The sequence below is a fragment of the Paenibacillus sp. GCM10027628 genome (assembly GCF_042676385.1).
GTDB lineage: Bacteria > Bacillota > Bacilli > Paenibacillales > NBRC-103111 > Paenibacillus_E.
In genome coordinates this window covers 1-115,343 of the sequence record NZ_JBHTHA010000023.1, presented here as the reverse complement: position 1 = coordinate 115,343, position 115,343 = coordinate 1, and the positions used below count along the sequence as shown (strand labels likewise).

General features: G+C 46.4%; 94 protein-coding genes and 1 tRNA gene. 23 read left to right on the top strand and 72 right to left on the bottom strand.

The features are described 5' to 3' along the window. Nucleotides 1-10: 10 nt before the first annotated feature. Nucleotides 11-2,662 (bottom strand): adenosylcobalamin-dependent ribonucleoside-diphosphate reductase, encoded by a 2,652-nt coding sequence (locus ACFQZT_RS17640; protein ID WP_379302224.1) that lies wholly within the window; start codon nucleotides 2,660-2,662, stop codon nucleotides 11-13. A 409-nt stretch (nucleotides 2,663-3,071) separates the two neighbouring features. Between ACFQZT_RS17640 and dat the strand changes: the two genes are divergently transcribed. Continuing rightward, entirely contained in the window at nucleotides 3,072-3,902 is an 831-nt protein-coding gene (gene dat / locus ACFQZT_RS17635) for a D-amino-acid transaminase (RefSeq protein WP_379302146.1), read from the top strand. A 533-nt stretch (nucleotides 3,903-4,435) separates the two neighbouring features. Here the strand turns inward: dat and ACFQZT_RS17630 are convergent. Continuing rightward, the gene (locus tag ACFQZT_RS17630; RefSeq protein WP_379302144.1) at nucleotides 4,436-5,275 is read right to left on the bottom strand and encodes a lipoate--protein ligase family protein; all 840 of its coding nucleotides are present in this window, start codon (nucleotides 5,273-5,275) and stop codon (nucleotides 4,436-4,438) included. Between the two features lie 309 nt (nucleotides 5,276-5,584). On the opposite strand from ACFQZT_RS17630, the gene ACFQZT_RS17625 reads away from it, so the two are divergent. The 3 genes from ACFQZT_RS17625 to ACFQZT_RS17615 all read left to right on the top strand — a co-directional run bounded on the left by ACFQZT_RS17625 (nucleotide 5,585) and on the right by ACFQZT_RS17615 (nucleotide 9,478). Continuing rightward, entirely contained in the window at nucleotides 5,585-7,375 is a 1,791-nt protein-coding gene (locus ACFQZT_RS17625) for a DEAD/DEAH box helicase (RefSeq protein WP_379302142.1), read from the top strand. Continuing rightward, complete coding sequence (locus tag ACFQZT_RS17620; RefSeq protein ID WP_379302140.1) at nucleotides 7,372-8,403, top strand: YqhG family protein; 1,032 nt, start codon at nucleotides 7,372-7,374, stop codon at nucleotides 8,401-8,403. The genes ACFQZT_RS17625 and ACFQZT_RS17620 overlap by 4 nt, the downstream gene beginning before the upstream one ends. A gap of 118 nt (nucleotides 8,404-8,521) precedes the next feature. Further along, nucleotides 8,522-9,478 (top strand): hypothetical protein, encoded by a 957-nt coding sequence (locus tag ACFQZT_RS17615; RefSeq protein WP_379302138.1) that lies wholly within the window; start codon nucleotides 8,522-8,524, stop codon nucleotides 9,476-9,478. A 45-nt stretch (nucleotides 9,479-9,523) separates the two neighbouring features. Here ACFQZT_RS17615 and ACFQZT_RS17610 read toward each other — a convergent pair whose 3' ends face one another. The 3 genes from ACFQZT_RS17610 to ACFQZT_RS17600 form a co-directional block, all read right to left on the bottom strand. Further along, nucleotides 9,524-10,174, bottom strand: a complete 651-nt coding sequence (locus ACFQZT_RS17610) for an SGNH/GDSL hydrolase family protein (RefSeq protein ID WP_379302136.1) — start codon at nucleotides 10,172-10,174, stop codon at nucleotides 9,524-9,526. A gap of 119 nt (nucleotides 10,175-10,293) precedes the next feature. Continuing rightward, on the bottom strand, nucleotides 10,294-10,485 hold the full coding sequence (locus ACFQZT_RS17605) for a YqzE family protein (RefSeq protein WP_379302134.1): 192 nt from the start codon (nucleotides 10,483-10,485) through the stop codon (nucleotides 10,294-10,296). Nucleotides 10,486-10,563: 78 nt separating this feature from the next. Continuing rightward, nucleotides 10,564-10,845 carry a hypothetical protein gene (locus ACFQZT_RS17600; protein WP_379302132.1) on the bottom strand — a complete coding sequence of 94 codons (282 nt, stop codon included), beginning with the start codon at nucleotides 10,843-10,845 and terminating at the stop codon, nucleotides 10,564-10,566. 192 nt (nucleotides 10,846-11,037) lie between these two features. Between ACFQZT_RS17600 and ACFQZT_RS17595 the strand changes: the two genes are divergently transcribed. Continuing rightward, entirely contained in the window at nucleotides 11,038-11,385 is a 348-nt protein-coding gene (locus ACFQZT_RS17595) for a hypothetical protein (protein ID WP_379302130.1), read from the top strand. On the opposite strand, the gene ACFQZT_RS17590 is transcribed toward ACFQZT_RS17595, so the two are convergent. The 4 genes from ACFQZT_RS17590 to ACFQZT_RS17575 form a co-directional block, all read right to left on the bottom strand. Next, entirely contained in the window at nucleotides 11,382-12,035 is a 654-nt protein-coding gene (locus tag ACFQZT_RS17590; protein WP_379302128.1) for a Bax inhibitor-1/YccA family protein, read from the bottom strand. The genes ACFQZT_RS17595 and ACFQZT_RS17590 overlap by 4 nt on opposite strands. Nucleotides 12,036-12,212: 177 nt before the next feature. Continuing rightward, entirely contained in the window at nucleotides 12,213-12,902 is a 690-nt protein-coding gene (locus ACFQZT_RS17585) for a YidC/Oxa1 family membrane protein insertase (RefSeq protein WP_379302126.1), read from the bottom strand. 41 nt (nucleotides 12,903-12,943) lie between these two features. Beyond that, the gene (locus ACFQZT_RS17580; protein WP_379302125.1) at nucleotides 12,944-13,204 is read right to left on the bottom strand and encodes a hypothetical protein; all 261 of its coding nucleotides are present in this window, start codon (nucleotides 13,202-13,204) and stop codon (nucleotides 12,944-12,946) included. 714 nt (nucleotides 13,205-13,918) lie between these two features. Then, nucleotides 13,919-14,003 (bottom strand) — tRNA-Leu (locus ACFQZT_RS17575). Between the two features lie 145 nt (nucleotides 14,004-14,148). On the opposite strand from ACFQZT_RS17575, the gene ACFQZT_RS17570 reads away from it, so the two are divergent. After that, on the top strand, nucleotides 14,149-14,331 hold the full coding sequence (locus ACFQZT_RS17570) for a hypothetical protein (protein WP_379302123.1): 183 nt from the start codon (nucleotides 14,149-14,151) through the stop codon (nucleotides 14,329-14,331). Between the two features lie 31 nt (nucleotides 14,332-14,362). Here the strand turns inward: ACFQZT_RS17570 and ACFQZT_RS17565 are convergent, their stop codons facing one another. Both ACFQZT_RS17565 and ACFQZT_RS17560 read right to left on the bottom strand, forming a co-directional pair. Continuing rightward, nucleotides 14,363-15,097: an adenosylcobinamide amidohydrolase gene (locus tag ACFQZT_RS17565; RefSeq protein WP_379302121.1), complete on the bottom strand. Its 735-nt coding sequence runs from the start codon at nucleotides 15,095-15,097 to the stop codon at nucleotides 14,363-14,365. A gap of 37 nt (nucleotides 15,098-15,134) precedes the next feature. Next, entirely contained in the window at nucleotides 15,135-15,392 is a 258-nt protein-coding gene (locus ACFQZT_RS17560; protein ID WP_379302119.1) for a hypothetical protein, read from the bottom strand. A 157-nt stretch (nucleotides 15,393-15,549) separates the two neighbouring features. On the opposite strand from ACFQZT_RS17560, the gene ACFQZT_RS17555 reads away from it, so the two are divergent. Continuing rightward, nucleotides 15,550-15,867: a hypothetical protein gene (locus tag ACFQZT_RS17555; protein WP_379302117.1), complete on the top strand. Its 318-nt coding sequence runs from the start codon at nucleotides 15,550-15,552 to the stop codon at nucleotides 15,865-15,867. A 168-nt stretch (nucleotides 15,868-16,035) separates the two neighbouring features. Here ACFQZT_RS17555 and ACFQZT_RS17550 read toward each other — a convergent pair whose 3' ends face one another. Beyond that, on the bottom strand, nucleotides 16,036-16,362 hold the full coding sequence (locus tag ACFQZT_RS17550; protein WP_379302116.1) for a hypothetical protein: 327 nt from the start codon (nucleotides 16,360-16,362) through the stop codon (nucleotides 16,036-16,038). 80 nt (nucleotides 16,363-16,442) lie between these two features. Continuing rightward, nucleotides 16,443-17,012, bottom strand: a complete 570-nt coding sequence (locus tag ACFQZT_RS17545; protein ID WP_379302114.1) for a xanthine phosphoribosyltransferase — start codon at nucleotides 17,010-17,012, stop codon at nucleotides 16,443-16,445. Between the two features lie 312 nt (nucleotides 17,013-17,324). On the opposite strand from ACFQZT_RS17545, the gene ACFQZT_RS17540 reads away from it, so the two are divergent. Continuing rightward, on the top strand, nucleotides 17,325-18,035 hold the full coding sequence (locus ACFQZT_RS17540) for a DUF4309 domain-containing protein (protein ID WP_379302112.1): 711 nt from the start codon (nucleotides 17,325-17,327) through the stop codon (nucleotides 18,033-18,035). An 81-nt stretch (nucleotides 18,036-18,116) separates the two neighbouring features. On the opposite strand, the gene ACFQZT_RS17535 is transcribed toward ACFQZT_RS17540, so the two are convergent. Next, nucleotides 18,117-18,725, bottom strand: a complete 609-nt coding sequence (locus tag ACFQZT_RS17535) for a DedA family protein (RefSeq protein WP_379302110.1) — start codon at nucleotides 18,723-18,725, stop codon at nucleotides 18,117-18,119. A 139-nt stretch (nucleotides 18,726-18,864) separates the two neighbouring features. Between ACFQZT_RS17535 and ACFQZT_RS17530 the strand changes: the two genes are divergently transcribed. Next, complete coding sequence (locus tag ACFQZT_RS17530) at nucleotides 18,865-19,905, top strand: YkvI family membrane protein (protein ID WP_379302108.1); 1,041 nt, start codon at nucleotides 18,865-18,867, stop codon at nucleotides 19,903-19,905. Here the strand turns inward: ACFQZT_RS17530 and ACFQZT_RS17525 are convergent. The 5 genes from ACFQZT_RS17525 to ACFQZT_RS17505 all read right to left on the bottom strand — a co-directional run bounded on the left by ACFQZT_RS17525 (nucleotide 19,837) and on the right by ACFQZT_RS17505 (nucleotide 26,914). Continuing rightward, nucleotides 19,837-20,280, bottom strand: coding sequence for a hypothetical protein (locus ACFQZT_RS17525; RefSeq protein ID WP_379302106.1), 444 nt, complete (start codon nucleotides 20,278-20,280; stop codon nucleotides 19,837-19,839). The genes ACFQZT_RS17530 and ACFQZT_RS17525 overlap by 69 nt on opposite strands. 32 nt (nucleotides 20,281-20,312) lie before the next feature. Further along, nucleotides 20,313-20,600 carry a hypothetical protein gene (locus ACFQZT_RS17520; protein WP_379302104.1) on the bottom strand — a complete coding sequence of 96 codons (288 nt, stop codon included), beginning with the start codon at nucleotides 20,598-20,600 and terminating at the stop codon, nucleotides 20,313-20,315. 620 nt (nucleotides 20,601-21,220) lie between these two features. After that, nucleotides 21,221-24,487 carry an AAA family ATPase gene (locus tag ACFQZT_RS17515; RefSeq protein ID WP_379302102.1) on the bottom strand — a complete coding sequence of 1,089 codons (3,267 nt, stop codon included), beginning with the start codon at nucleotides 24,485-24,487 and terminating at the stop codon, nucleotides 21,221-21,223. Beyond that, the gene (locus ACFQZT_RS17510) at nucleotides 24,484-25,764 is read right to left on the bottom strand and encodes a metallophosphoesterase family protein (RefSeq protein ID WP_379302100.1); all 1,281 of its coding nucleotides are present in this window, start codon (nucleotides 25,762-25,764) and stop codon (nucleotides 24,484-24,486) included. Before ACFQZT_RS17510 ends, ACFQZT_RS17515 begins: the two co-directional genes overlap by 4 nt. A 28-nt stretch (nucleotides 25,765-25,792) precedes the next feature. Continuing rightward, the gene (locus ACFQZT_RS17505; RefSeq protein WP_379302098.1) at nucleotides 25,793-26,914 is read right to left on the bottom strand and encodes a glycosyltransferase family 4 protein; all 1,122 of its coding nucleotides are present in this window, start codon (nucleotides 26,912-26,914) and stop codon (nucleotides 25,793-25,795) included. 180 nt (nucleotides 26,915-27,094) lie between these two features. Here ACFQZT_RS17505 and ACFQZT_RS17500 point away from each other — a divergent pair, with 180 nt between their 5' ends. Further along, the gene (locus tag ACFQZT_RS17500; protein WP_379302096.1) at nucleotides 27,095-28,231 is read left to right on the top strand and encodes a GGDEF domain-containing protein; all 1,137 of its coding nucleotides are present in this window, start codon (nucleotides 27,095-27,097) and stop codon (nucleotides 28,229-28,231) included. A gap of 1 nt (nucleotide 28,232) precedes the next feature. Further along, on the top strand, nucleotides 28,233-29,003 hold the full coding sequence (locus ACFQZT_RS17495; RefSeq protein WP_379302223.1) for a hypothetical protein: 771 nt from the start codon (nucleotides 28,233-28,235) through the stop codon (nucleotides 29,001-29,003). Between the two features lie 137 nt (nucleotides 29,004-29,140). On the opposite strand, the gene ACFQZT_RS17490 is transcribed toward ACFQZT_RS17495, so the two are convergent. The 5 genes from ACFQZT_RS17490 to ACFQZT_RS17470 all read right to left on the bottom strand — a co-directional run bounded on the left by ACFQZT_RS17490 (nucleotide 29,141) and on the right by ACFQZT_RS17470 (nucleotide 38,877). Beyond that, nucleotides 29,141-29,437 carry a DUF6509 family protein gene (locus ACFQZT_RS17490; RefSeq protein WP_379302094.1) on the bottom strand — a complete coding sequence of 99 codons (297 nt, stop codon included), beginning with the start codon at nucleotides 29,435-29,437 and terminating at the stop codon, nucleotides 29,141-29,143. Between the two features lie 282 nt (nucleotides 29,438-29,719). Further along, entirely contained in the window at nucleotides 29,720-32,599 is a 2,880-nt protein-coding gene (locus tag ACFQZT_RS17485; protein WP_379302092.1) for an RCC1 domain-containing protein, read from the bottom strand. Between the two features lie 14 nt (nucleotides 32,600-32,613). After that, nucleotides 32,614-35,766, bottom strand: coding sequence for an efflux RND transporter permease subunit (locus ACFQZT_RS17480; protein WP_379302090.1), 3,153 nt, complete (start codon nucleotides 35,764-35,766; stop codon nucleotides 32,614-32,616). Further along, nucleotides 35,763-37,715: an efflux RND transporter periplasmic adaptor subunit gene (locus ACFQZT_RS17475; protein WP_379302088.1), complete on the bottom strand. Its 1,953-nt coding sequence runs from the start codon at nucleotides 37,713-37,715 to the stop codon at nucleotides 35,763-35,765. The genes ACFQZT_RS17480 and ACFQZT_RS17475 overlap by 4 nt, the downstream gene beginning before the upstream one ends. A gap of 253 nt (nucleotides 37,716-37,968) precedes the next feature. Further along, nucleotides 37,969-38,877 carry an S-layer homology domain-containing protein gene (locus tag ACFQZT_RS17470; protein WP_379302086.1) on the bottom strand — a complete coding sequence of 303 codons (909 nt, stop codon included), beginning with the start codon at nucleotides 38,875-38,877 and terminating at the stop codon, nucleotides 37,969-37,971. A 170-nt stretch (nucleotides 38,878-39,047) separates the two neighbouring features. On the opposite strand from ACFQZT_RS17470, the gene ACFQZT_RS17465 reads away from it, so the two are divergent. Further along, nucleotides 39,048-39,947 carry an alpha/beta fold hydrolase gene (locus tag ACFQZT_RS17465; RefSeq protein WP_379302084.1) on the top strand — a complete coding sequence of 300 codons (900 nt, stop codon included), beginning with the start codon at nucleotides 39,048-39,050 and terminating at the stop codon, nucleotides 39,945-39,947. 814 nt (nucleotides 39,948-40,761) lie between these two features. Here ACFQZT_RS17465 and ACFQZT_RS17460 read toward each other — a convergent pair. The 7 genes from ACFQZT_RS17460 to ACFQZT_RS17430 all read right to left on the bottom strand — a co-directional run bounded on the left by ACFQZT_RS17460 (nucleotide 40,762) and on the right by ACFQZT_RS17430 (nucleotide 49,504). After that, entirely contained in the window at nucleotides 40,762-42,324 is a 1,563-nt protein-coding gene (locus ACFQZT_RS17460; RefSeq protein WP_379302082.1) for a glycoside hydrolase family 76 protein, read from the bottom strand. A gap of 117 nt (nucleotides 42,325-42,441) precedes the next feature. Next, nucleotides 42,442-43,611 (bottom strand): glycoside hydrolase family 76 protein, encoded by a 1,170-nt coding sequence (locus ACFQZT_RS17455; RefSeq protein WP_379302222.1) that lies wholly within the window; start codon nucleotides 43,609-43,611, stop codon nucleotides 42,442-42,444. Nucleotides 43,612-43,647: 36 nt separating this feature from the next. Further along, entirely contained in the window at nucleotides 43,648-44,484 is an 837-nt protein-coding gene (locus ACFQZT_RS17450; protein ID WP_379302221.1) for a carbohydrate ABC transporter permease, read from the bottom strand. 45 nt (nucleotides 44,485-44,529) lie between these two features. Continuing rightward, nucleotides 44,530-45,414 carry a carbohydrate ABC transporter permease gene (locus tag ACFQZT_RS17445; RefSeq protein ID WP_379302080.1) on the bottom strand — a complete coding sequence of 295 codons (885 nt, stop codon included), beginning with the start codon at nucleotides 45,412-45,414 and terminating at the stop codon, nucleotides 44,530-44,532. A gap of 51 nt (nucleotides 45,415-45,465) precedes the next feature. After that, nucleotides 45,466-46,782 (bottom strand): ABC transporter substrate-binding protein, encoded by a 1,317-nt coding sequence (locus ACFQZT_RS17440; protein WP_379302078.1) that lies wholly within the window; start codon nucleotides 46,780-46,782, stop codon nucleotides 45,466-45,468. Nucleotides 46,783-46,846: 64 nt separating this feature from the next. Further along, nucleotides 46,847-48,181 carry a glycoside hydrolase family 125 protein gene (locus ACFQZT_RS17435; RefSeq protein WP_379302076.1) on the bottom strand — a complete coding sequence of 445 codons (1,335 nt, stop codon included), beginning with the start codon at nucleotides 48,179-48,181 and terminating at the stop codon, nucleotides 46,847-46,849. 171 nt (nucleotides 48,182-48,352) lie between these two features. Continuing rightward, nucleotides 48,353-49,504: a GntR family transcriptional regulator gene (locus ACFQZT_RS17430; RefSeq protein WP_379302074.1), complete on the bottom strand. Its 1,152-nt coding sequence runs from the start codon at nucleotides 49,502-49,504 to the stop codon at nucleotides 48,353-48,355. 327 nt (nucleotides 49,505-49,831) lie between these two features. On the opposite strand from ACFQZT_RS17430, the gene ACFQZT_RS17425 reads away from it, so the two are divergent. Continuing rightward, nucleotides 49,832-50,575 carry an SDR family oxidoreductase gene (locus tag ACFQZT_RS17425; protein ID WP_379302220.1) on the top strand — a complete coding sequence of 248 codons (744 nt, stop codon included), beginning with the start codon at nucleotides 49,832-49,834 and terminating at the stop codon, nucleotides 50,573-50,575. A gap of 47 nt (nucleotides 50,576-50,622) precedes the next feature. On the opposite strand, the gene ACFQZT_RS17420 is transcribed toward ACFQZT_RS17425, so the two are convergent. Continuing rightward, nucleotides 50,623-51,033, bottom strand: a complete 411-nt coding sequence (locus tag ACFQZT_RS17420) for a DinB family protein (RefSeq protein WP_483874883.1) — start codon at nucleotides 51,031-51,033, stop codon at nucleotides 50,623-50,625. 137 nt (nucleotides 51,034-51,170) lie between these two features. After that, entirely contained in the window at nucleotides 51,171-51,539 is a 369-nt protein-coding gene (locus ACFQZT_RS17415) for a GNAT family N-acetyltransferase (RefSeq protein ID WP_379302219.1), read from the bottom strand. A gap of 347 nt (nucleotides 51,540-51,886) precedes the next feature. On the opposite strand from ACFQZT_RS17415, the gene ACFQZT_RS17410 reads away from it, so the two are divergent. Beyond that, on the top strand, nucleotides 51,887-52,084 hold the full coding sequence (locus ACFQZT_RS17410; protein WP_379302072.1) for a hypothetical protein: 198 nt from the start codon (nucleotides 51,887-51,889) through the stop codon (nucleotides 52,082-52,084). Nucleotides 52,085-52,411: 327 nt separating this feature from the next. Here the strand turns inward: ACFQZT_RS17410 and ACFQZT_RS17405 are convergent, their stop codons facing one another. The 4 genes from ACFQZT_RS17405 to ACFQZT_RS17390 all read right to left on the bottom strand — a co-directional run bounded on the left by ACFQZT_RS17405 (nucleotide 52,412) and on the right by ACFQZT_RS17390 (nucleotide 55,288). Continuing rightward, nucleotides 52,412-52,795, bottom strand: coding sequence for a hypothetical protein (locus ACFQZT_RS17405; RefSeq protein ID WP_090823744.1), 384 nt, complete (start codon nucleotides 52,793-52,795; stop codon nucleotides 52,412-52,414). A gap of 433 nt (nucleotides 52,796-53,228) precedes the next feature. Continuing rightward, a complete protein-coding gene (locus ACFQZT_RS17400) occupies nucleotides 53,229-53,864 on the bottom strand; it encodes an FMN-dependent NADH-azoreductase (RefSeq protein ID WP_379302069.1) in 636 nt (211 codons plus the stop codon). 184 nt (nucleotides 53,865-54,048) lie between these two features. Next, nucleotides 54,049-54,261, bottom strand: coding sequence for a helix-turn-helix domain-containing protein (locus ACFQZT_RS17395; protein ID WP_379302067.1), 213 nt, complete (start codon nucleotides 54,259-54,261; stop codon nucleotides 54,049-54,051). Nucleotides 54,262-54,433: 172 nt separating this feature from the next. Then, nucleotides 54,434-55,288, bottom strand: coding sequence for a helix-turn-helix transcriptional regulator (locus ACFQZT_RS17390; RefSeq protein ID WP_379302065.1), 855 nt, complete (start codon nucleotides 55,286-55,288; stop codon nucleotides 54,434-54,436). A 146-nt stretch (nucleotides 55,289-55,434) separates the two neighbouring features. Here ACFQZT_RS17390 and fabF point away from each other — a divergent pair, with 146 nt between their 5' ends. Together fabF and ACFQZT_RS17380 are read left to right on the top strand one after the other, a co-directional pair. After that, on the top strand, nucleotides 55,435-56,667 hold the full coding sequence (gene fabF, locus ACFQZT_RS17385; RefSeq protein WP_379302063.1) for a beta-ketoacyl-ACP synthase II: 1,233 nt from the start codon (nucleotides 55,435-55,437) through the stop codon (nucleotides 56,665-56,667). 124 nt (nucleotides 56,668-56,791) lie between these two features. Next, entirely contained in the window at nucleotides 56,792-57,199 is a 408-nt protein-coding gene (locus tag ACFQZT_RS17380; protein WP_379302061.1) for a helix-turn-helix domain-containing protein, read from the top strand. 493 nt (nucleotides 57,200-57,692) lie between these two features. Here the strand turns inward: ACFQZT_RS17380 and ACFQZT_RS17375 are convergent, their stop codons facing one another. The 9 genes from ACFQZT_RS17375 to queD form a co-directional block, all read right to left on the bottom strand. Further along, on the bottom strand, nucleotides 57,693-60,224 hold the full coding sequence (locus ACFQZT_RS17375; RefSeq protein WP_379302059.1) for a hypothetical protein: 2,532 nt from the start codon (nucleotides 60,222-60,224) through the stop codon (nucleotides 57,693-57,695). A 206-nt stretch (nucleotides 60,225-60,430) separates the two neighbouring features. Continuing rightward, nucleotides 60,431-62,143: a hypothetical protein gene (locus tag ACFQZT_RS17370; RefSeq protein ID WP_379302057.1), complete on the bottom strand. Its 1,713-nt coding sequence runs from the start codon at nucleotides 62,141-62,143 to the stop codon at nucleotides 60,431-60,433. A gap of 36 nt (nucleotides 62,144-62,179) precedes the next feature. Further along, nucleotides 62,180-63,469, bottom strand: coding sequence for an efflux RND transporter periplasmic adaptor subunit (locus tag ACFQZT_RS17365; RefSeq protein ID WP_379302055.1), 1,290 nt, complete (start codon nucleotides 63,467-63,469; stop codon nucleotides 62,180-62,182). A gap of 108 nt (nucleotides 63,470-63,577) precedes the next feature. Further along, nucleotides 63,578-66,688, bottom strand: coding sequence for an efflux RND transporter permease subunit (locus tag ACFQZT_RS17360; protein ID WP_379302053.1), 3,111 nt, complete (start codon nucleotides 66,686-66,688; stop codon nucleotides 63,578-63,580). 131 nt (nucleotides 66,689-66,819) lie between these two features. Further along, nucleotides 66,820-68,226, bottom strand: a complete 1,407-nt coding sequence (locus tag ACFQZT_RS17355) for an ATP-binding protein (protein ID WP_379302051.1) — start codon at nucleotides 68,224-68,226, stop codon at nucleotides 66,820-66,822. Continuing rightward, nucleotides 68,223-68,900: a response regulator transcription factor gene (locus tag ACFQZT_RS17350; RefSeq protein ID WP_379302049.1), complete on the bottom strand. Its 678-nt coding sequence runs from the start codon at nucleotides 68,898-68,900 to the stop codon at nucleotides 68,223-68,225. Before ACFQZT_RS17350 ends, ACFQZT_RS17355 begins: the two co-directional genes overlap by 4 nt. Before the next feature lie 35 nt (nucleotides 68,901-68,935). Beyond that, nucleotides 68,936-69,646 (bottom strand): 7-cyano-7-deazaguanine synthase QueC, encoded by a 711-nt coding sequence (gene queC, locus ACFQZT_RS17345; protein WP_379302047.1) that lies wholly within the window; start codon nucleotides 69,644-69,646, stop codon nucleotides 68,936-68,938. A gap of 55 nt (nucleotides 69,647-69,701) precedes the next feature. Beyond that, nucleotides 69,702-70,382 carry a 7-carboxy-7-deazaguanine synthase QueE gene (locus ACFQZT_RS17340; RefSeq protein WP_379302045.1) on the bottom strand — a complete coding sequence of 227 codons (681 nt, stop codon included), beginning with the start codon at nucleotides 70,380-70,382 and terminating at the stop codon, nucleotides 69,702-69,704. Further along, nucleotides 70,382-70,855: a 6-carboxytetrahydropterin synthase QueD gene (gene queD, locus ACFQZT_RS17335; protein WP_379302043.1), complete on the bottom strand. Its 474-nt coding sequence runs from the start codon at nucleotides 70,853-70,855 to the stop codon at nucleotides 70,382-70,384. Before queD ends, ACFQZT_RS17340 begins: the two co-directional genes overlap by 1 nt. 187 nt (nucleotides 70,856-71,042) lie before the next feature. On the opposite strand from queD, the gene ACFQZT_RS17330 reads away from it, so the two are divergent. Continuing rightward, nucleotides 71,043-72,428 (top strand): RsmF rRNA methyltransferase first C-terminal domain-containing protein, encoded by a 1,386-nt coding sequence (locus tag ACFQZT_RS17330; RefSeq protein WP_379302218.1) that lies wholly within the window; start codon nucleotides 71,043-71,045, stop codon nucleotides 72,426-72,428. On the opposite strand, the gene ACFQZT_RS17325 is transcribed toward ACFQZT_RS17330, so the two are convergent. Beyond that, a complete protein-coding gene (locus tag ACFQZT_RS17325; RefSeq protein WP_379302217.1) occupies nucleotides 72,398-72,667 on the bottom strand; it encodes a hypothetical protein in 270 nt (89 codons plus the stop codon). The genes ACFQZT_RS17330 and ACFQZT_RS17325 overlap by 31 nt on opposite strands. A gap of 279 nt (nucleotides 72,668-72,946) precedes the next feature. Between ACFQZT_RS17325 and ACFQZT_RS17320 the strand changes: the two genes are divergently transcribed. Further along, nucleotides 72,947-73,579, top strand: coding sequence for a nitroreductase family protein (locus ACFQZT_RS17320; RefSeq protein WP_379302041.1), 633 nt, complete (start codon nucleotides 72,947-72,949; stop codon nucleotides 73,577-73,579). A 60-nt stretch (nucleotides 73,580-73,639) separates the two neighbouring features. Here ACFQZT_RS17320 and ACFQZT_RS17315 read toward each other — a convergent pair whose 3' ends face one another. Then, on the bottom strand, nucleotides 73,640-74,710 hold the full coding sequence (locus tag ACFQZT_RS17315) for a hypothetical protein (RefSeq protein WP_379302039.1): 1,071 nt from the start codon (nucleotides 74,708-74,710) through the stop codon (nucleotides 73,640-73,642). A gap of 149 nt (nucleotides 74,711-74,859) precedes the next feature. Between ACFQZT_RS17315 and ACFQZT_RS17310 the strand changes: the two genes are divergently transcribed. Then, complete coding sequence (locus tag ACFQZT_RS17310) at nucleotides 74,860-74,949, top strand: YjcZ family sporulation protein (protein WP_379302037.1); 90 nt, start codon at nucleotides 74,860-74,862, stop codon at nucleotides 74,947-74,949. 89 nt (nucleotides 74,950-75,038) lie between these two features. Here the strand turns inward: ACFQZT_RS17310 and ACFQZT_RS17305 are convergent, their stop codons facing one another. The 7 genes from ACFQZT_RS17305 to ACFQZT_RS17275 form a co-directional block, all read right to left on the bottom strand. After that, entirely contained in the window at nucleotides 75,039-76,472 is a 1,434-nt protein-coding gene (locus tag ACFQZT_RS17305; RefSeq protein WP_379302035.1) for a glycosyltransferase, read from the bottom strand. Continuing rightward, the gene (locus tag ACFQZT_RS17300) at nucleotides 76,469-78,202 is read right to left on the bottom strand and encodes a hypothetical protein (RefSeq protein ID WP_379302033.1); all 1,734 of its coding nucleotides are present in this window, start codon (nucleotides 78,200-78,202) and stop codon (nucleotides 76,469-76,471) included. The genes ACFQZT_RS17305 and ACFQZT_RS17300 overlap by 4 nt, the downstream gene beginning before the upstream one ends. A 114-nt stretch (nucleotides 78,203-78,316) precedes the next feature. Next, on the bottom strand, nucleotides 78,317-79,117 hold the full coding sequence (locus ACFQZT_RS17295; RefSeq protein WP_379302031.1) for a Cof-type HAD-IIB family hydrolase: 801 nt from the start codon (nucleotides 79,115-79,117) through the stop codon (nucleotides 78,317-78,319). A 111-nt stretch (nucleotides 79,118-79,228) separates the two neighbouring features. Beyond that, complete coding sequence (locus ACFQZT_RS17290) at nucleotides 79,229-86,545, bottom strand: PKD domain-containing protein (RefSeq protein WP_379302029.1); 7,317 nt, start codon at nucleotides 86,543-86,545, stop codon at nucleotides 79,229-79,231. 34 nt (nucleotides 86,546-86,579) lie between these two features. Further along, on the bottom strand, nucleotides 86,580-87,761 hold the full coding sequence (locus ACFQZT_RS17285) for an S-layer homology domain-containing protein (RefSeq protein WP_379302027.1): 1,182 nt from the start codon (nucleotides 87,759-87,761) through the stop codon (nucleotides 86,580-86,582). A gap of 333 nt (nucleotides 87,762-88,094) precedes the next feature. Next, nucleotides 88,095-88,850, bottom strand: a complete 756-nt coding sequence (locus ACFQZT_RS17280; RefSeq protein WP_379302025.1) for a pseudouridine synthase — start codon at nucleotides 88,848-88,850, stop codon at nucleotides 88,095-88,097. A 5-nt stretch (nucleotides 88,851-88,855) separates the two neighbouring features. Then, complete coding sequence (locus ACFQZT_RS17275) at nucleotides 88,856-90,382, bottom strand: RsmF rRNA methyltransferase first C-terminal domain-containing protein (RefSeq protein WP_379302023.1); 1,527 nt, start codon at nucleotides 90,380-90,382, stop codon at nucleotides 88,856-88,858. A 158-nt stretch (nucleotides 90,383-90,540) separates the two neighbouring features. Here ACFQZT_RS17275 and ACFQZT_RS17270 point away from each other — a divergent pair, with 158 nt between their 5' ends. Further along, entirely contained in the window at nucleotides 90,541-91,044 is a 504-nt protein-coding gene (locus ACFQZT_RS17270; RefSeq protein ID WP_379302021.1) for a thioredoxin family protein, read from the top strand. 295 nt (nucleotides 91,045-91,339) lie between these two features. Here ACFQZT_RS17270 and ACFQZT_RS17265 read toward each other — a convergent pair whose 3' ends face one another. Beyond that, nucleotides 91,340-91,987 (bottom strand): response regulator transcription factor, encoded by a 648-nt coding sequence (locus ACFQZT_RS17265; RefSeq protein ID WP_379302019.1) that lies wholly within the window; start codon nucleotides 91,985-91,987, stop codon nucleotides 91,340-91,342. Between the two features lie 14 nt (nucleotides 91,988-92,001). Beyond that, on the bottom strand, nucleotides 92,002-94,098 hold the full coding sequence (locus ACFQZT_RS17260) for a sensor histidine kinase (RefSeq protein WP_379302017.1): 2,097 nt from the start codon (nucleotides 94,096-94,098) through the stop codon (nucleotides 92,002-92,004). A gap of 215 nt (nucleotides 94,099-94,313) precedes the next feature. On the opposite strand from ACFQZT_RS17260, the gene ACFQZT_RS17255 reads away from it, so the two are divergent. Further along, nucleotides 94,314-95,021 (top strand): hypothetical protein, encoded by a 708-nt coding sequence (locus ACFQZT_RS17255; protein ID WP_379302015.1) that lies wholly within the window; start codon nucleotides 94,314-94,316, stop codon nucleotides 95,019-95,021. Between the two features lie 98 nt (nucleotides 95,022-95,119). Here the strand turns inward: ACFQZT_RS17255 and ACFQZT_RS17250 are convergent, their stop codons facing one another. The 8 genes from ACFQZT_RS17250 to ACFQZT_RS17215 form a co-directional block, all read right to left on the bottom strand. After that, nucleotides 95,120-95,548 carry a DUF309 domain-containing protein gene (locus ACFQZT_RS17250; protein WP_379302013.1) on the bottom strand — a complete coding sequence of 143 codons (429 nt, stop codon included), beginning with the start codon at nucleotides 95,546-95,548 and terminating at the stop codon, nucleotides 95,120-95,122. 4 nt (nucleotides 95,549-95,552) lie between these two features. After that, nucleotides 95,553-96,356 carry a GTP diphosphokinase gene (gene yjbM, locus ACFQZT_RS17245; protein ID WP_379302011.1) on the bottom strand — a complete coding sequence of 268 codons (804 nt, stop codon included), beginning with the start codon at nucleotides 96,354-96,356 and terminating at the stop codon, nucleotides 95,553-95,555. 26 nt (nucleotides 96,357-96,382) lie between these two features. Continuing rightward, on the bottom strand, nucleotides 96,383-97,480 hold the full coding sequence (locus ACFQZT_RS17240; RefSeq protein ID WP_379302009.1) for a quinone-dependent dihydroorotate dehydrogenase: 1,098 nt from the start codon (nucleotides 97,478-97,480) through the stop codon (nucleotides 96,383-96,385). A 153-nt stretch (nucleotides 97,481-97,633) separates the two neighbouring features. Beyond that, nucleotides 97,634-98,467 (bottom strand): PRD domain-containing protein, encoded by an 834-nt coding sequence (locus tag ACFQZT_RS17235; protein WP_379302007.1) that lies wholly within the window; start codon nucleotides 98,465-98,467, stop codon nucleotides 97,634-97,636. 30 nt (nucleotides 98,468-98,497) lie between these two features. Beyond that, on the bottom strand, nucleotides 98,498-99,946 hold the full coding sequence (locus tag ACFQZT_RS17230) for a PTS transporter subunit EIIC (protein WP_379302005.1): 1,449 nt from the start codon (nucleotides 99,944-99,946) through the stop codon (nucleotides 98,498-98,500). Nucleotides 99,947-100,087: 141 nt separating this feature from the next. Next, nucleotides 100,088-100,927, bottom strand: a complete 840-nt coding sequence (locus ACFQZT_RS17225; RefSeq protein WP_379302003.1) for a carbohydrate ABC transporter permease — start codon at nucleotides 100,925-100,927, stop codon at nucleotides 100,088-100,090. 42 nt (nucleotides 100,928-100,969) lie between these two features. Then, a complete protein-coding gene (locus tag ACFQZT_RS17220) occupies nucleotides 100,970-101,875 on the bottom strand; it encodes a carbohydrate ABC transporter permease (protein ID WP_379302001.1) in 906 nt (301 codons plus the stop codon). Between the two features lie 102 nt (nucleotides 101,876-101,977). Continuing rightward, nucleotides 101,978-103,333: an ABC transporter substrate-binding protein gene (locus ACFQZT_RS17215; RefSeq protein WP_379301999.1), complete on the bottom strand. Its 1,356-nt coding sequence runs from the start codon at nucleotides 103,331-103,333 to the stop codon at nucleotides 101,978-101,980. 367 nt (nucleotides 103,334-103,700) lie between these two features. Between ACFQZT_RS17215 and ACFQZT_RS17210 the strand changes: the two genes are divergently transcribed. After that, entirely contained in the window at nucleotides 103,701-103,835 is a 135-nt protein-coding gene (locus tag ACFQZT_RS17210) for a hypothetical protein (protein ID WP_379301997.1), read from the top strand. 96 nt (nucleotides 103,836-103,931) lie between these two features. Here the strand turns inward: ACFQZT_RS17210 and ACFQZT_RS17205 are convergent, their stop codons facing one another. The 7 genes from ACFQZT_RS17205 to ACFQZT_RS17175 form a co-directional block, all read right to left on the bottom strand. Next, nucleotides 103,932-105,359, bottom strand: a complete 1,428-nt coding sequence (locus ACFQZT_RS17205; protein ID WP_460872066.1) for a L,D-transpeptidase — start codon at nucleotides 105,357-105,359, stop codon at nucleotides 103,932-103,934. A 237-nt stretch (nucleotides 105,360-105,596) separates the two neighbouring features. Next, nucleotides 105,597-107,201 carry an NHL domain-containing protein gene (locus ACFQZT_RS17200; protein ID WP_379301993.1) on the bottom strand — a complete coding sequence of 535 codons (1,605 nt, stop codon included), beginning with the start codon at nucleotides 107,199-107,201 and terminating at the stop codon, nucleotides 105,597-105,599. Between the two features lie 11 nt (nucleotides 107,202-107,212). Beyond that, nucleotides 107,213-109,273 carry an Ig-like domain-containing protein gene (locus ACFQZT_RS17195; RefSeq protein ID WP_379301991.1) on the bottom strand — a complete coding sequence of 687 codons (2,061 nt, stop codon included), beginning with the start codon at nucleotides 109,271-109,273 and terminating at the stop codon, nucleotides 107,213-107,215. Between the two features lie 16 nt (nucleotides 109,274-109,289). Continuing rightward, nucleotides 109,290-111,137 carry a CHASE2 domain-containing protein gene (locus ACFQZT_RS17190; protein WP_379301989.1) on the bottom strand — a complete coding sequence of 616 codons (1,848 nt, stop codon included), beginning with the start codon at nucleotides 111,135-111,137 and terminating at the stop codon, nucleotides 109,290-109,292. 170 nt (nucleotides 111,138-111,307) lie between these two features. Continuing rightward, a complete protein-coding gene (locus tag ACFQZT_RS17185) occupies nucleotides 111,308-111,541 on the bottom strand; it encodes a ferredoxin (RefSeq protein ID WP_379301987.1) in 234 nt (77 codons plus the stop codon). Nucleotides 111,542-111,606: 65 nt separating this feature from the next. Continuing rightward, nucleotides 111,607-112,104 (bottom strand): molybdopterin-guanine dinucleotide biosynthesis protein B, encoded by a 498-nt coding sequence (gene mobB / locus ACFQZT_RS17180; RefSeq protein ID WP_379301985.1) that lies wholly within the window; start codon nucleotides 112,102-112,104, stop codon nucleotides 111,607-111,609. Between the two features lie 12 nt (nucleotides 112,105-112,116). Then, nucleotides 112,117-113,409, bottom strand: coding sequence for a DNA polymerase IV (locus ACFQZT_RS17175; RefSeq protein ID WP_379301983.1), 1,293 nt, complete (start codon nucleotides 113,407-113,409; stop codon nucleotides 112,117-112,119). A 220-nt stretch (nucleotides 113,410-113,629) separates the two neighbouring features. On the opposite strand from ACFQZT_RS17175, the gene cimA reads away from it, so the two are divergent. Next, on the top strand, nucleotides 113,630-115,249 hold the full coding sequence (cimA, locus tag ACFQZT_RS17170) for a citramalate synthase (protein WP_379301981.1): 1,620 nt from the start codon (nucleotides 113,630-113,632) through the stop codon (nucleotides 115,247-115,249). The last annotated feature ends 94 nt before the right edge of the window (nucleotides 115,250-115,343 follow it).

Here is a 115,343-nt window from a genome sequence, read left to right as displayed (position 1 = left end):
TGGCTCACTCTTACGAACACCTGCTATAACCGCAGTTGGCACAATTTTTGCAGCCCTCGCTGTTGATCAGCGAGGCGGATCCGCATGACGGGCACAGGTCCTTTGACGTAGGCGCAGACGCGCTCGTACTATGACTGTGGCCGCCGCCGGCATGGCTGCTAGGCGCAGCCGATGGTGCTGGTGCATCCAGCACCTCGCTCGTCGCGGTCACGTAGTTCCGCGCGTCATCTTGCTCGTTCATCACTTCGTCGTGCTGCTCGAGCGCTTTGGCCACTGCGTCTGCGATCGACTCAACGCGATTGTTGCCGAAGCCAATGGCGCCGGAACCGCCAATGCCTTTGAGATGCTTCACGAGCAGTTTCACTTTATCTCCGTGATCACCATAACGCAGGAACAAGGAGCAGACGCGGCCTAGCGCTTCGGACATCGCGAAGACATCGGAACCTGCTTTACCCACATTCAAGAAGATCTCGCTTGGAGAGCCATTCATGTCGTTAATGGTAATGTACGCCATTCCAAAAGGCGTATTCACTTTATACGTAGCGCCGCGGAGAATTTGCGGACGGCGTTTGTACTGCTTGTCGAGTACCTGCTCCGTTTTTGCATCCACATTAACAGCCAGCTTGCCCGATAATGCAGAGATACTGTCCTCTTCCTCGTTCGCAACCTGAGCCGAAGTAGCGGCGACCGTTGCCGGTGCACTCTCTTCTTTCTTCGCTTCTTTCTTATCATCGCCTGCGCTTGTGCTCAATACCTGCACATCACGACTGCCGTCACGATAAATGGTTACGCCTTTACAACCAAGGTCAAATGCCAACTCATATAGTCGTTTTGTTTCTTCAACGGTAAAATCGGAAGGACAGTTAGCTGTCTTGGAAATCGAGCTGTCCACCCACGTTTGGATCGCAGCTTGCGCACGGATATGATCTTCCGCAGTCAAAGACATGGCCGTTACGAAGTAATCCGGCAGGTCTTGATCCGGGTGCTGATCTTTCCACTCTTGTGCGATCGGTACGTATTGCTTATCGAAACCGAGCCGGCTTTGACGATAATATTCGAATGCAAAATAAGGCTCAATACCGGTGGAAGTTCCTACCATTGTACCCGTGCTCCCCGTTGGCGCTTGGGTAATGACTGTTACATTACGCATACCGTTCTTCTGAATCGCTGCGCCAACCTCCGGATATACTTTCGTCATATTTTTCATAAAACCGCTTTGCAAAAATTTATCTGCAATAAATTCTTTGAACGAGCCCTTCTCGGCTGCAATTTCAGCGGACGCCAGATAAGCTTCTTTGGCCATAAAACCGTAGATTTTATCCAGGAACTCCAGCGATTCCGGGCTTCCGTAACGAATTTTCAGCTTGATCATTAACTCCGCCAACCCCATGGAACCAAGTCCTACTCGGCGCTCAGCTTGCTGATTGAGACGGTTTTCTTCAAAATGGTACGGTGTCTTATCAATAACGTTATCGAGAAAACGTGTGGAATAACGAACGACTTTGGCCAAATCCGCCCAATCTACATCGTGCTTCTCCGCATCATAGAACTTAGAAAGGTTAATGGCCGACAAGTTACATACGCCCCAAGCAGGGAGCCCTTGTTCGCCGCATGGATTGGTACAAATAATTGGATTAAAGTACCAGCTGTTAGACATTTGATTGTAGTATTCCATGAAAACAACACCAGGCTCTGCGGATTTCCATGCAGATTCAATAATCGTATGCCAAACATCGCGCGCGCGGACGGTTCGGTATGGCTTAACGGTTTTGCCAAGCTTTTTCCAGGCGTCAAGGTTTCCATCCCATTTGTCGTTATAGTCTGGATCTGTCGTATCCGGGAATACAAGCTCCCAATCCAGATCTTCTTTAACGGCCTTCATGAAGCCGTTGCTGACGCATACAGACAGGTTCGCATTCGTAATTTGCCCCATAGTAGATTTCACCGTAATGAAATCCAAGAGATCCGGATGCCAGTCATTGATCATCAGCATAAGCGCGCCTCGACGGCTGCCGCCTTGTTCAATCAAACCTGTCGTATAGCTGAACAACCCGCCCCATGATACGGCACCGCTTGAAGATCCGTTAACACCCTTCACAACGGAACGGCGAGGACGAAGCGAAGACAAGTTAATGCCAACGCCACCGCCACGAGACATAATCTCTGTCATTTCGCTTAGTGTGCTCATAATGCCGCCACGACTATCATGCGGAGAAGGAATGACGTAACAGTTAAACAAGGTTAACTCGTCGCTCGCATCAGCTCCTGCAGCGATACGTCCGCCTGGAACGAGCTTCCAATCATCGAGAATATACCGAAACTTTTCGGTCCATTCTTTTCTTTTCTCTGGTGTGGCTTCAACGGAAGCCATAGCTCCGGCGAGGCGGTCCCACATTTCTTCAGGTGTTTTCTCTATGTTCAACGTAAGTTTTTCAACTGAGGATTCAACAGTTTCACCACTGCGTGTTCGAACCTTAACGATGTCGCCTTGACGGCTAATAATTTCGCCTACTTCTTTAGCTGGGAACTTGGGATCATCCTTCGTCAGGACAAGAACGGTATCGCCAACTTTCGCATGGCTCGTATCCGCATTTTTCAGTGCATACCGATCCAAAAAAATCTTTTCGCTGAGTCCTTCTAATCGCTTCTTTTCCTGCATCATTTCCAACAACAACACCCTCCCAATAGGCTTCAAATTCAGCTGCATCTATACAAGTGTCTGTACATGAAGATTATGTAAAATCACAATATATGGTGTGCGAGTTTCATTATACATCACCATATGTTGTGCATCGAATGGATGACAGACCAATTTGACCGAATAAGACAAGCTTATTTCTAGATATCTATGATTTTCTTCGAATTGCTCTCTTTCTCAAGAGGATCATTATGATTTATTTCGACAACGATCGACAATATTTGGAGTATATTTCGAGTCACAAGACATCTGGATTCGCACGTTTTGACGATCCTCAATTCCTCTGATACCCTATATATAGTATAACACAAAACAGATATTTTTAGAACGTTTGTTCGTTATTTTTGATGATTTGTTTTCGGAGGTGTTCGTTATGTATTTTTATAAAGATGAATTTATTGACAAAAAGGACCTGTATCTCTCGCCGGACGATCGAGGCTATTATTTCGGAGACGGCATCTATGAAGTGTTTCGCGTATACAATGGCCGAATTTATGAACAAGAAGCCCATATGCAACGCCTGCAAAAAAGCGCAAGCGAAGTTCGCATCGACTTGCCTTTTACCACTCAGGAAATAGGAAATATTTTAACAAAGCTGGTTCAGGATAACGGAACAGTTGAAGGTACGATTTACATGCAAATCACGAGAGGCGAGGCGCCGCGCGCCCATCCATTTCCTGCCGGGGCAAAGCCTGTCATGCTGGCTTACTGCACGGAAGTGAAAAGGCCGCTCGCTACGATCCAAGGCGGCATCCAAGCGATCACATTCGAGGATATTCGCTGGCTCAGATGCGATCTCAAGACGCTTAACCTGCTGCCTAATGTGATGGCCAAGCAGGCTGCTCTCGATCATGGCGTGCAAGAGGTCGTTTTGCACCGAGGCGGGACGGTAACCGAATGCAGTGCCTCCAATTTCATGATGATCAAAGATCATGTGTTATACACGCATCCGGCCAACAACTTGATCCTGCATGGGATCACACGCGCGGTCGTCCTCCGTTTAGCTAGATCCTTACAAATCGAAGTAAAAGAAGAGCCTTTCACTCTCCAACAGTTGCAACAAGCAGATGAAGCCTTCATAACAGGCACGACAGTCGAAGTCACACCGGTCATTGGAGTTGATGGAACCCCTGTCGGATCAGGCGAACCGGGTCCAATTACACGCAAGCTGCAAATTGAATTTGAACATACTTTCGCAGTATGAGATAAGGACCTGGCCGACGGCCAGGTCCTTGTCTATAGCCGTACGTTTGGGAACGAACTTGTCTTTGCCAATCCCCCATCTTCTCGTCTGGAAAGATGAATAATATCGTTAGAGATACGATTCCAACATCTCCCCATGTCTATTACGATATTAAACATCTTTCCAGCTACGTTCAGCGTACAAAGCTGCTTATTTTCTAGTCTGTAAGCATTCAAAACATCGTTAGAGACACGACTTCATTTCCTTTCCCCCACTGTAACGATGAAAAACACCTCTGCAGCAGTGCACTTGCTGTTTGTTGTTGTACCCTTTGTAGCTTTCATGGTGACTAGAACCTAGGGGATTTTTAGCAATGCTGCTTCATGTACAACATCTCAGCAATCCTGTCTATTTGTCTCTTTACTCTTAACCTAACATATACGTAATGACGGAGCTACTTCCATGACCTCAAAATATTACACGTGATAAAAAAAAGTTGGTCAGAATCGCTTCTGATCAACCTTTTTTTATCGTTCTCACCCGTATGAGCTACCCTACCTGCGTAAATTCCACACATCCGTACCATACTTCTCCTGAACGAGCCGTTCCGTAAGTTCAACTTCATAAGGCGAAAGCTCCGCCTCCACGAACTCCACGCCAAGCCCGTTAGCGATTTCGCGCCTAAACGCTTCCTCCACCTGCTTTAAAGAAACCTCTTCCTTCCCCTGAGCACGCAGCAATTCGTTAATGGCTACCGCTTTTTTCAGGAAGCTCGACTTCATCCGTTCCGCCACCTTCTCATTGGAGAATCGAAGCATACGAAACAACTGATCCGTGTCCATATCGAGCAAAATCGAACCGTGCTGCAGTACGACGTCTTTCTGGCGCACCTGCGCGCTGCCGGCCACTTTGCGCCCTTCGACTACAAGCTCGTACCACGAAGGAGAATCGAAACAAGCGGCCGAGCCTGCGGAGGCGTACTTTTCTTTCTCCTCATCGCTCGCGAGCTGCACCATCTCAGCGCCAAGCCCAAGCGCGCGAAAACCTTGCAGCAGCCCTTCGCTCAGCACACGATAGGCTTCCGTTACATTACGAGGAATGCCCGGGTAATTTTCGGCTACGATAATGCTATACGTCAGCTCTTTGTCGTGCAGCACAGCTCTGCCTCCCGTCGGACGTCTAACGAATCCGATACCCTCACTAGCCACCGCTTCCTGGTCTACTTCCTGCGCCTTTTGAAAATAACCTATCGACAACGTCGCCGGATTCCATCCATAGAAGCGCACGGTTGGCGGAACCAAACCTTCACTATGCGCTGTAAGTATCGCTTCATCGATTGCCATATTTTCAGCAGGAGAACGGTCTCCTGTATGTATAAATCTCCATGTCTCCATCGTCCGCAGCACCCTTTCCTCATCCTAACTAAAGCCAAGCTATATCATAACATAAAATAGCGGTTACTGACGAAGTCGGCACGCGCCGTAAATCAAATGACAGCATGGGAAGCGCCGATGCATGGAAAAGTTATGAAAGCCTCCATAATGGATATACTAACACGTATTCAGACGCTCAGCTCATGCTTACCAGGTCAGTTTTGCTCCGCAAAACTCAGTTAATGCTTACGAAGTCAGTTTTGCTCCGCAAAACTCAGTTAATGCTTACGATGCCAGCTTTCCTTACGGAAAGCTCTAAGGAGGCTCATCATGCGACACCATGAACAGCAAGAAAACATTCGCCCCATTCATCATCACCTTCATATGCATTTTGACCGGGAATGGTTTACCGAGCTGGATCATCGCGTGCGCGGAGGCGGTCCTTGGGATGACTGGACGCTATACCAGCTTGCTTACGAATCCGAAGAGTCAGGGCTTATCGCGAGCTTTGACGAAATGCAGTGTCTCGTCCATCTCGGGCAGCTTGAGCCGATGCCTCACCAGCTTGAAACGGCCAAACGCGTGCTGAATGAGCTGCGCGGTCGCGCCATTTTAGCCGATGAGGTTGGACTCGGGAAAACCATCGAAGCCGGGCTCATTTTAAAAGAATACATGGTCCGCGGCCTCGTCCGCAAAACGCTCATTCTTGTTCCCGCTTCCCTCGTGCTCCAATGGGTAAGAGAGCTTAACACGAAGTTCGGCATTCCCGCAGTCGCTCAGAAAAAAGCATATATGTGGGAGCAAAGCGACGTCATCGTTGCGTCGATGGACACAGCAAAGCGGGACCCGCATCGTGATATCGTGATGGGTTTGGAATACGATATGTTGATCGTCGATGAGGCGCATAAGCTGAAGAACAAGAAAACGACCAACTACACGTTCGTCAACGAGTTGCGCAAAAAATATTGCCTGCTGCTCACGGCAACGCCGATCCAGAACGATTTGAAAGAGCTTTATAATCTCATCACCTTGCTGAAACCGGGTCAATTAGGCATCCAAAGCAGCTTCAAAACGAACTATGTAGTCGGTAAACGGACGCCTAAAAACGAAGTCATGCTCCAGCAGGAGCTCTCCAAAGTGATGATACGCAATCGGCGCGGAGACGGCGGCGTTCATTACACCAAACGTATCGTCAAAAATATCCCGCTTACGCTCTCCCCGGATGAGCAAGCCCTATACGACGGCGTGACGAATTTCGTACGCACACGTTACCAGGAAACGCCTGGCGATCTGACGAGCATGCTGTCTTTGATCACGCTTCAGCGCGAAGTATGCAGTTCAAGGGATGCAGTATTCATTACACTTGTGAATTTGTTCAAAAAGACCGCAGAGGACTCCCCCATGCGCGCCAAGATTTGGGAGCTTGTTGAACTCATCCGCGGTATTAAAGCAAATACCAAAGCGGAGAAAACGATGCAGCTTGTGCAGGAAATTAATGAAAAAGTCATTATTTTCACTGAATATCGCGCTTCTCAGGAGTATTTGCTGAATTACTTGAAGGAACGCAAAATCAGCGCAGTACCTTATCGCGGCGGCATGAATCGGGGAAAAAAAGACTGGATGATGGATTTATTCCGTAATCGCGCACAGGTGCTCGTTGCTACAGAAGCCGGAGGCGAAGGCATTAACCTGCAATTTTGCCACAATATGATCAATTTCGATTTGCCGTGGAATCCGATGCGCGTGGAACAACGAATTGGGCGGGTTCATAGACTCGGGCAAACGCATGATGTGAATATTTATAACCTGTCCACGACCAATACGATTGAGGAACATATTTTGTCGCTGCTGCACGAAAAAATCAATATGTTCGAAATGGTCATTGGAGAGCTAGATACGATTCTGGAGCGGATCGAGAAAAAAGGCTCACTCGAGTCTTCCTTATTCCGCATGGTGATGGAATCCGGCTCGCATGAGGACATTCGCAGGAAGCTTGACGAAATTGGCCATGTCTTCTCGGAAATTCAAGCGGAAGTTGCCCATGAACCACCTCAAGGCGCAGCCTTCCGATCCATGCTCGATGCCGTAGGCGGCGGGCAAAGTGTCGAGGTAAGGCCATGAATAAACGAAACATCCATACCTTTGTCATGCGCTTCCTTGAGGCTTTTAACTGTACAATTCTTGAGAAAACACCCGCATATGTGACCGCCAGACTCTCCCCCGAAGCGGATAAGGAGATGACCGGCAGGCCCTACTATTGGAGCTTCGTTGAACGTACGGGCGCGGCTCCGGAGACGATGACCTACAAGTTTATTTTCGATCCTGAGCAAATGAAAGCGGAAGCAAAGCCAAAGGCTTCGGCAACAGCCGTCAAACCTTCAACGCCAACTGGCAGTTCAGGAATAGGCACAAATGCTGTAGCTGTAATGGGCCAACCGCCTCAACCACAACTTCAACCTCAAGCCCAGGACAGCAGCTCGGATAGTATTCTTGGGCGTTATTTCGGTTTTGTTCCGACAACGGTCACGGCTCGTGTCCCGCAAGATGAAGTCACGTTCGGCAGTCGCCGGCTGGAACAAATCTTTGGCATCGTCCGCACACGGGGCAGGTTCGTTCATTTGTTCGAAGAACCGTTCCCAATGTGCGTATCCATGCACCATACGCTCGTATATGACACCTGGTTCTGTGTCAACTACAAGGTTGAGCTAGCCTGCGACCGCAAGCGCAGCGAGATTCACTCGCTTGCCATTCAACTGAATAATGGCGAGATTCGAGAGCATTTTCATAAACATCTGTTGACCAAAAGTTTATCTCCCAAGCTGCCGGCAAACAGCCATATCCTGCCGGACATGATCTCGCTGCCCAAAGCCGTCAACGCCCTTGAAATGACATTAGAGCGCAAAATCAGCGCTTATAACCACAGCTGGGCGGATGAAGCCAATGAGCAGCACCGAAGTGAAATTAATCGTGTCGAAGCCTATTATAACGGGCTTCTGCTTAGTGTCGAACCTGACAAAAGGGATGAAGTCGAAGCCCAGTGCCGCAATAGGCTGCAGGAGATAGACTGGCAGTATAAGCCACGAATCGTGGTTTCTGTCATCAATTGCGGACTGTTCCACCTGAACTCGGGCAGACCGACCAGAAACTGACGCGAGTCGCTAAAACTTCGCAAATATGCCGTTACAGGTTCTAACATTCTTTTTAATGCATAAGAATTACAATTGGAACATACAAATGAGAGGTTATACGATAGGTAGGTGAATGAAGATGTTGAAAAAATGGACGACTTGGTCCGCAGCGTGCCTGATCAGTATCAGCGCAATTCTGAGTATCCCGAATCATACATCTGCCGTTGATGACGCAGATCGGACAAGCCTCATGCAGGTGCCATCCGTCGCCAATGCCGCTGTCGCTGCCGTTACCAAGCCTTCGGTAAATTCGCGAAGCGAGTTGCCCCTGGCAGATACAATCAATAAGTGGAAGCTTACTTTATCCCGTGAACAAGGCTTTGGAAATTGGCAGCAGGCTTCTTGGAGCAGTTATCCGCTAGGACCGGGAACGCACGGCTGGGTCATTATTCTGGGCGAGGCGGGACATGAGGTCGGTTATATGATTGTACATGCTGCGGAAGACGGCTCATTCCGATTGACTGAATACGGAACCGGCGATAGTCCTTTATTCAGCTTCACAACGCTGTATCGCGCCTTGGTACAGCAGGAACTTATCCCTGCTACTATTTCTTTAACCGATTTTATTAAAGATGATGCAATCACCAAAGAACGTTTATATATGGATTCGCTAACGGCCATCTGGAAAATTTCGATGGGAGGCCAGACCTACTATCTGGATGCAAAATCAGGCGAACTGCTGCCGCTCGATCACGATCCGGCGCCCAAGCTCGCTGACACACAGGCAAGCGGAACTAAATTACAAGGCAGCGTGAACGGCCTTACATTGCCTGCTTTTGATCCTTACGAACGTCTTCCTTGGGTTCAGGGCAAGCCGCTGCACATATCAAGTCTGAACGAACTTCAAGTGGCCTTGAAGCAAAAAAGCAAACTGACTTATGTGGCCAGACTGTATGACAACCAAGTTACACTGCCGCTTGCTGTTATCGGGTATAAGCAATGGGATCACGGTGAACCTTATCTTGCTGTCGATCATGTTGGACCGCGTTACATCCTTCTCAAGGAAGCGCTTGAGCAAGGTCAAGTCTATCCATGAATAAAAGCCTTAGACCACGATTAAACCAGGTCTAAGGCTTTGCTTTTACTTCCACTCAAAACCGATGGCCCGCAAAAATGCATTCGCCAAAACGGTATGACCCACGTTGTTAGGATGTACGCGATCCCACGCGATGTACGCCGGATAATACGTTTTGAGCACAGGCTCAAAAGCAGATTGCGTATCCACGAACAACGATCCTGTTTCCTCAGCGACGCGTTGCACGACCTGACCGTATTGATCCATTTTATGACGCATGGCATCTTGTGGATTCGGCTCAATGTAGAAAGGCGTCATCAACACAATGCCTTTGACATTGGGCTTTGTTTTTTTGACAAGCTCTCGAAGTGTACGCTCATACGTTTCGATATCGACGTGTATCTCCGGGTTATTGGGGTGGTCAAAATGTCTCCAGACGTCATTGATCCCAATCATGACAGACAACCAGTCGGGGTTCAGATCCAATACATCCGTCTGCCATCTTTCTTTTAAATCCAGGACCGTATTTCCGCTGGTACCCACGTTAACCGTGCGGATTTGCAGTTCCGGGTAAGATGCGTTCAGATGCCCATCCACCAAGGATACATACCCTTTTCCTAGCGCTCCGAATAGTCCTTCACCGATCGGCCTTGCGCGTTCACAATCGGTAACGGAATCTCCAATCATGACCAACTTATCGTTTTTTTGCAGCTTCATTTGTCGTCTTCCCCTCCCATTTACATGACTAAACATGTATTCGATGAACACGACAAAAAACCTCCTGTGATAGATGACAATTTCCATGCTTTTCCTGGTCATCCACTAGGAGGTTCAGTTCATTTTTTCATTTTTACTTGTTCAATGAGCATTCGAGTCGCTAGAGGCAGCATGCCAAACCAACGCGTTTGCCAGCTTTCCCTCTGTTCCTTCATATTCGCTTTAGTCTGTTTACGAACATCTTTAGGCGTTTCGATATAGGTGATGACTTGCTGGGTTATGTACTTGACCAGTTCATCGCTTTTCGCCATACTTCCACCTGCCTTCCCTCCCTATTTTATCCTTATCGGATCATGCCTAAACGGAATAGACAGGCAGAAGTAGTTGATTTATGCGACTTTGCCGCCGCTTTCGGTCACAATTTTATCAGCAAACGATTTAATCGTTCCGCAACCGAGCAACATTGGCTTATTGATGCATTGCAATAATAAAGTTTGACCGTTTGTATCCCATGCATACTGAAAACCGACACTCATCCCGGCCACCGTAATCGTGAATTTCCCCGAAGCTGCGTTAGGAATCGTGAACCCTTGTCTTCTACCTGCATTTTGCAAGCTTTTGAAAACAGTTGACGTTATTCCTCTGTACGTCCAAGTGCTGCATGCCGCCACTGAGACATCTCCTCTCTACTTGGATAAGATCATTAAATTGTATGTACGGAATGAGGAAATCGTGCTTGTTTCGGATTTCGAAAATCCATGCGGTGATCACTGCAGGCCGCAAGAATAGAAGCCACCAGGCTTCTATTCTTTTTTTCCCCGCATATACTAGAGCAAATAGATAGAAAGAGGTGCTGACCTAGAATGTGGAAACAGATGCTCAAAACCGAGCTCCTCGAGATCCGGATGGATGAGAGCAATCGACTGTTTGAGGTTCAAATAAGTGGGAGCAAGAAGCATGCAATGCCAGCAGTACGGCTCGGCCAAGCTGATCTCATGGAGCTTATTCAAACATTACTGGAGATTAATCGAGTCTTTCGAGGAGACGTGCCTTACTATGCTACATGTGAAACGACGAATCAATCGGCACATAGTTTCGTAGATGAACAAGAACGAACGAAAGTACCGGACAATGCAAAAAAAAGCACCACCACATCGATGCACGCATCGAGTGAAGGGGCTTCTTTTCTCGGTTCGAATCCGTCCGCCTAGTCTCTGTTAATACCTGCAATAGACGCCAGGAAACGAAGGATGTAAAGGAACAAATTGATGAAATCGAGATAGATGTTCAAAGCTGCCAGCGGCACTTCTTCGGAAGCGACACCGTCGCGGTACTGAGCTACATCATAGAGAACCCATCCGCTGAAAATCAGAATACCGATCATGGACCAGACCAGATTCATGACAGAACCGAAGTGAACGAACAACGAAATTAAGCTCATAAGAACAAGCCCAATCGTAGCAGCAAACAAAAATCCGCCAAGAAAGCTAAAATCGCGTTTGGAGCGATGCGCGTAAAAGGCAAGTCCGCCGAAAATAGCCGCCGTCGCAAAGAAGGCTCCTGATACGACGTTTGCCCCAAGCAAGCCACCATAGTTCATAATAACCGGGTACAAGGTCACTCCAGAAATCGCTGTAAATGCATACAAGAATCCGTACCCAATGTTTTTGCCCCGAATCCGGATTACAACGGCTGCCACTAACATGACCACTTCAGCTACAACGAAGAGCATGATCATCGATGGCGGAACGACAATAGCACCGATCAATGTTCCCAGAAAGGAAACCAAAAGCGAAATCGCAAACGTTTGAAGCACATGGGCAAAGCTGCCTGAATGTGAAACCGTAACCGTTCTTTCCATGGAAAATTCATCCCCTTTTGAAAATAGTACAATCTATATTATGTATTATAACCAACTTTCATGTAAGCTGCCAGATGATACGCTTTTTCAGCGTGAACGCATTGTTAAAGGACCTGCAAGCTTAAGTCGAAAAGTTCACTGCACCCTTTCAGGACACAGTGAGCTTTTTTGTAATGATTATGCGCTAGCAGCGTTTTCTGATGAAAATCCGTGAGTGACCCATCTTCGGCCAATTGGCGTTCGGTAGAATCCGCGTTCAACAATTGCGAACAACGAATTTGTCATCCAGTAAAGTCCAATCGCTACAGGAGCTGACCACATGACGGCTGACATGATCATGACCATAATCAGAGGCAATGTCATCCGACTTACCCATGAACCCGTTACCGCGATTTCACTAGTGAGCGGCACAATCATGCTGATGAATGTAACTACCGCATACAAGAGCGGCACCAAGTGGAACGGATCACCCGCTCCAAGTGAGGACATCCAAGGAACAAGATGACTCGTCATCGCGGCTCCATGCGTCGAGAAAACGCGGTACAGACTAAGAAACAGGGGGGCCTGTATGAGAGAAACCGCGATTAAAGACAGCGGTTTGACGCCGAACTGTTGGTAAGCCTTGCTCGTTTCTTGCAGAAGCCTCGCTTGGTCTTGAGCGAATTTCTGTTTTAGCTCCGCCAGCACCGGCTGCATGCTAGATTGTCTGAGTTGTTGCCTGGCAGTCCGCAAATTAAAAGGGAATAATAACACTCTGACCAGGAGAGTCAGCAATATGATCGCGAAGCCCCAATCTGAAGTCATATGATAAAGTCCAGATAAGCCGGCGAACAAAGTTGTAATGATGGGATGAAGTATCGTATCCATTATTTCCAATTCCTCCTCGTATGCATGAATGAAGCTTAATCTTATTCATGATCGAGTGAGGAAGCCGCTTCTTCGTCCTTCTTTCGTTGTAAAGCTTTGAGTGCGGGTATTTTCCTTCGGACCCGGAGCAAACGATGGCTTGCAGCAGCTTGGCTGATCTTTGCAGCCGGGAATTGAACAACTGATTTATAGACATCCGTATATCGGAGCGGCACTGGGAGAAAGGCCCCATAATATCCAACAATCAGACTGCTGATTCCAAGAAGTAGAACGATCATCGACAAATCAAACGTACCTTCCATCCAGTTACCACCTCCTACATTGTAAGATCATTTAAACCTAATGAGTAAGAATTCGAAACACAAACATACATAATCGAATCAAGCCTCTAAAGAAGAACTCAACCAGGATTTCCCCAACGAAATCCAGAAACCAATTCAGAACAAGGCCTCGTTTTCGCTGCTGTTTCGTAGGCTCGGTTTGTTCTTTGAATACTGCTATGGTGTCCACCAGCCTTATCTTTTGTCAAGCATACTCCTTGTTACGATGATCCAAGCGAATGGTTTCATAAAGTATGGCATCTGCCCAGTTCAAATCAGTAACGATGGAAAAGAGGCTGTCGATTTATTGGGGATAGTTTTGACGTGAACGGAAACATGCAGAGAATGTATATGATTTTTCGTATTCATTTACAGAACCAGGGCCCAAATCGCGTTTTGTGTATGAAAAATCGAATAGAATCGACTGATTCGATGTGTACGCCGCTCATTTTGTATGATTTTTCGCATACATTTTGTGGTCTCCCGCAGATTTCCGAAGGTATGAACAGTTAATCGACAGCCTCGAAAACATTGTTAACGCATCGATCAGCGTCCCATAGGGTTGAACTCGCTTAGAAAGGTGAGCCATATGTCCTCCCCTGAAGCATTTTTCGGAAACCGAAAATTTATACTTTCTTATGCGAAAAAAAAGACCATGACGTCTACGAAAGTAGAACATCATGGTCTTCTTTTAGATGCGGTCGAGAGGACTCGAACCTCCACGGGGGGTTAGCCCACACGGACCTGAACCGTGCGCGTCTGCCAATTCCGCCACGACCGCAAGCAGCTTAATGAACAAGTTCATTTTAGCGGCGACAAAAATTAATATATCACGGATACCGTTGCAAGTCAATGAAGTTTTGCGAGCTTCCGTATAGATATCGTTCCATATCCACACGCTATATCCAACAAGGAGGGATACACCCATGAATCAAAAAGAAATTGATGCATTAGAGCCGAAATATACCGGCAATCAGCGGGATTTAACGGAAGGTGAGGCCGAAGCTATCGTGCATGATCCCAATTACCAAAATGAATCAGATAATGATTTAGGGCTAGATAGCAGCCTCGCAACCGGCTTGGCATATGGCCTCTTCCGAAGAACCTGAGCCTATCGCCCATGGTTATATCTCGAGAGCTTTACTGTCTTGAATTGTCAGTAAGGCTTTTCTCCATATTTTCGCCCTGAATCCAGATAGCCTCATACACGGTCCTTCCAATCAAATAACCGAGTTGCGTAGCTGTTCCGGCATAATGATATTGACGTCCGCGATCTGTTGCTGCAATAAGTACGGCATCGGTCGTGGTGCCCGTAGCGGACAAACCATCCATTCGAACATCCAAATCTTGAAGCGCAGCGACCTTCGCTTCCGTTGCCGTGATCACTGCATTGACCATGGCGGCATCGGTCAGACAACCGTTAATGACTACGATACTGTTAATCGTTCCCGGATATAGAGACGAGGCGGGCAGTCTAACGCCAGCTCTTGCTTTATTTCCCAGCCCAACAGTGACCCAGGCTGTGACTTGAAGCCGTTCTTCACAACGGTCATTAGTGCTATCATCACCGTCCGACTTCCAGCTTAGCGAGCTGCTTCCAACGTCTCGGACCCTCGCGGCTGTCAGCATGCCGGCCGTTACATAAGGATCCAGTCCTTCTTGAATGATGAACTTGCTCATTTCAGTTATAGGATCATTTTCATTATAGGACTTGTCTACTTGCCGGTTCAACAAACCTGTGTGAAAGCCGAAACCACCGCCCCAAGGCGATGAATTTAAAGTTCTAAGGGGCGACTTGCTTTGAATGAGTACATATTCCCCTTGTCCCGAAACAACGTGTTTCATCGTAATACCTTGAATTTGTACATCACTCAAGCCATTCACTCCTTATCGTGATCGACTTCCACGATTCTCATTCTTCATCATCCGAATCAGGCTCTACTGGTTCTTGAGGAAGCATATACTCAGGCGGTCTTTCGTCGCCGTAGGGCTGGTAAACGTAACCTCGAGAGAGCTTAACAACTCTACGGTTTTTTTTGCGAATCAGTACACTTTCATCATCCCAGGCGACAACGAAACCTCTTACGTCGTTAGTTGGATTCACGTCACGAATCACCCGCAGCAGTGTGTTTTCTATTCGATATGTATCTAATTGATCCTCTGTGATCATGGGTCTTCTGCCTCCTACAAATGGAAATATTCAAGTTTGGAAAAAATCTGATATCCTTCTAGCATACACAAATTTACTAAGAGTTCAAATCTACATATTAAGCCGCATTTGAGGTTACCTTATAAAGCAAAGTCCGAAACACGGGGAGGCTCGTTGTGTGGAGAAGAAAAAATATTACATTACGGTAGGAACAGGAGAAGTGCTGGAAAATAAAGAAGATCTGAATTACGAGTTTGAAATTTTGGCTAGCGAAGAAGAGGTCGATCAACTACAGGAATTATTCGAGGAAACGGATAACTCTTCTCAAAGCAGCTATGAAAGCTCATTTCTTCCCTGGAATGTTTATTATAATAATGAATCCAATCAGGAATATGATTATTATTTGACCGAGGTTTATCGCATGCTGCATCAATTAGGCACAGAGGAAACGAAACGGCACATCGAAAGCATGCACATCTTGGAAAATGGAATCTAATAAAAAGTCCCCCAAAAGTGATCCTTAACCTTCGAAGCATATTCCAATTACTTTTGGGGGAGCCCCCGTTTATCCACAGAAATATGCTTCGCAAAATTTCTTATACAACAAAAAAAAGGCCATGAGTCCATCTGGATTCACAGGCCTTTTTATAATATCGGAATGCAATTAGCTTACATGCTCCTTGGAATCATTCGTTTCAAACCAAAAATCAAGAACTTTGCTGGACATCACACGCTTCTGAATATATTCCACTTGAGCCGCGGAAAATTGTTGTTCCCACTCCATTGAAAGCTCCGTGCAAAGCTTCACTATGGTCAACAGCTCCGACCATGCGACATACCGTTTGTACCAAAAAAATTGAGGGTGTTCAATCATATAGGGATAGAGGTCATCAAACTCTGTATGCTTACAGTCAAGAGCACGTTCAAAGTGAGTTTTCGCTTCTCCCAGCTTTGTCATAAAATATTCAGCAGAACCATTTTCAATTCCCATAGATGTCAGCCTCCTCTCTTACCATGTAATCATTATAAAGGAAAAATCGCTTTCAGGGAAGGCGTAAGCCAGATGAAAAATCAGTCAAAAGTGATTTGCCCGCCCTCCAGCGAGGCAATTCGCGCCAAGGATTCCACGCGAATGCCGCGTTCGCGGATCGATTTGCCTCCCGCTTGGAAGAGCTTCTCGACGGCGATACCGCAGCCAACCAGCTCTGCTTCTGCTTTCTCGATAATGCGTATTAAGCCTCGAGCCGCATCGCCATTCGCGATAAAATCATCGATTAGCAGAATGCGCTCCCCTTTTTTCAATAAATGTGAGGATACCATAATATCCGTTACAATGCCCTTGGTAAATGAAGGCACTCGCTCGCTGTATGTGTCCTGGTCCATGGTTAACGTCTTTTTACGACGGGCAAACACCATAGGTACGCCAAGCTGTAAAGCAGTTGTGAAAGCAATCGGAATTCCCGAGGATTCTACCGTCAATACCTTGTCAGGTCTGCTCTCTCCGAACAATCTGGCAAATTCCTTGCCCATCTCCATAATAAGCACCGGATCCACCTGATGATTCAGAATGGCGTCCAGCTTAAGCACTTGGTCCGATACGACGACACCCACTTCTAAAATCCGCTGCTTCAATAATTCCATTTGATAACCTCCACGCCTTTGTATTATGAGTAAGTTACCATATTGATCAAGTAGGTTTCAAGTCCCAATTTACAGTCTTGGGTCTTTTGGCGTGAAACTTTTATGGGCGCTATCGTGTCTAACATTATGAAAGACTTCAAAAGGATTATTATCGCCATGAAAGCCCGGTTTTGAAAATGAAAACCGTTGATTTTCATGTAAAATGCCAATATTTGCTCACATTTGAGCATTGAGATTGACAACCAGATAGCATTATGATTAGTAATGCCTTCGTTTTCAATATTAAGTTATTCAGCAGAAAGGAAGATGACGATGAACAAATCAATTAAATTAATCGTTCTTGGCTGTATCCCAGTTGCGTTCGCTTCACTTCTGGCAGCTGGCTGCCAAAAGTCATCTGTTCCTTCCGCGCAGCCTCCTAACGAATCGCCTGCCTATGCGCAGCCTACCGTATATCCGAGACTATCGCCGGCAGGTTTGGTACCGAATCCAACGCCTGCGGCAACGCCGGTGGATTCAGCTAAGCATGAAGCGCAAGTCGCAGGAAGTTCCAAATCGGACTTCTCCGATCTTCCGCAAACAGCGGCTAGCGCCAAACCGACGGCCAAGCCAAAAGTTAAAGCAGAAGATGCCTACCAGCAAGAGAAGCCGACGCTAATGGGCTTGAAGCTGGGTTCGTCGAAGAATGATGTTTTGAATCGTTTCGGGAAAGCGAAGAAACAATTCGTCATGGATGAAGATAATGATGATGCTATTAATGTCTATGATTATACCGATTTTTCAGTAGGATTTAATAAACAAGATACGCTAGAATTTGTAGACGTCCATTCCGTCGATATTGATCCGGGACTGAGCGGCTTGAAACTCGGTCAAAAGGCTCAGGATGCGATCACCATTCTGGGGAAACCTGATACGAATACAACCTATGTGCTTTCCTATAAAGCGCAGGGCACTATTCTCAAAATTGATATCGATCCAAAAGAGAGCACGATTCAATCTATCAAACTCTTTTCCGATCATTAATACGAAGTTATAGGCCAGCTCAAAATAGAAGACCATGAATCTCTCCAATTGTCCGGAGAATTTCATGGTCTTTATTTGCATCTAATGAACAGCTTTACGCTTTCTAAAACGTAAATAGACAAAGATGACTATAGCAGCAAGGATAGCCAGAATCACAGCACTCATCCCTATATACTTATGTATGAGCTCGAATAACCCGTCCAAATTACGCCCTATAAAATGTCCAAGAGTCAAAAAGGTAGTACACCAGAGCAGCGCACCTGTACCCGCATAGAACATATATTTATAAAATTTGACCCCGCTGACACCTGATAAGTAACAAGTAAAATGACGCACACCAGGCACAAAATAACCAAAAAACACGGTCCAAAGCCCGTATTTCTTAAACCAGCCCTCGGCTCTCTCAATTCGGCTTGGCGTGAGTTTAAACCATTTGCCATATCGATATAAGAACGGTTTTCCTACTCTGTGGCCTAGTAAATAACTGACGATCATTCCTGTCATCGTTCCCGCATAGATAACCATCAATGTCGTCAAGTAGGTAAAGGGGCCTCCTGGCGCAGTTAACGACCCGACAAACGCCATTAAGGTCTCGTCTGGGACAGGCACGCCAACAATGCCGGCGGATAGTAAAATGTACAACGCAATATATCCATAATGATTAATGAAATCATAAAGTGCTTCCTGCACGTAAGACACACTCCCGAATCAACGTACTCCCATATGTGCTCATTTTACCAAAAAAAGAGCTTGCCCCAACTTCCTGTCATGAGCATGTCAACTAGAACATACCTTGTACTATATCAAACGACGGAGAGAGGGGCAATATATGCGCACAGGGTCACAGATCGTCCGCGTCGCTTTTACTTATATCGGTACGATCGTCGGAGCAGGATTTGCTTCCGGTCAGGAGATCCTGCAGTTTTTCACACGCTACGGCTGGATGGCGACATTAACTATCGCCCTTTCCAGCGTGTTGTTCATTTGGATTGGAATCAAGCTCATGCTGATGGCACACGATCTCAAAGCCGAATCTTATGAAGATTTAAATAAAGTGCTGTTCGGCAAAAGGATAGGCAACTGGATCAGCTTGTTTACGATGGTCGTCCTATTCGGGATAACGACCGTCATGCTGGCCGGAGGCGGAACCGTCTTTGAAGAACAGCTGCATCTCTCATATCAAACGGGATTGCTTGTGACTTTGATGCTGGCTTACCTGGTGCTGTCCCGAGGGATTGGAGCGATCATGACCGTTAACTCCATCGTGGTGCCCATCATGCTGATGTTCAGCCTGGTCATCGTCATCTATACCTGGCATTCACCGGCATCAGGAAATTGGCTGCGAATCACAAGCGACCATTCGATCGGCAAAATCTGGTTTGCTCCGTTTCTTTATACCGCCTTCAACCTGGCCATGGCGCAGGCCGTACTTGTTCCAATGGGTGCAGCAATCAAGAATCGTTCCGTTCTCTATTGGGGAGGATTGGCTGGCGGCATCGGCATCGGCCTTCTCTTGCTATCCGCCCATTATGCGTTATCCGCACAAATGCCTGGTATTGCGCAATTCGAAATTCCGATGGGCAATATCATTACCCGGCTGGGTTCCATCCCACAGATCGCCTATTTGCTTGTCATTTATGGCGAGATTTTTACCACATTCATAGCCGATGCTTACGGTTTATCTCTGCAACTGCAGCAGCGGGTCAAGCTTCATCCGAAAGTGCTGTTGGTCCTCATTCTTGCCCTCAGTTATTTCGTCAGCCAGATCGGCTTCAAGGCACTGCTGTCCGCTCTGTATCCGCTATTTGGCGTGATCAGTATGATTTGGCTCGTCCTGATGATTTGGCGCAACCGCAGTCGTGCGGTGTAGCGTCCCGGATTGAACAAAACCAAGTACAATAAGCAGACGAACAAAAAGCAGCACCATTCCCATCGCTGACAAGACGATCCCCGTTAACAAATAAGAAAAATGAAAGCTTTCCATAGCTGCAGCTGTTCGATCCCGAAGAACTGCCAGTAATTCCGTCAGCAGCAGTAAAAGCCCGGTCAGAAATAAACCCACGACGGCATAATCCATCAGCGTCCATCTCGAGAAATAGACAGCTGCGATCTCTACCTGAGTTGCTGGATTAGGGGCTGCAGCTTGCTGCTTCCATAGCTGATGAACCATCCAAGCCGTATACAACGCTACACCCGTAACAAATAGGCCTAACAAACCGCCTAATACGGCTAAGAACATATTCATGAGAACTCTCCTTTCTGTCACTGCAGAATCTATCAAGCACCGTGACGCAAATTGTAGACGAGAACGATTGATAATATAAAGCAGATAACGGGGAGTGCATATAAAACAGGCAAAATTAGATTACCAGGCAGGGATGGTGCAGCCCGCCAGAGTAGCCGAATCCGCTGATCGAATGTTGCGATCGGCAAATCTTCATGTCCCTCAGATCGAATATTGGTCGAAGAAGGTCCTCCTTCATTCCATTCGATTTTGCCTTTTTTCCAACCGACCTGATAGGTAATTTCGCGATGATCTTTCTTTTTCTCGCTACCTGAATCCATGATCATTCCTCCGGTTTTAAAGGTGCTTAATTGCGAGTTAACGCGGTTTTTCAAAATAATCTTACTTTTTGTAACGAATCCACTGCCTTAAGAGTCAGTTATCAACACTCCTGCTAATTTCACAATTCGGAATGACGATTTACCCATGGATTTGTCGAGTGGCAAGTCTCATAAAAAATACTCCTTTTGGCTCGCTCTTCCTGAAATGAGGGGGTATCCCTTCGGGTCACCCACCTGACAAAGAACAATGGTCGTTGATAGTGAACTAGTTTGACGCTAAATTTCGGAGAAACAGCAATTTCGGGGCTCGAAAGAACAAAAGTCCATAAACAACGAACAATCTTCGCTAATTATGGAATTTTGTTCGTTCGGAGCCTGAATGGTGGTCATTTACCCACCAAATGCGTCAAAATGTTCTCTATTAGCGACCCTGGTTCTTTCCACGACGGGTAAGGGGGAACAGTAGACATACAGGGCATAACCGAATGTTTTGGCATTTCATTCTTCTCTACTCGAGCTTTTGCGGTCATTCCGGACAAATAGATTGATGATATTTATCCGGGGAGGTAAGTCATTTTCCAGTGACGGAAAAGCCTTATCTAGCAAGGCTTATAACTGAGTTAAAGCTCAATCAAGCGATGGTTCGCTAAGAGTCTGGCGGCTGCGTCCCGTACATGTCCATGACATGTAAACAAAAGGACTTGGTGCTGCCTGCTCACCTCAGCAATGACACGCAAACAACTCTCCATCCGCTCCTCATCGAAATTAACGAGAATATCGTCCATAACCAGCGGCAATACCGCTTTCCCTGCATACTCTTGGGCGAGGGCGAACCGCATCGACAAATAAAGCTGTTCTGCGGTTCCACGGCTGAGTTGGCTCGTATCGAGCGACTGTCCGTTGACTCGGATAGCGACAAGCCGCTGCTCGCCAAACGGCGCTTTGATTTGAATAAATCTGCCGCCCGTCAACTGTTCGAAATACGCTGATGCTTTTTGCAGTACGCCTGGTTGGCGCTCCCGCTCATAGACATCGCGTGCTTTTTTCAAAAGCAAAGAGGCAAATGACGCTATCGCATACTGATCGACATGCCCGCGGACCGATGCTCTGTAAGCCTCTGCCTGCAGCAGGCGGTCCGCATGTTCGGTGCCCTGCTCCAGCTTCTCAAGAGCTCCCGTCAGCTTACCAACCTCTTGACGAAGATGATTAGCGGACTCGGCAGTTTCCGATAACTTGTCTTCCAAAGCCTGCATGCTGAGCATCCATTCTTCTTCGCCCTGCCTCTCAATAAGTTCTATCACATCAGGCAGCAGACTGCTTCCGGCTAAGGCTTCTAAAGCCGCCTGGATAGACTTTTCTTCTTCGATGAACCTCGATCGCTCCGCTTGCTCTCTCTCGTTCTTACGCAGCTCTGCGCGATCTCCCGCATGGGCTTCGGCTAGAAGCTGAACCAACCTTGCCACGGTGCGTTGACGGCTCTCCTGGAGCAACTGCATGTCCCGCTCGCCATCGATAAGTAGCTGCTCCAATCGCTCTCGCTCGAGCATGAGGCGAAGCTGTAGCTGTTCCTGATCTTTCCACCGTTTGATCGCAAGAAGAGGTTCATGCCTTGTTTGCGGATCAAGCATTAAAAGCGTTGCGATCCTACGTTCATATCCTTCCATGCTCGCCTGCAGCGCCTCTTGTTTTGACTCTAGTTTGCGCAGCTGGCGAAGCAGCTCATGCCCTTGTTCCACCTTTTGAATCGTTTCCAGTGCGGCATCCGGCGATAACCGTACATTTAATCCAAGCGCTAGTAACCAATCGCTCCATTCCGATTCGATGTGGTTGAGCGCGGACGAAGACCGTTGTAACATTTCGCTTCGCTGTTCTTCCTGCTGCACCAGCAAAAGCAGCGCATCCTTAGCGTCTTGAAGCTTATCCAGTTGTCGTCCAAGCTCACTTCGCTGCTGCTTAGAAAGCTCCGCTTCCCGCATCCATGCATCCAGCTGAGGCTGCAGGTCCAGCAAGGAAATAGCACCAGTCTGAATCCGTTTCTCCAATCCCCCGGACGAATATGCGGCTGCGGCCTCCATAGAAGCTATCCCATGCTGCTGAAAAGCAAACTGCCGTTCGACTTGTTTCTGTATACTTTGCTCCAGTAAGCGTAATTCTTCATCAATCCGCAATTGCTCGGTTGACAAGCCTTCAGCACTGACATCTGTTGCAGATCTAAACATCGCTCTTGAATACCGCTTCATTTTTGCCGGACGATTTGCCATATAGAGATACAGGGAAACTCCCGCTAGAAACAACAATGCCGGCACCGCTGTTATCCAACCGTCTTTCCATAACAACCACGCAGGAACGATCACCATTAGCATTGCGATCAGCGCTAGTAACCGCTTTTGATTATTACGGGAAGCCGCTTTACTTTGCGCTTCCGCTGCTTCCAGAAGAAGCCGGTGCTGCTCTTCTTGCGCCAGCCGATCTCGAAGATGAAGAGCATCTCTATGAAGCAGCTGCCAACGCGCATAGTCTCTTGCCAGATGCTGAAGGGCAATACTCCAGTCATTATCCAATTTTGTGCTTGAGGGATCTATCCTGATCCCTTTTCTATGTAAATCCATCTCTAAGGACTGAATAACTTCCTCTGTTCGAATTCGCTGTTGCGTAATACTTTCCAGCTCCGTCCGAATTCGGAGTTCTTCTGTAAGGCTGAACTGAAGCCTTTCTTTGAAGGAACGAACTTGTTCGCGCAAGGAAATGGATACCGGGAAGGCAGCTAATTCTCGTTCATCCCAGCGTTCGTCAATTTGCCCCAGCAGCTTGTCCAGCTGCGTTCGAAGATGGTTGATTTCGACGCCTAGCTCCACTACGCTGCGCTTATTATCATCGTAGGTGGAAGCTTGCTCCAGCAAGTGATTCAGCTCGATCTGATGCTCCAGCAGATCTGGCTGAATATCGAGCGCTTGCAGTTGGCTGAGCAAGCCCTGCTGCTTCAACCCGAGGCGCGCGCGCTCAGCCTCCGCGCGATCCAGCTCCGCTTCCAGCGCTTCGAGCCTCACCGAGGCATGCTCGGGGAAGCCCGCGAGCGCGGGAAGCGCCGCCAGCTCCTGGCCGACCTGCCGCAAGCGGATCCATCCGCTTCGCGCCTTGCCGGCCAGGCCGAGCTTGTGCAGCTCCGCCCGCAGCGCCTCCTGCTGCCGCTCCAGTGCGGCAATGCGCGCCTCGGCGGAGCGGCGCTCCTCCTGCAGCCGATCGTAGTCGGCTGCCTGATCCCGGCTGCGGCGCAGCGACTGCTCAAGCCCCTCAAGCTCCCTCAGGAGACGGTTGATCTCCTGATTGCGCCCGCGGGGCTTGTACAGGCCGTCGGCCTGCGCCGTCAGCTTACGCTCGGCCTCCATGATGGCCGAGCCGCTCACGCCGAGCCCAGCGCTATACAGATAGCCGCTGAGCTCGTCCTGCTGCAGGGTGCGCAGATCCTGCAGCTCGGTCAAACCAAAAGCGAACAAGCTGCGAAAGAGGTCGGCCGAGAGGCCGCCCAGCAGCGTGTTCAGCAGTTCCTCCCCCCCGGTGGTGCCATCACCGAGGGTGACTTTGACGAGCCCGGCGGAGGCTCGTCTGCCGCCTGCGGCAGCCGCGTCGTAGCGCTCGACGCGAATGCGCTGACCCTGCTCATCGAGCAGGGTCAAAGCGCCTCCATGGGCGCCGCCGCCCTGCGGCTCGTAGCGTTCCGCCCGGTTCTGCCGGGTCGGAAAGCCGAAGAGCACCGCGCGGACGAAGCCCATGAGCGTACTTTTGCCCGCTTCGTTGGCGCCGTAGAATAGCGTAATCGGCGAATCCGTGTCGAGCTGCACATCGCGCAAGCTGCCGAAGCCATCAACATGGATGGATGTGATTCTCATCCAGACCACCCCCCATCCGCGGCCAGCAGGTCCGCGGCCCATTCTTCGGCGGCGCGCAGCCACTGCCGCAGCCGCTCAGAATCGGCTGCAGCCGGCGCTCCTGCGGCCTGCGGCAAGCTTTGCAGCGCGGCCAGCGCCTCGCCTGCGAATGCAGCAAGCGCGGCGTCGTCTTCGCGCAGCGCCTTGGAATACCGCAGCAGGTCGCCGAGAAAGCTCTTCTCCTGCTGCAACGCCTCAAGATCGATCTCTCCGCCCGTGCGGTCCTCGATCGACTCAATCCAGACGAAGCGGCTTCTCTCCGCTTCGTCCTCCCTGAACTCGGCGGTCAACTCTTCGAGCGCCCGCCCTTTGCGCAGGAGCGCGTGTACCGCGCCGCGCCCTTCCAGGACGAAGCGGACGACGGCATCCCGTCCGTCCGCTTCCGACCGGATACGCTCGATATGCTCACCGAGCTTGTCCTTCAATTCTTGCTCCGTCTGCAAGCCTGCAACAGACAGCTTTTCATGAAACCAGCGCACCTGGTCCAGCGCATGAAACGTTAGTTCCGCCCGGCCATCCTCCTGCACGTCGACCACATAACAGCCCCGCGGTCCTGTCTCGCGTATGCTGCGGCCTTGCGTATTTCCAGGGTACACAATCGTCGGTTGCTGTTCATTTAATATGTTTCTCGTATGTATATGGCCTAGCGCCCAGTAATTCATGCTGCCTGCGATCAAATCTTGTTTCGAACAGGGAGCGTAGTTATCATGGCCGGCGTCGCCGTCCACATTCGAATGCAGCAGCCCAATCTGATACACTGAACGGTCTGCCGCTTTGTATTGAAGAGCTAGATTATCCGTTACACTCGCAGTCTTATATGAAATGCCATGAACTTGAGCGATTACGCCGTGTTCCGGCTTTTCGACATCGAGTGTCTCTACCCGGTCACACGCAAAAAAATGGACGGCGGCCGGCCAAACCAGTTTCGCCGCGCGTCCATCCTGTGGGTCGTGATTGCCATGTATGATATAAGCGGGAATATCCCGCGCGGCTAATTGCTCCATCGCTCTCTGGAAGCGAATTTGCGCGCGCAGGGATCGATCCGTCAGATCGTACACATCACCGCTAATCAATACGAAATCTGCTTGCTGATCTATAGCTAGCGTCACAAGTTCCTTGAGTGCACCAAAGGTTGATTCCCTGATCCGCTCGCGCACCCGTTCCGGAAGCGCCGACATGCCTTTGAACGGACTGTCCACATGCAAGTCGGCCGCATGCACAAACCGCAGTCGTTTCATCCCCATAACGCCTCCTAATGTTGGGGTTCTATTGATATCTTTCGTAAACGCCTTTCAATTGCCGCAGTACGCGGTTAAGCGAGTACGTTTTCTTCGCCTTCTCCCAGGCGGTGCGAGCCAAATTATACCGGAATGTCGGGTCAATGATTACTTTTTCCAAGGCCAGGCTCAGCGCATGCGCATCCCCCACAGGAACGAGCAATCCGTTATGACCGTGCTCAATTTGCTCGGCGATCCCCCCGACATTCGTACCTACCAGCGCGAGCCAGCATAAAGCCGCCTCTGCAAATACGGAACCGAACGCCTCCGCACGGGACGGCAGCACGAATACATCAAAGAATGGCATGAATTCTTCCGGATGCAGCATATAGCCGTAAAAAATCGTATCTTCATAAATGTTATGTTCGATTGCAAGCTTTTCCAATTCTTCGCGGCTCGGTCCATCGCCAATAATATGAAGCACGAAAGGAAGACCGCGTTTCTTCAGTTCACCGCAAGCGATCAGCAGCGTATCCAGGCCTTTTGCCGGAACCAGGCGACAAACGGTGATGAACTGCGTGACTTGATTCTCATGGGAAATCGGTCTGAAACGCTTCTCGTCAAAACCGTTCGGAATGACGCCGATCCGTTCGCTGTCTTGAACATAGTCGGATAAATACTGTTTGAACGAGTTCGAAACCGTTATGATTTGATCGACTTTTGCCTCGAGTTCTCCATACAGCTGCGTCAGAAACAGATGCTCAGGTCCATTCTCTTGAATTCGGCCATTGAGTATGAGTTCCTTTTCAAAGCTGGAGTGAATGGTTACAATGACCGGCGTCTCGGGGTACAACTGCTTCATGACAAGTCCTGCGATCGGATGATGCGCATGGATAATGTTGAATTTTTTCGTTAACCTCAGCTTCGTCCACCAAACATAATCCTTGTAGGTCTGGATGTATTTATCTACAATCGGGTTTCCGGCATGTTTCCGCCAATCGAATGTGGTAAATTCCACTTCCTCTGTTCCTTTGCCGCGAATGCGCTTAGGCAGCGAAAATAATTCCATCTCCCAGCCCTTTTTATTAAATCGGTCCAAAATATAGGGAACCATGGATGACACCCCACCTGGCTGTTCCGGTGGAAAAAACAATGCTTGCAATATGTTCATTGCATGAGCCCCTCTCCCAAAGCCTTGAGCTTACCTTCTTATTGTAACTGGTGTTCGCCGAATAGAAAAGAGAACAGCGGCAGTCCTACCAAACCATTCTATCCCTCTCAACTATTTTCCTTTATAATAGAGGATGTTAAAAAAGTCCAACCATGTCGAAATACGCATCTGGAGGAAGGTATGAAAGCTGTTGATCTTCTGTTCGGTGATTTGGCCTCCATTTTATCGAATACCGTCATACTTGTAATTCTTGCACTCATGTTTGTCGTCTCTGTCCGGCTGTTTCTGGACCGCCGCAAAAAGGGATATTTATCGATGACCATCTCCATCGTTATTGTCGGTATTCATTATATGCTGCAGCTTTATCTAAAGCTCCATGCTATTGATACGAGCCTTACGGCTTACATGCTCTTAATGCTCAAAATTATCTCTTTCGTGCTCGTCAATATGGGCATCTACCAGTTATACAACCGGACTAAACGCAAGCAGTACGTCTTTTTCTACGGATTAATTATAATGGGGTTCGTTGTATCGGTTCTTCATTTCTTCGTTCCGCAGCTGTATAACGGGACACCCGCACAAGTCCGGCTGCTGCAGGACATCGGTCTTGAATTATATGTATTTGTACTCATTTTCCTTTGCTTTTATATGATTCCGCCTACGATTGGGCAGCAGATCAAGTACCAACTGGCTTTAACGGTATTCTTTTTCATGCAAACCGCCGATCTCATTAATGCGTACATGTACGGCAACATGCAGCCCTGGTTTTCTTTGGCGGGCAATACGCTGCCGATTATCTATTATTTCCTGCTCTTTATGCTGCTTTTCGAGCGTGTCGTCGAATTGATGCAGGCCATCTATAACTCTTCCATTACAGACGGACTTACCCGGCTGTATAATCGCAAATTTTTCTATAATCGGGTTACGCAGTACATACAGAGGCACCTGCCTATCTCTATTTTGTTCAGCGATATTGATAATTTTAAAAAGCTGAACGATACGAAAGGCCATCAAATGGGTGACGATGTGCTCAAGCAAGTGGCGCAAATCCTCAAAGACGAAGCGGAGGAATGCGGCATCGCCGGCCGCTATGGCGGGGAGGAGATGGTCGTCATGGTGACCGATCCGAGCGTTAAAATGGACGAATTCGCCGAACGTGTGCGCAAGCGTATTGAAACGGAAACGATTGTCACTGCGAGCATCGGCTACAGTAAGTACAAAGGCGGTATAAGCGCAGAAGAACTTATTAAACAAGCGGATGAGGCCATGTACAAAGCGAAGACGACAGGCAAGAACAAGGTGGTGAAGTTTGCATAGCATGCATAAGTATCGCACAGCTGCCCTTTGGCTGCTTTTTCCGCTTATCGGTGTGCTTCTGAGTTCCGTATGGTTTCCTATCGCCATCGCAAACAGTAAGAAACCTCATGCCTATACATACGCAAAACTACGTGCCGTAAGCGGCATCGAGCTTCATGTTTTGAGAACGAAACCTGACAATATCACCCTGACTGCCATCAGCAAAAATGTTACGGATACTGGCCTCTATGGCATCAACGGCGGCTTCTTCTTCAACGGCGATCTGCTGAGCATTGCCGTAACAAACGATCGGCCCGCCAAAGGTGAGGCCAATGATTACGGCACCGGTTGGTACAATACAGACGTTGCGCGAGGTACGCTCATTTGGGATGAAGCGCTGCATGCCTTCTACATCCAAGTTGTTAAACATGCAGGCGAGCTTAAGGTCACTGACCGCAATCACTATTGGGCACAGGGTGGAGTGAGTATGAAACTGAACGATGATGCCGGTTGGGAAGCCCAAATGATCGCTGAAGAAATGCCGGCCTACGACGAAAATCGCCTTCGCTCAGCAGCGGCCTATGACAACCAAGGGTATGTTTGGCTTATTGTCACTCCGACGCCTTGTACGATCGAGCAGTTTCGTAACGCGATTTTGCAGAAAATCGTACCCGGACAACTCGTCGACGGCATCTTCCTGGACGGCGATGGTTCTTCGCAGCTTGCAAGCCGGCAAGATCGGCTAACCGGCGACGGTCGCGAAGTGTATCAAATGCTGCAAATTATAAAATGAGAAGTTGTCGATCACAGCAAAGTCTGGATCATTGAAAAAGCTCCTTCGCGTGTACGGCTGTTCAGCCGTTTCACTTCAAGGAGCTTTTCATTCGGATCAAGTCTTTTGCAGCGTCCATTGACGCTTCGTATCGCTGACTACTCTTCGGCGTCTTGAAGATGCTCTTTGCAAAAGGCATCCACCATGGCGATTTCATCGTCTTCCAGATCAAAGTCGAGATAAAGCTGGGTCGTTTTCTCATAAAGTTCATATTTCATCAGCCCTGATTGATCCTCGCCCACATTATAAATAGCTCTTATATAAAGGCCGCTCTCGTTATAGAGTTCATCGTCTTCCTCGACTTCAATATCCAGCATAAATTCGTACCGCTGCCCCTTGAGAATGCCGAACGGGTCTTTAATTAATTCCACCGTGTAACTAGTTATCGTAATCATCTTCTCATCCTTTCGTGCCCTTACATCCCACCATTGAAATATACTCGAAATAGAAGAACGATGCAAAGAAGATTGAAAATACGTATATGGGCGTCAGGATCTTCCTCTTCCCTCACGGTCCTTTTGCGTGTAACGATGGAAATCATATTGGGCTCGATTCCATTTTCTTTTACGTCTGTAACGCTGAAAAACAACGTTAACACATCGATCAGCGTCACTATAATTAAAGGACCTGAGGCAGCGTCTCAGGTCCTTTCTTTGTACGGACTATCCTATTTTTCCTTAATGTCCGCTTCCTTCTTGCATTTTGGCTTGCTCAACAGCCAGCGGGTCAACGGGCAAAGTTACGCCTTGCAGAACTTTTAACATCCGTTCAATCACAATAACCGATTGTGCCCTTGTCGTTGCTTCCTCAGGAGCAAGTTTGCCTCCGTCCAAGCCTTGTAGAATTCCTTTGTTTACAGCTTGCAGCATGACATAACCCGACTCCATGCCGGTATTCGCCTTTTTCAGATCAGGGCTGACAGCACGCAGAGAAACATTTGCAATCTCCTGGCGTGTAATCGGCTGATCCCAATTCTGTTGAAGATCGCCGGTTTGCAGCATTCCCGACTTTTGCATGGCATCGAGATAAGGTTGATACCACGATTGGTCGGCAGCTGGAGTCGTAGTGGGAATATGCATCGCGGTCACAGCCATTTTCAGAAATTCAGCTCTGGTGACGGTATGGTCCGGTAAAAAGCGGCCATCCGCATAACCATCCACATATCCTTCTCCCGCAGCCTGAAGAATGGCGTCTTTGGCCCAATGCCCGTCGATATCGGTGAAGCTAGCGTTAAGACCGGTCACAAGCGTTGGCGTAAAGCGATTTGTTAAACTGTTATCGCCGAGCTGACCGGTGTAATTGCCCCCCCATGCCCAAAGCGTTCCATCCGTCAGCTTGACGAAAGTATTCGTACCTCCGGCGGCTGCGGCTTCCGCAGCACTTATACCTTTAACTTGTTCCGGCTGGGTCTGGTTCGTTTTGGATCCATCTCCTAACTGACCAAACATGTTTTGGCCCCATGCCCAAACGGTTCCATCGTTTTTGATCGCAATGCTATGATACGTTCCTGCATAGATGGCCTTAATATTCGATAAGCCTACAACTTGAACCGGCTTTGTTTGGGTCGTTGTTGTTCCGATTCCCAACTGGCCAAATGCATTGTAGCCCCATGCCCAAACGGTTCCATCGTCCTTGAGCGCGAGCGCATAATTTTTCCCGGCAGCTATTGCCGTCACTCCGGTTATACCGTCAAGTTCAACGGGCTGCTGTTTGGCTGCATAAGTCCCGTCTCCCAATTCGCCGTTTGCGTTATCGCCCCAAGCCCAGATCTTGCCTGTATTTTTCAGTGCCAAGTTAAAATTAGAGCCTGCCGCAACGGCTAGGATATCGCTGAGCTGTACGATTTGATTAGTAGGCGCCGTTTTATCATGTCCAAGCTGTCCGTAGGTATTATCGCCGAAACTCCATACAGAACCGTTACCCAGCAAAGCAATCGTATGATTGCTTCCGGCAGCCGCTGAAACGACCCCCGTCAAAGAGGCGACCTGTGCAGGTGTCGTTCGATCCGACGTTGTTCCATCACCCAACTGACCAAAGAAATTTTGGCCCCAAGTCCACAGGGAACCGTCTTGTTTGACAGCAACCGTATGCTTATCACCCGAAGACACCGCCGCCACATGATCGAGACTTAGCTGCTCCGGCGCTATTTTCGACGTATTCGTCCCATCTCCTAATTGACCGAATATATTGCTTCCCCAACCCCATACTTGGTTGTTTTTGATAAAGAAGGAGCTGCTATCTCCTGCCGCAATCGGATTGGATCTCGGACTCTTGATGATGATCGTTCCCTCACCCGGTTTGATGGATGGAGGGTTAAGCCAAGCAGGTACTTGCGTTTGAACAGGAATATTCTGGTTATTGACAGTCATGTCGCCAAGCTGGCTGTAACCATTATTTCCCCAAGCCCACAGACTGTCATCTTTGCCAACGGCAAATGTAAAATTCGTTCCCGTACCGATTTGAGTAATCTCCGGAAGGCCATTGACATGGCTAGGGAATGCCTGGTTATACGTCCTGCCATCATAAGCAGTCCCTACACCCAATTGACCCGAGGTATTGTCTCCCCAGGCGTAAACGCTGCCGTCTTTCTTTAATACGACGGCATGGGAAGTTCCTGCCGAGATTTGGGTTACATTATCGAGCCCTGTGACTAGAACAGGATATTTTTGTTCTTGCGAACTCACAGTTGTTACTGCTGCTGAATACATTGCGCTCGGGTCTTGCGTCATCAGTCCCCAAGTCAAGACGGTTCCGTCATCTTTTAATGCCATGGAAAAGTCAAATCCGGCTGCAATCTGCGTGATATGCCAATTTGAGCTTGTCGCCATAATAGGCGTATTGAGACGGTTTTGGTCATATCCATAACCAAGTTCGCCAAAATAGTTATCTCCCCAAGCCCATACGACGCCATCCTGATCTATTGCAAGTGTATGATATGCGCCTGCAGCAATGGATTTCACGGAGACCAGATTGCCTTTTACTTGAACGGGCTTGTTCTGAGAGGTATTGGTACCGTCACCTAACTGTCCGTACGTATTGTCGCCCCAACTCCAGACTGTTCCGTCATCTTTGACGGCTACCGAGTGGAAGTTACCCGCGGCAATCGACGTTACATGCGTCAGGTCAGCGACTTGAACCGGTGAATTGCGATCGATCGTAGTTCCGTCGCCTAACTGGCCAAATGTATTTTCGCCCCAAGACCAGACGGTTCCGTCGTTTTTCAAAGCCAAAGCGTGAGACTGTCCTACCGCAATTGCGGTAATGCCTGACAGTCCGCTTATCGGAGTGGCTTGGTTGCGACTGTTCAAACCCGCTCCCAGCTTGCCGCGGAGGTTGTCCCCCCATGTCCAAACGGTTCCGTCTTTCTTCAAAAGAACTGTGTATCCTTTTCCTCCAGCAATCTGAACGATGGTGGAGGGCTTTATCTCGGACGTTCCTGCAGGCGCCGCGCTCGCTTCAGCCGAAGCTTTCCCAGGAAGCCCTGAGAAAGCGGTAAAGGCACTTAACAGCAAGCAGCAGAGCAGCCAGAAGGAAATGTTACGTTTCACTTTTTTCATAACCCTTCTCCTTCTCACAACGATGCTGTCGTTCCCGGCTCCTGCGAAGCAGCGGGTGTACGTTTAAATCTCTTTTTGATAATATTACTCCAGCCGTCGAACAATGTGTAAACAACTGGAATCAACACTAAGGTTACGAGGGTTGAAAAGGTTAAGCCGAAAGCGACGACCGTCGCCATCGATGCCTGTGTTTCCGCCCCTTCACCAAATCCGATGACAAGCGGCAGCATGGCAAGTACGGTAGTAGCTGTCGTCATGAGAATCGGCCGTAAACGAACTTTTCCTGCTTCAACCAATGCCTCGGATAGCGGCATTCCTTTTTTGCGCAGTTGGTTTGTATAATCGATCAATACGATCGCGTTATTCACGACGACCCCTACGAGCATAATCATCCCGATGATCGAGTTCATATTGATGGTTCGATGTGTGACGAGCAAGCCGAGAATAGCGCCTACGAACGTCGGTGGCAGCGAAAACATGATGATAAACGGCCCATAAAGCGACTCAAATTGGCTGGCCATAACCATGTAAACAAGTACGACGGATAAAATGAGCATGTAAGAAAGGTCTTTAAAAGCTGAATTTTGTTGGGTTGCTTGCCCACCCATCGTTACCTGGTAACCGTCAGGCGGTTGAATCGCATCGATCTTCGCTTTGACCTGCGCTTGAATATCGCCGACTGCAGCACCGAAAACGGAAGCTTGGACGGATGCCGTACGGTTTTGATTCGAACGACGAATTTGCGCAGGTCCTTCACCCGGTTCGACTTTCGCGATTTGATTGAGCGGTACTAGCGAGCCAGATGAAGAATTGATCGAAATGTTATTCATATTCTCAATTTTGTTCGAAAAATCGTTTGGATACTTGATCAAGACGGCAATTTGCGAGTTCGCGGTGTTGAATTGAGTCGCAACATTTCCTTGGTATGCCGTACGAAGCGCCGTCATGACATCTTTAACGGAAACGCCATAGTGAGCCGCGGCATCTCGGTCAATCGTCAAATTAAATTGCGGAGTCGTACGGTCCAATGTATTTTGTACGTTCCTGGTTCCTTCAACCGAACTGACCTCTTGTACAACCAAATCGCCCAGCTTTTGCAGGACATTTAAATCAGGACCGGAAAGACTCACTTGAATGTCCCCGCCGCCAAAGTTGCCTCCGCCGCCTAATCCTGGAAGGCGTACACCAGATGGCACGTTCACGCCGATCTGAGCTCCAACATTTCCCTGCGTCAGGGTACGAATCTGTTCGGCGACTTGATCCGAACTCCGCTTCCTTTGACTTAGCGGCTTCAGCATAACTTGGATGCTAGCGGAGTTTGTTGCAGCTGTCTGGAACGAACCGCCGCCCTGCGAGCCGACGGAAGTGAATATGGTATCAATCTCAGGAATGTCTTTGATTTTGCTTTCGATTTTCGCTGCCAGTTGATTCGTAAGATCAAAGGCCGTTCCCTGTGCCAAGTTGATAGAAATATTGACCTGCCCCGCGTCTGTCTTCGGGGTAAGTTCGGAACCGACGAATCTTGCCGAATAAACACTGGCTGCAAATAGCATGACTGTTGTCAGCACAATAATCCAACGATGCAGCAACGACCATTTTAAAAGTCGAGTATAGCCACTCGTCAAGACGTTGACGCCGCGGCCAAACCAGACAAATGGATTCCAAGACCTTCCTTTCGGAAGCTCTTCGTCCACTTTTCCTTTTAGGAATTTCGCTGCGAGCATGGGAACCAGTGTGACTGCAGCAAACCATGCGGCAATATGCGAGAAACTGACGGTTAATGCCATCGGCCAGAAAAATTGGCGGGAAAGACCATTAATAAACGCTGTTGGAGCAAAAACGGCAATTTGCGCAAGTGCCGAAGCCATAACAGCCGTACCAACTTCTTTGGTTCCCGCTTTGGCCGCCTCTTGCGGATCCAAGCCTTCGTGCCGCTTACGGAAAATACTTTCCAGAACGACAACCGCGAAGTCAACAAGTGAACCTAAGCCTAGTGCGAGTCCACCCAGTGTAATCGTATTAATCGTTTGCCCCGAGAAATACATCATACTAAATGTGGAAACAACCGAAATCGGGATCACGATACCGATGATTAAAGTTGCGCGAACACTTCGTAAGAAGAGCAGCAAGATTAGGACGGAGAACACGCCGCCAAGCAATGTATGATCGACAACCGTATTAATGGATTGGCGGATGAATTTTGCTTGATCGCTTAATACAGCAACTTGAACGCCTTTTGGCAGATTTGATTGAATTTTGCTTAATGTTTTTTGAATATTATCGGAAACGGAAACAGTATTCCCGCCCGCCTGCTTAAGAACGGAGAGACTGACGCTTGGCTGACCGTCCTTACGAGCTTCAAGCGATACGTCCTGGTACGTATCAATAATTTGACCGAGATCCTCAAGTGCGATCGTTTGTCCTTTGCCAAGCTGTACTTGCACTTTGCCAATTTCGGCGACAGACTTAAATTGTGCGTCAATATGAAGTGGCACGAGCTGCTGTCCTTTATTGACAAGACCTGCATCCGATGAGGTGTTATCGTTACCCAACGCTGCAGTCACCGTGCTGAATGAAACATTATATTGCTGAAGCTTTATCGGATCAATCAGAATTTGCACCTGACGAACCCGCCCGCCGGTAACTCCGACTGAAGCGACGCCATCTACTTGCTGGACATCCGGACTTACCACGTTATCGGCAAGATCGCGCAGTGTGATCAGATCTGTATTGCCGTAAAGAGCCAACGTTAGTACCGGCGTACTATTGGGATCCACGCGGGAAACGACTGGCGCATCCGCATCTGTCGGCAGCGTGCGCTTCAAGCGATCGAGCTTGTCGCGCATGGATAAAACAGCTTGGTCCAAGTTCGTACCGTAGTTAAAATCTACGGAAACTGAACTGGAACCCGTCCGAGAATTCGAGTCCATCTGGGTTACGCCCGAAATGGTAGCCATGGCCGCCTCGACTTTCTTCGTAATCTGCTGCTCCACTTGAGCCGGGGAAGCACCGCTCCAGGTAACGGAAACGTTAGCTGTAGGAATTTCCAGGTTCGGGTATAGATCGACTGGCAGCAATGGAAGTGAAATTGAACCAATGAGGACCAGAACGACCATAATCATAAAGATTGTTACGGGACGATGGACTGAAAAATTAGCTATTTTCACTGTCCCGCACCTGCCTTCGATGCTCCCGTGTCAGTTCCAGTGTCACTTGGCTTGCCGCCTCCTTGGCCTTGACCATTGCCTTGATTGCCCTTGCCTCCGCCTTGGCCACCATTTCTGCCTTGGCCGCCTTGGCCGCCATTTTTCCCTTGACCTTGACCCTGTCCTTGTCCTTGACCGCCTTGGCCATTGCCTTTACCGGCTCCGTTACCTCCGCCGTCTTGGCCTGGCTGTTGCTCTTGAACTGGAACATTATCTGACAATAGTTCTTGGCCTTTAACTACGAGTACGTCCCCAACCTTCAGTCCGCTTGTAATTTCAAAAGAAGAGCTGGTTACCACCCCGATTTTTACAAGCACTTTGGAGGCTTTGCCATCTTTAACGATAAATACGGCATTACCGCTAGGTTGGCTAAGTACCGCGTCGGCAGGCACTACGATGGACTGCTTGCCCTCGCTTTTCAAAGAAGATTTCGCGAACATACCCGGCAATAACTCGTGATTCTCGTCATTGATCTTAATGTCGACCAAATACGACTTGGAAGTCGCATCCATGGTTGGATGAATCACATATACAGTTCCATCAAAAGTCTTATTCAGTGTCGGCACGTTCACTGACATCGGAGTACCAACTTTGATTTTGCCAATGGATGCTTCAGATACGTTCACTGATGCAATAACCGGATCGGAGGCAGCTATGGACATAACCGCAGACTGACCCGTATTTTGCCCAACCGGTGTCAAGATTGAAGTAATAACTCCGTCTACCGGGCTCGTCAAAACGCCATCCTGTAGCTGCTCGCTAAGAACCTTGAGCTTTGTTTCAGATTGCTGCAGTTGCGCAGCACTGACATTCAGCCCATCCGTGGATTGCGCTGTCTTGAGTGATTGCTGCGATTGATCCAGCGCAGCTTGGGCGCTGTTCTTCGCAGTATCTTGCGACGATTGTGACTGAGCGAGCTGAGTCCGTCCCAGATCGATTTGAGCTGTGGCCGTCGCTTGTGTATTGGAAAGCGTCAACAGCGCAGAGTTTAATGCTTCTTGGGCTACCTGCACACTTTGTGAGCTTTGAGCCGTTAATAGCGCATTTTGCAAACTAGTCAGCGATTGTTGTGCCGATTGTGTATCTTTGTACTGAGCTTGCTGTGCTTGCTGCAATTGAAGCTGTGCGCTTTGCAGTTTAGCCAGTGCTGCATCCGCTCCTACTCCGCTTTTGGACGCGCTATTATATGCGGCAACTGCTTCCTGAACATTAAGCTGGTACGTATCAATATTGTTACTCTGCGAAGTTAGTAAATTATCGAGCTGCGAGTTCAGATTGGTTTGAGCAACTGTCACTGCAGTAGCCGCATCCGCTTGTGCTTTATTGAAACTCGCTTGTGCGCTGTTCACCCCTTGTTTGGCACTTTCAATGGAATTTTGCTGGGTAGATATGGCGTTATTAAGCTGAGCCTGTGCCAATGCAACTGCGTTTTTTTGGTCATTGATCGTTTTCTCGTACGCCGCTTGCTGCACAGCCAGTGCCTTCTGGGCAACGGCTACGCTATTGGCTTGATCATTGACTGCTTTGCTGTACTGCGCCTGAGATAAAGCGTAATCGCTTTTAGACTGCTCAATTGACTGCTGCAATGTTGTCGTGTCGATATGGGCCAAAGCTTGCCCAATCTTGACATGATCCCCTAGATTCACATCAAGAGACGTGATGCGACCACTGACTTTGGAAGAAAGATTCGTTGTGAATGCAGGCGTAATCGAGCCTGTAAATATTTGTCCGCCACCAATGTCGGACAATTTGACAGTTTGGGTTACTACAGCCATTTGGCGAGTTCCCGAACGAGCGCTTGCCCCTGGTTTGGCGGTGCTGGCTGCCGGACTGCAACCAGCTATGGTGACGGTTATCGCGGTGGCGACTGCGATGAATGTAGTGCTCTTGAGTGAACTGTACTTCCTCATGGATTGAAACCTCCGTCTACTTCTTATCATTTGGGCAAAGTGTTCTCTTCCAAGATAGCTCTCATTTGTGATAAAAATATGAAAGTGTCATTAAAAAAAAGTTAAATTTTTTTCTTTTTTGGCAAAAGAACAAGCCTCCATATCCATCACGAAGTGGAAATGGGGGCTTGTTTTCTGGAAAAGTGGCGCTTATACCCAAATAAAGCGGTGCACTCCTCATCGCGAGGAACGCACCGCTTTCATATATTCTCAACTATTCATTTACCGCATCCGGCTCTGCCACTGCTTTGTATTTAGAGGAAATATACGTTACCGATTTGGGCTCTGTAATCACCTCTGCGTTCATGGAATCCGGTTTCGGATCCTTCAACGTATACGTGATCACAGCTTGATCATCCTTCTCGAATCGGATGCCGGTGATTTCAATCCCATATCCCGCGTTAGGTTTGGATCCGCGAGACAGTGTGATCTTGTTGATGTCATCGTTCACTTTGTCAACCGTAACCGTGACTTGTTCGGCCGGTGCCGGCTTTTGCGAATGCGCAGCCAAAACTTTACTTGCATTGTACACCCAAGTTGCCGCTTCACCGCGTGTAAGTTCAGCCTTTGGATTCAACTTGCCGTCTTTGTCCAGCTCTGCAATTTTATAAAGAAGCATACGTTGCAGCGCACCTTGAAACTCAGGTGTAATTTGATCGGCGTCCTTGATCTCAATAAACATTTTTATCATCGGAAATTGGCCATGTTTCTCCAAGGCGCGAATGAGCATATCCCCGAACTGTTCGCGTGTGATCGTAGCATTAGGGTTCACATCCTTCGGAATATCCAATCCGCTGTAATGAGCAATGATGAACGCTTCCGCATACCAGGCGTCGTTAGGGATGTTGGTATAGTAATCCGACGCTAACGGCTGTTTAACAAAACGCAGCAAATCCAAATTCAGGTCCATTCCTTTTACAATCATCTGGACACTTTGTGCAATAGTAATTTTGCCTTTCGGCACGAAATGATCGTTATCGATTCCACTTACAACACCACGGGTTTGCAATGCCGAAATAGCCTCCGCTTGTCCGGTTTCGACATCAGAAAATGCGAATGCCGTGTTAAAAGTCAAACTTCCCAGCAGAACGGATGTTAAAGTTAATGTCGCTAATTTTTTCACAGTTACTATTCTCCAATCATTAAGTTATTTTTAATCCTCTAGAGTACCCTTAATAACGGAAATCGTGTGAACTATGTTGCAGTCCATTCAAAAAACTTTTTTAATGCTTCATGACACGAACCTATATGTGAAAATGGGCATAAAGTGAAACATCTGAAAGTGAAAGGAACATGAACATGATATACCATGATCCCAGCTTGCCATATTACTGGGGGCAGCCTAATCCTGGCGATATGCGATGGTCGCCAAGCTATCCCCCTTATGCTCTGCCCTTGCCAACTTCCTATCCTACTCAAGCAGCGTATTGGGATGAGGAATTATTTCGAGAAAGACAGCAGCCGCTTACGTTTGTTCTGATTCACGGTTCTTGGGCTGATTCCAGCTTTTGGAGTGGCGTAGCCGCGGAATTACGAAAAAAGGGGCATACCGTGTATGCACCTGAATACCCGGGACATGGCGCTGACCCGAATAAAGCGGTCACCCATGCCATGATTACCAAGTCCATCTCTGATTTCATTACAGCGAAAAATTTACGGAATATCGTACTTGTCGGACACAGCTTCGGCGGGTCGGTCATTCAGAAAGTCGCCGAAATGGTCTCTGATCGTATCAAACGTCTCGTATTCCTCGATGCGTTTGTTTTACCTGATGGACAATCGGTCGCCGATCAATTACCACCTATGACGCTGCAAGCGTTCCAACAATTAAGAGAATCCTCTAAAGACGATACAATTATGCTGCCGTTTCCGATTTTTCGCGAAACCTTTGCTAATCTGGCCAGCTTAAAATTAGTTCAACAAATGTATAATCAAATCACCCCGGAGCCGGCGAAACCGCTTTTTGAAAAGCTGGATCTTAAAAAATTTTATAGCCTTAATGTGCCGAAGAGTTACGTTTATCTGACTGAAGATAGCGTGCTCACGCAAGGTGAAGGGTTTGGCTGGCATCCACATATGTCCAGTCGTCTGGGCTTATTCCGTCTTATCAAAGGACATGGCGATCATATCTCCACAGCCAAGACAGAACCTAAGCAGCTTGCACTAAAAATCTACGAGGCCAGCAGGGATTGATTGAGATAGCATCCCATCCCTCGGGAGATAGTCATTTAAACATCAAACTAAGGGTCAAAGATAATGGGAATAAGTATACTTATCAATACGGTTCCAATCATAAATGAAATAGAAAAAGTCTTAAAAGCCATGTTGTTTTTCTTGAAAAAAAGACTGTAAATAACGATAGCCACCGGCATACCGAATAAAAATACAATCAAATATTGCATCGAAACGTTTAAGACTGCTAAGTAATTAAGATAGATCGGGATTCCGATTATAACCCATAAAAAAGATAACAAAACACCAAACAATAGGTGTGAAACTATATTTTTTCTGCTCACTTCCACCGCCCCCATACACTTACAGCCAAATATTGGAGTTTATTTCAATGTTAGCTCAACACGCCAACATATCCAAGAACAAAATCACCTTGAGGGTAATTCAAAGTTGGATTAGTCAGCAGATTAGAGAATACGTGCGCTATTAGTGCACCTGTTGGACGCATTTTTTTTTGGGTAAATGTTCCAAACGGGTCTCGAAAGAACAATGGTCTTTAATTTAAGAATCATCTTCGTTAATTATGGTCCATTGTTCTTTAATCGCCCCCTAGACGGAGATTCCTCCCCTTTTAGCGTCTCCCCGGTCTTTATTAGAGAACTGTTGTTCTCAAAAGGAAAAGTGTCGGCAGACCAAGGTGACGAATGCCTAAGAGTAATCATCAGCCAAAAACAAACGAATATGAGGCTCTAAAATATAGGACCACCACCTTAGATATGCCAAGCAAGGTGATCCTTTTTATTTTAATTCCTTTAGGATCGTCCGGCTCCTTATCTTACAAACCGTACATTTGATCCACATTCAGCCAGTTGTTGTTGCCTTTTGAACTATCATACCCCAACTGGATCGTATTCGATCCTGCTTGCAGAGAAACTGTCAATGAAATCGTGTTCCAACTGCTCCAGCCGGTAGTACCGCTAAAACTCAAGTTGGAAACCGCATCGACACCGTTCACTTTGACATAGCGGCTGGCCGTTCCCGCTCCTGCTGCATAACGAAACGTAATCGTTTTGGTACCTGCTGTATTTTGATTCACGTAAAAATCAATCGAAGTGCCGTTCGTATTCCAGCCTGCCACATAGCCACGACCATTAAAGCCGGTTTGCGTGCTTTCGTTGATCATCCCGCTGCCATTAGCTAAAGTTCGTCTGGCATTCTCAGCTTCGTACAAGCCGTTTCCGGCAATATTACCCGTGTAATTATCCGCTGGAACGAACTGCAGGATAGACGCTCCCGCTGCTGCCGCCAAGCTTTGCACATATCCGGCTCCCGTCTGTGCCGTCCAATCGCTGCCGATTAAGCCATCCGACGTCCTTCGATGGTTCCACGCTTGCGTAGCATTCTGCTGCAAGAAATTTAAATATTGGGATTGCCCCGCCTGCACCCGAAGCTGGTTGAGATTGCGGGCAAAGATCATTTTGAATCCCGGAGCGTCATTTTCGCCTTCGTACATAAGCGTTGTGGCCGAAGTCATTTTGTTTATGACATATCCGGCTGCGTTATTGGCATCCGTTAAATAGCTGCTAGTACCGGTAGCTTTGTATAAAGCGGTGGCTGCTCCCAGAAAAGTTCCGTAATTATACGTAAAATCCCAATCCTTGACGATGCCTGATCCTGTGCCTTCCATGTGATCATTGACCTTGCTGCCGTTAACCAGACTGCTTTTAATCCAGTTGTATATTTGCTGGGCTTTCGTTAAGTAATTGTTATTGTTGTAGGCATTCTTCAACTTGAGTGCAGTCATGACCATTGGCGCATTGGTTGCCATATTTTTCTGAGCATTGCTGCTCACGGCAGGATTCGTCGCATCCTTTCTCCACCAGATACCGCCGCCGTAATAGCTCGTATCCCAATAAGCATATATCTGATCAAAAAGGAAAGAACCGCGGTTCAAGTACTCTTGAGTTCCTGTAATTTCGTATGCCCGCAAACAGGCAAGCGCCCACCACCCCAGATCGTCATTGAATTGATTATCGATCATGTTCGTGTATTTGGCATTGAATCCAGTATAAATGTCATCGATCATCGTTCGATACGTACTGCTGCCGGTACGCTCGTAAGCATCCATGACCGTCTCCCAAAGCTGCGCTTCCCACCAGAAATCGGTATAAAGTCCTCCATCGGGACCAAAGGCATGCGAAGCATGAATCTGATGATCGCTGTTCGTGTAAAAGTATTTAGCTGAAGAATCGTAGAACGCATTCACGAAAGAGTTCATAGCCGCATCCGCATTGGATGCAGTGAAAGCCAAGACGCGATCAGCGCCTCCCCAGACAGACAGTATAAGAATAGATGCCAAACTCATACTCAACCATTTTGCGGCCCATTTTCTAGCCATCACCACGTAAACCAACTCCTTTTCTCATCGAAATCGATATCATTGAATACGCTTACAATTAAATCGAGTTCACCTCCCTTAAAGGGGCGAGCCAGCTTCGCCAACTGCCCCGTATAGCTACTTTTTCAACAAACCTTTTTTCTCCAGATCGGCCATCCGTTCCAGCAGCATAACGCCGCTTAAGTTAACGCTTAAATCTTCAGTCGGTTCAGGCGTAGATACCCACGATTTACTGAACATTTGGCGCTGACCATCCCGACCATACTCCCACAGACTGTTTGCGTTGGTGAATAGAAGATCGAGTGATTCCTTCTGACCGGGGTCCTCCAACGCGAGCTCTGCCAAATAACGGACGAATATGCCCTTGAACAGCCCGCCGTCTCCGTTGCTCTCACTAGGCAGCATACCTGTCGTGGGACTCGTCAACCTGTTCTTCGCTGCTTGAGCAGTACGTACTGCATCAGCAAGATAGTCATTCTCCCCAGTAGCCCGATACAGCTCGACGCCCGCTCCGATATATACGCCTTGGCAATAAGTGAATTCCCAGCCCTTATCGATCTTGCCGTCTCCCTCGCGGTTCTTCCCATCCCACACGAAGCCCGTGTCCGGATCGACCAAATTCGCTTTCTGCCACGCATAAATCTTCTTCGCCCACACCAAATCGTCTGCGTTACCAAACTGCTTATATAGCCTCGCTGCAAGAATAACTGCCGGAGCGTTTGCCGGCGTATTTTTATAATCAAGCTGCGGTTTGCGCCAAGCAATCCCTCCGCCTTGCTCCTCATTCCAACCGGTCTTGATATCTTCCCAAAGCAGGAAAGCTGTCTCCTTGTAGGTCTTATCCCCCGTAGCTTGATATGCACGGAGCCATGCCAGAGCCATCCATTCCATGTCATCGTAAAATTCATTCGGAAAAGCTCCGCCGTTACGATCCAAGATGCCTTGATGCATCTTCTCCAGATAGCTCTTGTATTCAATGCTTCCCGTTCTCACATAGGCATCCACCAGCGAATCAACGCCATGTGCCTGCCACCAGTAATGAAACTTTTCATTGCAAAGATCGTTGCAAGGCGACAAATTATCGAATAAGTTCAATTTTTCATTCCAATATTGCTTCATCAGACCGGCTTGCGCCAGATCCGCTCTCTGCCCCCAAGGAGCCTGCTCCTCACTCACATGAACTTCTGTGAGATTATGCTTATTACTCATTTTCTCCACTCCCCAGTTAGCTGCCATGATGATTCCGAGTCCGATAACGATGATGACGATGATCATACGAAGATGCATTTTCAAATGGCTTCACCTATCTATCCGACATACGTTCTATCCTTTCGTTCCTGTAAACGCGATGCCTTGCACAAAATATTTTTGCAGCAGCAAGAACAATATCAGTATCGGCACTACCGCAATTAAAGCCCCGGCCATCAATGGACCGAAGTCGACCTGTTTGTTATAAGTAAACGCGGCTAAGCCCAGCTGAATCGTTTTCTTGGCCGGATCGTTGAGCATAATCAGCGGACCGAGAAAGCTGTTCCAGCCTGCTTGGAAGGTGAAAATGCCCAGCGTTGCCAGTGCCGGCTTCGCCAAAGGAACATAAATATTCCAAAAGATGCGAATCTCTCCGCTCCCTTCAATGCGTGCCACCTCTTGCAAATCACTCGGTAAAGATACGAAAAATTGCCTCATAAAAAATACGGCGAATGAACCCGATGCCCCCGGCAAAATAATGGCCCAAAACGTATTGAGAAAGCCATTGCCGCCATTGCCAAGCCAATTATTTCCCCCCACGAAAGGAATATGCTTCAGCACAAAAAATTGCGGGATCATCGTGACGACGCCAGGGATCATCATGGCGGCCAGCAAGATTTTGAATATAGCATCCCTGCCCCGAAATTGAAGTTTGGCAAAGGCGTAGCCGCTTAAAGAGCCAAACAGCAGGTTGAATAATACACCCATAAATGCCAAGTAAAATGAATTCCAGAAATACAGCCCGAAAGGAACGAGTTCAAACGCTTTGCGATAATGCTCGAACGTCAAGCTCGACGGAACCCACTTGATCGGCAGCAGGAAAATCTCCTCATCCGGCCTTATGGACGTAATGAGACTCCACACAAACGGGACAACCATGACGATACAGACGGCGATGGAAATGATATACATGATTGTGGATTGCCAATAACGATGTTGTTTCACTTTCCATCCCTCCTAGATCACGGAATCCTCTTTGTTTAGTTTCATATTCATGAGCGAAAATATTAAAATAATGATTGATAGCACGAATGCCATCGCATCGGCATACCCCATCTGCAACTGTCCGAAGCCCTGCTGGTAAATGTGATAAACGGTCGTTTTGGTCGAGTTGGCGGGTCCGCCTTTCGTTAAGACGAAAGCTTGATCGAATAACTGAAGCGCGCCGATAATAGCCATCGTGCTGACGAAAAAAGTAGTCGGCCGCAGCACAGGCCAAGTGATATAACGAAAGGATTGCCAAGCATTGGCCCCATCCAGCTTCACCGATTCATACAGATGATCGGGAACTCCGTTCAGTCCCGCCAGATAGATGACCATATTCGAGCCAACGGATTGCCATAGGGTCACCAGCACAATCGAAATCATCGCGTACGGCATTTCCGCCAGCCATGAAGGTCCTGTCACGCCGATCTTACCCAGTATATCGTTGACCAGTCCATACTCAGGGTTCAGCAGCCATATCCAGACCGTCGCTGCGGCGACACCTGAGGTTAAGGTCGGCAAATATCCGGCTGTCCGGAACAGCTTAACCCCGAAACGACTGCGCACAAAAAGCAGAGCCAGCGATAAAGAGATCACGATATTCAGAGGGATGTAGAGCACCGAATAAAACAACACATTTTTCAGCGTCGTCCAAAAGATGTTATCACTTGCCAATCGTCTATAATTATCGAGTCCGACAAAATCATTTTTACTCACGATGTCATAATTCGTGAAGCTTAAATAGAAGGCCATAACGACTGGAATAATGGTAAAGACGACAAATAACAATAAAGTTGGCGTAATAAATAAATATCCCATCCTGGCTTGATGACGGCCCAGTTTTGCAATCGATGCCATGAACTTCCTCCTTGCAAAAAAGGGAGGATGAACCTCCCTCGTTTTTTCAAACTATTTCCCAGCCTCGTTCTGACTCAGCAGCTTATCGCCTTGCTCTTGCGCCTTTTTCAATGTCGTTGCCGCGTCCTGCTTGCCTTGGATGAACAGATCCAGATTCGGCATCAGACCGTCGCCTTCCATGACCGAATATCCCGGATGCTGCGGCCGAATTTTGGCGAATTCGAGCGTGTCCATGAACGGTTTCCAAAGCGGATCATCCTTGAAGAACGGATCCTGGAGAGCCGGCTTGTAGCCCGGCAAGTTCAGGCTTGTTTTTGCCCACAGCAGCGCATTGTCTTTATTCGCCAACCACCACTTCTCAAATTCCCAAGCCTCGTCCTTATGCTTGGAACCGGCTGGAATCACGAGACCGAAACCGCCCATAACGCTTCCTTTCGCACCGCCTGGTCCTGCAGGTGGCGGAACTACGCCGAAGTCAAGATCCTTGCCGTACTTCTTATATGTGGATAGCATCCAAGGCCCCGTATAGGTCATAGCCACTTTGCCGGTCACGAATGCGTCCGTGCCTTCACCGAGACCTTTTTCAAACCCGACCTTATAGACCTTATCTTTATTAACCAGCTTATCCCAGAAATCCAATACCTGTTTGCCCTGCTCGTTATTGAAATTCGTCTTCTTGAGATCGTCGGTCAGCATCGTGCCGCCTGCCTGCTGCAGCCACATACTGAACAGACCGTTGTCCTGCATGGACATACCGGAGCGCACCAGCTTGTCGCCTTCCCATACCGTTAACTGCTTAGCTGCATTCTCCAATTCCTCCCAATTTTTGGGCGACTGAAGTCCCTTTTCGGCGAATAATTTTTTATTATAAAAGAGTGCGCGCGCATCGACTGTTAGAGGAAGCCCATAGAGCTTGCCGCCGGAGGACAGCTCCTTCAAAGCTTCATCATAATAATCTCCGCGATTGATATTGTCTTTTTTCAAATAATCATCGATCGGTTGAAGCACATTTTTGGAAGCAAATAGCGAAGTTCGCCAACGATCCCAAAACATAATATCAGGGGATCCGCCGGAGGTTGCCGCCGTCAAAAACTTTGTAATCATATCCTCCTGCAACACGTACTTAACTTTGATTTTAACTTGAGATTTATTGAATGCATCAACCATCGTAACAAATTGCTTTTCGCCTTCTCCGCCCCAATCTCCCCAGAACGTCAATTCTACAGGTGCAGATTTTCCTGTTGCCGGTGCTGCGGTCGTCTCAGGCTTCTTCGTTTCTGTCGCTTGATCGCCTCCTGTTTTCGTGCTGCAAGCAGCCAAACTTAGTGAAAGCGATACGGCGGTTAGGACGGTCATCCATTTTCTCATGATTTTTCCTCCCTTTTTAATCAAACCTTTTAGACAATGTTAGAAGGGTTCAACCCTGTATAACCTAGGACGGTTGTACTGTATTCATCCGGCTCTCAACCAATTGCTTGATGGAAAGCCCGCAAACATCTAAGACCAATTCACTAAACATAGAGTTCGCCCAGGAGAACCAGGGTCTGGTAAATTGCGTCGGGTCATCCGCATGAAAACCTTCATGCATAAAGCCCGTATCCGCATCCGTGCCGGCCAATAGGTCCAGAATACGAAGCTTCTCCTCCCGGCTGGATGAAGTAAGCCCTTGAACAGCAAGCGAAATATGCCAAATATAGCGGTGCGGCGTGTGCGGGCTGCCGATGCCCTGAGCGGCTTTTCCGGCAAAATAATATGGATTTTCCTCACTTAAAATATAGCTTCGAGTGCTCTGATAGATAGGATCGGATTCGGACGTATATCCCAAGTAAGGAATCGAGAGCAAACTGGGAACGTTGGCATCGTCCATTAGATTGTAATGACCGAGACCGTCTGCCTCATAAGCGAAAATAGCTCCATGCTCGGGGTGCTCGACCGTTCCAAAAGTTTCAATACCTTTCCTAATCTCATCAGCCAAATTCAGGGATTCACGGCCAAGTTGATCTTCATTCCAAACCTGCGCTGCAATTTCAGCTATGTAACCTAGCACAACAACAGCAAACATATTAGCAGGAATCAAATATCCGTATGTACAAGCATCGTCACTAGGGCGAAATCCCGACCAAGTCATTCCCGTATATCCTACCGGGCTGCCCAGTCCATCTCTGGTTAACGTATCTGTAGGCGGACAGTTCACTCGTTGAAAACGATAAGGGGACTTTGCTTCATGTTCTTGTTCGACTTTCCAAAGTTCTAGAATGGTATGAACCGCAGTTCGAAAAGCTTCATTAAAATGGCACGTTCGGCCTGTCGTTTTCCACAGCAAATAGCTCAGTTGAATCGGATAGCATAGAGAATCCACCTCATACTTACGCTCCCAAATCCATGGATTCATGGAGGTTAGGTCCTGCTGATGCCCCTTGCCGGAAGGCTCCTTATTAAAGGCGTTTGCATAAGGGTCAAGCTGTATATACTGGATTTGCCGCTGTATGACGCCATCAATTAGATCAGCAATCGCTGAGTCCTCATTTGCCAGCAGCAGATACGTTCGGACCTGAGCAGAAGAATCCCGAAGCCACATCGCAGGTATATCACCAGTGATCACGAAAGTGGAGCCGTCTTCCAGGCTTTGCATCGTTGTCTGATACGTGTTGGAAAAGCAACCCCGAAACATAGCTGCCAGCTTCGGTCGCTCTTCCTTATGCAACTCATTGCTCACGCGATCCATGAGATTGTGCATCGATTGCGGTAAACTCGTATTATTGTTCATCCGGCTAACCCTCTCCTCAACCCAAAGTGAAACGCTTACAATTCCGATTATAATTGGCATATAAATGTTATGTCAATATATTTTTTTATACTGTTTATATATCATTTGACCAAAATGATATGACACCACAAAAAAAAGACTGCTAGGTTAGCAGTCTCCGAATGATGATCGTTATGCCGGTTCATGTCCTGAACTTTTCAAGGGTCCCGTCGATTCCCCAACAATGAGCTTGGCGGCCAGACTTATTTTATTGGCCACTTTCTCGCCGCGTTTCAGCTTTAAAACATGTTCAACAGCCAGCTTGCCGATTTCTTCTTCGGCCTGGATCAGATGTGTAAAGCGATAACCACTCCCCAGCGTCGTAGGCGGACTATCGAAACAAATAATCGATATGTCCTCCGGTATGTTCAGTCCCATCTGCTCCACTGCGGCTTTGGCTAACAGGGCAATATTATACTCAATGGCGAACAGAGCTGTAATTTGCGGATTTTTTCTTAGGTGCTCCTTAATCATGCTAATATCCTGATCTATCTTGGGCTGATGAAAAGAATTGGGAAGCGTTGAGGTGATTTCGTCTATCCAGAGTGATCGGTCTACGATGACGCCGCGTTCCGCGTGGGCACGGACGAAACCCTCAATTCGATCCTCGACAGCCGTCGTATCCATGGGTGGCGGCGTGAGCAAGCAAATCTGCGAATGCCCTAAATCAAGCAAATAATCGGTTCCCGTTCGAGCGGCGCTTATATGATCCGAACAAATGGATGCTGCTGCCACCCCTTTGAGATGACGGTCAACAAGAACCAAAGGAAATTGCTGGATAACAAGCTTGAGAATTTCCGCATTATAGAACTCTCCTTGTGCTGGAAGAACGATAATGCCGTCAACGCCCAAATCAAGAAGCGCCCGAATGGCCTTCTCCTCATTCTCAGGTATACCAAACGATCGGCGCAGAACTAGAAAGCTATCATGCTCAGCAGAGGCGCGCTCCATGCCATAAATCATCTCCGTGCCGAAAGTGTTGCCGAAATCGGTCATGATCAGCCCGATCATCGTATGCCGCGACCGCTCATTCGAGGACATCCCTTCCAACAGCGATTCCCCTCCTTCGGCGACAAAAGAGCCTTTACCCGGCTTACGCACGATGAGACCTTCCTCCGCCAGCATCTCTAACGCCTTCTTGCTTGTTATTCGGCTTACCTGATATGCATCGGCCAGCTCCTTCTCCGAAGGAACACGTTCTCCAACGTTATATTTACGTTGTATGATCTCATCACGAAGCGATTCGAAAATGCGCTCATAGATGGGTCTCGAATCCGTTGACAATACTCCCTACCCCCTGCATCCAGACAAATGTTATATCATTCAATATTATTAATATATCATGTTATGCCGAAATTGGGTAGGGTCTGTTACCGATCGGGCAATGGATTTAGGATGAACGAAAACTCATGCAAGTTCCATAATACCAATCTCTCCCCATTTCATCTGTAAGAATGAAAAACATCGCTACTTCGACGATTCCACATTCCCTGACTGATGAAGGGAAATAAAGTTCTTTCATGGAAAATTACAAATGTTTACTAAAATAACAAGCTCGTTAGGTTGGATTTCGGCACATTTTTATGGACATTACAATTTATTCTCGCATAAATCGCTTTAGTAACCGGTGCAAGCCGGGGGATCGGTCGTGGCATTGCGTTACGTCTGGCAAAGGATGGCGCATTAGTCGCAGTGTCCTATGCAAAAAGACAAAATGAAGCAGAGGAAGTAGTTCATAAGATTCAACAATGTGGAGGTTCCGCATTCATACTTGTCGCTGACTTAAAAGCCCTTAACGGCATTCGCAATTTATATGCGACGTTGGATGAAGCCCTTCGGGAACGTACAGGTGATAATCGGTTTGATATTCTTGTGAATAATGCTGGAATCGGTCAAATTGTAACCATAGAAGAGACGACGGAAGAATCTTTTGACGAAGTCATGAACATTATTGTCAAAGCGCCGCTTTTTGTTATCCAGCAAGCATTGCCGCGTCTAAAAGAGGGAGGCCGCATTATCAATATCTCATCATTTGTTACACGCGTGGCCTCCCCTAGTGTTTTCGCCTACAGCATGTCAAAGGGTGCAATCGACACACTTACGCACGTCTTGGCTCAGCAACTTGGAAGTCGTAATATTACGGTGAACGCCATCCAGCCTGGTATTATTAATACAGAAATGAATGCCAGGACGTTACAAGATCCCAATGGGAAGAAGTTTGCCGCCGGTCTTTCAGCCTTCAACAGGTGGGGGGAGCCTGAAGATGTGGCGGATATTGCCGCCTTTCTTGCCTCATCGGACAGCCGTTGGGTAACAGGTCAATTGATTGATGCAAGCGGTGGATCTCATCTGTAAATCAACGGGTCCAGAAACCTGGCTGAAGAGCTAGGCTTTTGAACCCGTTAATTTACTCCGCTATCCTGCCCGTTCGCAACAAAGCTGCCGAATTGTGTACATGAATCTTTCAACATTCTTAATACACCTTCATAGTTAGACATAAGTGTGTTCAAAGACATCCCCTTGACCATCGGAAGCCTACTATTTTCATCTATCATGGGGCCATATTGTTCTTTTAATGACTGTGGAAGTGGTTGTCCCTTTATTCTATAAACCCAATTCAGATCAACATACATGATATGTTTTATTAACTGAGCAGTACTATTAAAATTGTTATTAGGTCCCTTGTAATCTACTTCTTCTTGCGACATGCCATCAGTGATTAATTGTAGTCGTTGGCTATTTTCTTTTACAGCGGAATATAATATTCCAACAATAGGTGACATATTTGCTTCACCTTGTAAATCGTAATGCATCCTAGTTCATCCTCCCTCGTTTTTATATAATATTCTACCTCATTGTTACCTCGTTTGTTGAGAAGGCTGACACACGGTAGCCTTAACAAAATGAACTAAAGTTCTTCGTCAATTTCATTTCGGAACTGCAATAACTCTTATGAGACCCTAATATCTTTTCTAAAGTAATAATGCTTACTACCTAATGGGGCGTCTTCAAAAACTGCAACTTTTTTATATCCATTTTTTATATAAAATTCTGGTGCTTGAAAACTAAAAGTGTTTAGTTTGATGAAGGTGCATTTTTTCTCTTTTGCAATATCCTCAATTTGGGTTAAAAGTTGAGTTCCGAAACCTGAACCTCTAAGTGCTTTATCTATCCACAAAATGTCAACCTCTATCCAATTCCAACAAAGGACACTTAATAATCCACCAATTATCTTACCTTCGTTATCCTTTATAGTCAGATTTATTTCCTCGTAAATGTTCTTCAAATCATCGGGAACATGTTCATAATTATATTCAATTAGCCTTCATCTAACGTATTCGCTTTCTTCTTTACTCCCATAAGTTATTTCAGTTGCCATGATAACCTCCATGTATAGTTATTAATACACACGATATTACCATATTATGGGTACTGGCGATATTCCATTTTTCAACATACTGCCCGTCCCTCAATGTACCCGTTCGTTCAATCGTCAGGTCCTGGACAAAGAACTTTAACTGTTCATTTGGACAAACCACATTTTAAAACCATGTTTCTTTTTACAATAAGGGTATTCGTTGGATTTGTTTTTTATCCGCTAATGTTCTTTCCTCTAAATGATTTGTACATACAATGCTATATCAATTGAAAAGGAGGGGACAATACATGTCATTTCGTAATCAAGCACAAAAGATGATTGGTAAGTCTGTACAAATCCAATTGACTAGCGGCAGAACATTAACGGGTAAATTAACTTCAGTTGGAACAGATTTTATGATTATGCATGTGAGAATTGGTCGGAGAATCCGCAGAATTAATATTCGTTTAGCTGAAATTCTATTCCTTTTCTTATTATTTGGTTAATAAATAAAAAGTAAGTAACCTTGATGATCTACAAGGCTAATAGAGGTTACCGTAGCATTTCGGTGATATTATAAGTTAAGCATAATATTGAAAGTTAAAAAAGCCGGATTCCTGTACTCTAAGGAAAACCGGCTTTCGTCTATCATATCTATAGTACTCTTTAACTATCGTTCTGCGTTAGTTTAATCAATTACTGAAGTTGAATGAAATGCAACATACAGGGGCTCTCTGTAAAAAACTTACTTGAACCATGTTATGGAGAGATATGTACCAATCCAATGAGTTTGTACTTGAAAAAGGAGCTGTGTACGCAGCTCCTTCGCTGTTTTAGAATGGTTTTCTATAAACCTTGATGATACGTGTACCGTTTCGGATAAGCCTTTGCGCCTGCGCTAGGTTGATCCGGACTAAGACAGAAATGTCGCTCGTCGCGTTTTCCACGTCGAATACCTTGAAAATCCGTCCGTTGGCAAACAATACGCCTTTCAACTCGACTTTCGTTGTGCTAGTAGGTTTCGGATCTACTTTTGCAAATGTCGTACGCTTTACTCCTGCACGAAGGAGTGCTGCTGCTTGTTGTGCGGTCGTCCGCACTCCAAATACTGGATCAATTTCAACTCCGGTTGTTATCGCCTCCACCTCAACAATCATAAAAAAACGATCGCCGATCTTAGCTATGCTATTTGCTCCGATATTTATCGGTTGAGCCATGTTTCATCACCCCCTCGCACTACAATATGAGGGGATGCAACCGGGGGCATGATATAATCGTCTATTTATCCGTTCATACCGATAAATATGCAAAATGCTCGTATTTGATTTACTCCATTCTTCTGCCCGTTAGTTCAACGAATAAGATTAGTTCACTTTTGCAAACATCATGAAAGAACTTTATTTTCCCATGAAAGGACTTTATTTTCCGTGAAAGATCTTTATTTTCCCTGATCAGCGGCGGAATTGGGTATCGGGTATTCATAGGACTCCATAGGACCAATCCGCAAACATCGTTATAAAAATAATTTCAGATGTTAACGTGTCTGCAACGATGAAAAATATCTTTGTAGCCTCACCAAGCGCATGAAACTGCGCCCCGATCAAAAGAGGCCTACAACTTGTACTAGTTGTAGGCCTCACTTGGATTTCGTTAAAACCTTTTTGCAGCCTCTTTTGCTTGTGCGATCGCTTTTTCTTTAATGGACTGGGCTTTGTCTGGCATAGCTGCCATTCCTTCAACAAATATGCCTTCAAATGATGGAACTCCATGAAATTGCATGATTTTCTTCAGGTAACTATGACCACTTTCGAAACCAGCGGCTGGACCCTCAGAGTAGACGCCGCCACTTGCTTGAATATGAATGGCTTTTTTATCGGTTAATAAACCAACGGGCCCATTTTCGGTATATTTAAATGTTTTTCCCGCTATACAAACTGCATCAATATACGCTTTTAGAAGCGGCGGGAAAGAAAAATTCCACATTGGGGAAACAAAAACATATTTATCAGCAGCCACATACTGCTCAACGATCTCATTTAGGCGGCCAACTTTTGATTTTTCAGCTTCGGAGAGCTGATCAAAGGAAGATCCTGAGCGTAATTTCCCCCATCCACTGAATACATCAGCGTCGATATGCGGTATGTTCAATTTGTACAAATCTAGATGAATGACCTCATCTGTTGAATTTGCTTCACGATAAGTATCGATAAATTCCTTCCCTACCGCCATACTATAAGAAGCTTGATGATCATTGGGATGCGCTGTGATATAGAGAACCGTTGCCATTTTTTATGAAAACTTCCCTTCTGGTTTTTTTTTAAAATCATTACCTTTACTATGGTTTAAAAATTAATGATTTAATATGCATCACGTGGAAAATAATTAACAGCAAATATCAAAAAAGGGACAGATCGAATGTGAAAATTCGCCACCCCGTCATTGTCATTCATGATATCGCTCGTTAATCTCCTCACATCAGCTCTATCCGAAATAATTCTTCCAACTCTCTCCCCAATAAATCGCTCAGTTTTTTAGCTGTTGCAGGTCCAACTGATTTGACAGATCGTTCCAGTAAGCTGATATAAGCATGGCTTAGACCCGAGTGCTTCGCCAAATCTCGCTGGGAGTAACCTTTAATAATTCGCGCTTTGATGAATACATCGGTTTTGGCCAGAATTCTCATATCCTTGCTCCCCCATTCTTACTTCTGCCTCTACAGTCGGCCTAGCGTCATGTCGTTGTCGTCATCATTACCTCAATACTGATGTTCTCATCCTGTTCCCCTGCTACCAATTATACCATTATTTTTTACTAATGCAACCAAATTTGTTTACGTTAGTATACAAACTCTAACTTTAGGTATTCTCTTTATCGCTCATTTTGCGCAACAACAATCGGACTTTCGCATCGGTATCAGAGCCAACAGACGGTGTGTAAACACTGCATCTGAGGTCGGTTCTGCCCTGAACCTGCAGCGTTGTCAGATCAAACAGCATTTTCCCTACCTTGGCATGCCGGAATTCGATAAAAACTTCCGGAGCGGAGCTGACATCGCTATGATCCCAAATCTCGCGAAATTCGGCATTTTGTTCGCTCAGACGCGTAATGAATTCACTATACCAGTTGTCACCCAGGTATTGACCGTAATAGGAACGAAACATCGCCAGAAATCCACGAACAAAGTCGTTCCAATTCACAGCCAGCGCTTTCAGTTCTTTGCGTGTAAACAGCAGCCAAATCATATTGCGCTCTTCTACCGGAATTTGCTCGAAATCCAAAAAAACGCCTGCAGCCGCTTGATTCCATCCGACAATATTGCATCTGCGATCCGAGATTATCGTTGGACAATCACGCAGTTCTGTTAAAATGCGATTCAGTGCAGGACTAATCGTCGGCGCGCTGTCCACAACAGCAGTTGGTGCAGGCTGCTCCAGAGCAAGCATGAACAAGTACTGTCGCTCATCTTCATTAAGCTGCAAAGCATACGCAATCCGGTCCAACACTTGACCTGACATCTTGATATCTCTGCCTTGTTCCAACCATGTATACCAGGTCGTACTGACGCCGGCAATCGATGCGACTTCTTCTCTGCGCAGTCCGGGTGTCCGCCTTCGGCTTCCAACCAATAAACCCGCTTCGCTTGGCTGAATTTTCCCGCGATGGGCGGTGAGAAACTCAGACAGAGCATGCAATCTTTCTTTCGTATTCATCACAAAACCTCCCGTTAGATCTAATCCTAGAAGTCATTATACCAGTATAAACGGTAACTTGTAATAGGATAACAACTGTGACAATCTAAGAAATAGAACACTGTTAACGATGGTTTGCCATACAAACCGCCAAGGAGGATGCATTTATGAAACGAGTCGTCATAACTGGGATGGGTGTCATTACGCCACTCGGGAACGATGTGGAGACATTCTGGAATCACTTGATCGAGGGAAAATCGGGGATTTCGAAGATAGACACAATGGATGTATCTGCTTTTAAAACAGATTTTGCAGGGACGGTGCGCAACTTTGATCCTGAGGCGGCAATTGGGCGTCGTGATGTCCGACGTATGGATCGTTACTGCCAATTTGCCGTTGCTGCCGCCAAGCAAGCTCTCGAAGACGCCGCGCTAACCTTGGACGAACACAATGCGGAACGCGTTGGCGTTTACATCGGCTCAGGCATCGGCGGTATTCACACGATGCTGGACAATTACCGAACGCTGCTGGATCGTGGGCCAAACAGGGTCAGCCCGACGGTCGTACCGATGATGATCGCCAACATGGCAGCGGCGCAGGTCAGCATCCTGTTCGGCGCCAAAGGACCTGTCTTGGCGCCGGTAACGGCTTGCGCCACAGGCAATAACGCCATTGGCGAAGCCTTTAAGCTGATCCAGCGCGGAGGCGCAGACGCCGTCATTGCCGGAGGCGCTGAAGCGACGGTCACCGACCTCGCGCTGGCGGGCTTCGGCAATGCGACGTCGCTGTCGACGCGCTGTGACGCGCCGGAGCGGGCGAGCCGCCCGTTCGACGCGGAGCGGGACGGCTTCGTCGCCGCCGAAGGCGCCGGCGTGCTCGTGCTGGAGTCGCTCGAGCATGCCGAGCGGCGCGGAGCCCGGATCCATGCCGAGATCGTCGGCTATGGATCGACATCGGACGCCTACCACATCGTGGCTCCCGATCCTGAGGGCTCGGGAGCATACCGAGCCATGCGCGAAGCGCTCGCCGACGCCGGGCTCGCGCCGGAGGAGCTCGGCACGATTAACGCGCACGCGACGAGCACTATGGCCGGCGACTTGTCGGAGACGCTCGCCATCAAGCGGCTGCTCGGCAGCCGAGCGTATGACGTGCCGGTCAGCGCCAACAAGTCGATGCTCGGCCATATGCTCGGCGCTGCCGGCGGGGTGGAGGCTGTCGCGTTGATCAAGACGCTTCAGGACGGCATCATCCCGCCGACGATCAATTTGGAGCATCCCGATCCGCAGTGCGATCTGGACTATGTCCCCCTAAAAGCGCGGCGCGCCCATGTGCAAATAGGTTTATCCAATTCATTCGGCTTCGGCGGACATAATGCCGTCATCATTCTCAAAAAGTTTTAATCGCTACTGCTTGCAATGCTGCTCTCTATTCTCTCACTCCATCCAATTGTAATTACTAAAGTAAACTGTTACTATCATATTGTTAACTAATGTTTACTTACGTACATGATGAGGGTGAGAGAGCATGTATTTTTACGATAAATTGAAAGATATGCGCAAATTGAAAGGCTTTACGATACGGGAATTGGCCGATCGCTCCGGCGTCTCAGCCGCTTATATTTCTCAGCTGGAGAATGGCAATCGCGGCATCCCTTCACCGGATGTGTTGATGAAGCTGTCGGAAGGACTGAATACGTCTTATTCCGAACTGATGGAAATCGCCGGGTATCTGGAAACAGCGCCCTCTTCGCAAGCTGAGCAGCATTATCAAAGTAATCCTGTTAATTTACGCCGATTTCTTCGCGAAAACGAATTAATGTTTGACGGCGTCATACTCAGCTCAGCGGATAAAGAATGGATTGAGCGTATGCTCACCGTATTGTTCTGGAAGGAACGGCAGCTTAGTAAAACCGAAGAAACTTCCTTACTCTAGCCCTCATTCAAGGGGCCGGCAAACATTACAAAATCACCCTGCAGGTGATTGAAAATAGGCACGGTCAGCAGATTAGAGAATTTGGGTCGCTATTAGAGAGCCTGTTTGACGCAATTTTATTGGAGAAGTGTTCCAAACAAGTCTAGAAAGAACAAAGTTCTCAAATTTAAGAACCAAGTTCGTTATATATGGACCTTCGTTCTTAAATCGATCCCAGGACGGGGATTTCTCCCCTTTTAGCGACTCTTCGGTCGCTAATAGCGTACATTTGTTCTTTCCAATAAAAATCAGAAGACTTAGATGACGTAACACCTAGCATGAATCCTCGGCGCACGTTGTAACGTCTGCATGGCAGCGGTCAAACCCCAGCGTAAACATCAGCCAAACACATACGCTTATGAGGTTCTATGCTCATTTACCCACAAAGCATCTTGCATAAATTCCTATACAAAAAAAGTGATTGAGCATCATTCTTGCCCAACCACTTTTCGTTTTACTCTGGCATCCCATTCTCATTCAATTTGTAAACCATCCATGTTGCCGAGACCACATTGCCGGCGGAATCGGATTGCGACAAGAGGGCCAATTCATGCTCCTTCGTGATATGATCAAGCATAAAGCCTTCCATGATTTTGATTCGCGCGAGCCGTCCTGTTTTCATATCGCAAATCACGATCTCGGTGTGAGCATCTGGCGCTTCATATCCATTAACCGTTTGTAAAGTAAAATAAAGCTTTCCACGGTCCATCCATACTTTGCTCATATTTGCGTTAAGCTGCCAAAACAACGGCGTGACATCACCGTTATTCAAGTCAATCCGTAACAATCTATAGCCTTGAATCAAGTACAACATTCCTTGTTCGCGATCGAGCACGTAGCTGTTTTCGCCCTTAGGCGTGGATACATAAATACCATCCGGCTGGGAACGCGGAAATGAAATTTCCTTCTGCCAGTTCCCTTTGGCGTCAAAAAGATGAATACGGTCATCAAGAACTAGCATCATTTTGTTCGCGGCAATGGGAATGATTTTTGCAGCACCTGCCATGTTCGTCATCGCGCCAATAAAATGGGTAAGCAAGGTCTGTTTATTCGGATCATGGATATACAATTGTTTAGACTGAAACGCCCATTGTATACCGCCGGCATCCTCATAAAAGCTTTCAGGTAAAACCGAAATCTCCTCTTTTTGCTGCTTTCCTATTGGTGCTGGCACTTTGTTTTTTTGCGAGACCTGCTCCAGCAGTTCATTATAAGTGGCCAATCCCTGCAATCCTTCCACCAGCAGCAGCTTCCCCTGGTCCGTAAAAGTTAGCTTCACAGGCACGGAAAACTTCGTCTGCCCGATCAGTTCAAAACGGTCATCCAACTTCAAGAGACGATTGTTGTACGTATCCGCCACATACCAATTATGATCCTGCTTCACGAAATCGGCAGCTGTGGTGCACACTACATAATTGCTAGTCGAACAGTGTGTTTTGACAGGCAGTCTTCCAAGCTCTTTCAAGCCTTGCGCCTCATCCCACAACTCCATCTTATCTCCCGTTAGCACATACCAGTTGTCATCTGCATGACGAATTACATGTGAACTCGCCACATCCCCGCTGCCCATGTAATCTCTCTGTTTTAAAGCATTTCGCAAGCCTTCAGGGATCTCGTCGTCACTCCGTTCATCATCAGCTTGAGACGGAAGCTTAGGAAAATTTACCGTCGATTCTTTAGCTGCCCCATCCTGCTTATCCCCTTTCACCATGCGTCCCGGTTGCAGCCCTCTTATCCAATAAGTCGGTTCTGGCGGCTCCAAACGAGTATTCATGACATCATTTAGGGAAAGGTACTGTTTCGTTCCCTCTTTCTCACCTTCCATCACCATACCGGAACGAGCCAATTTGGTTATGCCAGCGAGCGATACAACAGCCTCGTGCGGCTCCGGATAACTCGATCCTTGATTCGTCGGGTATGATATCGTCTGCAGCTGTTCCCCATTCGTTCGAACAAAGTTTAAACCGCCAACCAATGTCCAACCTTCTTGCATGAGTGCAGGCGCTAACGAAAAAGGCGTGGGGCTGTTTGTAGGCAGCAGGATACCTTTGAGCGCTCCTTCCAGGGTGTTCGTCAAACTTAACAAGATCGCATTCGATCCGGAGAACGGTGGCTGTGAGCGAAGAGAATCATCCACCGCAATGGACTGGGCCTGTTCTAACTTATACCCGGACAAACGGAAGATGCTAGGACTCCATTGTCCATTTTGATATACGAGTAAGCCTCTTTCATCCTCCATGACGAACAGATTGTTATATTCTTGAACATGATCAAAAACGACGCGATCCGGGCTTATTGCCCCTGGTTGCTTCGACATCGGATTTTTTAATGCGGAATAATCATTAACAAAGAACTGGCCTTTACCTTGACCATTGATCCAATACTCCTGATAAGTATCTGCCTTTTTTTCAAGAAAGAGCGCGCCTAGCGGTTTATCAGAAAATGTAACGGCTTGTACCTCTTCGGGCGCAAGCTGCAGCTCCCCCAACCTTTTCAATGGATTGCCGCCAGCAACCGTTAGATTGATTTCGTACCAATCCCCTTGCCTGCGATTGCTGCCGGAGCCCGCCGAAAGTCCAATGTAGGCGGTTTTTCCGCTTCTCCAAACATAACCGGTTCTGGCTGTTGGAAAACTTAGCGGAATATTTTGAAAACCAGTTCCCCCTACCACATCGTAACGGATCTGATTATTTTGGATATAAACGATTTGCTTATCGTTGTGCAATAGGATGAGCGGCTCCTTAGAATCAGTAGTAAAATGGTGCTCCGCGGATTTCCACTCCCGAATTTCATTTAACCTTTTTTCCAACTCTGCTGGCTCTGGCTTTGTAGATGTCGAAGTAGCAAAAGGAGTCACCGATGGCTGTACAGCTTGCAAAACGTCCGATAAACGTTCATTCGTTCGTCCCCATGTGAAATAGCCGACAATCAAGATTGCACCTATGAGCAATCCGACTGTTCCACGGATCCACAGCTTCCTATTCACTCGCTACACCTCCTTCAACCTGCTCTTTCTCTCTTTAAGAGCGCTTGCATATGATCTTGATTTCTATATTCTACCATATGTATGAGTCAGAAGTACTAGTAGGCTCTGAAAAAAGCTAGATTTCACACAATATTTAGGAATGAACAAATAGAGGACCACTTCCCGTTTCATATCGGGAAATGATCCTCTTCTGTGCCTTAGGGCCTTTATTTAACAGTTTTCAATAAACGCTTGGCCGTACCGCTCTGAGTATCTATGATTTCATAGACATTCACTGTGAACGGATAGCTGAATTGATCCGAGGCAATATTGCTTGCATCAAGCGTTTGGGTGCCGCTAATCAGTTTATTCGCGCCTGTTAAAGAAGCATCCTTAGAACCAACTACGCGTCCTGCATTATCGACGATTTCGAATCTGATCTTGGAAAAATTGTTGTCCACGACCACATTTTCTTTTTGCTCGATATCTAGATCCAGACGGAACTTATAGGTATATGTCAGAGCCGCGGTAGTCAATGTATTGACCGTTACATCATTGATTTTCAGTTCGAATGGATACAGAGAGATGGTTCCGTTTGTCTCTTCATCCTGCACATTCGTTTGCAACGCAGCGATCGTTGTTGTATACGGGGCTGCCGCTTGCCCATCCAGCAGTTTCAGCGTAAACCCTGTGCCGGTTTCCGTTTGCGGTACGATATAGGAATAGCTTACCACGTAGCTAAGCCCAGGATTCAACATGGCGGTAACATTGGATTGACGGGAGCCTTGGTAGGTCACGCCTTGGGCGTTTGTTAATTCCGATAGGAAAGCCGGCGTAGCTGTCGGCACATCGCTTGTATTCGTCAATTTGAATTTGGCAACGGCTGTTTTGTAACCTTCGCCAGGATTTTCGTGCAGGTGAAGTTCCATCAACGCTACTTCCGTCTTTTTGTCTACGACTTTCGTCAGCGGATCAAATGCGATCGGCGTACCAATCGAATACGTTGGAGCTGCGATGCCGGTTTGTTCGCTTTTCGGCCATGCGACGGCTACTTTTCCAGTCGCAATCGTAGTCGGCTGACCTCCGCCTTTTGGCGTAAAAGCATCCGTAGATACGACTAGGAGATTGGAGAACGTAGCTCCATTTTCAACAGGAATCGCAAAATGAATGTACTTTTTTTCGCCCGCTTCCAGCGCGATAGGTTCCGCTTCCGAGCGTTTGCCTTCATAGGATTTTTGCTCGGATTGCGCATCGATTCGGAAATCAGGGACTGTCTCACGTCCCGCTCCCGGATTATCGGCAAGTACGGTTACAACAGCCGCACGACCGGTGCTTGTATTTTGCATGGAAACTTCCACAGGTGTATACACAAGTCCTGAATTTACGCCCGGGATCGTAAACGCTTGACCCCAATTCAAAGCATCGAGCTTTTGCGGCGCAGAGCTTCCAGTACCATACCAGACAGCAGCCGTCGGCATTGCAAGCAAAGTCGTTTCTACCTTCGGATAGGAATAAATGTCCACATTAACGAATGAAATTTGATCGATTTGGTTAATTTCTTTACTGTCAATGGCAGCCATGTATACGAGCTCGCTAATTTCCTTTGGCTGCAGCGCATCCTTGTTACTTGCACTTGGTTTTAACGTGTACACGACGCCGCTTGTGGTGCGGACGCGAAGCTCATGCTCGGGAACGCGGTTTTGAATGTCTCCGCCATTATACAAACGAATCGTTGCCGAAATTTGCGATCCCGTTGCTGTCGGCGTCACGGCAACATTTTTAATCGCAGCGCGAATGTCGCTCGTTAATCCGTAGTTGACGGACGGGGCGGAGACGACGGACGTCGTCGCGTCAGCAGCCAGCACCGGAATGCCTCCTTGAATGATCATTGTGCCTAAAACTAAGGCGGTCAAGCTTGTTTTCCATGGGAAGCTTTTCATGATTGTACGCTCCTTATTGTAAAATATCGCATGAATCTACTTAGCTGCCGGTGTGGGTGTCGGTTGCTGCGAACTCTCTACTTTTTGCCCGTCTTTGAGAGTATTCTGTCCCGTTACGACTAATTGCTCGCCGTCTTTCACGCCGTCCAGCACCTCTTGATATTCGCCGTTCAAGCGTCCCAGTTTCACTTTGCGCTTCTGATACTGATCTCCTTGTTTCACGAAGACAAATGTATCCGACTCTTCACGAATAATGCTTAGCGTCGGAACGGCAACGACTTGCTCTTCCGTTTCTGTCGTGAGCTGAACCATGAATCGTTTACCCGGCTGCAGCTGGTGGTCCGCATTTGGAACCTCCAGTTCCAATGAGAATGTTTTCGTAGAAGCGCTCATAATCGGCGCCAGATAACTGATTTTTGCCGTTCCTTTTTTATCCGGTTCGTCCGGGTTATAGTAAACAAGCTCTTGTTTGCCTTTGACCAATTGATAATTCGTTTCTGACAATTCAGTTTTGATTTTAATCGGATCAATCTGCTGCACCTGCCCGACTTTTCCAGCGGCTGCCGATACATTTTGACCCACTACGATGTTAAAATCCGTTAAAATGCCGCTGCCTGGCGCTTTCACACTGTAATTGTCCAGCGCCCGCGTGGCGTCTTCCATCGCCAGACCGGCTGATTCCGTCTGTGTTTCCGCTGCTGCAATCGAGTCCGTATTGTCAAAAGCAGACAGTTTGCTCTGCGCGGATTCCAAACTCATCTGAGCATTATCCAGCGCTTGTTTGGATTGATCGACCTGGTGCTGCGTAGCGAGACCCGAATCATAGTCATTGCGCATTTTATTGTAGTCTTGCTGCGCGTTATTGTAAGCCGTCTCGGATCTCGTGACATTGTCCGCCAAATCCTTGCGGTTATTGACCTTGTTATCCTTGGCTTGCTGTAGAGATTCCTGGGCGCTGCGGAGGGATAGCTCGCTCTTCCGTTTCGCGGAAACCGCATCTTTACTGTCGATAACGAAGAGTACATCTCCCTTCTCCACATACTCGCCGCGCTTCTTCAAGACTTCCGTGACTTCCCCGTTAGCTTTCGCGACGACATCCAATGTCGTACCTGCAGCTACATCCGCTACCTGCTCGATTGGGCTGCTGATTTTCTGCTTGCCAATCGTTTCGGTTTTGATCGCTCGCGGCGCAAGCTGTGCTGTCGCCGGACCGGCTTTACCCGGTGCCGAACAACCAGTGGCCATTACAGCGGCCACTGTCACAACAGCCAAAATGCGAAGCGCATTACTCTTGAATAAAAGACTAGCCGTACCAACCTTTTTCATCTCTTTGCCTCCTGAGAGTTTTCGCCAGAAAACCGGCTTCGTAAGCATTTTCTGAAGTTTTGCTTTTGCAAAACTTGTATAGTATTGAGTAAGCTATGTTTCTTTAACTTACACATCTAAGCCCATAGGCTTCGTTTCAATATTCTTTTTGTCCCGGTGAATCATTCGTGAAATACGAATTTTGAAGCTTTCAATCATTTCATACACAATCGGAACAACGACAAGAGTCAGGATCGTAGAAGTTGTCAAACCTCCGATAACGACAATGCCCAGCCCTTTACCGATCAGCCCGCCTTCTCCGGATAAGCCCATTGCTAGCGGGAGCAAGGCCATGATGGTCGCGCCAGCCGTCATAATAATTGGACGCAAACGTACTTTACCCGCTTCAATTAGCGCATGTCGAACCGTATAGCCTTCTTGACGAAGCTGCTGCGCACGGTCAACCAATACAATGGCGTTCGTGACGACGATCCCGATCAACATCATAAATCCGATCATCGATGTAATGTTGAGCGATTCGCGCGTAATAACAAGGCCCAAGAGACCTCCAATCGCAGCCAATGGCAGGGAGAACAGGATCGCAAACGGTGCGCCGGCATTACCAAAGGCAAGCACCATGATCAAGTAAACCATAGCTATAGCAACGGCCATCGCTAAAAATAATTGCGAGAAGCTATCGTTAATGTCAGCGGATACTCCCTTCACTTCAGGAGATACGCCATCCGGCAGCTCAATCTGTTTCAGCGCCATCGACACTTTCATGCTGACACCGTTTTTATTTTCGGCATTAATTTTTGCCGTAACTTTCACCAGTTGTTTTTGAGACTCTCTTGCCAAAGAATTTGCAGATTGAATCTCGTTGATTTTAGCGATTTCTTTTAAGTAAACAGTCGATCCGTTGGTCGTTGTGAAAGGGATGTTACCCAGCTTATCAAGTGTGTCTTTATCCGATTTATTAAGAGAGACCGTTGTCGTATAAGTCACATTATCGAATTTTAAGTCGCCCAAGCTTTGCTTTTGAATCCATGCACGAGCCGTATCTCTAACCGTTGAAGCATTTAATCCATAAGCTCTTGCTTTATTCTGGTCAACAGCAATCTCAACTTCCGTTTTCGCATCGCTCAAATTATCTTCAATCTCGCTAAGCTCCGGGAATGTATTCAGTTTCTCTTTTACCAAAGCGGCTGCTTTAATAAGTTGATCCTGGTCTTCCCCTTTAAGCGAGTAGGAGAAGTCCGTTGAAGAGATTCCTCCGCCACCGCCTCCAATTTCTTTCGGATCTACTGTTGACCCCTTAGGCAGTTCAGAAATGATGAAATCTTTCATCTGATCTTTCACCTTCGCAGGATCGACCTGATCGTTAACTTCTACGTAAATTTGGGAAGCATAAGGAGTTCTCGCACTATCATCGCCCGAGAATCCGACTAAGGCTTCGACGAACTTGAAGACGGGCTGGCCATTGCTATCCTTCGTATCTTGAAGCACTTTTTCGATTTCTTTCGTCTTCGAATCCGTTGCTTCGAAAGATGTTTCATATGGCATTTTCAATTGAAAATACATCGTTTGCGAAGCTTTGCTGTTTGGCAAGAAGGCTATCGACAGATTGGGTATTGTAGCAGCAAGTGTCACTACAAATAATAATCCGGAAATCAAGAGTGTCTTGATCCTATGCTTCAAGCACCATTCTAAGACAGATTCATAGAACGAAGTGAAGCGCGACGGCTTATTCTCATCATGTGTTTTGATTTTGCTTCGAAGCACCAAAATTTTGGCAAGCATCGGAATTACGGTTAATGCTACTAATAAGGAAGATAAAAGTGCACATGCGATGGTGATCGCGAAAGGTCTGAAAAATCCGCCAACAATCCCGCTGACCATTCCAATAGGAGCGAAAACCCCTACCGTAGCCAAAGTTGAAGAGGTAATGGCCATGGATACTTGTTTTGTCGCCAGTTTAATGACGGATTCATTGCGCTCTTGGGCTTTTTCCAGAGACGTATAAATATTTTCGATAACAACGATCGAGTCATCCACAACGCGTCCGACCGCAATAAACATCCCGCCGAGCGTCATCGTATTGAGCGTGAGACCGAATTGCCACATCAACAGCAGCGTAATGAGAATGGACAATGGAATCGAAACAAGCACGATTATTGTCATGCGCACATTGCGTAAAAATAGTAAAATCATTAATGACGCCAACACTGCGCCGACAATGCCTTCACGCAGCAACCCATTGATAGAAGCCTTAATATCAGTTGCACTGTCGTAAGTGTTTACGAATTTCACATTAGGCATTGTTGTTTTCCAGCCTGTGATCAGCTTCTGCAATCCATCCGAGAATTCAACGGAATTCGCGCTGCTGCTCTTAAACAAAATCATGCCAATTGCCGGTTTTCCATCCAGACGGCCATTGAAGTCAGATTCCGTTATGGCTTTCACTTTAGCAATTTGACTGAGGGTAATAATATCTCCTTTAGGTGTTGTTATCTCTAATTGCTGCAAATCCGTGAGACTTTTGAGGTCGCCTGTTACACGAGCCATTTTATTGTTTCCGCTAATTTCAACGCTGCCGATTGGACTTTTCGTTACGGCCGCATTAATGGTGCCGCTCACTTGCGCTGGAGAAAGACCGTAAACCGCTAAAGCGTCTGCGTCCAGCTCAATGTCCAGCGACGTGTCGCGGGCGCCAATGATGTTCATATGGTCAATTCCTGCAAGACCTTCCAAACTCGGCTTAATTGTATCTTTATACAGCTTATCGAGCTCCGTTTGGCTCATTCCGTTTTCGGCGTAAGCAACCAAATAGTTCGAAGCGAAGGACGCTGCGCCAAACGTTGAAGCTTTCGGTGCACCTGCAGAAGCAGGCAATTTCACTTCCTGCAGCATGCTCATGACATCTTGCTTCTTCTTATCGGTGTCTACATTCTGCTTGAATTGAAGGATAATCATAGATAGATTGTCACTCGAAGTTGAGCTCATATTATCTAGATCCGCTAAATTGGCTAACTTCTTTTCTATGGGATCCGTAATTTCATCCATGACATCCTTTGGCGCTCCCGTATAGGTCGTTGACACCACGACAACGGGGAAAGAAACGTCGGGCATGTTTTCTACCTTCAGCTTGTTGGCTGCATACAGACCGCTCCCGAACAAGATAAGGATCATAATAAACAGCGCGGAGACGTTCTTCATCGAAAAATGGGTTAAACGATTCATTCCTGTACTCCCCTCATATCAATTGCACTATCCATTTTCATGAAATGTTTCATAGCAACAAGATACATACCGAATATGAACTCAATATGAACAAAATAAAAAAACCTTGGAATTTTTTAAACTCCAAGGATTCATGGTTTATGCGGTTTATGCGGATAGGTTGTAATGGGGAGCGTTATGACGAACAAGGTTCCATCTCCAGGCTCACTTCGAACTTCAATCATGCCCTTATGCATGTCCACGATTTTTCGAGCGATAGCCAGTCCCAGGCCGCTTCCCCCAATATCGCGCTGCCTGGCCGGATCAGCCTTGTAGAAGCGGTCAAAAATTCGCTCCAGATCTTCTTTTCGAATCCCGATTCCGCTGTCTTGAATGAGCACATGAACCCGGTCGGTTTGAGCTTCAAGCTTCAGCCGGATCATGCCATGCGGTGGCGTGAATTTGATCGCATTGCCCAGCAGATTGATCCAAACCTGATTGAGCTGATCGGCATCCGCCGTTATCTTCAATTTGGGCAAAATCAGATCCAACTCCAGCTGTTTTTCCGACCACTGCGGTTCATAGAAAACAACAACGCGGCGCAATTGCTCGTCCAAATCAAACGTTGTAGAATGAAACGGATGATGCTCCGACTCCAGGGACGCAAGCTTCAACAGATTTTCACTTAACCGCGATAATCGCTCGCTTTCCCGTTCAATGATTTCCAAATATCGATCACGGTCTTGTTCTTTGATATCGGGCTGCCGCAACGCTTTGGAAAAGCCGCGAATGGATGTTAATGGGGATTGGATCTCATGAGAGACATTGGAGACAAAATCTTGCCTCATTTGCTCCAATTGCTTCAACTCGCCAGCCATATAGTTGAAACTTTCCGCAAGAAACCCGATTTCGTCTTTCCTTTTGACTTTTACATTTACATTAAAATTTCCTCTGGCCAGCCGATTGGTCGCCAAAGTCAGCATTTTAACCGGACTTACAATATATCTAGATGCAATTAAAATGAGCAAGCTTCCGATCAGCAATACAATGGCTAGAGAGGTTACAATCATCGTTCGAATTTGTGCACCCTGTTCTTTGTTTATCTTAGGGATTACGAACAGTGCGTAATTTTCGCCATTCGATTCCAAGGGAAGACCTACCATGAAATTCTTCGGATCTTTCAAACTGAAGTACTGCATATTCCCGCTCTTAAAAACGTCACCATCCAAAACCTTTGTAACAACTTCAGGCTCAATACGCAGCAATACGTCTTTTTGTTGCAAACCAAACGTGTATCTTTTCCCGCTGCTGTCAAACATGATTAAATAGTAGCCATCGTTCAGTTTGGTGCTTCCTTCCAGAAAAGTTTCTAATGAAACAGGTTGATATTCAACACTCATCGAGACGAGCTGCTTCCCCGCTTTGAGCAGGCTGTCTTGAATTTCGGTCGTTATCCGATTCGTGTATAACATCATCGTGATAGGAAATGCAAGCAAGACACTAATAACAACAACCGCAGAAAATGTTAAAACGACCCGTAAATACAGCGTTTTTATCATGTTCTCACCTCAAGGCGATAGCCCAGACCACGGATGGTGACAATATGAAAATGTTCAGTCAGCGGTTCAAAACGCTCCCGCAGCCTCTTGATATGCACATCAACCGTACGTTCATCGCCTTCGTAGTCAATCCCCCAAATTTGCTCAATGAGCTGAGCGCGCGTGAAGATTTGGGCCGGATAACTGGCGAGCTTGTATAGCAGTTCAAATTCCTTCAGCGGCAGGTAGAAACTCTGATCCTGTACACGAACTTCTAGTGATTTGCGGTCAATGATCATATCCCCGATATGGATGGTCTGGGAAGAAGCAATTCGGTAGCGTTTCAGCAGAGCTTTCACACGCATCACCAGTTCAACAGGATCAAATGGTTTGACGACATAATCGTCCGTGCCCAGCTGAAATCCTTTGACTTTGTGCGCAGACTCGCCCTTGGCGGTTACCATGAGCATTGGCAGGTCGCTGTATTGCGCTCTAAGCTCGCGGCATAGTTCCCAACCGTCCATATAAGGCATCATGACATCCAGGACGACGAGATCCGCGGGTGTCGTTTCCAACAATCGGAGCGCATCCCGCCCGTTGCTGGCTTCCAGAACATCCAACCCTTCGCCAACCAGATAGACGCGTATCAGTTCCCGGATCCCGGGATCGTCATCCACGACCATAATTTTAGCCATACCTCGTTCCGCCTTTCCCTCTGGCGCTCGGTGTATTACAGGTATGCAATCGGGTCTTTCGAGCCCGCTTCTTCAAAGCCTTTCAGACGCAAACGGCAGCTATCGCACTCTCCGCAGGCTTCTGCTTTTCCGTTATAGCAAGAAGTCGTCAATTCATACGGCACGCCTATCTTAAGACCTTCCTGAATGATTTGCGCTTTCGTCCAGTTGATCAGAGGCGTTTCAATCGTAATTCCTTTTCCTTCAACGCCCACTTTCGTAGCCAGTGCAATCACTTCTTCCACTTTGCCGATAAATTCAGGACGGCAGTCCGGATAACCGCTGTAGTCGAGCGCATTAACACCGATATATATCGCTTCGGAGCCTGTGACTTCCGCGTAAGAAGTTGCAATGGATAGGAAAAGCAGGTTGCGACCTGGCACATAGGTAACAGGAATTTCCGAAGTATCTGTTGCCGCGCCGCTCACCACATTCGGCACATCAATGGAATCATCCGTCAATGCGCTGCCGCCGAAATCGCGGAGGAAGTCGAGCTTAATGATTTTATGACGGCTGCTAACACCATAATGCTCTGCCACTTGCTTGGCATTCTCAAGTTCGATCCGGTGGCGTTGTCCGTAATCAAAAGAAATCGGATAAAGCTCGTACCCTTTCGCTTTAGCAAGTCCCATACAGGTCGTGCTGTCCAGTCCTCCGCTTAGGATCACGACCGCTTTTTTGCTGTTATTGTTAATGCTGTTGTTCATAAAAACACCTCGATTTTATGTGAAATTGAAAATGGCGTGTATGCTCGTTCGTTCGTTATACCCCTCGCATCGCAGGGTCCCAAATGATTTTATGAAGCTGCATATTCAGCTTTACCTTGGATAGCCCGGCGGCGAGCATTAGCTCCACGAGCTTGCGCGGCGGCATCGTCTCCCACACCGGGCTGAACATCGGCAGCGCCTTCGTCGGATGCTGCTGCAGCACTTCTACCGCGGTGCGGAAATCGTCCTCGCTGCCGATGACGAACTTTAGCTCATCCTGCTCGCGCAGCAGGCCGAGGTTGCTCGTGATCATCTGCCCCATCTCGCCCGAGTCGGGCAGCTTAAAGTCCATGATATATCGCACCTTCGGTGATGCGATTGCCTGGACAAACGGCGCGAGATCGATCGCGCCGTTCGTCTCGATGTGCAGGTCGTCGACCTGCTCGAACGCGGCGAGCGCTTCGACAAGTGCGAGCGACTTTTCGCCGTAAAGGAGCGGCTCGCCGCCGGTGAGGCAAATATGCCGGGAGCGGTACGCGCTGACCTCGCTGAGAATCTCAGCGATGGTCATGGTGCGCTCCGCTTCCGCGGGCGGATAGCTGTACTTGGTGTCGCACCATGTACAGCGCAGGTTGCAGCCAAAAAGACGGACGAAGACCGTCGGGAACCCAGCACGGGTCCCTTCGCCTTCAACCGTCTCGAAAATCTCTACCATCGGAATGCGGAAATCACGCATTATACGTCCTCCTCCATCATCGAGCGCGTGACGGCCGCGTAGCTGGTCGGCGTTTCCCAAAGCCGGATTTCTTCCAGCTGAATAGCAGGATAAAGCTGCTCTTCCATTAATCCTTGCTGAATTTGCTCGTACATCCATACGACCATATTCTCAGCCGTCGTGTTCATCGGCGGCAAAACATCGTTCAAATATTGATGATCGAGCCGATCAATGACGCGTTCCTTAGCAATACGTTTAATATCTCCAAAATCTATAGCGATCCCCCGGCTATCTACTTTCCCGCGCATAATAACTTGCAGCTTGTAGGTATGCCCATGCAGATTTTTACATTTACCTTCATAACAGTGCAGATGGTGCGCACTATCAAACGTAAACTCCTTGGAAACCAATACGGATTTGTGATGATATTTCAGTTGACTCTCTTCGATGTCGCGCCCCAATATTTGTACATCTCTTGGGATTTCGAACCCCATATCTATCACCTCATCTATAAAAAAACAGTACTTTTGATTATATCATGTAACACTCGCTTCTCACAATCCAAAACGGAGAGACTTTGAGCCCCACTCGAAGATCCATCAAATATGGTATAATAGTTTCTGTTTAATTTTTAACACGACTAAACTTGGCGAACAAAAAAGGAGCTTTTCACATATGTCCATGGTTTCATTGCCGCCTGCTTATATAGAACGAATGAAGGATATGCTAGGCGAAGAAGCCAATGCATTTCTGCAAAGTTATGAACATCAGCGTACTCAAGGGTTGCGATTGAATCCATTGAAAATTGTTCCCGGCTCTACTGTGTCAGAGAAGTTGATTCAAACGTTTGAGCTGGAACCCGTGCCATGGTGCTGGGCGGGTTATTATTATGACGAAAAGCTCCGCCCAGGCAAACACCCGTTTCACGCCGCAGGCCTTTACTATATTCAGGAGCCTTCCGCGATGTCAGCTGTTGCCATGCTGAATCCCGCTCCAGGTGAAACTGTTCTCGATCTGGCCGGCGCTCCCGGCGGAAAATCAACGCAAATCGCAGGCTGTATGCAAGGAAAAGGCTTACTCATCGCGAATGAAATTCATCCGACTCGGGCTAAAATACTATCGGAAAATATAGAACGCATGGGCATTACGAATGCTGTGGTGACCAGTGCCGCACCGGATAAACTTGCAAAGAAGTTCCCTATCTTTTTTGATAAAATCATGCTGGATGCTCCTTGTTCCGGTGAAGGCATGTTCCGCAAAGACCCTGACGCGATTGCCGAGTGGTCGCCGGACCATGTGGCTATGTGCGCCGCGCGTCAAATGGATATTTTACCTGATGCCGTTGCTATGCTCAAAGCCGGAGGGCTGATGGCTTATTCCACTTGTACGTTCAATCGGGAGGAAAATGAGTATACCGTTGAGGAGTTATTGCGCCGTTACCCGGAGATGGAGCTGCTTCGTACGGAGCGTATTTGGCCGCACAAGCAAAAAGGCGAAGGACATTTCGTTGCCTTACTGAGAAAAAAAGACTTACAGGAAGAATCCGAGCTAGAACAAATAAAAACAGCCCATTCAGCTCGCCGTAAAACCAGTCCGATTAAACCCGCAAAAATAAACAAACAAACCGCGGAAGCCTTACAGCAATTTGAGAATTTTTGCAAAGCTGCTATTCCGGATTATTCATTCGATCGCATGGAGCCGCTGCTTTTTGGCGAGCAACTTTACTTACTGCCTTCGACCGAAGATTTCGGAAGCCAGCATCTGGATGGATTGAAAGTGCTGCGTCCCGGATTGCACGCAGGCGAGCTGAAGAAAAACCGCTTCGAACCCTCTCACGCACTGGCACTTGCTTTAACGGCGGGGGAGTTGCAGACAGCTAGAACTTACAGCATAAATGCAGATTCCAAAGAAGCCGAAGCTTACTTGCGCGGTGAGGCTCTATTTACGGGTCGAGCCGAGAGCGGCTGGGTCGTCATAGCCGTCGACGGCTTCCCTCTTGGATGGGGGAAAGAGAGTGAAGGACAAATCAAAAATCATTACCCTAAAGGCTTGCGCCGTACATTTTGAGGCCAGTCCAAATGGCTGCGGATCTCCTGTATTCGCTCGTTTTCTTCGCGCAAGTCAGCTTCGATTAGACCGATCAACCGGTCAATCTGATCAACGACGGAATCGGGAAGATCGATCTCTTCGAGAGATTTGACAATATAAAGCAAGCATTGGAGAGTCTCATCCATGAGGCTCTTTTTTTTGCCGGTCAGCACCACTTCAGATAAAAAAATAAGATGACTTAATTCTTTTTGCGTCATTTTCAAGAGGATCATCCCCCTTTCTTTCTTCTTCCATTATCCAACATTTTACGACAGTGTGAAAGAGCAGCTTGACAACAAAAACTATACTATTTATGATTACAGTAAATTGTTACTGATAGAGTTGCAGTTAAATCCAAGTTTAGGATGCTTAAAAACATCGCTAAATTCCTCATTAAGCCTGCGTTGGCAGCATTTTTTGAGAGCTTGGTTGTTTACTTTCTTCTATCCGAAACAAACTAAACAGAATTCATTTTACAATTGGAGGGCATCTTACCTATGAGTCAACAAGCCGTAAAATCCGAGGTTTTAAAAGTATTAAGCGATCGTCATTCCGTAAAACAATACAAAACCGGGCATAAAATGCCGAAGGAAGATCTTGAGCAGCTGCTAAAATCTACTTCAGAAGCGCCATCTTCTTGGAACCTTCAACACTGGAAGCTTCTAGTTATTGAGGATCAAGCGTACAAAGAAAAACTTCTTCCTATCGCATACGGTCAAAAACAAATCGTAGAAAGCTCAGTTGTGATTGCGATTCTGGGCGATCTTGAAGCTAATAAAAACGCACAGCTCGTATTCGGTCCGACAGTTGAAGGCGGGTTTATGCCTAAAGAATTGATGGATAACCTTGTCTCTCAAATTGAGGGTGCTTATCAATATCCGCAAGTTGCACGCGATGAAGCTATTCGCAATGCGTCTCTCGCAGCTATGCAGCTTATGATTGCCGCTAAAGCTATGGGTTATGATACATGTCCAATGGGCGGCTACGATGCAGCCAAATTTGTCCAAGAATTTAACGTGCCTGCACGCTACGTGCCTGTAATGTTAATCAGCGTAGGGTTGGCAGCATCGCCAGCAAGACCGGCTGGCCGCTTTTCCGTCGATCAAATTACGGTATCCAATACGTTTTAATGATAAAAAAGCATGGCTCTCACAGTTGACAAGTGGGAGCTCATGCTTTTTATCTCATATTCAATGGATATGTTCCGTTTCGAACAAAATTTCGTCGATCAGCTTATTTCTGTAGAGCATGGAGAGATTCAGCGTTTCGTAATCTTGTTCTTTATCCAGTTCCTCCAACAGCAGCGTTGCGATCAATTCCCGATCATCCGAATCCCCTGGCTCCCGGAAATCAATAAATCCTGTTAATTGATGCTCGCTGATATCGACTGTGGCCGTACCGATCGGAAGTCCGCCATAAGATTGCTGATAAATTTCATATGTAAGCGTATCCCCGTCATCCCTGGCCAATATAATCGAATAATCATCTCGATTCAACGTTGGCAATTCGGAGCTTACCGATTCCTCTGTTTCAAGTAAATTGACATGTGTAAGCTCAATCGTTTCAATGATTTCATCATTGAAACTCATATTAATAATAAACGTATCCGTTTCATCCTCATCGAAATCCGCAACAATTAACTCCGCAACATGATCCATCTCTTCATCAAAAGGGTCAAATCGCCATTCGATATCTCCTACGATTTCCGAACCATATACATGGAGAATGGCCTCAGCTACCATCTCTGATTCCTTATCATAGATGTGATACTCCACTCGGTTCCTCTTCTCGCCCACAATGACAAGTTCATAACCCAACTGCCCCTTACGTTCTTGAACCATGTCAAGTTCTTGATTGGTTTCAGGATCAATGTCATCGAATCGATTTTCATCTCGGACCCATTCATAATCCACCTCGTCATCATGCATGCGATAATCGTTCGATTCCCATTCAGACGAAGATTGCTGCATGGCATGATCTGTGGCGATTATAAAATCATAGTCACTGTACGTGACAAGCACCTCGCACTCTCTGATCCCCAGCGCATCTACCAAATTCTGAACATAAGTTTGCAGAAAGCTATACACCTGCTGCTTGTCCGCTGCGGAAATGGACTGCTGTTCCAGTTGAACCGAACCTGCGAGTCGATCAGACTCCCTGTAGACTAACGTTAACGTTCCGACAAACTCTTCATTGCACATAATATCGCAGACTTCGCCGCCTGCAGTTTTCAGGTCTGGTCTAAGCAAGATACTAGCCACGACTTGACTCGCCTCCTCTACAGATTACTCATTCCCCTGTAGAATGTCCCACATCCGCCCAAAATATGAGTAATCAGGATAAACGTCTATACGCATTCGTCCAGAAGGTCATATAGTAAACTAACTATTCAAATGAAGGAGGTAGTCAAATGTCTGCTACTGGAGCTTACACATCCACCGGTGCCATCCTAGTGCTTTTTATTCTGCTAGTCATCATTTCTCGCTCTTTTCTTCTATAAGACCTGTTCTTCAGGTTAATCCGGATACTTACATCAAAGAGACCGTCCAGTCATATCGATGACAATGGACAGTCTCTTTTTGTGATTGGTTATGGTATTTGATTGAGTCGCAGGCGTTCGGCTTCGATGGCGGTAAGGCGCTTAGTCACCTTCTTTGCATGCTTGGGGTAGCTTTTTATCAAATTCATATACATAGATCTCGCAACTGAAGGTTTCCCTGCCCGCTCAGCTAGCTCCGCCATCGCCAGATCCGCCTTCCACTCGGCGATTTCATGATCTGGCGAAACAATATTGCGGTATGTATGGAATGACTCAATCGACTTCTTCAAACCAACCCGCGCCTCGTGATAAAGCTGATCCGCCAGTCTCATGCGAACCTGTGCAAGCATGTAGTGAGCATCCGGGAAATCCGCTTGATACGCCAATGCTTTTTTACAAACAGCTTCCGTTTGTCCCCAGTCATTTCCTCGGAAATAAATGCCCATCATATATTTATAAATATCCAGCAATCTACCGAAATGAGGATGTACTTTGGCTAATAGTTCTGCTTCATTAAGAGCATGAAGCGCTTGCTGCTCATCACCTGTTCCCAGGAGTTCTCTTCCCAAGTAAAACCACCATGCTGGGTTATCAGGCTCACTTTGAATCATCATGCGAAGGAGCTTCAGATTACGCTCAATTTTCTGTTTGCTTTCCATAACCTCTGGTTCATAACCATCGTGCAACACTCTAATCTTGACCTTGTGACGTAACACGTCGTCATGATAAACACCAGATTTCGTTCCGACCTGTTCATGAACCCGCCCCCAGTAACGAAGGCCGCGGCGAAGGGGAAACAGTCGAGCCTGTGCGAAATTATGTTTGGCTGTCCCTTGAATGATATTGATCTGCCATAAGCAAAGGATAGCCGGTTGTTGCGTATCATGAAAAACACCAATCGCTTCTCGCACAGCGGCAATATCTTCTTTGACAAGATATTCATCTGCATCGATCCAGAACACCCAGTCCGTACTCATATGCGGAAGCCCTGCGTTCCGGGCAGCTGCAAAGTCATCTTCCCATGCGTAAGGAACAATCGTTACATTCGAATACCTGGAAGCCAACTCTTTAGTACGATCTGTGGAACAATCAATCAATACAATCTGGTCCACAGCGCCTTCAAGGGAATCCAGGCAGCGTTCAATCGTGTTCTCCATATTGTACGAGATGATTCCTGCTGTGATCGTTGCCTTTCTCACATGCAGCAACCCTTCGATATCCACTCGCTCATCCCCTTCGGGAATAGAGTCCAACGCTTCCCAAACCGGATCCACCCAAGTTGCCTCCGGGTCAAGCAGCCACGCGCGCTGAAACACTATTTTAGCGGCGCTGCCATAACCTTGATGCATGAGCGCTTCCCCAAGGAATACCCAGTTTTGGGCGATGAGCGGATTTGCGCGAATTTGATCTTTGGCTGCAAGCTCTGCTTCTTTGTATCTATGCTGTTTTAGATGTTCGATGATGGGGGTGGTGCTATGGCTCATTGTATACCGTTATTAAAAGGTATGCGATACTTAGCCTTCAACTTATCATTATTGTATATTCCCAAAGTAACATTCGTGGATTCTGTTGGATTTCCCGTAACATCCACATAAATCCCGCTGTCCGTTTCTAATTTAACATCGATATCAGAGCCCTCTGCCCCTACCTTTACAAAGTTTCCTTCAATATCCCAGTCAAACAGATCCTGAGGATATATCGTGGAACGACTATTCATTCTTGGTACAAGTGTTAGGTTTAATTTATCTACATATGTTATATGATTCAACGAATCCTTGGCCACAACAGAGAATGCAGAGGTCTGTTCTTCACCTTCTACACCTTTTACACCTTCGAAAAGCCATGTGTTATCATCTTCTTCTCTGTAAGTAATTCCTGTTACAGAAGGATATTCTTGATAAACCGAGTATTGTACAGTGGCACCTGTTAATGTAGGGAACATTTGAGGCAGATTTACTTCCAGCTTGCTTCCTTGATAAATTCCACGATCGCCAAGGAAATTATCGTTTAATTCACTATTATTTTTCACAACGAAAATCTTAGATTCAACTTCAGTGTCACCATGCATAGCTCTAATTTTATAAATGGTGTTTATTGGCGCAAACTCAAACGTATTCCCGTTAATAACTTTGACACCGTCATACTCTTCATTGCTTTCACCATCTGTGTTTTCGTATTCCAATATCTCGGAATCATAATGTGTAATAGCACTACTGGAGACTGAGAAAACGTCCGCGAGATTCAATTTAACAGATGTATTTTTGTCAATTTCATACACCTCTGAAGCATCGATTTCAAAATCAACTTTACCAAGAGTAACACCTCCATTGCCGTCAAGAACCAAGACATCAAGAGATGCCTTTCCCGGTTTGACAAATTTTAGCGTTTGGTTTCCATCAACGTTAGTGATCACTTGAACATTGCTATTTTCGTTAACAGGAACAAAGATTGCTTTTAATTCATTAAATCCCTCAGAGTTGCCATCTGGATCCTGATAAAATGAATTAATATCGAAATAGTTTTGGTATATGCCAACTAAATTATTAATACCTAAAGAATCTACTTCAACTTCCTTTCCAACTACTGAATGGAATGCACCGGCATTGTTTATTTGAACAGGCGCAAGATTCCCTTCTCTGTTATATGGATCTGGTTTATCGATGCTTTGAGGATCAATATTACTAAGAAGCTCTTGAACTTTAGTTTTATTCTCAAAACTCTCTGGGATTGCTTGCAGGACTTTAACTGTATTTGTAATCGTGAACTTATTATCCATATCGGAAACAACAATTACGTCGAAAGTGTCAATGTATTGCTTGGTATTCGAATCTTCAGTCTTATCTAAAGTCACAGTAAAAGTTGATTTCGCAGCTGAACCTTTTGATGAATTACCATTAATTCGTAAAAGTCCTTTTTGAAGAAATGCTTTGTTCCAGTCAGCAACATTTGGATCAGTGCTCGTAACTTGAAAATCAGATCCATCGTACAGCGATGCTAAATCTATATTTTTTGTTCCATGTTCCGGGAGAAAAATAGTATGGATCTTATGAATCGGGGTTGGAGTCGTTGTTGGACTACTTGAAGGACTTCCACTTGCTTCCGCGTACCCATGTTCCGCAGGAGTCACCAAAAATGGAACCGCAGCAATGGCTGCACTCGCAACAATCCCCGCTATTTTTTCCTTCTTACAAAATGCCTTTTTCTCTCTTTCCATTTTCACACCACCGTATCTAAAGTCTTTCTTCCATTCTACCATAGGTAATATTCTGGAAGAACCCCCTAAAACGACAAAAATCCTCATAAATCGAGGATTTTCCGTGTTCAATTCCTATAAACAATACTTCACAATCGCCTCATGCACACCATCTTCGTTATTCGAAGCAGTGACCGCATCCGCGGCTTCTTTCACATCTTCTGGTGAGTTTGCAACAGCGATACCCAGTCCAGCAAACTTTATCATTTCCAAATCATTATAATAATTCCCGATAGCCATAACTTCTTCAGCATCGATTTCCAATGAAACCGCTAGCGCCTTCAACGCATTCCCTTTGTTAGCTTTTGCACTCATCACATCGATAAACAAGTCTCCGCTGCGGATCATTCGCAAATCGCCGTATAATTGCTGCTCTTCCCATTCCTTTTGTACCCGATCCAACACATCAGGTTGAGCAAATAGGGTGAATTTCACAATCGGCAATTCTAATTCAGTCACATCCGTTACAAGTTTCGGATTAATCATGAACTTTTTGTACATCTGCTTTTCGTAATCTCCAATTTTTTCGATATACATATTGAAAGGCGTACATACATCAAAATGGATCCCTTCTCGCCTTGCATAATCCAGCATTGGCCGAATCTCAGTTAGGGAAAAGGCAAATTCATTTATTAATGATTGCCCCTTTTCATCTGCATGTACCGTCGCCGCACCATTATGGGTGATCATGGTTCCTTCAAGTCCAAGTTCCTGGAGAATGGGTAAAGTACTTGCCGGCGCTCTTCCTGTACAAAGTACAATGTGACAACCTGTATCATGAATTTCCTGAATCGTTTGCTTGGTACGCTCGGTCAACACATATTGATCATTTAACAGCGTCCCATCCACGTCCAATGCAATTAATTTAAACTTCATGATTCCCTCTCTCCCTTACTCTCTTTTTATCGACCTATTGTACCACAGGATTAGCCCCCTGTTTACCCTATTTACAAAAAAGACAGCTATCCGAAGATAACTGTCACAAGACTACTGTACTCTATGGACACCAACCGATTTATTGACATTCCCAATGATTTGGACAGGAATATCTTCTGTTTTTACGACGCCGTTTCGATAGCGGATCTTAAAATGAATCTGCTGTAACCCCTGCGGCAAACCCTCAGTATAGGACTGAAATTTCGGATCGAACAATTCTCCTTGAAACAGGGTCGCATCCCCACTAGATGCAGGTAATATTTGTGATACATAGAGAGTGCGCCCATCTAGCCCTATAGTGTCAATCCATGAAGTAACTTCAAGGACGGGTGCGGGAGAACTTCTGCTGGACACCACAAAAATTTCACCTGAATAAAAATCCTTTGGAGTCAGCACCGTTTGGTGACCGCTTTTTTCATGAAGTTTTAACCAATCATCCGTGTAGTTAACCTCGGATTGTATGGTTAATGGCACTGCCGTGATGAACTTTGTTAGGGTCGAAGCAAGATATCCATCCGAAACCATTAAGGTGACCCTATAATTCCCTGGCTGGTGAAATTGATGAGTTATGTTCCTTGATGTAAATTTGTATATAATTCCATCTGGCTCTTGAATCTTCCATTCATAAGTCAACGGATCTCCATCCAAATCATATGATGCGTTGTTTAGTTGAACCAAGTCACCTTCCCAAACTGGTTTCGGGGACCAATCAAAATCAGCGACAGGTGCTCTGTTAATATAGAGCCAAGTCTGCGCAGAAAAGTCCGACCATACATAGCCATCATAAACCCTGACTCTGACTCGTAGTTTTTGCCCTGCAGGAAGATCGGAAGTAACATTCCATGATCCAGTTTCATCCCCGGTATTTTGAGCAACCGCCGATGAATCCAGAACCATGACTGTATTGTCTTCATTGGTCACTTGAATTTGGAAATAACTAAAGACCGTATTAAGATCAGGGTCTGTTTGCTTCCATTTAAAAGTTGGTTTGGTCGTATTATAAATCGTCGGTGAAGACTGCGTTCCTGACGGATCTAACATAGTTGCTGTAGGAGGACTATTCGTGGTCATCCAACCGATATTACTCCAATCGGACCAAACGGAATTTTGATTCATAACTCGGAGTTGAACTTTCAGTTTAGATCCTCTTGGAGCATCAACATTCATTGTCCAGCTGTCCGTCAGTTTGCTTCGGTTAGCATATGGAACGCTAATGTCAGCACTAGCTACTACTGTAGTGCCATCCTCAGCCCAAACCCGAATTTGCTGATAAGAAATCATTCCTGTATCTTCGTCCTTTTGATTCCACCTGATTGTAGGACGCAAATCAGTTACAGGTGTTGGATTATCATAGGTTCCGGTTGGGAATGTCAATTGTACTGCCGGTGGTCTACGACTACCTAAAAATCCTTCGTTTGACCATGCCGACCAAGTGGTTTCATCCTTAACTCTAACCTTAACTCTCCACTTTGAATTTACATCTCCCACGATAGTAGCCAAGTAACTGTACATCTCAGCTTTGGTATTAAATGATTTAATCCCCGATCCATATCCTTCATACTCAATATCTTGCCCCATCCAATTCTTTGTCAGCTGGCTGATAAATACCTCATATCCTGTGTACGTAGTGTCTGGGTCGATATCCGTTTGGTTCCATGTAATCGTCGGTTTAGATCCTACAGGCAAATAATCAGGAGTGTCTTTGGATCCTGTAGGGAAAGTCAAAACTGCCTTCGGCGGGTTGTTTGGTTTTAAACCGACATCGAGCGTATTCGTTTCCTGCCATGACCACGCGCCAAATTCGTCTTTGACTTGCAATCCAACGGTGTACGTACCCGAATCGGTAATCCTGTCCAATTTCGTTTCAGACATTGTTCCATCCGGAGCAATGAACCAATATTTTCTTTCTACAATTCCTCTGCTCGTTTCATATCCCGGTTCAATATGCCCGGTCGGAACATTGTACCTATCGGGGTCGTAACTAGTGTCAGTCCAGCTTACGGATCCGTCTGAGTTCATAACTAGACTGAATTGAGCGACCGGACGACGATGGACAATAATGCTCTTCTTGAAAGAATTAGAATTTTTCCTGTACGCATCAAAGGTCATGTCCGGGTATTTATACTTCGGAATCGGATATGGGTCGTCTTTTGCTTTCAGTGAAACATCCCACTTCCCTACCCGGTCAAATGTCGGTTGCCCCGATGTGAAGCTTTTGCCGCTCAGTGGAGAAACGCCGCCATTATCGATAAACATTGGCGTGTGAACGTAATTCCAGCTGAATGAACCAGCCATCGGGTCTTTCTCCGGATCATCGAAAATGACGTTATCGTACTTTAGATCCGCTTTTCCGGTTTGTTCATCCATGATTGCATAATCTGCATTCCAGAGATCAGCTTCGGCGTATGGCTTCATCGTCATTGCTGAGAAATTCACGAAAGACTTATTCGTGAATGGCCCGAACTTGCCTCTTACTGCATAAGTATTGTCTACGATATCAGCAAAGTAGTTTACCTTGTTGATCCAGACGTTCATCGTGTTTCCGACCGTCCGGATCTTCACGCTGTAGCTCTTGCTGTCCTGGATGTTGTATGCAGAAGTTGAAATGACAGTCCTTACACCATTAACGTACTCGGCAAGGTAAGCATTAACACCATCGAACTCCAAGGCGTAACGGTTCATACCATCCTGCATTCGGAACGAGAATCCGAAAAGCTCCGTATCGATTTTCACTTGATCGGTTTTGAAGTTGAACATGATGTCTGCATCTGAGGCTGTAGGGCCGGACAAGAATTGTCCGTATTGATATCTTGGCGTAACGGCTGGGGCTTCTGCTACCGGCCCCTTGTCGATCCAATATACGGTTTCTCCGTATGGTGGGTTACCTCCACCCGTAACCCAGCTACGATACATCCACGCACTCAGAAGCAATCCATCACCCATGTATTCAGAGAATCCTTTTTGATTTACAGTTTCAGTTGCACCGGACACAAATCCGACAGTTCCTGAAAGAGTCCGATTCGCACCAGTGCTAAAATCAGCACATTGGTTATAGATGTTGGAAGGGCAATTTCCTCCACCAACATAATTACCCGCCCCATCGACGTGCATGGCAGTTGACATCCCACTAACTACCGGACCGCCCCATCCCCAAACTGCTCCTGTTGTCATATCGATGGTGTTATTGACGATGGTTCTGCTATCTCCGTATGAGCCACCGACCGTATAGAGCGTTTTGGTGACGATTGTGTTATTTAGTGGATTGACAATCATTGTATTAATGTTATCGGACCAATCATAGTTCCAAGCAGCACTAAAATATAAGGCGTTTCCTCCAGTTCTAGCTCTCCAAACGATTTTATAATCCTTGTCATACTTAGCCACGTAGATCCCTAACCCTAATTCCGGGTAAGCTCTCATATTCCACTCTGTATAACCTCGCATTGCACTTCCATCAGGGGCTTGGCATACTTTTTCTTCATAAAAATACGTGTTTCCATCCCGATCTTTATACGGTGTACCTCCAGACTGATTAAAGCTGCAAGAGGTATTGACATATCGGGGAGGACTATAGCTTGCCGGATTAGTTGATGGCCAATAAGTCGTCTTGGCCTCATACGTCATTGGAATCCAAGGATTATTCCCAGTAATTGTGCCAGTGTTAACAACGTTTCCGTATTGATCAACTTCTGAAAAACTATTACCAAAATAACCGTTCGAGCTATAATAACCATCACTATCAAACAAAAATAGAAGATGATCATTTTTGGCAATCCTATCTTTTAAGGTAATGGTGTAACTTCCATTTGTACCAGGAACATCAAAGCAGCCGATTAATGAACCATCTAGTGCCTTGAACGAACACGCCATTGAATTATAAGTCCACTGCGTGTACGTTTTATCCCTATCCCCCGATGTATCGTAGATTTGTTTGGTTGGTGTATCCTTCGTGAACAGCATGTATACCGTTTTCTCTGCATAAACAAATTTTACGGTTCCGTACTCTATTGCCTCTGACATATTCATGGTGTAATCCTGCGTTTGATTAGTGTAATGAGGTATAGTTTTCACTGTGACTAGGCTTGATGGGATATTCTTATAATTGAGCGTATAATCATAAGGATTTCCGTCAAGCCATCTGTGGGTATACGTTCCCGAAGAGAAACATCCACTACAACCAGTTGACCATACAAGGTCTAGCTGATATCGGCCAATCTTATTCTTATTCAAAGCATAGAATGTACTACCGGATGAGTAGCTAGAAGAGTAATCCCCTAATTGAAAATAAAGATGGACTTTATCGGTTTCAATGGGTGTTCCCCCACCAACATACGTTGTTGGCTGGCCATCTGGACCAGGAATCAACAAAGGCTGTGAATAACCTGGATTCGGGGATGTCATTGCCTTATAGATCGAAACACCGTTCTTACCAAAGCCGTTATCATTGAACGGTGAACTGTAGGCCGTTGCTCCCCCAAATCCGTATGGCGTTGAAATTCGATTTGCCCCGATGTACTGCCTTTCCTTCCCTTTACCAGCGCCGGACAGTAGCCCTTCGTTTTCATTCTGCCAGTTGTAGGTCGGAGATTTGCTCAGAACACTATTGGTATTTGTTGCAAATAGCGTCCATAGTTTCAGCACATCCGAAGCTTTGTAAAGCTGCGGCGGGTTCGGATCCGGATTTGGACTGTTCCCCGAAAGATCGAAACTGACTTCCGGAGCTTGGTTGATTACGTCCATCACGCCGGATTCGGCTTCGGCCCAAGCGCCGTATTCTTCAATGGCGCGCAGCTTGAATTTGTACTTCCCGACTTTCGTAGGATGGAACACATATTTCGATAGCGTTCCAGTAACAACCGTCCATGGCTCTGTCGCATCATCGAAAACTCCATCATTGTTTGCGTCGTATCTGACGTACCAGATCGTTTGCGTCAGATTGTCGCCGTCCGGGCTGTAAGATTCGTTCAGCACGTCAAAGTCCTCGCCTCGGATCCCCAATGTCGGGGCGTTGATCTTGGCGATTGGCGGGTAATCCGGATGAACAACGATGTTACAGCTGCTTGAATTTTCAGAAGCCAAGCCAGCGGAGTCATAAACTTTGTTCAAGGTTACTGTGACTGTGATATCGCTGCCGGTGTTGTTCGTGTACGTCGATTGCTTGTTCGTCCACTCATCTTTCGAGTGATCGATTGTCCGGCCCATTGGGCTGCGGCTCTTGTCGGCATTGATGGCTGAAGGCGCTAATGGTCGGTTCGACTTCATTTGTGCCGGTGCGTCACAAGCGGCTATCGGATTCGGTTTCACGACATTGATTGTCGCAGATCGCCAGCTGCTTTGTGCGCCTCTTGTATCCGTCAGTTTCATTTTAACAGTGTGTGGGCCTAAGACATCAGCCTTGATATTGCTGAACCTTTCGTCGTGTTCATAGAATCCATAGCCGTTCTTCTTATCTCCCAAATTCTGAATCCAAGGGTCAGAGCTTCCGGCAAAATCCCACGTCGGGAAGAATCCATCGCCTTCCGGATCGTAAGGTTCTTCTGGGGTCTTCGATTTATCTTTGATGATACCAAGATCGATGTAGTTATCTACGACAACCTCATCGATGGCAGGATAGTTATTCGTGTTGCCCCTCGCAAACCATCCTGGAGATCCAAAAGGTGGATTATTATTTGCCGCAACTGTAATCGTGAAACTCTTAGGTCCGACAACCTTTGTCGTTCCGCAAGTCGTCACAATTTTCATCTTTACATTTACACTTCCTTCGCCCATCCCCCCAGGATACGGAGGTCCGGAGAAGCCTTGGGTACTAGAAAATGATGCCGGACCAACATAATCACGAATAATGCCGTCTTGCTCGAAGATAAAGCCGAATTGGCTAATTGCACAGGTTGTACCGCTGCTCGTACCAGTTACGGAAACACCAACCGGAAACATGGTGTTGCTATCACCGTAGGGCATCGTTAACTTTTCAATATTGAAATCGCCCGTTACGACTTCCGGAATCGGTGTAGCCGCACAGCTGGCTTGCGGAGTTACAGTCACCGATTTGTTATTATCGCCTGTGTTGCTTTCTCCTGTGACAGTATCCACGAATACCGCTACATTATAGCTGGAAGTCCCTCCGAACGTTTTGCTGAATGTTTCGGTTTTACTTCCACCAGCTGCAAGTCCAGTGTAGTCATAGGTCTGAAATGTGGATCCGTCAATGACGACTTTAGCTTGAAATGGTGTCGTGATATCTGCTCCACCTGTGTTTGAAAACGAAAATGAAAAAGATGTAGCCTTGTTTACTTCTACGCATGATGGAGCTGTCACCGCCCCTACAACAAGGTTCGGTGCGTTCGGCGGAGTTTCATACTGCACAGTTACTTGATTGTCGTACTGATAGGTTTTCCCGGCCAGATCAACAACGAAAGCTGCGTAGTAAACGATCACTTTAGCGCCGTTTGGTGGATTTCCTAGTTCTCTTGACGAATCGTTGGCACTATCGAAATCAGTAAACCTCTGCTGAAAATACACCCTATACTGTCCAGCATCATTAGTATTTGGTGTGACTCCAATTCCTGAGATAATTTCTGGTCGCGGATAACCGCTATGATAACTATCTGGTCCAGGTATTGGTTGTTTCAAATCTGTATTTATTTGTGCAGAGGTTGCGACTACATTAGTCACTGCAGAGTCAGGAATATTTACGCCAGCGGATGTAGTAAAGGGCTGATCTTTCGTTGCTCCCAGACTTAATGCTCTTAATTGCGAAAAATTAGAATCCGTTGTTGAACAACCGGGAAGTGTAGGCATCGAATATCCATTGATCGATTCCGTGGAAGCACTTGAAATATTTCTGTAGGTCGCAGGTCCAAAATTATCCGGTCCGCAGCTTATCTTCACAATGTTTCCGTTCTTATCCGGCACATCAGCGTACCAGTTTCGCCCTTGGGATCCACCGGGCATATAACGATACCACGCATAGTACCCTTGCGTTCCTGCAGCATTTCCAATTGAAACTACGTCCTGGGAAGAACCGTTAATGTCATTTACAAGTCCGAAATAACTATTCCTACCAACTGCAGCTGGTGGCGTAATGTCCTGGGAACCATGAATAATTTTACTAATGACTTTACCCGATGGAACTGTTACGTTGATACTCCCCCCAGATAAGTAGCTACTGGTTGAATAGTATTTATCCCCGACCAAACTGGCCCCTCCATAACTAAAACTCAGTGGTGTCGTTATAGAAACCGGAGTTGCCGCAAAAGCTTTAATGAGTGCTTCGCCAAAAACCAGTGTGGATGGAGAATTGAAAAACATTACGATGAGCATGATTACACTTATCAATCTCGCACGTTTTCTGGTCTTATTTAAGCGCAAAACTGATCACCTCCCCTTTTGAACCCAAACCTTACTACTTTTCCACCCATACTGTGGTTATTGTGCGTGTTGAATTATCTACTGGTGGTCTTGCAGGGGCGTTCAGTTTGATAGAAATACCGTTAGGTACTGTGTAACCTTTTTTGGGTAGGATAAAAGCACCCATATCTCCACGTTTAGTCTTGAACACTTGCGCTAGTGTATTTAGAGTGCCGTCCGCTAATGCTGCAGGATCAGGACTTTTAAAGCCATAAATCGAAAAACCTACACCAAAATTTTCAGCATATGCTTGGGTATCTTTGTTGTAGTCAACGTGACTTTTCACCAAAATGACATAGCTATCTGGGTAGTCTTTCACCAAAGGCATATCTCCTTTATGGCCTTGTGGATACCAATGTAGTTCATTAATATCCCCTAGCAACTCCCGATTAGGATCGTCTGGATTAGCCATATCAATAGCAATAACCTGGTCAATCTCGCCTTTAAATTTGCCGTCAGCCGTTTCCAGTACCAGCTTTTCCGGAGTCCATTCGTACCCTACCCCTTGCTTCCCGCCAAATACTGGAATCATGGAAAACATATTCGTGCGCTTAAATTTAAGTTCTGCGTTAGAAATGGCCAACTTATCTATTTCCAGCTTTTCGCCACTATTCAAGCTAAGAATGCGTTCGATAATAGTTACAGATTGGGCACGGGTAGTACTTCCATCCGGAGCCAATTCACCATTTGCAAGTCCTTGAATCAGCCCCTTACTTGCAGCTGTGAACATTGCCCCTTGATCATTAATGCTAACGTATTTTTGCTGCAGCGTAGGATCAGTTGCTCTAACTGCAATTTTGGACATCTCAAGCCTGGAAATTGGCTTATTTATCATATCAGTATTGATCGAGTCCTCTCGCACGATTCCCTTCTCAACTGCAGCTTTAACATAAGGAACATACCACTCTCTGCCTTCCGTATTACCGAGAACAGGAAGCTGAGTCGCGGTGACTACCATTTTGATGAACTCCGCGACACTGACGAAATTCTCTGGTCTAAATGTTCCGTCGCCATACCCATCAACGTATTTCTTAGAAATAGCAGTTGCTACAGAATTTTTCGCCCAGTGATCTCTAAGATCAGCAAAAGCTGATGCATTGTCATTAGCCATAGTTGGAATGGCGTTGCAGGTCAAAATCATCAATGCAGTTGAAAAAACCGCTAATTTCTTTTTCATAAAAAAATCCTCCCCTATGTTGATCCTTAGTCTTTGAAAAAAGTGTACCTCGTTTTGATATAACTCTCCCTTTATAAATAAATAGAAATCTTACCTCAGAATTTCGCTTCTTTAATCCATCCAAAATGTGGCTTCTATCATATCGGTAGTATGACATAACATTTCTGTAAACGTCTACCTTTTTAAATCCATAATCTGACAAAAATAAAGCAAAAAAACCACCCAGCGATCGCCAATATTACTTTAGCGACAGCATGGGCGGTTCTTCCGCACGCACACAATATTCTTCTTCAGTTAAAATACCACAAACTGGTAGATTGATCAATACCTAGTTTAATTTTCCATGGTTTCATGGGCATTACGGAGGGTTAAGAGCTCCTCTTCGGTCAATTCTCTCGATTGGCCTAGGCGCAAGCTTTCATCCAATTGCAGCGGTCCCATGGAAATGCGTTTTAGGTACACTACCTTTTTACCTACTGCTTGGAACATACGTTTGACCTGATGAAATTTGCCTTCCATAATGGTGAGTTCGATTTCTGATAGCTGGCCCGCCGACTCACTTCCGACTTTCAAAATGTTCAATATCCCCGGAAGCGTCTCGTATCCGTCATCCAAAGTGACTCCTTGAGCAAAGGCTTCCTTATCCACCTCCTCAACCTCCCATTCCACTTTGGCGAAGTAGCTTTTGGGGACATGCTTGCGTGGGGAGAGCAAATTATGAGCCAATTTACCGTCATTTGTTAGCAAAAGCAATCCTTCGGTATCCTTATCCAACCGACCAACCGGAAACACCTCGAACGGTGCGTATGTAGCATCCAACAGATCCACGACTGTACGGTCACGGTTGTCTTCGGTTGCAGATACAACACCCTGTGGTTTGTTCATCATCAGGTAGACGAACTCACGATAAACAACCGGTTCCCCGTTGACCACGATCTGGTCCTTATCGGGATTAACCTGCATCCCGCTATCTTTCACTTTCACGCTGTTGACGACAATCGCCCCAGCTTTAGTAAGGCGTTTGAGTTCAGAACGCGTGCCGATACCCATGTGGGCGAGTATTTTATCGAGCCGCTGTGTTTGTTTCATAAAGGTTAAGTCCACCTCCAACCGGGGGGGTATTCGTTTTTCAGCATCCCGTCGTGCCACTTGCCCCAGCCGACGGGATGGTCGTCAATGCAGACCAGGCAGTAGCCTTTGGCTGCCTGTGTCTCTTTCGAGTCGCGGAGAATTTCACTCTCCGCGACCTCAAGCGTCTCGCCCTTCAGGTACCGAAGGGCTCGCCCGTCGCTCAAAGCCAAGCTCAAAACTCGCTTGGCTTCTCCCATCCGCAGTCCCATGGCTAGCGCATGGGACGGCTCGAATCGGCCGCGGTGCAGCGCGCCGATGTACCAGCCCGGCCGCACGACTTTCAGTCCGTGCAGCTCGGGCAAACCCGCCGGCGACGCATACGCGTGGTCGCCGTAGCATACGAGCCGCCCGGCGGCGAAGGGCTCGCTGCGCAGCAGCTCGCCCGCGAACGCCAGCAGCGGCTCCAGATTTACAGCCGCGCGCGAAGCATCCGCGCGGCCGCCCCGCCGCAGCGCCTCACGACCGCTGCGCTTCCCTTCCACCGCAGCCGACACAAAGTCGGCTGCTTTCCCCGCTCCTCGATCGGTTTCTCTCACTACATCACGCCCACCACTCCGCCGTATCACAGCGACAAAATGCCCCTCACCCTTCAATCGGTGAGGCCAAAGCCGAGCCGTGCCGGCGACAGCTTCCAAAGCCCGCTCCGAATAAGCGCCCTCAGCACAATATGGCGCCCGTACCCAATCCGGACGTCCTTCTGCGAAACCTTCAACCCTCACCACTTCAAAGTCCGGATGCTGATCCAAAAATCCGGCAATCTGCGCTTCATTTTCCTCCGGCGAGAAGGTGCAGGTTGAATACACCATCGTTCCGCCTGGTGCCAGCATATGCGCAGCTTGTCCAAGCAGCTCCCGCTGCATGATGGAGCACTCTGTCACCGAATGGCGCTGCCATTGCGACATCATATCCTCTTCCTTACGGAACATGCCTTCCCCCGAACAAGGGGCATCTATTAATATTTTATCGAAATAGCTCTGGAAAACAGCCATCATCCGCTCCGGCTTTTCATTCAATACCACTGCATTTCGAACACCGAATAACTCGAGATTTTTGACAAGCGCCTTCACTCGGTCAGAGTGGTTGTCATTCACGACTAACATGCCTTCGCCTTGAAGTTTAGCTGCAATTTGTGTTGACTTTCCGCCCGGCGCAGCACATAGATCGAGCACTTTTTCTCCCGGCTGTACATGCAATAGCTCGACCGGCGCCATGGCACTAGGTTCTTGAATATAGTACAGACCCGCGTGATAATAAGGATGTTTGCCCGGCCTCTCGCCATCTTCATAATAAAACCCTTCCGAAGCCCATGGTACTGGACTCAGGGCAAAAGGGCTTTTTGCCAAAAACGCTTGAACCCCAATCTTACTCGAATTCACACGCAAACCAAAAACGCGCGGCTCATCATAAGAATCCATAAATAATTCAAACTCGTCTCTGCCCAGCAGATCGCTCATTTTCTCTGTAAATGCGGCAGGCAGCTTGTTGTTCATGTTTCATCTTTCCCTTTCCGGACTTGCTGTTCCTTGGAACCTATCGGTATTATAGCTGACTTGTCACGAAACAGCCAATATTTTTCAAAAAAAGGACAGGATATGCTATACTTTTCTAGAAAGTAAGGTAGAAAGTATTTACTTAAAAGAGGTGCATAATGAAGAAACTGCTTATTTATCTGGGCATCGTTGTTATTTTATTCGGAGGCTTGTACTTCGTTAATCAGCAGTCGAACAAATCAGCGGACTATCCCTACAATCCATATGGCGTTTCCGTTTCCAAGCTGCATCCTGAGACGGTGAAACAATTGAACGACCCGAACTATCAGAACGTCATATTACCAAAAGATCTGGATCAAAAGCTGAAAAACAAAGAGTCCTTTTTCCAGTATTTCTATTCCTCCACTTGCCCGCACTGTAAGGTGACCACCCCGGTTCTAGTTCCGATGGAAAAAGAACTTGGCATTGACGTGAAAGAATTTAATTTGCAAGAATTTAATGACGGCTGGCAAAAATACAATATCGAATCTACGCCTACACTCGTATATTATAAGAACGGCGTCGAAGTCGATCGCATCGTAGGCGGTGTACCCGAAGGCAATGCCGCTGTAGGCAATAAGCCGGAAATATTCAAAGCATTCTTCGAAAAATATAAAGGCTAATCAATGCCACAAATGTACACCCAAAAAAGAGGCTGTCCCGAAAATCATCGTAGATGATTGAGGACAGTCTTTTAATCTTTCACTGGCGCGGGGAACTCCCCCGCACAGCGATGTAAAACATCGTTGCAGCCACGCTACGATGTTGATCCTACCCCTGCAACAATGGAAACCATCGTTGCAGTTTGCCTTTATTCGCTAGCGCGCGGGAAAGATGGTAACCAGGGAGCGGAAATTACAGATAGCCGGACAAGGGTACGTCCAGCCCGGCTATCTGTAATTTCCCTATATGGACCACCTATAAACGCTGCTTCGATTCCCTCACCAGTCGCATGGCCTCTTTCCGGTCCACTACTTGCAGCTTATTCAATATATTAGTCACATAGTTAGATACCGTTTTCCCGCTTAGCTCCAATTTTTGTGCAATTTGCGCATTCGTTGAACCGCCCTCCATCAGATATAAGACTTCACGTTCACGATTGGACAACTCGGGAAATAGTTCCTCTTGCGCTGCCGGACGCGCCAATGAAAAATATTCAATCATCCGAGAAGCAATCCCGCTGCTAAAAATAGCTTCACCGCTGCCTACCGCACGGATCGCACGCAGAAGCTCATCCTTTTCCGCATCTTTCAGTACATATCCTTTTGCACCGGCACGCATGGCTGTAAAGACCGAGGAATCGTCTTGGAACATCGTAAGGATTAGGATTTGTATACTCGGATTCGCACTAACGATGCTCCGGGTCGCTTCTATTCCGTTTAATCCCGGCATGCGAATATCCATCAGCATCACATCTGGCTTCAGTTCATCGGCGAGCCGAACCGCTTCCTCACCTGACGCTGCCTCTCCTACAACTTCGAGATCAGGAATCGTACTGAATAACGTACATACGCCATGTCTGAAAAGGGGATGGTCATCGACAATCACAAGTCGTAATGGTTTCATGTAGCTTCCTCCGTCTACGTATTCACGGGTAAAAATGCAAGGAGCCGCGCTCCACCCTGTGATACATTCTCAATTTTACAACTTCCCCCAAGCTCCTCCGCTCGTTCTCGCATAGATTGAAGGCCAATGCCGCCAACTTGATCACGTCGAGTGCTGGCTCCGAGGCCAATCCCATTGTCTAGCACTTCCAATTTGAGCATGCCGTGTGAACCATCAATCATCAAACTCACGGTGCATGCACTCGCCTGAGCATGTCGAACGACGTTAACGATGGCTTCCGTTACGATACGATAAGCAGCCACTTCAACGGCCGCTGGGAGCGCTGGAAGCTCGGCAGGTACATGAAGTTCAAAATTCAGGTCCGGTAGTCCTTCCCATTTTTGAACCCTTTGAACCGGCGAAGACACATCGTTCATTCTTTCTTTTATCGCTCCTACAAGTCCCAATTCATCAAGTGCCGGCGGACGCAGATTATGCACCATATTTCGTATTTCAGCAACGGTACTGCGAATTGTTGCTCGGAGTTCAGTTAAAATAGTTTTCGTAGCCTGCGTATCCGTAACGAGCAGCTCTTCTGCAGCTGCTGCGGTTAGCGCCAGTGACGCCAAACGCGGAGCCAAATCATCATGCAGGTTGCTTCGCAAACGTCTGCGTTCTTCTTCTCTCGCTATAACCAGCCGTTCTCTGGATTCTTGCAAGTCGGCTGCGAGCAATTTCAATTCCAGAGATACCTTTACACCTTTGACCACGGCTCCTGCCTGGCGAATTAAGGTCTCCAGAAAGCTCCGATCCGAGGGCGTGAATGTTTCTCCAACGGCACGCGGAGCCAGAAACAACGACCCCAATACTTCACCTTGATGAACGATGAAATGTTCCACGCATTCCGGCTGCCGTGTGCCGTCCTGAATGGTCATCCAAACTTCGCCATGCTGCCGAAAAGACAGATAACCGTAAGGAAGACGCAACGCTTCCCTGATCGTTCGTACTACAACCATAAGCACTTCTTCAGGCGGCATTGGCTCCTCCAGACGTTTCCCCAGCCTAGTAAGCACCGAATACGGGTTGTCTTGTTCCCCATACATGAGACGGTTAATCCAACGTTGCAGTTTCTCCTTCACGGGAGCAAACATAACGGCGACGATCCCCGTCGCAACAAGAGAAACAAAAAAATGGTGTTGTGAGTTCAGAAGCCTCCCAATATACCAAACACTGGCGACATAGGCCCCAACCACGCAAACGGTCAAAATCCCATATAACAGCGTCCGATTGACAAGCGGATCAATATCCCACAGCCGACGCCTCAATATGGCCATGATTAAAGTAATCGCAATGACGATCATCGAGAAATGAATCCCTATTTCCATACCGTACATTAAAAAAGGATCATTGTTCAATTCCGTTTCCCAAATAATAAAAACAACGGTTAATCCGATTAGTCCGGATAAGGCAAGCGAAAGACCGTAAACAACCCATTTGGTTTGCTGACGTTCCAATGGTCCCATTTCCTTCTTATAGCGGTACCACTGGATAGCAACAAGCGACGCTGCCCATACAAACAACCAGGCAAAACCAAGAATCTGAGCATCGTACTGCAGATCGAAAACGGTATTAGGCGCAATAAATCCTGGAGCACGCAGTACGCTTAACAAAATTGCCAGAATGAAAGTCCACCTCGGTGCAAATCGACCCGTTGGAAATAAGAAGAAGAAAAAAATAAAGGCCGAAAACCCGGTAGCTTCGAGAATTCGAATACAAAATTGAATAGTTGAGTGATATTCCGCGATCGCAAAGGTAAATGGCGTAAAGGTGCAGCCTAAGGTGAATAGCATGACTGATCCTAATAAGCCTAACATCTCATCCGATTTTTTATAGAAAATGATGGCCCCTGCAGTCATATATGCCAAACCAAACAATATGTAGATCAATTCGTAGCTGGCCGCAAATTGCCCTGGACTTATGCCATTTGCTTCTAACCATCCAGGAGCAGGAGGTGGAATATAGAATTTGACACAACCTTGTACTGCGCAATGTTCTTTGACTTCTGTAAAGAATGCCGGAATGCTGGCAATGAATAGCCCTAAAGTCAGCAGGCACACGACGAGAACAAACATTCTCATAACCTTCATATTAGAAATCACAATCCTTCTATTTCTTTCTAATTAAAGAAATTATAGCAGTCACTAAGATTATGAGTAAATGGTTTTTAACGGTCTCTTTGAATTTCCCATAAGAAGTTCCTAGCCTTCGGGAATCGGCTTCTCTATGTGTTGGGAAAGGTTCAACTGGTATGATATGGAACATAAAGCAATCCAAAAGGAGGATGTAAATGAACATTTCAGTACCCAAAGGTTATCTTCGCTTCTCAGGTTGGACTTTGTTCATAGGCGGTATTATGGGGGTGATAGGGCAAGTCTTACACGGTAAGGACGTTCCGGATTCCGTCGCCCAAATCCCCTCATTCTTAAATCAAGCCGTTAATCTTCATGTTTTATTGGCCTACGCCTCCACTTTGATCCTGCTGGGTTTGCCAGGATTATTCATCAGACAGTCCGCCGGCCTGAAGAAATGGGGATGGATTGGACTACCGGTTCTATTTATCGGCTTAATGTTCGAAATCTTTCATGGCCCCGTTCAGATTCTTGCCTATCCGATCCTGTTCGACGCCGTTAAAGATGATGCAGCTCTGAAAGTCATTTCCGATCAAATTAATAATATGAGCATTGACAAATTTCCTTTGCAGCTTGCCGTATTAATTCCGATTGTACCCTGCATCCTCATCGGTTTGCTGCTTACCGGGCTGAGTTCTATTAAAGCCCGGGTATTACCTAAGGGACCTGGCATTCTATGCTTTATCAATATAGGTATTTTCGTCATCAGCCAGTTCGTGCATCTCCCCATATTCGATTACTCCTTCTCCCTCATCCACCTCGCCATCACTTGGTTTGGTGCTATCCTCGCTTTCGAATCCTACAAAGCCTTCTCTTCGACTTCTTCCCCTTCCCCTTCCCCTTCCCCGCTTCATCAACAGATCTGACTCAACGTAAGTCCACCCCGCATTTTCTCCCCTAAACAAAAAGACTGCTACACGATAACGGTGTACAGTCTTTTTTCTTCTATTCTTTTTATTGAACCTTAAACATGACCATCCTCTCCATCATGAATAGGCGGATTCAACTTTAACTCATCAAGAAGCTCTTGAAGCTTCTCATCGATGATGCGTATGTCCAAATCGTAAGGGGCGAACGGCTCTTCCTTAATTCGAAGAAGTTTATCCAAATAGCGTCTACTCTCTTGAACCAGCTTCGCCAGATCGATCCCAAGTGTTTGCTCCGGATAAGGTCCTAATTTGTCCAATCCAGCGCTAAACAGTTTAATGGAACCGCTTACGTTCCCATTCGCATGATGGTAAAGGCCTACTGCAACTTGCAGCAGACCTTGATACAACGGACTTCGGCCTTCTTCCAGCCAAAGCTCCTCCATCACTTCATGACATTCAAAATAATCTCTTGTCTCGTTGAAATAATACAAATAGGCGACATATAAACGGTCATATACACTCATCGGGTCAGGATTGGTCTCCTTTTTTGGCTCTAGTGATCGCAGCTTCAATTTCTGTTGCCAAGTCACTCAATGCCCATACATCTTCCGTTTCCCAAATCTCATTAAATCGCAGCTGAAATTGCGCAGCTTCACGGACTCGATGATAAAAATAAAGTTCTTGAATGTAGTTCAGCACTTTATTCACCAAATTCGAGTTATCTTCAAACATCTTTTGCGATTCCACAATCTCCCCGCGAATGCTGGACATTTCTTGATCTAATAAGTAAGCTGCCTCAGCCGCTTTACTTAAACGATTTCTAACGTCCTCCGGGAGTTTTTCTTTATATTTATAATTCAAGGAGTGCTCGATCGTTGCCCAGAAATTCATTGCGAGCGTCCGGATTTGGATTTCTGCCAATATCCGCTTCATACCTAAAGCGGTTTGTACCGGATATTCGATAATAATATGAAAACTTCGATAACCGCTCGGCTTCTTGTTCGTAATGTAGTCTTTCTCATAGACAACACTCATGTCGTGTCTAGCCCGGATCAGATCAGCCAAACGTTCAATGTCCTCTACAAACTGACACATAATACGAATTCCCGCTATATCTTCGATGCCCGACTCCAATTGGTCCATCGGAACGCTTAATCGCTTCGCTTTTTCCAAGACACTCGATATTTTTTTGACGCGTCCAGTCACAAACTCAATTGGTGAGTATTCTTCCCTGCTTTTCAGCTCGCCACGCAGTGTCTTGAATTTAACTTTTAACTCTTCTACCGCTTGTTCATAAGGCAGGAGAAATTTTTTCCAGTCTCGTCCATCCATCTTTCTGGCCTCCATTCCAAATGAAGTCATTTCTGATCTGCGCCGATTGCCTGGGAAATATGTGTGAACCCATCTCGCTTAAGTAAATCTTGAAGACCATCGTTTAACCGGCGCAGAAGCCCCGGACCTTCATAAATTAATGCCGTATATACTTCTACGAGGCTTGCGCCGGCCCGAATTTTGTCATAAGCATCCTGAGCGGAGAATATCCCTCCGGACCCAATGATCGGCAGCTTCCCTTCCGTTAATTGATAAACGCGGCTAATGACTTCGGTCGACCGTCTCGTTAATGGTTTACCGCTTAGTCCTCCGGCTTGATCTTTATTCGCATGGCGTAATCCAGCTCGGCTAAGGGTTGTATTAGTCGCGATAATTCCCGACACTCCGCTGTCCTTAATCGTTCTTGCGGTTAATTCCAGCTCTTCGTCCGTAAGATCCGGAGCAATTTTGACAAGTACTGGTTTGCCCGGAAGCCGGTGCTTTTCCTGTTGAATTTCCATTTCATCCGTAACGGCATCCAGCAATCTGCACAAATCATTCCCATGCTGTAAGTTACGCAAATCCGGCGTATTTGGTGAGCTAATATTCACAACAAAGAAATCCCCATATGTATACAATGCGCGAATGCATGCACGGTAATCTTCTTCCGCGTGTTCATTCGGCGTTACTTTATTTTTACCTATATTTATGGCAACTGGGATATTACGTTTTCCAACCTTCTGCAAATGATGTGCCATTGCTTCCACACCGACATTGTTGAAACCCATTCGATTTATAAGTGCTTGATCTTCAGGCAAGCGGAAAAGCCGCGGCAGCTCATTACCCGCTTGAGGCTTCGGCGTGATCGTCCCAACCTCCATGAAGCCAAAGCCAAGCTGCGTAAATCCGTTGACCGCTTTCGCATTTTTATCTAAACCTGCGGCAAGTCCAATCGGATTCGCAAATTCGATTCCCCACAGTTCTTGGGCCAGTAAAGGATTATACGGCACTCCATACATCGCTTTCAGCAGCTGTTTTCCTCCGGGAAATGCACCTACCGCACTAAGCCCGTCAATCGTAAGATGATGCGCCTTTTCCGGATCCATTCGGAACAAGACGGGTTTGCCTAACTTCTTATAGAGCATGTCCATGCACTCCGTTCTGTAAGTACTCTAACAGTCAGTTTATCCGACAATGTCCAAATATGCAATCGACAGAAACGTTACAAAACGAATCGCATATGAAAAATCCCTGCATCCATAAGGCCGCAAGGGAATAAGAAAGTTTATATGAAGTCGTCAGGCTTCTGTCCGCTTACGCAATCTCTCCAGATGCATCGTCAGATAACCGGTTTCGTCGTCAGGAACTTCCACTTGAAGAGCGTCGCCCAGCAACAACGAAAGTACTTTCGCTTTTACGTACGTATCGCCGTACTCCTCTTTGATTTTATCAAGCAGCGAATTCTGCAGCGTTTTTCTCTGTTTTACCCGTTCGATTAAGCCCTTCAAATGACTAATAAAACGAAGTGTGGAGAACGAGTCATCGAAGTTAAAGCCCAGCTCTTTAGCGGATTCTATCGTTTGCGATACCACCCTTACTACAGCTAAGGATTCAGAAGCTTGCTCCTTCTTTCTCGCTCCATTGAAATGCATAGCCAAGTATGCTACTTCGTCTTCCGGAAGCTTGACATCTAGATGGTCATTCAGGAAGTCTACCGATTTTTTGGCTACGTTATATTCCTCAGGGTACATATATTGAATCTCATAGGCGAAAGGATTTGTGATAAAAATGCCTCTTTTTTGCCGTTCTACCGCGAAGTTGATGTGATCCACCAACGATGCGTGAATGGTTTCCGAGAAATCGCCCTCCAGCATCCTTTGGGCATAAGCGATGACTTCCTCGGTAATCCCAATAATTTTGACATCGACTGCATTCAATATTTGTTCGTAATTTTTAAGCACTTCGGATGTATGCAGCAGAAATTCTTGTGTAATTTCACCTTCCGCGATAACCATTCCCGGTGTCTTTTTAAACCCGATCCCTTTCCCGAAAGCGATCGAATTTTTCCCTGTTGATAAATGCGCCATCACAACATTATGTGAAAGCACGTGAATGATCGTCCGATCAATCATAAGACACCTCCAAAATCTTTGCTTCGGGGCTTAGGTTTGTCCTGATTTCTCTTTATATGAAAGAAGCATAGGCTTCATACTTTCACGGATTTGTTCCGATTCCGTTCCGAACACAACGTGAACGTTGCCTTTTCCAAGTCTGATAACCCCAATGGCTCCAAGCTGTTTAAGCTCTCCGTCCTGGATCAGACTCTCTTCTTTAACCAGCAGCCGTAGGCGTGTTATACAAGCATCAATGGAAATGATGTTCGAAGGTCCACCAATATGCCTTAAAATGCTGGTTGTACGATTCTCTTTAGGCACCACTTGCGTCGATGCTTCAAGTTCTTCCTGCTCCACGGCCTCTTCGCGACCCGGTATTTTAGAAGGGAACACATGCAGATACAAGCGAAATGTAAAATAGTAAACAAAAAAGTAGGCGATACCGATCACTATGATCCAATACGGCTTGGTGGATAGGTCCCAATTCAATACAAAGTCAATAAAGCCGGCCGAAAAGCCAAAGCCCATTTTCACATTTAAAATGTTCATGATCATCATGGAAAACCCTGTTAAACAAGCATGTATGAAATATAAGCCTGGCGCTACGAACATAAAAGCAAACTCGATCGGTTCCGTGATACCGGTTAAAAAGCTGATCAGTCCGCTGCTTAACATAAGCGGTACAAAGATTTGCCGGTTAGCAGATGGAGCGCTTCTAATCATCGCAAGTGCTGCTGCTGGAAGACCGAACATAAACACAGGATAAAACCCTGTCATGAATAGCCCCGCTTCAGGGTCCCCGGCAAAAAAGCGCGAAATATCGCCATGCACCACTTTACCTGTGGGTGTAGCATAATCTCCAATTTGAAACCAGGCAATGTTATTAATGATATGGTGAAGTCCTGTCGGAATAAGCAGCCGGTTCATAAGCCCGTATATGAGTACACCAATATTGCCGTTTTCTACAATCCATAGCCCAACCGCACTTATCCCTTTTTGTACAGGGGGCCATACGAAACCCATCACGACGCCCAATAAAACCATCACTAGGGCCGTTATTAATGGAACGAATCGTTTGCCGCCAAAAAAACCAAGCGCTTTGGGCAACTGAACATGCTGAAATCTTTCAAAAAAAGTAGCTGACAGCATACCAACCAGCATACCGCCAAGCACGCCCATATCGAGTCTGTCTGCAGACGTCGTCCCCGCCTGAAAGTGCTTCAATACGTTATCGAAGACGAGATAGCCTACGGTCGCAGCTAAAGCGGCAATCCCTTCACCGGATGTTAATCCGATAGCAATGCCGACTGCGAAGATCAAAGGTAAATTATCAAATATCGCGCTGCCGCCTGACTCAAATATTTGAGCCAACTGCATAAGCAGCGGATTGTCAAATTTCATTTTTCCGATTCGCAGCAAGATGGATGCCGCTGGCAGCACTGCGATTGGAATCATTAAGGAACGTCCGATTTTTTGCAGGATGTACATTAATTTCATGTCAGTTCCCCTAAATTTAGCCCACAAGTTGGCCGATTCTTGTTTGCTTTTGCATAACACCAATTATAGTAGAAAGAACACCTTCCTAAAAGGATAAAATCCTCTTGGACAAGGTGTTTTTTCTCGAAAAACCTATGGGCGTTATTTCACTGCCCCCGCTGTGATTCCGCTTGCGATTTGGCGTTGGAAAATGATGTAAATAATGAGCGTCGGCAAAGTCGTAATTAAAAGTCCAGCAAACAAAGGCCCCCACTCAACTCGATACTGCATCTCAGCTTGCATCACGGCAAGTCCGATCGGCAGCGTATATTTCGTAGGTTCGTTCGTTAGGACGACCCCCAAGAAGTACTCATTCCAGTTATTCAGCATATTCGTGATCATGACGGTGATTAGACCTGGTTGGGATAAAGGCAGCATCACTCTGAAAAATGTCCCGTAATGCGATGTACCGTCAATTATCGCCGCTTCTTCGATTTCCTTCGGTAACGACTTATAGAATCCTACGAGCAAGAAAATACCGAATGGCAGGTTTAGTGCGGCATACACAAGGATTAGACCTAACCATGTATTGACTAACTGCAAATCATTTAACAAGAAGAACAAGGGGATCAATGCAAGCGCAAAAGGAATCATCATAGATGAAATATAAATGGTTAAGAGCAGCTTGCTTCCTCTAAAAGCATATCTGGCCAAGATGTACGCCGTCATTGCAGAGAGGATCATCCCTAGCAGCGTACTCCCCACGGTTACGACAATCGAGTTCAGAAAGTATGTGCTAAAGTTATATTTGTTCCATACGTAACTGAAGTTTGACCACAGGAGCGGAAATTTCGGAAGCGCCCACGGCATATTCAAGAAAAATTGCTCATTATTTTTCAATGCATCCAACAAGGTCCATAGAAGCGGGTATAGGACGGCAACACTCCATATTAAGAGTATGACCCCAACAATCAGCTTAACTAATGGGTTTTTAATCGTCATAAAGTTGGTCTCCCTCCATCAGTATCATCGTCTAGGATGGCGTTAATACATCTCGATTGTTTCTTGGCGCATGATTCGTTGGAGGACAAGCGTCGTAATCAATGAAATGATTAGAATCGCTACACCAATCGCCGCTCCATAACCGAAATGATATTGTTGAAAAGCCATCCGATACAGGTAGGAACCCATAACCTGAGTCGTATTATCAGGCTGTCCCCCATTCGTCATTAACTGCACGATGACGAATGAGCCATTTAATGTTGTAATTACGATATTAATAATCGAAACTTTAATTTGCTCCCAAATGAGCGGCATGGTGATGTTGCGAAATTGCGACCATTGTCCCGCTCCGTCTATATTAGCCGCTTCATAATATGAAGCAGGAATATTCACGATTGCGGCAATCATTAGGATCATGTAAAAACCGATACCTGCCCAAATAGTTGGCGGCAACAACATCCAGATTGTATGTTGAGGAAATCCTAACCAAGTGATGTCCACCTTACTCCCGGTAAAAAGAGAAATAAACGCATTTAAAAATCCGATTTGCGGATTGTAGATAAAGTTCCATAGAACGCCGATAACAACAACAGAAATTACGTTAGGGATAAAGAAAATGGCCCGGAAGAAACCGGAGCTTCTCAAGTTAAAACGTGTCAGCGCTACGGCAAAAAAAGTAGCTAAAATCATAATTCCGATCACTTTTCCAACTACAAGAAAGTAATCATTTCCAATTGCTCGTAAAATAATGGGATCCTTGATCATATCAACATAATTGTCAAATCCGATAAAACTACTGTTCTCTGACATGCCCGACCAATCGTAAAAAGATTTTTGGAGTGCCTGTATGACCGGATATACCGTAAACAAGCAGAAAAACAGAAATGTCGGAATGATGAATGAAGCAATGAACAAGTTTCTTTTCCACATTTTTGAGCTGGTCTTCATTCTATCCTCACCGTCCTATCATTAAAATGGCGGAGAACGATAAGACAGTCGCCTTATTTGTTCTCCGCGCTCTCTCATTCAGTTAAGAATGGGGTTAAGCTTCTATTTCTTTTGTTTAGCCACGACATCAGTCACACGTTTTACCCACTCTTCCGGTTTGATGGTTCCGATCGTCAAGGCGACCGTAGCATCTTGCATCGCTTTATCAACATCTGCTGCGAAGGAAACCGTCGGAACGACTACAGTGTCCGGAGAAGACAAATATTTCGCTGCATCCTTAACGAAGCTAGGCGCTTTAGAAGAAGAGATGTCACCTTTGATGTTCGAAGGTGCGCCGCTAAGCTCTGCCCATTGGCCGGCTTGCGATTTTGCGAAGACAAACTGCATGAACGCTTTAGCTGCATCTTTGTTTTTCGCCTTTTTCGCGATTGCAAAAGTAGAAGTAGACGTGTTTGCAACCACTTTTCCACCTTTGTCTTGCGTGATTGAAGGAACAAACCCGAAATCAAATCCACTTGGAACGTCTTTCGCCATTTCGTTAGGCAACCAAAGGCCGTTCGGAATGAATGCGTCCTTATGCTGCAGGAACAAGGATTGGGAATCCGTGTGATTGATTTGTACGGATGCTTTATCGATGAATCCTTTGTCGCGAATTTGAACGATTCTATCCAAGCCTTTGAGGATAGCCGGGCTTTTCCAAGCTTCAAGGTTATTGTTCGCCATATCCTGAAGAAGCTTGTAATCATTGTTGTTAGCCGATACGATTGCCGGGTACAGAACTGCACCGTTGATGTAGTATGGATACTTACCCGTATGGATAAATGGATTAATACCAGCCGCTTTAATCGTTTCGCTTGTTTTCAAGAAATCATCAAAGTCTTTAGGCTCCGCCCAACCTTTATCTTTAAACAGCGCTTTGTCATAGAAAATACCCCAAGAATTCAGCACGAAAGGGATATTATAAATTTTTCCATCATATTGCGGAGGCTGTTGCGCGAGTAAATCGGAAATTTTGTCTCCGTCAACGTTTTTAGCGTCTTTATACCAATCTGTCAGATCTTCAAGCAACCCGTCTGTCACCATCTGGCGGTCAAACAGCTCAGGTCCGTCGATATATACAAAGTCAGGCGGGTTACCTGCGATCCAACGGGGCTTCATTTGTTCGTTGATTTTTGGACCCGCACTTTCTTTAATTTTCAAATCAGGGTTAGCTGCCTGGAAGTCAGCAATAACTTTTTTCCACCATTTGTCGCCATAACCGCCGACAAAATACTGGATTTCAAAATCACCGGATAACTTTTTGGCTCCTGTTGCCGGTGCAGCGGTTGCAGCAGTGGTTGGTGCAACCGAAGCGGCTGGTTTAGTCGTTTCGGCTGGCGCAGCGGATTTTCCGCAACCTGCAGCAACCAATACCATAGATGCTGCCAAGCCCATCGTAGACCATTTTTTCATATTCATGTGTCCATCTTCTCCCTTTTCTTAATAAAGTCTGGCATTGCTATTTTTTTAGTTCCAAGCCTCTTTTTTCCAGTAGATTCGCGTTACCAACTCCTTTCAAGTCAAGTAAATGGACAAAAATAAAAAGGGCATAGTTATAGAAGAAAACTTACATTCTTCAATAACTAATGCCCTTGCGGTAACATGTTATTAAAACTAACATATTCTTTTAGGTAACGCTCTTCGTGTGACTAAATATTACAATAAATTGACATCATCGTCAATACATGATTTCATTTTTTGCTTGAAACATTCATATTCTAAGACTCATATTACTTGTGGTATGATAGAGACATAAGTCTAATCTATGAAGTAGGTAGGTGATCTCATGTCAAAACGCAAACCTGTCCTCGTAAACCGTAGAACCAAAGATGAAGTCAATAAGAAAGCGATCATTTGGACTGGATCCGTTCTACTTGCCATTATTATCGCAATGACAATACTGCTCGTTTTAAACAAATGACAGCGTATAAAACGATCAAAAACTTCACAAGTTGAATTGTAATCGCTTTCTACTTTCTTGTCAAGGGCTCCTTTTGCGGAGCCTTTTCTCATCTTTCTAATCAAGCCATTTGTAGGTTTTTTTCGGATTGCTATCGTCCGTTTGCAGTGGCAGCTTAAAAGATTTCGCAGGATTTCCTCTACCCGCTCCGGTCCCCGGACTGTCTTTCCCTTCTCCGTTATCCGGCTCCGGTAAGAGCCCCTTCCCAATCTTTACCTTCGTCTGCATGGGTACCATATCATAAAGTTCTTCGATATCCGCTTGCTGCATGCGAACACAGCCATGCGACTCGTCTTTTCCAATGCTGGATGGTTTATTGGTGCCGTGAATCGCATATAACGTATCAGATAAGGTCATCCCCCTGCTCCCGAACTCACCGTTTGATTTGCCATTTGGATTACGTACTTTTTCGCTGATGATAAACTCACCTGGCGGTGTCTTCTCCCCACCTAAGCCGACCGGATAGCTCCGGATGATATAGGTGCCGCTGACGAGAGCTAGACGATGTTTTTCCGTATCGATTACAATTTCAAGAGGCTTGCTAAAGGGAGCCGTACTAGCTTTAGCCTGTAAGCTTCCCGGGTTGTTTGGCTCCGCTGCATTTGCATTTTTTTTGCTTTCTTCCGAGCTTTTCGGTGCTTCAACACCTGTTTGGGACTGCGCCTGTATCTTTTCTATAACTTGAGGAAAGATCGATTTCATTGCGGGTAGTACACCAGGAAGAAGATTATCGGGATATGCTTTTGCGAGCTGCTCCGCTTCGTTTGGCAAGCCGCCCGTCTTTTGCAGGTAAGCCAGTACTGCACTCTGAAGAACAATCGCCTGCTCTCGTTCTTGCATCCAGCTTTCAATAGCCGGAATCAGTGAGGAGCCGTCAGCAGCCTGACAGGAACACACCTGTGAATTATAATACGTAAGCGATGCTGTAGAGCTCCCGCCAGATAGAGGCTCAATCGCCATTAATGGACGTACAGCCTTGTTCCACTGGGTCCATTGTCCGTCTGCACTCTTAGGAGCTTCTATGATGACTGCCCCGCCAATCCCGCCTCCTGATGAAGAAAGAATTCGTTGAAGCGCACGTCCCCAATCCCCTTCCGAGTAAAATAATCCGGGCTTGCTTGACGCATCCTGGGAAGCCGTATCTATTATTGCATCAGGCCGTATAGTTGTAGATACTGCAGTCCCAGCGCTGATCGGGCTAGTAGAAATCTTATCCTTAGCAATATCTATCGAAGCTGGTAAAGAGATGAATAAAAGCAAGGCTATTAGTGCGATCCATTTGCTAATACGCCTCTTCGTGTTCCCTTTGAATGCCATGGCATCTTTTATGATCTCGTTAGAAGGGGCGGAGGGCAAAGGCCCGTCAACAACTATTTTTTGCCGTTCAAACGCTTCATATATTTCGCCGGATTGAGCAAAACAATACGTGGCCTTTCCTTCTTTTCCCTGCGCGGCATACTCTCTGCCTAACAAATACCAAGCCATTTTATGGTCAGGGTGCTCTTTCACATATTTTTTTAAATAGAGCGGATCTTCGATCGGATTATGTTGAAAAAATCGTTCTAATTGATCGTTCCGAAGCTTTTCTTTCAACCAGATGACCTCCTTTTCCAGTTCCTTGTGGCTCTCTCTCCTTTATCGGCAAAAGATACCATCTACTGAAGACAAAAAAAGACGAGCTGGCATCGGGTTTCCCCGAGCCAAACTCGTCATCCTAATCCATTATTTCAAAAAAGAGTTCGTACGCAAAATAGCCGTTTGATGAGCCGCGTCCCACTGTACATTTAAACCGATTTGTTCAGCGAAAAAGCGGACTGGCACGTAGGTGCGGTCTTGTTTCACGTATGGCGCAACATCTGTCGCTTGCTTGATGTCAGCTTTGTTAACTTCCTTGCGGGTAACCCCTGTATCCCCGATGGTAAGCTCAATGGTAACGTCTCCTTTAACGAGCCTTACAATGGACTTCCCATCTTGTTCTACGTATTTGACTTCATAACCGAAGGCTTCGCTAATCGCTCGAACAGGAACCATCGTCCGTCCGCCCTCGATTTCTGGCTGTGCATCAAATTCAATGACTTTATTTCCGTTTACGTCTTTAACTTCTTGATTATTAGGCAAGTTCACCGGTAACTTATATGGCGCTATTTTGCGAATCTTGTTGTTGAACGCATCCGCTACAATGATATTTCCTTGTTCGGTGACGATCACATCTGTCGGATTGTAAAATTCAGCGGCCTGTTCCACACCATCTGCTTCTCCAGTACTGATTTTACCGGCTATCGTGGATACTTTGCCATTCAGCAAATATCGGATCGAATGATTCAAACTATCCGCGATCAGCAGGCCCCCTTCCGATGTTACGGCCAAACCTTTAGGAAAATCAAACTTTGATTTAAGCGCATCTCCGTCAACATAATCCCCGGGCGCATAAAGCTCATTATTACCATATGAGGAGCTTGTACCGGCAACCGTAGAAACTGTATTTGCTTTTAAATCGATATAACGAATTCGCTGATTTCCAGTATCACTTACATAAAGATTGCCTTTACTGTCAAGGGCGAGACCGGAAGGCTCATTGAATTTAGCAGATGCCAGACTCCCATCCTGATATTCACCGGCAAAAGCTGCAACGTTTGGGCGAATTTGAATGGCACGCGAGGAAGCGGCGTTTAGCGTAGATACAGTGCCATTGGCTGTAATTTTACGGATGACATGATTCAAGGAATCGGCCACATAAACCGTGCCATCTGAAGCGACTGCGACATCGCTAGGATGATTAAAAGTCGCCTCAGCACCTTGACCATCTTTATTCCCAAGAACGCCAGTACCTGCAAAGGTTGAGACTTGTCCATTGGCATCGATCTTGCGCACAGCGTTGTTCGCCGAATCGGCCACATAGACATTCCCTTTTGAATCTACTGCAAGACCCGTTGGTTCATTGAAAAATGATTCGGATGCCTTGCCGTTCATGAGACTGCCTGTCGGAAAGCCCTGGCTGTTCGTTGCAACGACCATCTCCGGCCCCGCGTATGTTGTTACTTTCCCGTCTGATATTTTTCGAATCACTTGGTTTCGCGTATCCGCAACCAGGATGCTTCCATCAGGCAGCTGAACGACACTGCTTGGCGTTCGAAACGCAGCGATAAGTGCTGCTCCATCCTTATCATCAAAATCGCCGATTCCTGCATGTGTCGTCACATCTGCCATTATTTGCCCATTGCTGTTAAGCAATGCATCGCCAGACAAGCCGGACGCCCAAGCTGATGAACCTCCGAGGAAAGTCGCAGCTACCAGCGAAGTAACTACAATATGTTTAAAAGGTTTCATAGCGATCTCCTTTAGTTTTTTGTACCGAAAATAATTGGACTAGCATTGAGTTGATATTGAACTCCAGTTAAATCCTTTTTAATGATGATAATACTTTCAGTCGGAAGAGTAATCCTGCCACTTCCAGATGCTCCTAGTTTAAATGGCAAACGAACTAATTCTTTTTCTCCGACCACTTCAATATCCTTAGCCGAACCAAACCCTGTTATTGCATATACAAGTTCATTTTGTGTATCATCTGTACCTCGATGCACTATAGCAGTTTCAGCGGCAAGGTTGGTATCTGAACTTATATCGAAAACGTTATTCGATAAGTCATCAGAGTGAGAAGTTACTACTTCATTCGATGTTTCCGTGGTTGTTAAAGCTCTGACATCACCTGAATAAAGTAGGTGGACTTCAACAGCGTATATTTCATTAGAACCCTTAAAATCTTTTAAATTAATTCCGACTGAGAATTGATCGGAGCCAGGTTCTTTAAGAGTAACAAGGTTCACAGAAGGCAACTCTATGGGAATGCTTTCTACTGTTATTGTTTTTGCCTCACTCGTATTGCCTGCGGCATCCGTTGCTGTAACGAATAAAGTTTGACCTTTTGTTAACGGAGCAACATCTGTCAAAAGGCTGACTTTAAAATTACCGTCATCTGAAACGGCACCCTCGGCAATTTTAGCTCCATCCCTTTTTATAGTGACTTTAGCTCGAGCCTCTGTTTTTCCTGAAATAAAAGTTTGGTTTTCATAGACATGATCAACACTGTTAATTACAGGCGGAGTTGTGTCTTTAGTCGAATCCCCACCACCGGGGCTTCCAGTTGAAGGCGCCGGGGTCGTTGTACTATCCTGAGCATTTTTCAGAGCTTTTTCTGCTTTCGCTTGCGCATCTGCAGCAGCTTGTTTATTGGCTTCTTCGATTTTTTTCTTAGCCTCTTCCGCAGCTTTAAGAATCGAATCTAACTTTTGCTTAATCTCAGCCAATTTCAAAGCTTCCTCTTGTTGTTTTTTTACTTTTTCCGCTTCGAGTTTTTTAAGTTCTTCTTGCTTCTTTTTCTCCTTATCAGGATCAACGCCGGCTGTTTGATCTAATTCCTTAACCTTATCGAGATCTAACTTCTTGGCGGGATCAGAAATCTTTTCATTTGCCTTTTCAATCAACTTATCCATATCAGATTTGCTAATTTTATTATCCGCTACGGCTTTTTTGGCAATATTACCAACAAGGTTATCCAAGTTTTGCTTAACCTTATCTAGGGCAGCTTGATCCTTGACGGTAAAATCAGTTTGCTCCGCGTTGCCTCCGCCATTTTCCAGTTCTTTCTTTTTCTGCGCGATAAATTCATCATTTTCTTTATCGATTTGTGCTTTGTTTTCAATAATCGCTTTAATAATTTCAGGTGAAGCATCTTGTATAAAACCTTCCAGATCAATAAAACTTACTTTTAAAGATGGATCATTGACTTCATCCCGCGAATCCAATGAAATTTGTTGTGTCGGGTAAAGATATGTAATTTTCGCCGTTTGCAAGCTATCTTCGTCTGCGGTAACTGTTGTTGCGGAGACCCGTCCCGCACCTACCGCCATTTTGATTTTCCCGGTATGCGGATCTACACCGACGAAGAATTGAGTTCCGCGAACCCCCATAACTGCCGTAGGCGTTTCCACTTCAAATTCATCATTCGTACCGGCTAATGATTTGACCTTGACCCACATCGATCCGGCCCAAATTTTTAACTTCGATTTTTTGCTGCCATTTGACGAGTTCAGATCGGAAACGTTCAATTCTGCATTGTCACCTAATGTGACATCAGAATCACCATTACTCAGATTCAGCGTGACCGATGAATCTGCCCCCGTATAAAGCGTGTCGCCTTGATTTAAACTCATGTTCTCATAAGCGTCATAAGTTTTAGAGCCTCCACCCTTCTTAACTGTAACGTCGCCGCTAAGAGAAGCGATCACTGCAACACGGACAGTTTTTGCATCGACGGGCTTAGCAAGTAAGGTAGATAACAAACTGAACAACATACAAAAGCATACAAATAAAGAAAAGAATGATTTCTTTGAGAATTGCATACGGCTTCCTCCTCTGTTATAAATTCCCGATAACTTCATACACCATGACGGGCTTTTCTTTCCCTTTAACCTTTATTTCGCCGACTGGTTCAATACGGAAAAGGTCTTTGACTCTCGCATAAGTGAGCTCGCTGATCAAAATTTGGCCCGGTTTGGCATTCGACTCCAGCCTCGCGGACAAATTAACGGTATCGCCAATTGCCGTATAATCAAGCCTCAAGTCCTCGGAACCAATATTGCCCACAACTGCCGGGCCGCTGTTAATACCAAGTCCGAATTTGACGCCAATCCCGTACTTTTCTATTAGCTTCTGCTCCAGGATGTCAGCCTGTGATTTCATTTCAATCGCCGCACGGACAGCCATTTCTGGGTGATTGTCATATTCGATTGGCGCCCCGAACATAGCCATGACGCCATCGCCAATAAACTTATCCAGCGTACCATTGAATTTGAAAATTGCTTTGGTACAAACGTCCAAATACTCATTCAAAACTTGAATTACTTGCTCGGGTTCAAGCCGCTCTGACATCGGCGTAAATCCACGTATATCAACGAATATAAGTGAAATATCCTTGCGACTCCCGCCAAGCTTTACATCCTCTCCGGATTGCAGCAGTTCGTCCACGACCGACTTCGATACGAATCTTCCAAAGATTCCTGTTACACGATTGCGCTCTTTGCGTTCTTGCAAATAATGGCTGATTAACGACCAAATATAAATAGCAATAAGTGCGAACTGCGGATATACGATTGGTATGAAAATGGAGCCGACCGTATAGCTTATCAACCAAATCAGATCATATATAATGAATAGGCCTATGAAAATGAATAAAGCGGATCTTCCTTTAAATCTCTCAAATAAAACTATGGCTAGCAAAGATAACAAAATAATAATCCCGACACCGACAGGCTTGCTTGAATCTTTATAAAATTTGCTCTCCAGCAGCGTCTGGATCATGTTGGCATGAATCTCGATTCCAAACATTTTGACGGAGCTGATTGGAGTCGGGTATTCGTCCTGCATGGCTGTGACAAAAGGGCCTACTAATATGATAGCTCCTTCTAGCGGCAAAGGATTTTTGCTATTTAGCACATCGATGAACGAAAGGGTCTCATATCCCGTATCCGCATCTACTTTCTGTCGCGGCATTGTAAAGAATTCCGTAGTAACTTGATTTCTTTCATTCGTAGGCATGACGATGTTCCCGCGTTTCCATTGACCGGTAGCAGCGTCCCGCCTTACTTTTTCTTTTTCATCCAAAACTAAATTTGCAAGCGCAACGCTGAATGCTGGTATGTATTGATTTTTCTCATCCGGCAGCCCGACAGGAAGTTTGCGAGCTTTACCATCTTTATCGACAAGCACATTGATATGGGCCATTTGTTCTTTATTCGTTGTTAGCGTTGTAGATGGATAGTCAATTTTCTCGGGGACTAAATCGCCTGCTTGCTGTTGTTTGGAGGGATAATTAATTTGGACGGGCAGGATGACGTTATGGTATTTGGCCAAAACATCAGCCAATGCTTTATCGTCGGCGGGGTTTTTCGAAGGTTCAGCCAAGACTACGTCTAAACCGATAGCAGCTGCACCAGACTGCTCCAATTTTTCAATGATTTGCGCGTAATTGGTTCGGTCCCATGGAAATTTGCCTATGGCTTTTAACGATTTTTCATCAATTTTTACAATTTTAATTCGATCCTCCGGCTGTCGCTCATCGATCGATTTGGCTTTCCGCATGATGTCTTGCAGCGGGTTCTCCAGAAAATAAAATAATCCGCTCGAGTTGACCGTGTAGAAATATGTCGAAAGCAACAGCAAGACAATTCCCGCGGCCAGAGTTTGCAACCAATTCTTTTTGCCCATAAGTCCCTCCCCAATAATTACTAGTTTTCATTGTAAGATGGTGCGTACAAAATGGCAATGAATTGTTACGATTTTATACAAAATGTATCAAAAAAAGAGCCCAATTCCTGGATAGGAATCGAGCTCTTTCGACATTTTGTGAATTTCACAAAATCCATGTCTAGTTAAATTTAGTTGAAAGGTGAATCTGCTACTTTGATGGAATCTGTTGGGCAACCATCTTGTGCATCTTGCAGATCATCGAAAAGATCTTCAGGGATTTCTGTTACCCCTCTGTTGTTATCTCCGTCGAAAATAACTTCAGCCAGACCCTCATCGTCGTAATCGTAGATGTCAGGCGCAGTCGCACCGCATGCGCCGCAAGCGATGCAGGTTTCTTTATCAACAAACGTATACTTTGCCATTCTGTACTCCTCCTCAAGATATCCTCAATGTAAAATATAATATAAAAGCTTATAAAGTTCAAACCTTAATATTGATGAGTCTTAAAATAGCTTTCGATATAGCGGCTGACAGCCTCGACATCATCCAAATGAAACGTAGGAATGCCTGCTGCAGCAAACTCCAAATCAGTGACAATGGCAAGCGGCGGCGGATCAAGCACTTGTATAATTTCACTTTGTTCTATGGTACGAAAGACAGCGATCTTGGGATGCTTTTCCTTCTTGAATCCTTCAATAAAGACAAAATCATAATCAGCGAACGCAAGCAACTGCTCTTGAAGAAGAGGCATTTCTTTTCTCTCATAAACCCGAACCGCTTCGGGAGATATCGTCACAACGGCATCTGCGCCAGCTTGAACGAAGGTCGTTGAGTCCGCTCCTGCCGCTTCTTTATAATGTCCATGAGCATCATGTTTCATTACGGCAACCCTGTAGCCTCTGCGCTGAAATTCAATAACCACCTTAGCAATCAAAGTGGTCTTACCACTATTGGAATAGCCGGCAAATCCAATATGATGCGCCATTTCTCTTCACCTCTAATCTTCCTGATGCAGCGGTCTATTTTTCAAATGATCCATCTGTAAGGAAGTGCCTCTTGCTTTATGGTTCCTAATTAAGGTAGATGGATCGTCACCCATCATGCCTGCAGTCAGAATGGCATTCTCGCCGAATTTATCCCGAAGCTGATCCATAATCCGGTTCAGTTGATCTTTGCGCGGCTGTTTTTCATAATCGAACAAATCCAATTGGATCGCGGTTTCTTCCTTGGCCGTTAAATTTTGCAAAGTGATGCCTAGCAGCCGAATCGGATTCCCTTCTTCCCAGTGGTGGTCGTACAACTGACATGATGTTTTATAGATGTCGTCCAGATGCTCCGTTGGCGTTTGCAAGGTAACCGATCTCGTAATGGTGCGCATTTCCGGATCACGGATCGTAATTTGCACCGTCGAAGACATTAATTTTTGTTTGCGAAGTCTTCTTGCAACTTGGTCCGCCAAATTCAAGAAAACGCGATAGACTTCCTTCCTGTCTGTCAGATCATTCGGCAATGTTGTTGTATGCCCGATGGATTTGCTCTGTTCCTGCTCCGGATTCACCAGTGAATGATCTATACCGTTTGCAGACTGTTTCAGGTGAGTCCCCAGTACGCCAAAATGAGTAATCAGCTTCATCTCATCCGCTTTCGCCAGTTGTCCTAGCGTATGAATGCCTAGCTTCGTCAATTTGTCCGCCGTCTTTTTTCCAATCCCGAAAAGATAGTGGCAAGGCTTATCCCATAATAGGTTCGGAACATCGCGCAGTCGCATCACCGAAATGCCATTTGGCTTTTTCATGTCCGAGCCCATTTTGGCAAGCAGTTTATTTGGCGCTACGCCTATGGAACATGGAAGCTTTAATTCATTCATAATTTTTTTTTGAATGAGGGTTGCGATCTCCATAGGGGTGCCAAATTGTTTGGAGCCTGTAATATCTACAAAGCACTCATCGATCGACATGGATTCTACTAACGGGGAAAAACTATAAGCAATTTGCATAAATCTTCGCGAGAAATCTCTATATAAATCGAAATCAGGCCGAATGAGGATCAAATCCGGACATAATTTTAACGCTTGCCGTACCTGCATACCCGTCTTGATGCCGATACGACGCGCCGCGTAGGAAGAAGTTACGATAATTCCTTTGCGAAGCTCCACACTTCCAGCTACCGCGATCGGCTTCCCTTTATATAAATGAGGCTCAACCGCTTCATGCACGGAGCAATAAAAAGCGTTCATATCGATATGAAGGATGACTCTTCCTTGTTTGGGATAATGATGATGAACGGACATCCTCCATAGACACCTCCCCAAAATATAGCCGTTATCAGCAAAAGTCAACTTCAGCATACAAAAAAATGTGCTTCCAAGCAAACGTATTTTTGCGATATGATGTCCTTACAAATAGAATTATGTTATAATTATAAATTATACATTAACGCTTTAAAGCAAGCGAACTCACTCCCATTTTACACACACTTAGTCAGTCTGCTAGCTTTTGAAGGAGGAACCCATGCCAACATCAGTCAAAATCTTCGATACTACGTTACGAGACGGAACGCAAGGAGAAGGCATCAGCTTATCCGTCGAGGATAAAATCAAAATTGCCCGCAAGCTGGATGAGCTTGGGGTTCATTATATTGAAGGCGGATGGCCGGGCAGCAACAGCAAAGACATCGAGTTCTTCGACCGCGTTCGGGACATGTCGTTCGCTAACGCCAAGATTACGGCATTCGGCAGTACAAGACGTAAAAATTCGAAAGCCGAAGACGACATCAATCTCAACAGGCTAGTAGAATCCGGCGCTCAAGTCGCAACAATTTTCGGAAAGTCTTGGGATTTCCATGTTCATACCGCCATTCAAACATCGCTCGAAGAAAACTTGGCAATGATCTATGACTCCGTCCGCTACTTGAAAAGCAAAGGACTTGAAGTTATTTATGACGCAGAGCATTTCTTCGACGGTTATAAGAATAACGCCGAATACGCGCTGCAAACGATTCAAAAAGCCCAAGACGCCGGTGCCGATTGGATCGTATTGTGTGATACTAATGGCGGATCCTTGCCAAGCGAAATCAGCTCGATTGTGACAACGGTGAAACAGCACGTATCCACTCCGGTAGGTATACACGCTCATAATGACTGTGAACTGGGTGTAGCCAACAGTCTTGCAGCGGTTCAAGCAGGCGCCGGGCAGGTGCAAGGTACGATTAACGGCTACGGAGAACGTTGTGGCAACGCGAATCTGAGCTCGATTATCCCTAATCTGCAATTAAAGCTCAAATATGATGTGATCACAGAAGAGCAGCTTCGGTCATTGACACAAGTTTCCCGTTACATCAGTGAAATTGCCAATACGCATATGCCCGTCAACCAGCCCTATGTCGGGAATGCGGCTTTTGCCCACAAAGGCGGTATTCACGTATCGGCAATCTTAAAGGATGCAAGCACTTATGAGCACATCACGCCTGAGCTTGTAGGAAACAAACAACGCGTGCTTGTATCGGAACTTGCCGGACAGAGCAACGTGCTGGTCAAAGCGCAAGAACTTAATCTTGATTTCAATAATGAGCATCAGAAAACGAAAGAAATCATTGAGAAGATCAAGGATCTCGAACATCAAGGCTATCAGTTTGAAGGGGCGGACGCATCCCTTGAGCTACTGCTCCGGGAAGCTTTTGAAGGACTCGAAGAGATCTTCACACTAGAATCTTTTAAAATGCTCGTTGAGAAATCTGCCAATCATTCCGTCGTTTCCGAAGCCATTGTCAAAGTAAAAGTGCACGGCGAGACCATTTACACCGCGGCAGAAGGCAACGGTCCGGTCAATGCGTTGGATAACGCCCTTCGCAAAGCGTTGGTTCAATATTATCCGGATATTCAACAAGTTCACCTTTCCGATTACAAGGTGCGTGTTCTTGATGAAAAAGGGGCGACAGCAGGTAAGGTTCGGGTATTAATGGAAACGACTGATTTCAACAATTCGTGGAACACGCTTGGGGTATCGAGCAATATCATCGAAGCCAGCTGGTACGCATTGGTCGATAGCTTGCGATATGCTCTGCTCGGCAGAACTCGCGTAGAGCCGGCCAACAAAGATCAACAAGAACGACTCGGTCTGGTGAATCATTAATCGAGAAATCAAAAAGCTGCAGGAGTTGGTCATATGGTCATACCCCTGTCAAGTAGACAGTTGAAAAAAAGCTATGCTGCCAGCGCGTGTCGAT

Excerpts from the sequence above, each read along its gene's own strand:
- ACFQZT_RS17530 (WP_379302108.1), top strand. The coding sequence starts at position 18,865 with ATGCGCACAGGGTCACAGATCGTCCGCGTCGCTTTTACTTATATCGGT.
- ACFQZT_RS17270 (WP_379302021.1), top strand. The coding sequence starts at position 90,541 with ATGAAGAAACTGCTTATTTATCTGGGCATCGTTGTTATTTTATTCGGA.
- ACFQZT_RS17465 (WP_379302084.1), top strand. The coding sequence starts at position 39,048 with ATGAACATGATATACCATGATCCCAGCTTGCCATATTACTGGGGGCAG.
- ACFQZT_RS17250 (WP_379302013.1), bottom strand. The coding sequence starts at position 95,548 with ATGAGTGTATATGACCGTTTATATGTCGCCTATTTGTATTATTTCAAC.
- ACFQZT_RS17320 (WP_379302041.1), top strand. The coding sequence starts at position 72,947 with ATGAGTCAACAAGCCGTAAAATCCGAGGTTTTAAAAGTATTAAGCGAT.
- ACFQZT_RS17435 (WP_379302076.1), bottom strand. The coding sequence starts at position 48,181 with ATGAACAATAATACGAGTTTACCGCAATCGATGCACAATCTCATGGAT.
- ACFQZT_RS17495 (WP_379302223.1), top strand. The coding sequence starts at position 28,233 with ATGCATAAGTATCGCACAGCTGCCCTTTGGCTGCTTTTTCCGCTTATC.
- ACFQZT_RS17350 (WP_379302049.1), bottom strand. The coding sequence starts at position 68,900 with ATGGCTAAAATTATGGTCGTGGATGACGATCCCGGGATCCGGGAACTG.
- ACFQZT_RS17605 (WP_379302134.1), bottom strand. The coding sequence starts at position 10,485 with ATGGCGAAAAGCGATGAACTGGTCAAGTACATAACCCAGCAAGTCATC.
- ACFQZT_RS17475 (WP_379302088.1), bottom strand. The coding sequence starts at position 37,715 with ATGAGGAAGTACAGTTCACTCAAGAGCACTACATTCATCGCAGTCGCC.
- ACFQZT_RS17610 (WP_379302136.1), bottom strand. The coding sequence starts at position 10,174 with ATGAAGCTGCAAAAAAACGATAAGTTGGTCATGATTGGAGATTCCGTT.
- ACFQZT_RS17195 (WP_379301991.1), bottom strand. The coding sequence starts at position 109,273 with ATGCAATTCTCAAAGAAATCATTCTTTTCTTTATTTGTATGCTTTTGT.
- ACFQZT_RS17410 (WP_379302072.1), top strand. The coding sequence starts at position 51,887 with ATGTCATTTCGTAATCAAGCACAAAAGATGATTGGTAAGTCTGTACAA.
- ACFQZT_RS17225 (WP_379302003.1), bottom strand. The coding sequence starts at position 100,927 with ATGACGATTAAAAACCCATTAGTTAAGCTGATTGTTGGGGTCATACTC.
- ACFQZT_RS17450 (WP_379302221.1), bottom strand. The coding sequence starts at position 44,484 with ATGTATATCATTTCCATCGCCGTCTGTATCGTCATGGTTGTCCCGTTT.
- ACFQZT_RS17590 (WP_379302128.1), bottom strand. The coding sequence starts at position 12,035 with ATGGAAAGAACGGTTACGGTTTCACATTCAGGCAGCTTTGCCCATGTG.
- ACFQZT_RS17265 (WP_379302019.1), bottom strand. The coding sequence starts at position 91,987 with ATGAAACCATTACGACTTGTGATTGTCGATGACCATCCCCTTTTCAGA.
- ACFQZT_RS17200 (WP_379301993.1), bottom strand. The coding sequence starts at position 107,201 with ATGAAACCTTTTAAACATATTGTAGTTACTTCGCTGGTAGCTGCGACT.
- ACFQZT_RS17515 (WP_379302102.1), bottom strand. The coding sequence starts at position 24,487 with ATGAGAATCACATCCATCCATGTTGATGGCTTCGGCAGCTTGCGCGAT.
- ACFQZT_RS17220 (WP_379302001.1), bottom strand. The coding sequence starts at position 101,875 with ATGAAGACCAGCTCAAAAATGTGGAAAAGAAACTTGTTCATTGCTTCA.
- fabF (WP_379302063.1), top strand. The coding sequence starts at position 55,435 with ATGAAACGAGTCGTCATAACTGGGATGGGTGTCATTACGCCACTCGGG.
- ACFQZT_RS17550 (WP_379302116.1), bottom strand. The coding sequence starts at position 16,362 with ATGGGAATTGAAAATGGTTCTGCTGAATATTTTATGACAAAGCTGGGA.
- ACFQZT_RS17325 (WP_379302217.1), bottom strand. The coding sequence starts at position 72,667 with ATGACGCAAAAAGAATTAAGTCATCTTATTTTTTTATCTGAAGTGGTG.
- cimA (WP_379301981.1), top strand. The coding sequence starts at position 113,630 with ATGCCAACATCAGTCAAAATCTTCGATACTACGTTACGAGACGGAACG.
- ACFQZT_RS17420 (WP_483874883.1), bottom strand. The coding sequence starts at position 51,033 with ATGCATTACGATTTACAAGGTGAAGCAAATATGTCACCTATTGTTGGA.
- ACFQZT_RS17235 (WP_379302007.1), bottom strand. The coding sequence starts at position 98,467 with ATGATTGATCGGACGATCATTCACGTGCTTTCACATAATGTTGTGATG.
- ACFQZT_RS17455 (WP_379302222.1), bottom strand. The coding sequence starts at position 43,611 with ATGCATCTTCGTATGATCATCGTCATCATCGTTATCGGACTCGGAATC.
- ACFQZT_RS17500 (WP_379302096.1), top strand. The coding sequence starts at position 27,095 with ATGAAAGCTGTTGATCTTCTGTTCGGTGATTTGGCCTCCATTTTATCG.
- ACFQZT_RS17370 (WP_379302057.1), bottom strand. The coding sequence starts at position 62,143 with ATGAAAAGCTTCCCATGGAAAACAAGCTTGACCGCCTTAGTTTTAGGC.
- ACFQZT_RS17395 (WP_379302067.1), bottom strand. The coding sequence starts at position 54,261 with ATGAGAATTCTGGCCAAAACCGATGTATTCATCAAAGCGCGAATTATT.
- ACFQZT_RS17540 (WP_379302112.1), top strand. The coding sequence starts at position 17,325 with ATGAACAAATCAATTAAATTAATCGTTCTTGGCTGTATCCCAGTTGCG.
- ACFQZT_RS17310 (WP_379302037.1), top strand. The coding sequence starts at position 74,860 with ATGTCTGCTACTGGAGCTTACACATCCACCGGTGCCATCCTAGTGCTT.
- ACFQZT_RS17190 (WP_379301989.1), bottom strand. The coding sequence starts at position 111,137 with ATGGGCAAAAAGAATTGGTTGCAAACTCTGGCCGCGGGAATTGTCTTG.
- queD (WP_379302043.1), bottom strand. The coding sequence starts at position 70,855 with ATGGGGTTCGAAATCCCAAGAGATGTACAAATATTGGGGCGCGACATC.
- ACFQZT_RS17175 (WP_379301983.1), bottom strand. The coding sequence starts at position 113,409 with ATGTCCGTTCATCATCATTATCCCAAACAAGGAAGAGTCATCCTTCAT.
- ACFQZT_RS17545 (WP_379302114.1), bottom strand. The coding sequence starts at position 17,012 with ATGGAATTATTGAAGCAGCGGATTTTAGAAGTGGGTGTCGTCGTATCG.
- ACFQZT_RS17620 (WP_379302140.1), top strand. The coding sequence starts at position 7,372 with ATGAATAAACGAAACATCCATACCTTTGTCATGCGCTTCCTTGAGGCT.
- ACFQZT_RS17230 (WP_379302005.1), bottom strand. The coding sequence starts at position 99,946 with ATGAAATTAATGTACATCCTGCAAAAAATCGGACGTTCCTTAATGATT.
- ACFQZT_RS17295 (WP_379302031.1), bottom strand. The coding sequence starts at position 79,117 with ATGAAGTTTAAATTAATTGCATTGGACGTGGATGGGACGCTGTTAAAT.
- ACFQZT_RS17585 (WP_379302126.1), bottom strand. The coding sequence starts at position 12,902 with ATGGATACGATACTTCATCCCATCATTACAACTTTGTTCGCCGGCTTA.
- ACFQZT_RS17360 (WP_379302053.1), bottom strand. The coding sequence starts at position 66,688 with ATGAATCGTTTAACCCATTTTTCGATGAAGAACGTCTCCGCGCTGTTT.
- ACFQZT_RS17365 (WP_379302055.1), bottom strand. The coding sequence starts at position 63,469 with ATGAAAAAGGTTGGTACGGCTAGTCTTTTATTCAAGAGTAATGCGCTT.
- ACFQZT_RS17440 (WP_379302078.1), bottom strand. The coding sequence starts at position 46,782 with ATGAGAAAATGGATGACCGTCCTAACCGCCGTATCGCTTTCACTAAGT.
- ACFQZT_RS17570 (WP_379302123.1), top strand. The coding sequence starts at position 14,149 with ATGAATCAAAAAGAAATTGATGCATTAGAGCCGAAATATACCGGCAAT.
- ACFQZT_RS17525 (WP_379302106.1), bottom strand. The coding sequence starts at position 20,280 with ATGAATATGTTCTTAGCCGTATTAGGCGGTTTGTTAGGCCTATTTGTT.
- ACFQZT_RS17240 (WP_379302009.1), bottom strand. The coding sequence starts at position 97,480 with ATGCTCTATAAGAAGTTAGGCAAACCCGTCTTGTTCCGAATGGATCCG.
- ACFQZT_RS17615 (WP_379302138.1), top strand. The coding sequence starts at position 8,522 with ATGTTGAAAAAATGGACGACTTGGTCCGCAGCGTGCCTGATCAGTATC.
- ACFQZT_RS17215 (WP_379301999.1), bottom strand. The coding sequence starts at position 103,333 with ATGAATATGAAAAAATGGTCTACGATGGGCTTGGCAGCATCTATGGTA.
- ACFQZT_RS17380 (WP_379302061.1), top strand. The coding sequence starts at position 56,792 with ATGTATTTTTACGATAAATTGAAAGATATGCGCAAATTGAAAGGCTTT.
- ACFQZT_RS17330 (WP_379302218.1), top strand. The coding sequence starts at position 71,043 with ATGGTTTCATTGCCGCCTGCTTATATAGAACGAATGAAGGATATGCTA.
- ACFQZT_RS17355 (WP_379302051.1), bottom strand. The coding sequence starts at position 68,226 with ATGATAAAAACGCTGTATTTACGGGTCGTTTTAACATTTTCTGCGGTT.
- ACFQZT_RS17255 (WP_379302015.1), top strand. The coding sequence starts at position 94,314 with ATGAACATTTCAGTACCCAAAGGTTATCTTCGCTTCTCAGGTTGGACT.
- ACFQZT_RS17595 (WP_379302130.1), top strand. The coding sequence starts at position 11,038 with ATGTGGAAACAGATGCTCAAAACCGAGCTCCTCGAGATCCGGATGGAT.
- ACFQZT_RS17185 (WP_379301987.1), bottom strand. The coding sequence starts at position 111,541 with ATGGCAAAGTATACGTTTGTTGATAAAGAAACCTGCATCGCTTGCGGC.
- ACFQZT_RS17205 (WP_460872066.1), bottom strand. The coding sequence starts at position 105,359 with ATGGCTTGGTATTTGTTAGGCAGAGAGTATGCCGCGCAGGGAAAAGAA.
- ACFQZT_RS17490 (WP_379302094.1), bottom strand. The coding sequence starts at position 29,437 with ATGATTACGATAACTAGTTACACGGTGGAATTAATTAAAGACCCGTTC.
- ACFQZT_RS17640 (WP_379302224.1), bottom strand. The coding sequence starts at position 2,662 with ATGATGCAGGAAAAGAAGCGATTAGAAGGACTCAGCGAAAAGATTTTT.
- dat (WP_379302146.1), top strand. The coding sequence starts at position 3,072 with ATGTATTTTTATAAAGATGAATTTATTGACAAAAAGGACCTGTATCTC.
- queC (WP_379302047.1), bottom strand. The coding sequence starts at position 69,646 with ATGAACAACAGCATTAACAATAACAGCAAAAAAGCGGTCGTGATCCTA.
- ACFQZT_RS17625 (WP_379302142.1), top strand. The coding sequence starts at position 5,585 with ATGCGACACCATGAACAGCAAGAAAACATTCGCCCCATTCATCATCAC.
- ACFQZT_RS17390 (WP_379302065.1), bottom strand. The coding sequence starts at position 55,288 with ATGAATACGAAAGAAAGATTGCATGCTCTGTCTGAGTTTCTCACCGCC.
- ACFQZT_RS17280 (WP_379302025.1), bottom strand. The coding sequence starts at position 88,850 with ATGAAACAAACACAGCGGCTCGATAAAATACTCGCCCACATGGGTATC.
- ACFQZT_RS17510 (WP_379302100.1), bottom strand. The coding sequence starts at position 25,764 with ATGAAACGACTGCGGTTTGTGCATGCGGCCGACTTGCATGTGGACAGT.
- ACFQZT_RS17460 (WP_379302082.1), bottom strand. The coding sequence starts at position 42,324 with ATGGCTAGAAAATGGGCCGCAAAATGGTTGAGTATGAGTTTGGCATCT.
- ACFQZT_RS17445 (WP_379302080.1), bottom strand. The coding sequence starts at position 45,414 with ATGGCATCGATTGCAAAACTGGGCCGTCATCAAGCCAGGATGGGATAT.
- ACFQZT_RS17560 (WP_379302119.1), bottom strand. The coding sequence starts at position 15,392 with ATGATCACAGAGGATCAATTAGATACATATCGAATAGAAAACACACTG.
- ACFQZT_RS17520 (WP_379302104.1), bottom strand. The coding sequence starts at position 20,600 with ATGGATTCAGGTAGCGAGAAAAAGAAAGATCATCGCGAAATTACCTAT.
- ACFQZT_RS17580 (WP_379302125.1), bottom strand. The coding sequence starts at position 13,204 with ATGGAAGGTACGTTTGATTTGTCGATGATCGTTCTACTTCTTGGAATC.
- ACFQZT_RS17210 (WP_379301997.1), top strand. The coding sequence starts at position 103,701 with ATGTCAAAACGCAAACCTGTCCTCGTAAACCGTAGAACCAAAGATGAA.
- ACFQZT_RS17260 (WP_379302017.1), bottom strand. The coding sequence starts at position 94,098 with ATGTTTGTTCTCGTCGTGTGCCTGCTGACTTTAGGGCTATTCATTGCC.
- ACFQZT_RS17400 (WP_379302069.1), bottom strand. The coding sequence starts at position 53,864 with ATGGCAACGGTTCTCTATATCACAGCGCATCCCAATGATCATCAAGCT.
- mobB (WP_379301985.1), bottom strand. The coding sequence starts at position 112,104 with ATGGCGCATCATATTGGATTTGCCGGCTATTCCAATAGTGGTAAGACC.
- ACFQZT_RS17405 (WP_090823744.1), bottom strand. The coding sequence starts at position 52,795 with ATGGCTCAACCGATAAATATCGGAGCAAATAGCATAGCTAAGATCGGC.
- ACFQZT_RS17630 (WP_379302144.1), bottom strand. The coding sequence starts at position 5,275 with ATGGAGACATGGAGATTTATACATACAGGAGACCGTTCTCCTGCTGAA.
- ACFQZT_RS17485 (WP_379302092.1), bottom strand. The coding sequence starts at position 32,599 with ATGAAAAAAGTGAAACGTAACATTTCCTTCTGGCTGCTCTGCTGCTTG.
- ACFQZT_RS17340 (WP_379302045.1), bottom strand. The coding sequence starts at position 70,382 with ATGCGTGATTTCCGCATTCCGATGGTAGAGATTTTCGAGACGGTTGAA.
- ACFQZT_RS17305 (WP_379302035.1), bottom strand. The coding sequence starts at position 76,472 with ATGAGCCATAGCACCACCCCCATCATCGAACATCTAAAACAGCATAGA.
- ACFQZT_RS17285 (WP_379302027.1), bottom strand. The coding sequence starts at position 87,761 with ATGAAAAAGAAATTAGCGGTTTTTTCAACTGCATTGATGATTTTGACC.
- ACFQZT_RS17300 (WP_379302033.1), bottom strand. The coding sequence starts at position 78,202 with ATGGAAAGAGAGAAAAAGGCATTTTGTAAGAAGGAAAAAATAGCGGGG.
- ACFQZT_RS17505 (WP_379302098.1), bottom strand. The coding sequence starts at position 26,914 with ATGAACATATTGCAAGCATTGTTTTTTCCACCGGAACAGCCAGGTGGG.
- yjbM (WP_379302011.1), bottom strand. The coding sequence starts at position 96,356 with ATGGATGGACGAGACTGGAAAAAATTTCTCCTGCCTTATGAACAAGCG.
- ACFQZT_RS17275 (WP_379302023.1), bottom strand. The coding sequence starts at position 90,382 with ATGAACAACAAGCTGCCTGCCGCATTTACAGAGAAAATGAGCGATCTG.